Origin of the sequence: Burkholderia sp. AU16482 (assembly GCF_002223285.1) — a bacterium.
GTDB lineage: Bacteria > Pseudomonadota > Gammaproteobacteria > Burkholderiales > Burkholderiaceae > Burkholderia > Burkholderia semiarida.
In genome coordinates this window covers 1,246,572-1,358,197 of record NZ_NKEY01000003.1, presented here as the reverse complement: position 1 = coordinate 1,358,197, position 111,626 = coordinate 1,246,572, and the positions used below count along the sequence as shown (strand labels likewise).

105 protein-coding genes and 1 riboswitch (2 of these 106 cut by a window edge) are annotated in these 111,626 nt (G+C 67.7%); of the genes, 61 read left to right on the top strand and 44 right to left on the bottom strand.

All coding sequences use genetic code 11. The features are described from left to right. The 3 genes in view from CFB35_RS08805 to CFB35_RS08795 are tightly spaced (each overlapping or abutting the next) and all read left to right on the top strand, a layout consistent with a single transcriptional unit that may run on beyond the window. On the top strand, nucleotides 1–394 hold the 3' portion of the coding sequence (locus tag CFB35_RS08805; RefSeq protein WP_059583465.1) for an ABC transporter ATP-binding protein. It extends 767 nt beyond the left edge of the window; 394 of the gene's 1,161 nt are visible here — the last part of the coding sequence; its start codon lies beyond the left edge, outside the window; the stop codon is at nucleotides 392–394. After that, on the top strand, nucleotides 391–1,317 hold the full coding sequence (locus tag CFB35_RS08800; protein ID WP_059583463.1) for an ABC transporter permease subunit: 927 nt from the start codon (nucleotides 391–393) through the stop codon (nucleotides 1,315–1,317). Before CFB35_RS08805 ends, CFB35_RS08800 begins: the two co-directional genes overlap by 4 nt. Beyond that, a complete protein-coding gene (locus tag CFB35_RS08795; RefSeq protein ID WP_059583461.1) occupies nucleotides 1,314–2,135 on the top strand; it encodes an ABC transporter permease subunit in 822 nt (273 codons plus the stop codon). The genes CFB35_RS08800 and CFB35_RS08795 overlap by 4 nt, the downstream gene beginning before the upstream one ends. A 103-nt stretch (nucleotides 2,136–2,238) precedes the next feature. Here CFB35_RS08795 and CFB35_RS08790 read toward each other — a convergent pair whose 3' ends face one another. From CFB35_RS08790 to CFB35_RS08780, 3 genes are read right to left on the bottom strand one after another with little or no spacing between them, the layout of a single operon-like run. Then, nucleotides 2,239–3,045: a sulfite exporter TauE/SafE family protein gene (locus CFB35_RS08790; RefSeq protein WP_059583460.1), complete on the bottom strand. Its 807-nt coding sequence runs from the start codon at nucleotides 3,043–3,045 to the stop codon at nucleotides 2,239–2,241. 18 nt (nucleotides 3,046–3,063) lie between these two features. Then, nucleotides 3,064–4,731 (bottom strand): bifunctional protein tyrosine phosphatase family protein/NAD(P)/FAD-dependent oxidoreductase, encoded by a 1,668-nt coding sequence (locus CFB35_RS08785; protein ID WP_089464782.1) that lies wholly within the window; start codon nucleotides 4,729–4,731, stop codon nucleotides 3,064–3,066. 33 nt (nucleotides 4,732–4,764) lie between these two features. Further along, on the bottom strand, nucleotides 4,765–5,649 hold the full coding sequence (locus CFB35_RS08780) for an MBL fold metallo-hydrolase (protein ID WP_059583456.1): 885 nt from the start codon (nucleotides 5,647–5,649) through the stop codon (nucleotides 4,765–4,767). 253 nt (nucleotides 5,650–5,902) lie between these two features. Between CFB35_RS08780 and CFB35_RS08775 the strand changes: the two genes are divergently transcribed. Both CFB35_RS08775 and CFB35_RS08770 read left to right on the top strand, forming a co-directional pair. Next, nucleotides 5,903–7,285 carry a sigma-54-dependent Fis family transcriptional regulator gene (locus CFB35_RS08775; RefSeq protein ID WP_089464781.1) on the top strand — a complete coding sequence of 461 codons (1,383 nt, stop codon included), beginning with the start codon at nucleotides 5,903–5,905 and terminating at the stop codon, nucleotides 7,283–7,285. A gap of 78 nt (nucleotides 7,286–7,363) precedes the next feature. Further along, nucleotides 7,364–7,888 carry a M949_RS01915 family surface polysaccharide biosynthesis protein gene (locus CFB35_RS08770; protein ID WP_089464985.1) on the top strand — a complete coding sequence of 175 codons (525 nt, stop codon included), beginning with the start codon at nucleotides 7,364–7,366 and terminating at the stop codon, nucleotides 7,886–7,888. Nucleotides 7,889–8,009: 121 nt separating this feature from the next. Here CFB35_RS08770 and CFB35_RS08765 read toward each other — a convergent pair whose 3' ends face one another. The 4 genes from CFB35_RS08765 to CFB35_RS08750 form a co-directional block, all read right to left on the bottom strand. Further along, on the bottom strand, nucleotides 8,010–9,038 hold the full coding sequence (locus tag CFB35_RS08765) for a MerR family transcriptional regulator (RefSeq protein ID WP_059583452.1): 1,029 nt from the start codon (nucleotides 9,036–9,038) through the stop codon (nucleotides 8,010–8,012). 125 nt (nucleotides 9,039–9,163) lie between these two features. Then, nucleotides 9,164–10,717 (bottom strand): efflux transporter outer membrane subunit, encoded by a 1,554-nt coding sequence (locus CFB35_RS08760; RefSeq protein ID WP_089464780.1) that lies wholly within the window; start codon nucleotides 10,715–10,717, stop codon nucleotides 9,164–9,166. A gap of 2 nt (nucleotides 10,718–10,719) precedes the next feature. Beyond that, the gene (locus CFB35_RS08755; protein WP_089464779.1) at nucleotides 10,720–13,866 is read right to left on the bottom strand and encodes an efflux RND transporter permease subunit; all 3,147 of its coding nucleotides are present in this window, start codon (nucleotides 13,864–13,866) and stop codon (nucleotides 10,720–10,722) included. After that, nucleotides 13,863–14,972, bottom strand: coding sequence for an efflux RND transporter periplasmic adaptor subunit (locus CFB35_RS08750; RefSeq protein WP_059583447.1), 1,110 nt, complete (start codon nucleotides 14,970–14,972; stop codon nucleotides 13,863–13,865). The genes CFB35_RS08755 and CFB35_RS08750 overlap by 4 nt, the downstream gene beginning before the upstream one ends. A gap of 189 nt (nucleotides 14,973–15,161) precedes the next feature. Between CFB35_RS08750 and CFB35_RS08745 the strand changes: the two genes are divergently transcribed. Continuing rightward, nucleotides 15,162–15,782, top strand: coding sequence for a TetR/AcrR family transcriptional regulator (locus CFB35_RS08745; protein WP_059583446.1), 621 nt, complete (start codon nucleotides 15,162–15,164; stop codon nucleotides 15,780–15,782). A 27-nt stretch (nucleotides 15,783–15,809) separates the two neighbouring features. Here CFB35_RS08745 and CFB35_RS08740 read toward each other — a convergent pair whose 3' ends face one another. Together CFB35_RS08740 and CFB35_RS08730 are read right to left on the bottom strand one after the other, a co-directional pair. After that, nucleotides 15,810–17,543, bottom strand: coding sequence for a ClcB-like voltage-gated chloride channel protein (locus CFB35_RS08740; RefSeq protein WP_196485203.1), 1,734 nt, complete (start codon nucleotides 17,541–17,543; stop codon nucleotides 15,810–15,812). 103 nt (nucleotides 17,544–17,646) lie between these two features. Further along, nucleotides 17,647–18,714 carry a YeiH family protein gene (locus tag CFB35_RS08730; RefSeq protein WP_059583443.1) on the bottom strand — a complete coding sequence of 356 codons (1,068 nt, stop codon included), beginning with the start codon at nucleotides 18,712–18,714 and terminating at the stop codon, nucleotides 17,647–17,649. 112 nt (nucleotides 18,715–18,826) lie between these two features. Here CFB35_RS08730 and CFB35_RS08725 point away from each other — a divergent pair, with 112 nt between their 5' ends. The 8 genes from CFB35_RS08725 to CFB35_RS08690 all read left to right on the top strand — a co-directional run bounded on the left by CFB35_RS08725 (nucleotide 18,827) and on the right by CFB35_RS08690 (nucleotide 26,616). After that, entirely contained in the window at nucleotides 18,827–19,720 is an 894-nt protein-coding gene (locus tag CFB35_RS08725; protein WP_059583441.1) for a LysR family transcriptional regulator, read from the top strand. A 162-nt stretch (nucleotides 19,721–19,882) separates the two neighbouring features. Then, nucleotides 19,883–20,647 (top strand): TIM barrel protein, encoded by a 765-nt coding sequence (locus CFB35_RS08720; protein WP_089464778.1) that lies wholly within the window; start codon nucleotides 19,883–19,885, stop codon nucleotides 20,645–20,647. Nucleotides 20,648–20,675: 28 nt separating this feature from the next. Beyond that, the gene (locus CFB35_RS08715) at nucleotides 20,676–21,668 is read left to right on the top strand and encodes a sugar kinase (protein ID WP_059583437.1); all 993 of its coding nucleotides are present in this window, start codon (nucleotides 20,676–20,678) and stop codon (nucleotides 21,666–21,668) included. A gap of 115 nt (nucleotides 21,669–21,783) precedes the next feature. Beyond that, nucleotides 21,784–23,064, top strand: a complete 1,281-nt coding sequence (locus CFB35_RS08710; protein WP_059583435.1) for an MFS transporter — start codon at nucleotides 21,784–21,786, stop codon at nucleotides 23,062–23,064. 4 nt (nucleotides 23,065–23,068) lie between these two features. Next, the gene (locus tag CFB35_RS08705; protein ID WP_089464984.1) at nucleotides 23,069–24,034 is read left to right on the top strand and encodes an NAD(P)-dependent oxidoreductase; all 966 of its coding nucleotides are present in this window, start codon (nucleotides 23,069–23,071) and stop codon (nucleotides 24,032–24,034) included. A 319-nt stretch (nucleotides 24,035–24,353) separates the two neighbouring features. Beyond that, nucleotides 24,354–25,397 carry a LacI family DNA-binding transcriptional regulator gene (locus CFB35_RS08700; protein WP_059583434.1) on the top strand — a complete coding sequence of 348 codons (1,044 nt, stop codon included), beginning with the start codon at nucleotides 24,354–24,356 and terminating at the stop codon, nucleotides 25,395–25,397. Between the two features lie 54 nt (nucleotides 25,398–25,451). After that, nucleotides 25,452–26,240 (top strand): YhfC family intramembrane metalloprotease, encoded by a 789-nt coding sequence (locus CFB35_RS08695; protein ID WP_089464777.1) that lies wholly within the window; start codon nucleotides 25,452–25,454, stop codon nucleotides 26,238–26,240. Between the two features lie 13 nt (nucleotides 26,241–26,253). Continuing rightward, nucleotides 26,254–26,616 (top strand): DUF3022 domain-containing protein, encoded by a 363-nt coding sequence (locus CFB35_RS08690; protein ID WP_089464776.1) that lies wholly within the window; start codon nucleotides 26,254–26,256, stop codon nucleotides 26,614–26,616. Nucleotides 26,617–26,649: 33 nt separating this feature from the next. On the opposite strand, the gene CFB35_RS08685 is transcribed toward CFB35_RS08690, so the two are convergent. Continuing rightward, complete coding sequence (locus CFB35_RS08685; RefSeq protein ID WP_059583428.1) at nucleotides 26,650–27,081, bottom strand: PGDYG domain-containing protein; 432 nt, start codon at nucleotides 27,079–27,081, stop codon at nucleotides 26,650–26,652. Nucleotides 27,082–27,217: 136 nt separating this feature from the next. Further along, on the bottom strand, nucleotides 27,218–27,757 hold the full coding sequence (locus tag CFB35_RS08680) for a Spy/CpxP family protein refolding chaperone (RefSeq protein ID WP_089464775.1): 540 nt from the start codon (nucleotides 27,755–27,757) through the stop codon (nucleotides 27,218–27,220). A gap of 249 nt (nucleotides 27,758–28,006) precedes the next feature. On the opposite strand from CFB35_RS08680, the gene CFB35_RS08675 reads away from it, so the two are divergent. Both CFB35_RS08675 and CFB35_RS08670 read left to right on the top strand, forming a co-directional pair. After that, nucleotides 28,007–28,471 carry an Lrp/AsnC family transcriptional regulator gene (locus tag CFB35_RS08675; RefSeq protein ID WP_006481526.1) on the top strand — a complete coding sequence of 155 codons (465 nt, stop codon included), beginning with the start codon at nucleotides 28,007–28,009 and terminating at the stop codon, nucleotides 28,469–28,471. A 468-nt stretch (nucleotides 28,472–28,939) separates the two neighbouring features. After that, nucleotides 28,940–30,040, top strand: a complete 1,101-nt coding sequence (locus tag CFB35_RS08670) for a saccharopine dehydrogenase family protein (protein WP_059583425.1) — start codon at nucleotides 28,940–28,942, stop codon at nucleotides 30,038–30,040. Nucleotides 30,041–30,171: 131 nt separating this feature from the next. On the opposite strand, the gene CFB35_RS08665 is transcribed toward CFB35_RS08670, so the two are convergent. Both CFB35_RS08665 and cydX read right to left on the bottom strand, forming a co-directional pair. Further along, complete coding sequence (locus CFB35_RS08665; RefSeq protein ID WP_089464774.1) at nucleotides 30,172–30,789, bottom strand: ATP-binding protein; 618 nt, start codon at nucleotides 30,787–30,789, stop codon at nucleotides 30,172–30,174. Continuing rightward, a complete protein-coding gene (cydX, locus tag CFB35_RS08660; protein WP_063892434.1) occupies nucleotides 30,786–30,932 on the bottom strand; it encodes a cytochrome bd-I oxidase subunit CydX in 147 nt (48 codons plus the stop codon). Before cydX ends, CFB35_RS08665 begins: the two co-directional genes overlap by 4 nt. Before the next feature lie 199 nt (nucleotides 30,933–31,131). On the opposite strand from cydX, the gene corA reads away from it, so the two are divergent. Beyond that, a complete protein-coding gene (gene corA / locus CFB35_RS08655; protein WP_059583422.1) occupies nucleotides 31,132–32,109 on the top strand; it encodes a magnesium/cobalt transporter CorA in 978 nt (325 codons plus the stop codon). A gap of 7 nt (nucleotides 32,110–32,116) precedes the next feature. Here the strand turns inward: corA and CFB35_RS08650 are convergent, their stop codons facing one another. Next, nucleotides 32,117–32,410, bottom strand: a complete 294-nt coding sequence (locus tag CFB35_RS08650) for a YciI-like protein (protein ID WP_059583421.1) — start codon at nucleotides 32,408–32,410, stop codon at nucleotides 32,117–32,119. 445 nt (nucleotides 32,411–32,855) lie between these two features. Between CFB35_RS08650 and CFB35_RS08645 the strand changes: the two genes are divergently transcribed. From CFB35_RS08645 to CFB35_RS08570, 15 genes are all read left to right on the top strand, one after another. Then, nucleotides 32,856–33,344: an aminoacyl-tRNA deacylase gene (locus CFB35_RS08645; RefSeq protein ID WP_059583420.1), complete on the top strand. Its 489-nt coding sequence runs from the start codon at nucleotides 32,856–32,858 to the stop codon at nucleotides 33,342–33,344. Between the two features lie 858 nt (nucleotides 33,345–34,202). Continuing rightward, nucleotides 34,203–34,904, top strand: coding sequence for an energy transducer TonB (locus CFB35_RS08640; RefSeq protein ID WP_059583418.1), 702 nt, complete (start codon nucleotides 34,203–34,205; stop codon nucleotides 34,902–34,904). Nucleotides 34,905–34,990: 86 nt separating this feature from the next. Continuing rightward, a complete protein-coding gene (locus CFB35_RS08635) occupies nucleotides 34,991–35,896 on the top strand; it encodes a MotA/TolQ/ExbB proton channel family protein (RefSeq protein WP_089464773.1) in 906 nt (301 codons plus the stop codon). Between the two features lie 20 nt (nucleotides 35,897–35,916). Then, nucleotides 35,917–36,339: a biopolymer transporter ExbD gene (locus CFB35_RS08630; protein WP_059645854.1), complete on the top strand. Its 423-nt coding sequence runs from the start codon at nucleotides 35,917–35,919 to the stop codon at nucleotides 36,337–36,339. 81 nt (nucleotides 36,340–36,420) lie between these two features. Beyond that, the gene (locus CFB35_RS08625) at nucleotides 36,421–36,852 is read left to right on the top strand and encodes a biopolymer transporter ExbD (protein ID WP_059583519.1); all 432 of its coding nucleotides are present in this window, start codon (nucleotides 36,421–36,423) and stop codon (nucleotides 36,850–36,852) included. A gap of 16 nt (nucleotides 36,853–36,868) precedes the next feature. After that, on the top strand, nucleotides 36,869–38,059 hold the full coding sequence (locus tag CFB35_RS08620; protein WP_060009768.1) for a tetratricopeptide repeat protein: 1,191 nt from the start codon (nucleotides 36,869–36,871) through the stop codon (nucleotides 38,057–38,059). A gap of 251 nt (nucleotides 38,060–38,310) precedes the next feature. Beyond that, nucleotides 38,311–38,886, top strand: coding sequence for a helix-turn-helix domain-containing protein (locus CFB35_RS08615; protein ID WP_059645851.1), 576 nt, complete (start codon nucleotides 38,311–38,313; stop codon nucleotides 38,884–38,886). 257 nt (nucleotides 38,887–39,143) lie between these two features. Further along, nucleotides 39,144–41,969 (top strand): TonB-dependent receptor, encoded by a 2,826-nt coding sequence (locus CFB35_RS08610; RefSeq protein ID WP_059583409.1) that lies wholly within the window; start codon nucleotides 39,144–39,146, stop codon nucleotides 41,967–41,969. A 240-nt stretch (nucleotides 41,970–42,209) separates the two neighbouring features. Then, complete coding sequence (locus CFB35_RS08605; protein ID WP_089464772.1) at nucleotides 42,210–44,090, top strand: extracellular solute-binding protein; 1,881 nt, start codon at nucleotides 42,210–42,212, stop codon at nucleotides 44,088–44,090. A 13-nt stretch (nucleotides 44,091–44,103) separates the two neighbouring features. Then, on the top strand, nucleotides 44,104–45,156 hold the full coding sequence (locus CFB35_RS08600; protein WP_059583406.1) for a microcin C ABC transporter permease YejB: 1,053 nt from the start codon (nucleotides 44,104–44,106) through the stop codon (nucleotides 45,154–45,156). Further along, complete coding sequence (locus CFB35_RS08595; protein WP_059583404.1) at nucleotides 45,110–46,225, top strand: ABC transporter permease; 1,116 nt, start codon at nucleotides 45,110–45,112, stop codon at nucleotides 46,223–46,225. The genes CFB35_RS08600 and CFB35_RS08595 overlap by 47 nt, the downstream gene beginning before the upstream one ends. After that, on the top strand, nucleotides 46,222–47,865 hold the full coding sequence (locus CFB35_RS08590) for an ABC transporter ATP-binding protein (protein WP_059583403.1): 1,644 nt from the start codon (nucleotides 46,222–46,224) through the stop codon (nucleotides 47,863–47,865). The genes CFB35_RS08595 and CFB35_RS08590 overlap by 4 nt, the downstream gene beginning before the upstream one ends. 46 nt (nucleotides 47,866–47,911) lie before the next feature. After that, nucleotides 47,912–51,079 carry a multidrug efflux RND transporter permease subunit gene (locus tag CFB35_RS08585; protein WP_089464771.1) on the top strand — a complete coding sequence of 1,056 codons (3,168 nt, stop codon included), beginning with the start codon at nucleotides 47,912–47,914 and terminating at the stop codon, nucleotides 51,077–51,079. Between the two features lie 763 nt (nucleotides 51,080–51,842). Continuing rightward, nucleotides 51,843–54,563, top strand: a complete 2,721-nt coding sequence (locus CFB35_RS08580; RefSeq protein ID WP_059583399.1) for a TonB-dependent siderophore receptor — start codon at nucleotides 51,843–51,845, stop codon at nucleotides 54,561–54,563. A gap of 327 nt (nucleotides 54,564–54,890) precedes the next feature. Further along, nucleotides 54,891–56,291 (top strand): ISNCY family transposase, encoded by a 1,401-nt coding sequence (locus CFB35_RS08570; protein WP_059578342.1) that lies wholly within the window; start codon nucleotides 54,891–54,893, stop codon nucleotides 56,289–56,291. 229 nt (nucleotides 56,292–56,520) lie between these two features. Here the strand turns inward: CFB35_RS08570 and CFB35_RS08565 are convergent, their stop codons facing one another. After that, nucleotides 56,521–57,864 carry an APC family permease gene (locus tag CFB35_RS08565; protein WP_059585370.1) on the bottom strand — a complete coding sequence of 448 codons (1,344 nt, stop codon included), beginning with the start codon at nucleotides 57,862–57,864 and terminating at the stop codon, nucleotides 56,521–56,523. Between the two features lie 120 nt (nucleotides 57,865–57,984). Then, on the bottom strand, nucleotides 57,985–58,830 hold the full coding sequence (locus tag CFB35_RS08560; protein WP_089464983.1) for a carbon-nitrogen hydrolase family protein: 846 nt from the start codon (nucleotides 58,828–58,830) through the stop codon (nucleotides 57,985–57,987). A 175-nt stretch (nucleotides 58,831–59,005) separates the two neighbouring features. Here CFB35_RS08560 and CFB35_RS08555 point away from each other — a divergent pair, with 175 nt between their 5' ends. Beyond that, entirely contained in the window at nucleotides 59,006–59,824 is an 819-nt protein-coding gene (locus CFB35_RS08555) for a response regulator transcription factor (protein WP_089464770.1), read from the top strand. Here CFB35_RS08555 and CFB35_RS08550 read toward each other — a convergent pair. Beyond that, nucleotides 59,791–60,558, bottom strand: coding sequence for a GNAT family N-acetyltransferase (locus tag CFB35_RS08550; protein ID WP_179231722.1), 768 nt, complete (start codon nucleotides 60,556–60,558; stop codon nucleotides 59,791–59,793). The two genes, CFB35_RS08555 and CFB35_RS08550, sit on opposite strands and share 34 nt — an antisense overlap. Before the next feature lie 214 nt (nucleotides 60,559–60,772). On the opposite strand from CFB35_RS08550, the gene CFB35_RS08545 reads away from it, so the two are divergent. From CFB35_RS08545 to CFB35_RS08520, 6 genes are read left to right on the top strand one after another with little or no spacing between them, the layout of a single operon-like run. Further along, nucleotides 60,773–61,915 (top strand): acyl-CoA dehydrogenase family protein, encoded by a 1,143-nt coding sequence (locus tag CFB35_RS08545; RefSeq protein ID WP_059585366.1) that lies wholly within the window; start codon nucleotides 60,773–60,775, stop codon nucleotides 61,913–61,915. Between the two features lie 49 nt (nucleotides 61,916–61,964). After that, complete coding sequence (locus CFB35_RS08540) at nucleotides 61,965–62,867, top strand: CoA ester lyase (RefSeq protein WP_059585365.1); 903 nt, start codon at nucleotides 61,965–61,967, stop codon at nucleotides 62,865–62,867. Between the two features lie 8 nt (nucleotides 62,868–62,875). Further along, complete coding sequence (locus CFB35_RS08535) at nucleotides 62,876–63,529, top strand: pyridoxal 5'-phosphate synthase (RefSeq protein ID WP_059585364.1); 654 nt, start codon at nucleotides 62,876–62,878, stop codon at nucleotides 63,527–63,529. Next, nucleotides 63,520–64,755 carry a cystathionine beta-lyase gene (gene metC, locus CFB35_RS08530; RefSeq protein ID WP_059585363.1) on the top strand — a complete coding sequence of 412 codons (1,236 nt, stop codon included), beginning with the start codon at nucleotides 63,520–63,522 and terminating at the stop codon, nucleotides 64,753–64,755. Before CFB35_RS08535 ends, metC begins: the two co-directional genes overlap by 10 nt. Further along, nucleotides 64,749–65,393, top strand: coding sequence for a glutathione S-transferase family protein (locus CFB35_RS08525; RefSeq protein ID WP_063892451.1), 645 nt, complete (start codon nucleotides 64,749–64,751; stop codon nucleotides 65,391–65,393). The genes metC and CFB35_RS08525 overlap by 7 nt, the downstream gene beginning before the upstream one ends. Before the next feature lie 20 nt (nucleotides 65,394–65,413). Next, a complete protein-coding gene (locus CFB35_RS08520; RefSeq protein ID WP_063896780.1) occupies nucleotides 65,414–66,196 on the top strand; it encodes a glutamine amidotransferase in 783 nt (260 codons plus the stop codon). Here CFB35_RS08520 and CFB35_RS08515 read toward each other — a convergent pair. From CFB35_RS08515 to CFB35_RS08495, 5 genes are all read right to left on the bottom strand, one after another. Beyond that, the gene (locus CFB35_RS08515) at nucleotides 66,119–66,853 is read right to left on the bottom strand and encodes an autoinducer binding domain-containing protein (RefSeq protein ID WP_059608823.1); all 735 of its coding nucleotides are present in this window, start codon (nucleotides 66,851–66,853) and stop codon (nucleotides 66,119–66,121) included. The genes CFB35_RS08520 and CFB35_RS08515 overlap by 78 nt on opposite strands. Before the next feature lie 85 nt (nucleotides 66,854–66,938). Then, nucleotides 66,939–67,370, bottom strand: coding sequence for a hypothetical protein (locus CFB35_RS08510; RefSeq protein WP_059585360.1), 432 nt, complete (start codon nucleotides 67,368–67,370; stop codon nucleotides 66,939–66,941). Between the two features lie 59 nt (nucleotides 67,371–67,429). Next, nucleotides 67,430–68,968 carry a DHA2 family efflux MFS transporter permease subunit gene (locus CFB35_RS08505; RefSeq protein ID WP_059585359.1) on the bottom strand — a complete coding sequence of 513 codons (1,539 nt, stop codon included), beginning with the start codon at nucleotides 68,966–68,968 and terminating at the stop codon, nucleotides 67,430–67,432. Further along, entirely contained in the window at nucleotides 68,965–70,329 is a 1,365-nt protein-coding gene (locus CFB35_RS08500; protein WP_081059345.1) for an efflux RND transporter periplasmic adaptor subunit, read from the bottom strand. Before CFB35_RS08500 ends, CFB35_RS08505 begins: the two co-directional genes overlap by 4 nt. A 9-nt stretch (nucleotides 70,330–70,338) precedes the next feature. Further along, entirely contained in the window at nucleotides 70,339–71,778 is a 1,440-nt protein-coding gene (locus CFB35_RS08495; protein ID WP_226093782.1) for an efflux transporter outer membrane subunit, read from the bottom strand. Between the two features lie 163 nt (nucleotides 71,779–71,941). Between CFB35_RS08495 and CFB35_RS08490 the strand changes: the two genes are divergently transcribed. Continuing rightward, nucleotides 71,942–72,778 (top strand): helix-turn-helix domain-containing protein, encoded by an 837-nt coding sequence (locus tag CFB35_RS08490; RefSeq protein WP_059585357.1) that lies wholly within the window; start codon nucleotides 71,942–71,944, stop codon nucleotides 72,776–72,778. Nucleotides 72,779–72,897: 119 nt separating this feature from the next. Beyond that, a complete protein-coding gene (locus CFB35_RS08485; protein ID WP_059585378.1) occupies nucleotides 72,898–74,265 on the top strand; it encodes a glutamate--cysteine ligase in 1,368 nt (455 codons plus the stop codon). 19 nt (nucleotides 74,266–74,284) lie between these two features. Here the strand turns inward: CFB35_RS08485 and CFB35_RS08480 are convergent, their stop codons facing one another. Further along, nucleotides 74,285–75,397, bottom strand: a complete 1,113-nt coding sequence (locus CFB35_RS08480; protein ID WP_089464767.1) for a 3-deoxy-7-phosphoheptulonate synthase — start codon at nucleotides 75,395–75,397, stop codon at nucleotides 74,285–74,287. Between the two features lie 384 nt (nucleotides 75,398–75,781). Here CFB35_RS08480 and CFB35_RS08475 point away from each other — a divergent pair, with 384 nt between their 5' ends. The 4 genes from CFB35_RS08475 to CFB35_RS08460 all read left to right on the top strand — a co-directional run bounded on the left by CFB35_RS08475 (nucleotide 75,782) and on the right by CFB35_RS08460 (nucleotide 78,574). After that, complete coding sequence (locus tag CFB35_RS08475) at nucleotides 75,782–76,192, top strand: thioesterase family protein (RefSeq protein WP_059585355.1); 411 nt, start codon at nucleotides 75,782–75,784, stop codon at nucleotides 76,190–76,192. Nucleotides 76,193–76,220: 28 nt separating this feature from the next. Next, nucleotides 76,221–76,868, top strand: coding sequence for a hypothetical protein (locus CFB35_RS08470; protein ID WP_089464766.1), 648 nt, complete (start codon nucleotides 76,221–76,223; stop codon nucleotides 76,866–76,868). Beyond that, nucleotides 76,865–77,416 carry a shikimate kinase gene (locus CFB35_RS08465; protein ID WP_089464765.1) on the top strand — a complete coding sequence of 184 codons (552 nt, stop codon included), beginning with the start codon at nucleotides 76,865–76,867 and terminating at the stop codon, nucleotides 77,414–77,416. Before CFB35_RS08470 ends, CFB35_RS08465 begins: the two co-directional genes overlap by 4 nt. Before the next feature lie 450 nt (nucleotides 77,417–77,866). Then, nucleotides 77,867–78,574: an SDR family NAD(P)-dependent oxidoreductase gene (locus tag CFB35_RS08460; RefSeq protein ID WP_089464764.1), complete on the top strand. Its 708-nt coding sequence runs from the start codon at nucleotides 77,867–77,869 to the stop codon at nucleotides 78,572–78,574. Nucleotides 78,575–78,605: 31 nt separating this feature from the next. Here the strand turns inward: CFB35_RS08460 and CFB35_RS08455 are convergent, their stop codons facing one another. Continuing rightward, nucleotides 78,606–79,571, bottom strand: a complete 966-nt coding sequence (locus CFB35_RS08455) for a LysR family transcriptional regulator (protein ID WP_060009580.1) — start codon at nucleotides 79,569–79,571, stop codon at nucleotides 78,606–78,608. Between the two features lie 217 nt (nucleotides 79,572–79,788). Here CFB35_RS08455 and CFB35_RS08450 point away from each other — a divergent pair, with 217 nt between their 5' ends. The 6 genes from CFB35_RS08450 to CFB35_RS08425 all read left to right on the top strand — a co-directional run bounded on the left by CFB35_RS08450 (nucleotide 79,789) and on the right by CFB35_RS08425 (nucleotide 83,001). Beyond that, on the top strand, nucleotides 79,789–80,253 hold the full coding sequence (locus CFB35_RS08450) for a RidA family protein (protein ID WP_059585377.1): 465 nt from the start codon (nucleotides 79,789–79,791) through the stop codon (nucleotides 80,251–80,253). Between the two features lie 273 nt (nucleotides 80,254–80,526). Further along, complete coding sequence (locus CFB35_RS08445) at nucleotides 80,527–80,946, top strand: organic hydroperoxide resistance protein (RefSeq protein WP_059585376.1); 420 nt, start codon at nucleotides 80,527–80,529, stop codon at nucleotides 80,944–80,946. Between the two features lie 66 nt (nucleotides 80,947–81,012). Continuing rightward, nucleotides 81,013–81,339, top strand: coding sequence for a DUF4148 domain-containing protein (locus CFB35_RS08440; protein WP_089464982.1), 327 nt, complete (start codon nucleotides 81,013–81,015; stop codon nucleotides 81,337–81,339). A 64-nt stretch (nucleotides 81,340–81,403) separates the two neighbouring features. Then, the gene (locus CFB35_RS08435; RefSeq protein ID WP_059585374.1) at nucleotides 81,404–81,730 is read left to right on the top strand and encodes a DUF4148 domain-containing protein; all 327 of its coding nucleotides are present in this window, start codon (nucleotides 81,404–81,406) and stop codon (nucleotides 81,728–81,730) included. A gap of 73 nt (nucleotides 81,731–81,803) precedes the next feature. Further along, a complete protein-coding gene (locus tag CFB35_RS08430) occupies nucleotides 81,804–82,133 on the top strand; it encodes a DUF4148 domain-containing protein (RefSeq protein ID WP_060009577.1) in 330 nt (109 codons plus the stop codon). 151 nt (nucleotides 82,134–82,284) lie between these two features. Continuing rightward, entirely contained in the window at nucleotides 82,285–83,001 is a 717-nt protein-coding gene (locus CFB35_RS08425; RefSeq protein ID WP_089464763.1) for a GNAT family N-acetyltransferase, read from the top strand. A 52-nt stretch (nucleotides 83,002–83,053) separates the two neighbouring features. Here the strand turns inward: CFB35_RS08425 and CFB35_RS08420 are convergent, their stop codons facing one another. From CFB35_RS08420 to CFB35_RS08415, 3 genes are all read right to left on the bottom strand, one after another. Then, a complete protein-coding gene (locus tag CFB35_RS08420; RefSeq protein WP_006482257.1) occupies nucleotides 83,054–83,509 on the bottom strand; it encodes a MarR family winged helix-turn-helix transcriptional regulator in 456 nt (151 codons plus the stop codon). Between the two features lie 107 nt (nucleotides 83,510–83,616). Then, the gene (locus CFB35_RS35295; RefSeq protein ID WP_256939970.1) at nucleotides 83,617–83,745 is read right to left on the bottom strand and encodes a hypothetical protein; all 129 of its coding nucleotides are present in this window, start codon (nucleotides 83,743–83,745) and stop codon (nucleotides 83,617–83,619) included. Next, entirely contained in the window at nucleotides 83,742–84,113 is a 372-nt protein-coding gene (locus CFB35_RS08415; protein WP_059585349.1) for a GFA family protein, read from the bottom strand. Before CFB35_RS08415 ends, CFB35_RS35295 begins: the two co-directional genes overlap by 4 nt. Before the next feature lie 632 nt (nucleotides 84,114–84,745). Between CFB35_RS08415 and CFB35_RS08410 the strand changes: the two genes are divergently transcribed. Continuing rightward, nucleotides 84,746–86,209 (top strand): MFS transporter, encoded by a 1,464-nt coding sequence (locus tag CFB35_RS08410; protein WP_059585344.1) that lies wholly within the window; start codon nucleotides 84,746–84,748, stop codon nucleotides 86,207–86,209. A 67-nt stretch (nucleotides 86,210–86,276) separates the two neighbouring features. Here the strand turns inward: CFB35_RS08410 and CFB35_RS08405 are convergent, their stop codons facing one another. The 5 genes from CFB35_RS08405 to CFB35_RS08385 form a co-directional block, all read right to left on the bottom strand. After that, the gene (locus CFB35_RS08405; RefSeq protein WP_059585343.1) at nucleotides 86,277–87,170 is read right to left on the bottom strand and encodes a LysR family transcriptional regulator; all 894 of its coding nucleotides are present in this window, start codon (nucleotides 87,168–87,170) and stop codon (nucleotides 86,277–86,279) included. A 104-nt stretch (nucleotides 87,171–87,274) separates the two neighbouring features. Next, nucleotides 87,275–88,102 carry an alpha/beta hydrolase gene (locus CFB35_RS08400; protein WP_059585342.1) on the bottom strand — a complete coding sequence of 276 codons (828 nt, stop codon included), beginning with the start codon at nucleotides 88,100–88,102 and terminating at the stop codon, nucleotides 87,275–87,277. A 225-nt stretch (nucleotides 88,103–88,327) separates the two neighbouring features. Next, nucleotides 88,328–88,711, bottom strand: a complete 384-nt coding sequence (locus CFB35_RS08395) for a VOC family protein (RefSeq protein WP_059585341.1) — start codon at nucleotides 88,709–88,711, stop codon at nucleotides 88,328–88,330. A gap of 33 nt (nucleotides 88,712–88,744) precedes the next feature. Next, complete coding sequence (locus tag CFB35_RS08390) at nucleotides 88,745–89,707, bottom strand: hydroxymethylglutaryl-CoA lyase (RefSeq protein ID WP_060009559.1); 963 nt, start codon at nucleotides 89,705–89,707, stop codon at nucleotides 88,745–88,747. Nucleotides 89,708–89,728: 21 nt separating this feature from the next. After that, nucleotides 89,729–90,919: a CaiB/BaiF CoA-transferase family protein gene (locus CFB35_RS08385; protein WP_059585372.1), complete on the bottom strand. Its 1,191-nt coding sequence runs from the start codon at nucleotides 90,917–90,919 to the stop codon at nucleotides 89,729–89,731. A 258-nt stretch (nucleotides 90,920–91,177) separates the two neighbouring features. On the opposite strand from CFB35_RS08385, the gene CFB35_RS08380 reads away from it, so the two are divergent. After that, nucleotides 91,178–92,143 (top strand): D-2-hydroxyacid dehydrogenase, encoded by a 966-nt coding sequence (locus tag CFB35_RS08380; protein ID WP_059585339.1) that lies wholly within the window; start codon nucleotides 91,178–91,180, stop codon nucleotides 92,141–92,143. A 208-nt stretch (nucleotides 92,144–92,351) separates the two neighbouring features. On the opposite strand, the gene CFB35_RS08375 is transcribed toward CFB35_RS08380, so the two are convergent. The 6 genes from CFB35_RS08375 to CFB35_RS08350 all read right to left on the bottom strand — a co-directional run bounded on the left by CFB35_RS08375 (nucleotide 92,352) and on the right by CFB35_RS08350 (nucleotide 97,469). Continuing rightward, on the bottom strand, nucleotides 92,352–92,564 hold the full coding sequence (locus tag CFB35_RS08375) for a hypothetical protein (protein WP_059585338.1): 213 nt from the start codon (nucleotides 92,562–92,564) through the stop codon (nucleotides 92,352–92,354). A 196-nt stretch (nucleotides 92,565–92,760) separates the two neighbouring features. After that, nucleotides 92,761–93,198, bottom strand: a complete 438-nt coding sequence (locus tag CFB35_RS08370; protein WP_059585337.1) for a hypothetical protein — start codon at nucleotides 93,196–93,198, stop codon at nucleotides 92,761–92,763. Nucleotides 93,199–93,328: 130 nt separating this feature from the next. Then, on the bottom strand, nucleotides 93,329–94,252 hold the full coding sequence (locus tag CFB35_RS08365; protein ID WP_059585336.1) for an ABC transporter permease: 924 nt from the start codon (nucleotides 94,250–94,252) through the stop codon (nucleotides 93,329–93,331). Next, the gene (locus CFB35_RS08360) at nucleotides 94,252–95,124 is read right to left on the bottom strand and encodes an ABC transporter permease (protein WP_059585335.1); all 873 of its coding nucleotides are present in this window, start codon (nucleotides 95,122–95,124) and stop codon (nucleotides 94,252–94,254) included. The genes CFB35_RS08365 and CFB35_RS08360 overlap by 1 nt, the downstream gene beginning before the upstream one ends. A gap of 49 nt (nucleotides 95,125–95,173) precedes the next feature. Next, complete coding sequence (locus tag CFB35_RS08355; protein WP_089464762.1) at nucleotides 95,174–96,253, bottom strand: ABC transporter ATP-binding protein; 1,080 nt, start codon at nucleotides 96,251–96,253, stop codon at nucleotides 95,174–95,176. Between the two features lie 49 nt (nucleotides 96,254–96,302). Then, the gene (locus CFB35_RS08350; protein ID WP_060009553.1) at nucleotides 96,303–97,469 is read right to left on the bottom strand and encodes an ABC transporter substrate-binding protein; all 1,167 of its coding nucleotides are present in this window, start codon (nucleotides 97,467–97,469) and stop codon (nucleotides 96,303–96,305) included. A gap of 468 nt (nucleotides 97,470–97,937) precedes the next feature. On the opposite strand from CFB35_RS08350, the gene CFB35_RS08345 reads away from it, so the two are divergent. Beyond that, nucleotides 97,938–98,642, top strand: a complete 705-nt coding sequence (locus tag CFB35_RS08345) for a glutathione S-transferase N-terminal domain-containing protein (RefSeq protein ID WP_060966913.1) — start codon at nucleotides 97,938–97,940, stop codon at nucleotides 98,640–98,642. A gap of 397 nt (nucleotides 98,643–99,039) precedes the next feature. Here the strand turns inward: CFB35_RS08345 and CFB35_RS08340 are convergent, their stop codons facing one another. After that, nucleotides 99,040–99,474, bottom strand: a complete 435-nt coding sequence (locus tag CFB35_RS08340; RefSeq protein WP_059584039.1) for a helix-turn-helix domain-containing protein — start codon at nucleotides 99,472–99,474, stop codon at nucleotides 99,040–99,042. A 109-nt stretch (nucleotides 99,475–99,583) separates the two neighbouring features. Between CFB35_RS08340 and CFB35_RS08335 the strand changes: the two genes are divergently transcribed. Together CFB35_RS08335 and CFB35_RS08330 are read left to right on the top strand one after the other, a co-directional pair. Then, the gene (locus CFB35_RS08335) at nucleotides 99,584–100,201 is read left to right on the top strand and encodes an FMN-dependent NADH-azoreductase (protein ID WP_089464761.1); all 618 of its coding nucleotides are present in this window, start codon (nucleotides 99,584–99,586) and stop codon (nucleotides 100,199–100,201) included. 186 nt (nucleotides 100,202–100,387) lie between these two features. After that, nucleotides 100,388–101,023, top strand: coding sequence for a DsbA family protein (locus CFB35_RS08330; RefSeq protein ID WP_089464760.1), 636 nt, complete (start codon nucleotides 100,388–100,390; stop codon nucleotides 101,021–101,023). Between the two features lie 244 nt (nucleotides 101,024–101,267). Here CFB35_RS08330 and CFB35_RS08325 read toward each other — a convergent pair whose 3' ends face one another. Continuing rightward, nucleotides 101,268–101,789, bottom strand: a complete 522-nt coding sequence (locus CFB35_RS08325; protein WP_089464759.1) for a MarR family winged helix-turn-helix transcriptional regulator — start codon at nucleotides 101,787–101,789, stop codon at nucleotides 101,268–101,270. Nucleotides 101,790–101,919: 130 nt separating this feature from the next. Here CFB35_RS08325 and CFB35_RS08320 point away from each other — a divergent pair, with 130 nt between their 5' ends. Next, the gene (locus CFB35_RS08320) at nucleotides 101,920–103,098 is read left to right on the top strand and encodes an MFS transporter (RefSeq protein WP_089464758.1); all 1,179 of its coding nucleotides are present in this window, start codon (nucleotides 101,920–101,922) and stop codon (nucleotides 103,096–103,098) included. A 51-nt stretch (nucleotides 103,099–103,149) separates the two neighbouring features. Here the strand turns inward: CFB35_RS08320 and cobM are convergent, their stop codons facing one another. From cobM to CFB35_RS08300, 4 genes are read right to left on the bottom strand one after another with little or no spacing between them, the layout of a single operon-like run. Further along, nucleotides 103,150–103,878 (bottom strand): precorrin-4 C(11)-methyltransferase, encoded by a 729-nt coding sequence (gene cobM / locus CFB35_RS08315; protein ID WP_089464757.1) that lies wholly within the window; start codon nucleotides 103,876–103,878, stop codon nucleotides 103,150–103,152. Between the two features lie 42 nt (nucleotides 103,879–103,920). Further along, nucleotides 103,921–104,652, bottom strand: coding sequence for a cobalt-precorrin-6A reductase (locus CFB35_RS08310; RefSeq protein ID WP_060009848.1), 732 nt, complete (start codon nucleotides 104,650–104,652; stop codon nucleotides 103,921–103,923). After that, a complete protein-coding gene (locus CFB35_RS08305) occupies nucleotides 104,649–105,737 on the bottom strand; it encodes a cobalt-precorrin-5B (C(1))-methyltransferase (RefSeq protein ID WP_059584051.1) in 1,089 nt (362 codons plus the stop codon). The genes CFB35_RS08310 and CFB35_RS08305 overlap by 4 nt, the downstream gene beginning before the upstream one ends. Next, nucleotides 105,737–106,999: a bifunctional cobalt-precorrin-7 (C(5))-methyltransferase/cobalt-precorrin-6B (C(15))-methyltransferase gene (locus CFB35_RS08300; RefSeq protein ID WP_059584052.1), complete on the bottom strand. Its 1,263-nt coding sequence runs from the start codon at nucleotides 106,997–106,999 to the stop codon at nucleotides 105,737–105,739. The genes CFB35_RS08305 and CFB35_RS08300 overlap by 1 nt, the downstream gene beginning before the upstream one ends. 202 nt (nucleotides 107,000–107,201) lie before the next feature. Further along, nucleotides 107,202–107,393: riboswitch (cobalamin riboswitch) on the top strand. A gap of 67 nt (nucleotides 107,394–107,460) precedes the next feature. Here CFB35_RS08300 and cobG point away from each other — a divergent pair. The 4 genes in view from cobG to cobJ are tightly spaced (each overlapping or abutting the next) and all read left to right on the top strand, a layout consistent with a single transcriptional unit that may run on beyond the window. Further along, nucleotides 107,461–108,861, top strand: coding sequence for a precorrin-3B synthase (cobG, locus tag CFB35_RS08295; protein ID WP_089464756.1), 1,401 nt, complete (start codon nucleotides 107,461–107,463; stop codon nucleotides 108,859–108,861). After that, the gene (locus CFB35_RS08290) at nucleotides 108,854–109,480 is read left to right on the top strand and encodes a precorrin-8X methylmutase (protein WP_089464755.1); all 627 of its coding nucleotides are present in this window, start codon (nucleotides 108,854–108,856) and stop codon (nucleotides 109,478–109,480) included. Before cobG ends, CFB35_RS08290 begins: the two co-directional genes overlap by 8 nt. Then, on the top strand, nucleotides 109,477–110,211 hold the full coding sequence (locus CFB35_RS08285) for a precorrin-2 C(20)-methyltransferase (RefSeq protein ID WP_077218400.1): 735 nt from the start codon (nucleotides 109,477–109,479) through the stop codon (nucleotides 110,209–110,211). Before CFB35_RS08290 ends, CFB35_RS08285 begins: the two co-directional genes overlap by 4 nt. Beyond that, nucleotides 110,208–111,626: the 5' portion of a precorrin-3B C(17)-methyltransferase gene (gene cobJ / locus CFB35_RS08280; RefSeq protein WP_089464754.1), read on the top strand. 303 nt of this gene lie beyond the right edge of the window; only the first 1,419 of its 1,722 coding nucleotides appear in the window; the start codon lies at nucleotides 110,208–110,210; its stop codon lies beyond the right edge, outside the window. The genes CFB35_RS08285 and cobJ overlap by 4 nt, the downstream gene beginning before the upstream one ends.

Here is a 111,626-nt window from a genome sequence, read left to right as displayed (position 1 = left end):
CGAATTCATCGGCTCGACGAACCTGTTCGACGGCGTGACGGTCGAGGACGAGCCCGATCACGTGTACATCGAATCGCCGGAGCTGCCGAGCCGGCTGTACGTGAGTCACGGGATCTCGGGCCCGCTCGGGATGCCGGTCACGGTGTCGGTGCGCCCCGAGCGGATCGCGCTCACGCGCAAGCCGCCCGAAGGCGCGTTCAACTGGGCGCGCGGCCGGATCAGCAACGTCGCGTACATGGGCGGCTATTCGCTGTATCACGTGAAGCTCGACGGGGGCAAGACGGTGATCGCGAACGTGTCGAGCCTCGCGATTTCCGAACTCGACACGCCGGCGCTCGCCGACGAGATCTACGTGCGCTGGAGCGCGACCGCCGGCGTGGTGCTGACGTCATGAACGCGTTCAAGTCCCTGCTCGAGTGGCCGGTGCGGCGCTTCAACCTGACGGGCGCCACGGCGGTCGTGGCCGGCCCGTTCACGTGGCTCGTGCTGTTCTTCCTCGTGCCGTTCGTGCTGGTCGTGAAGATCAGCTTCGCGGAGCTGCAGCTCGGCATCCCGCCGTATACGGAACTCACGTCGTACGCGGACGGCGTCGTGCACATCGCGCTGAACCTGTCGCACTACGCGTTCCTGTTGACCGACAGCCTGTATTTCGCGACCTACGTGAATTCGGTGGTGGTGGCCGCGATCACGACGCTGCTGTGCCTGCTGCTCGGCTATCCGATGGCGTATTACATCGCGCGCTCGAACCCGGCCACCCGCAACCTGCTGATGATGGGCGTGATGCTGCCGTTCTGGACGTCGTTCCTGATCCGCGTGTACGCGTGGATCGGCATCCTGAAGAACAACGGGCTGCTGAACAACTTCCTGATGTGGATCGGGCTCACCCATGCGCCGATCGAGCTGTACCGCACGAACTACGCGGTGTACATCGGGATGGTGTATTCGTATCTGCCGTTTCTCGTGATGCCGCTCTACGCGCACCTCGTGAAGATGGACCTGCGCCTGCTCGAGGCCGCGTACGACCTCGGCGCGAAGCCGTGGAAGGCGTTCGTGCAGATCACGCTGCCGCTGTCGAAGAACGGGATCATCGCGGGCTGCCTGCTGGTGTTCATTCCGGCGGTCGGCGAATACGTGATTCCGGAGCTGCTCGGCGGCGCGAATACGCTGATGATCGGCCGCGTGATGTGGAACGAGTTCTTCAACAACGCGGACTGGCCGATGGCGTCGGCCGTGACCTGCGCGATGGTGCTGCTGCTGCTCGTGCCGATGGCGATGTTCCAGCACTTCCAGGCGAAGGAACAGGGAGGCCGCCGATGAAGCCGAATCGCTACCTGCAGTTCGCGGCGCTGTTCGTCGGCTTCGCGTTCCTGTACATCCCGATCCTCAGCCTGATCGTCTATTCGTTCAACGAGTCGAAGCTCGTCACCGTGTGGTCGGGTTTTTCGTTCCGCTGGTACGCGGCGCTCGTCGAGGACGACGAGTTGCTGACGGCTGCGTGGCTGTCGCTGAAGATCGGCGTGCTGACCGCGTTCGCGTCGGTGTTCATCGGCACGTGGGCCGGCTTCGTGCTCGCGCGGATGGGGCGCTTTCGCGGCTTCGCGCTGTTCAGCGGGATGATCAACGCGCCGCTCGTGATCCCCGAGGTGATCCAGGGGATCTCGCTGCTGCTGCTGTTCATCGAGCTCGCGAAGTGGATCGGCTGGCCGGCCGAGCGCGGCGTGTTCACGATCTGGCTCGGCCACGTGATGCTGTGCATTTCCTACGTCGCGATCATCGTGCAGTCGCGCGTGCGCGAGCTGAATCCGTCGCTGGAAGAAGCCGCGCTCGATCTCGGCGCGACGCCGTTGAAGGTGTTCTTCACGATCACGCTGCCGCTGATCTCGCAGGCGTTGATCGCCGGCTGGCTGCTGTCGTTCACGCTGTCGATCGACGATCTCGTGCTGTCGGCGTTCCTGTCGGGCCCCGGCTCGACGACGCTGCCGCTCGTCGTGTTCTCGCGCGTGCGCCTCGGCCTGAACCCGGAGATGAACGCGCTCGCGACGCTGTTCATCATCGCGGTGACGGCCGGCGTCGTGATCGCGAACTTCGTGATGCTGCGTCAGGAACGCAAGCGGATGGCGGGGTTCGCCGCCTGACGGGCCGATTGCGGCCGTCATGAAAAACGCCCGGTGCCGACGACGAGTCGGGCCGGGCGTTTTGTTTGGCGGCGCGTCACGATCGCTGGCCCGTCGCCGGCGTCTATGCGCCGAACGCCGCCTTCGCCAGCAACCCCAGCGCGACGCACACGAGCACGGCCGCGAACCCGGCCTGCACGTGCCGCGCGGCGAGGTGGCGCGATGCGCCGCGGCCGATCGCCATCCCGATCGCGGTCGCGACGGTGAACCACAGCGTCACGTCGAGCGGCGCGCGCGTGCCCGACACGAGCGTGGCCAACACGCCGCCGGTGCCGACCAGCGCGATCACCATCAGCGACGTCGCGACCACCCCATGCATCGACACGTTCGTGAACTTGCGCAGCATCGGCACGATCACGAAGCCGCCGCCGACACCGAGCAATCCCGTCATCAAGCCCGTGACCGCGCCGGTGGACGCCAGCGCGATGCCCACGGGCCACGACCACACGAGCCGGCCCGTATCGGGATTCACGCGGCCGACGCACAGCGGCGACGCGTCCGCATCGGCCGCCTGCCGCCGCAGCGCCTGTCGCAACAGGCGGCCGGCGACGACCAGCATCGTCAGCGCGAACAGCGTGAGCAGCAGGCGCTGCGGCAGCACGTGCGCGAGCCGCACGCCGAGCGTGGTCAGCGGCACGCCGGCCACGGCCATCAGCAGCGCGGCGCGATAGCGCACGAGCCCGCGGCGAAAGCCTTCGAGCGCGCCGAGCGCGGCGCTGCCGGCCACCGCGACGAGCGCGACGGGCGTGGCCTGCTGCATCGGCCAGCTCATTCCGACGACGAGCGCGGGCACCGCGAGAATGCCGCCGCCGGCGCCGGTCAGGCCGAGCACGGCGCCGACGAAACCGCCGAGCACGAGGGAAATCAGCATGACGTCATCGCGCTCCGGTCAGCGTGCGATCGCGGGCTTCGCGAGCCATTCGCGGCCCTTGAGCATCGCCTTCCAGTAGAGCGGCGGCAGCACGCGCTCCTTGAGCAGCCATGCGAGCCGCGACGGGCGCTTGCCGTCGATCAGCCATGCGGGGAAGGTCGGCGCGACCTTGCCGCCGTACAGGAACTCGGCGAGCACGATCTTGCCGCGCTCGACGGTGAGCGGGCACGAGCCGTAGCCGTCGTACACCGCGTCGCCGTGCGCGCGGCCGAGCGACGCGAGCAGGTTGTGCGCGACGACGGGCGCCTGCTTGCGGGCGGCCGCGGCCGTTTTCGCATTGGTCGTGTTGGTGACGTCGCCGAGCGCGTAGATGTCGGCAAACTGCTTGTGCCGCAGCGTCGCCGGATCGACGTCGATCCAGCCGGCCGCGTCGGCGAGCGGGCTCGCGCGCACGAAGTCCGGCGCCTTCTGCGGCGGCACGACGTGGATCATGTCGAACGCGCGCTCGACGGTTTCCTTGCCGCCTTCCGGCAGCGCGCGCGAGAACGTCGCACGGCGCGCGGGCCCGTCGATTGCGACGAGGTTGTGGCCGAACGACAGCGCGATGTCGTAGCTTTTCACGTACTCCATCAGCGCGGGCACGTAATCGGCGACGCCGAACAGCGCGCCGCCCGCATTCACGAATTCGACGTTCGCGGCCGCGAGTCGGCCCGTGCGCCGCCAGTGGTCGCATGACAGGTACATCGCCTTTTGCGGCGCGCCCGCGCACTTGATCGGCATCGGCGGTTGCGTGAACAGCGCATTGCCGCCGCGGAACGCGCGCACGAGCTCCCACGTGTACGGCGCGAGATCGTAGCGGTAGTTCGACGTGACGCCGTTGCGGCCGAGCGTGTCGGCGAGGCCGTCGATCGCGTGCCAGTCGAGCTTGAGCCCCGGGCACACGACGAGCTTGCGATAGCCGATGCGCCGGCAGCCGTCGAGCACGACCGCATGCGCGTCGGGCTCGAAGCCCGCGACGGCGGCCTGGATCCGCTGCACGCCGCGCGGCAGCACGTCGGTCATCGGCCGCGCGGTGGTGCCGGGCTGGAACACGCCCGCGCCGACCATCGTCCAGCCGGGCTGGTAATAGTGGACGTCGGCCGGATCGATCACCGCGATGTCGAGCGACGCGTCGCGCGCGAGCAGGCTCGACGCGACCGCGATGCCCGCCGCACCGGCGCCGACGATCACGACGTCGTGCCGTGCGTCCACGGTCGGCGCCGTCCGGCGGCCGCCTGGCGAGACACGCGAGGCGAGTGCGCTCAGATCGTAGCCAGCCGCGCCGGCGGCGGCCACGAGGTCGTCCAGCGGCCGCAGCCCGGCTTGCGACAGCGCCCACAGCGTGGCCGAACGCGTGCCGCTGCGGCAGTACGCGAGCACGGGCCCGTCGAGCGACGCAAGCAGCGCACCGAACTGCGCGGCCTGGTCGTCGGTTACCTTGCCGGTATCGACCGGCAGGTAATGCACGTCGATGCCGAGCGGCGCGGCGGCCGAGCGGATCTCGGTGACGGTCGGCTGGTCGGCGCCTTCGCCGTCGGGCCGGTTGCAGATGATCGCGCGGATGCCGGCCGCGTGAAGCGCGGGCAGGTCGGCCGCCGCGATCTGCGGCGAGACCGACAGCGTGTCGGTCAGCTTGCGGATGGTCATGTCGGGGTTCTCCGGATGGGCGGGGCGCGCGGCTCAGATCGCGTCGAGCGGAATCTTCAGGTAGCGCACGCCGTTGTTCTCGGGTTCGGGCAGGTGGCCGGCGCGCATGTTGACCTGCACGGACGGCAGCATCAGCACGGGCATGTCGAGCGTCGCGTCGCGTGCGGTGCGCATCGCGACGAAATCGTCCTCGGTCACGCCGTCCTTCACGTGCACGTTCGCGCGGCGCTGCTCGGCGACGGTCGTCACGAACTGCACGTCGCGGCCGCCCGGCTGGTAGTCGTGGCACAGATACAGGCGCGTGTCGGGCGGCAGCGCGAGCACGCGCGCGATCGAGCGGTACAGCGTGCGCGCGTCGCCGCCGGGGAAGTCGCAGCGGGCCGTGCCGTAGTCGGGCATGAACAGCGTGTCGCCGACGAACGCCGCGCGCTGTGTCGCATCGTCCACGCAGTAGGTCATGCACGCGGGCGTGTGGCCCGGCGTGTGCAGTGCGCGGATCGTCAGCGCGCCGAGCGCGAGCGTGTCGCCGTCGTCGACGAGCCGGTCGAACTGGCGGCCGTCTTCCGCGAAGCCGGGGCCCGCGTTGAACAGCGTGCCGAACACGTGCTGCACGCGACGCACGTGCGAGCCGATCGCGATCCGGCCGCCGAGCCGCGCTTTCAGATACGGCGCGGCCGACAGGTGGTCGGCGTGCACGTGCGTTTCCAGCAGCCAGTGCACGGTCGCGCCGAGTTCGGCGACGCGCGCGATCAGCCGGTCGGCGCTGGCGGTGCGCGTGCGGCCGGATTTCGGGTCGTAGTCGAGCACGCTGTCGATCAGCGCGCACGCGCGGCTCGCCGTATCGAGCAGGAGATAGCTGACGGTGTGGGTCGCCGGGTCGAAAAAACCTTCGACCGACAGGGCGGGGGCGTGGCTCACGGGGTGTCCTCGATCGGGTTCTGCATCTGCAATCGCGGTCTTTACTTCAAGAAGCGTGCCAACCTGCGGTGCAGCGTCCACCGATGTGGCAAGGGCTTGATTCGGCTCGGTTTTTCGGTGCACCGGCGGCCCGCTGAAGGCGGCGGCGACATCCGGTTGACGACGATGACTGCCACAACTGGCAGTGTCGTGGCAGAATTGGCAGCCTGCCTGGCAGTCCGTCCGGGCGCCCCTTCGCCGAGCGAGCCGCCGCATGAATCCGCACGACACCATTCCGATCGTCCCCGCCCCGTGCCACGACGCGATGCCCGACGTACGCGCACTCGTCGCGTATCTCGAGCAGGACCCGCAGCCGATGATCGTCGTCGATCCCGACTACCGGATCCTCGCGGCGAACGACGCGTACCGGCGCCAGTTCGGTGTGGCCGGCGTCGAGCACGTGGGCCGGCACTGTTTCCAGGTGTCGCATCACTACGACGTGCCGTGCGACCAGGCCGGCGAGCATTGCCCGATGAAGCAGGCGCTCGAATCGCGCGGGCTGAACCGCGTGCTGCACATCCATCACACGCCGCGCGGCCCCGAGCATGTCGACGTCGAGCTGCGGCCGATCTTCGATGCGCACGGCAACGTGATCGCGTATGTCGAGCGGCTGACGACGGTGCGCAGCGCGTCCGCGCAGCCGAGCGCGGAAGGGCTCGTCGGCGGCTCCGACGCGTTCAACGCGGCGCTCGGCGCGCTGCAGCGCGTGGCACCCTCGACGCTGCCGGTGCTGCTGCTCGGCGAATCGGGCACGGGCAAGGAACTGTTCGCCCGCGCGCTGCACGAGGCGAGCGACCGCGCGATGGGGCCGTTCGTCGTCGTCGATTGCTCGGGGATCGCCGAGACGCTGTTCGAGAGCGAGCTGTTCGGCTACGAGAAGGGGGCGTTCACGGGCGCGAACCAGCGCAAGCCGGGCCTCGTCGAAACCGCGCAGGGCGGCACGCTGTTTCTCGACGAGATCGGCGACGTGCCGCTGCCGATGCAGGTGAAGCTGCTGCGGCTGATCGAATCGGGGACGTTCCGGCGTGTCGGCGGCGTCGAGGCGCTGCGCGCCGATTTCCGGCTCGTCGCGGCCACCCACAAGCCGCTGCGCGAGATGATCGACGACGGCCGGTTCCGGCAGGATCTCTACTACCGGATCAACGCGTTTCCGATTCCGCTGCCGGCGCTGCGCGAACGGCGGGGCGACGTCGCGCTGCTGGCCGAATCGATCCTGCGGCGCATCGCGAACGCGCGCGGCAAGGCGGGCGACGCGAATGCCCGGCCGTTCACGTTGACCGAACGCGCGCGCGCATGCCTCGACGCGTATGCGTGGCCCGGCAACATCCGCGAGCTGCGCAACGTGCTCGAACGCGCGTGCCTGTTCGCGGACGACGGGACGATTCGCGTCGAACACCTGCCGGCCGAGCTGGTCGCGGCCGCGGCCGCGCCGCACGTGCAGGCGGCGGACACGCGCGGCGTGTCGGACGCGGAGCTCGTGCGCATCGCGCGCGCGTTCGACGGCACGCGCAAGGCGCTCGCCGAGCGGCTCGGATTGAGCGAACGGACGCTGTACCGGCGGATGAAGGCGCTCGGTCTCGGTACGCGGGAGCGCTGAACGGCGGGTGTCGCGCGAGGCTGTCGGCGGCGCGCGGCTTCGTCGATAATGGCGCGTTCGATTCTCACCCCGTCGCCGATGAAAATACGCTTCCTTTTGCCTGGCCTGTTTCTCACGGCGGCAGCGCTGTCCAACCCAGTACAGGCGGCCGATTACACGTGGACCGACGCGGCCGGCGCGCATGCCGTGACGCTCGCCAGAACCGTATCCGGCGACGACGTCGAGCTCAAGGTGTCCGCGACGCTCGACGGCCGCCCCGACTGGACGGTGCGCGACTACGTGAAGGATTGCCCGGTCGACGTGATTCTCGACGTCGTGCCGAAATCGATCGAGATGCGCGACGTGCTCGGCACCGGCCGCAAGCAGTTCCTGTTCGCGTACAAGATCGGTTGCCGCGGCGACGTGAGTGCCGATCAGGTCAAGTATTTCCTGATCGACGCGGGGACGAAGTACGTGCTGCGCGGCGAGGAAACCGTGACGGTCAACGGCAAGTTGGTCGACGGCGGCGCGGCGCCCGTGCCGAACGCGGACCTGAAGGCGCAGCCCGCGCTTCTGCGCTACATGACGAAGCGCTGGCGCGGGATCAGCATGCGCAGCGACTAGGGTGGGTTATTGGCGTGAACGGGCGCTGGCCGGACGCCCGGCCGGTGAGCGCGCGATACCGGCCGCCAATGGCGAAACGGGCGGCAAACGGGAAACCGCTCGCCGCCCGCCCGTCATGCGATCAACGCACCGGCGCCAACTGCGCCATCGCTGCGCGCATGAAACCGAGCAGCGTGTCGTCGGTCCACGAGTCCTTCGACAGCGCCGGCTCGTTCATCAACGCCTGACGGAATTTCGCGTGCGTGGCCGGATCGTCGCCCGCGTAGCTGCGGAACAGCTCGAGCCAGCGCTGCGCGAGCGCGCGGCCTTGCGGCGAATCGGGCGGCGTGCCCGCATCGATCGCGTCGCGCACGTCGGCCATCAGTTGCGGCCATTCCATCGCGCGTTCGGCGTAGTGCGCCCGCATGAAGCGGATCTCGTCCGGCGTGAGGTACTTCTCGAAGAGCCGCATCTTCGTTTCCGACGAAGCGCGCAGCACGTAGTCGCGCAACGCGGTCGAGATGCCGAACTTCGACTGCATCGACGGCTCCTGCTCGTGCATCAGGTTCAGTTTCGCGAGCAGCCGCGGATCGTTGTTCGTGTCGCGCACCAGCAGCGCCATCCAGCGCGCGGCGAGCGCACGCACGCGCTCGTCCTCGGCGGGCACGCCCGCCTCGTGCAGCGCACGAACTTGCGCGACGAGCGCGATCCATTCCGCGTCGCCGGCCTGGCTCTTCTGGTACATCGGCAGGCGTGCGAGTTCTTCCTCGGAGAAATATTTGTCGTACACGGTCATCAACTCCAGTGTGGTGAGCCAATCGGCCAGTTCCGGCTCGGTGCCCGCCGCGAGCTGCGCGTGCAGGCTCGCGAGCCGCTCGCGCAGCTGCGCGGTTTGCGCGAGCTGGCGGTCGAGCGACGCGATCTGCTTCGCGACGAGATCGACGAGCGGGGTGCCGGGCTGGTTCAGGTAGTCGCCGATTTCGGCGAGCGACAGTCCGAAGCGACGCAGGGCCTGGATCTGGTGGAGCCGGGCGATGTCGTCGCGGTCGTACAGCCGGTAGCCGTTGTCGGCGCGCGCCGAAGGCGTCAGCAGGCCGATGGCGTGATAGTGATGAAGCGTGCGGACGGTCAGCCCGCTGCGTTTCGCCAGTTCTCCCACTTTCAGCCGCATTCGTTCCTCCGTTCGGTGCGCACACTGGAGTCTCGAACGTTACGCTACGTGAGGGTCAAGCGGAAGATCGGCGATCGGACGCGCGTGGCGGGTAGCCGCACGCGCGTCCGATCCGAGGGGGCCGGTTATTGCGCCGAAGGCGCGGCGGCGCGTGCTTCCTTGCCGGTCGCAGTGTCGCCGGCGGCGTTGCCGGCCTTGTCGGACGGCGCGTCCTTGCCGGCCGGCGGCGTGCCCATCGCCTGGTAAAGCCGCGCGGTATCCGCGAGCCGCGCACCGGTCGCGCGAATCTCGTCGAGCCGCGCATTGCGGTACTGCAACTCGCTCGCGCGCGCGGCCGACGGCGGCAGCGCGCCGAGCCGCACGCGGGCGGCCGCGTCGTCGTATGCGCCCCGTGCGGACAGCGCGGCGCGCGACGACGCGTCGAGCGCTTGCGCGTCGTGCTCGAGCGCCGCGAGCGAATCGGCGACGTTCTGGAACGCGCCGAGCACCGCCTGCTTGTACTGGTCGACCGCGGCCTCGTAAGTCGCCTTCGCCGCGCGGCGCTGCGCGAGCAGCGCGCCGCCGTGAAAGATCGGCTGGCTCAGCGACGCGCCGACGTTCCAGATCGCGCCGGCGCCCGACAGCATCGCCGGCCAGCTGAAGCCGCCTTTGCCCATCGCCGCCGACAGCGACAGTTGCGGGAACATCTGCGCGGTCGCGAGGCCCACTTCGGCGGCGGCGGCCTTCAGCCCCGCGTCGGCGGCCTGGATGTCCGGGCGGCTTTGCAGCAGGTCCGACGGCACGACGACGGGCACCTGTTCGGGCAGGTGCAGGTCGGCGAGCGCGAGATCGGCCGGCGGCCGGTCGGGCGTACGGCCGACCAGCACCGCGAGCGCATGGCGCGCCGAGTCGCGCTGCTGGCGCAGCGCGGGCAGGCTCGCCGCGAACGTGTCGGCGCTTTGCCGGGCATTGAGCGCATCGCTGCGCGATGCCGAACCGAGCGCGTAACGGCGCTCGGCGTCGTGCGCCTGGTCGTTCGCGAGCGCGACGAGCCGCTCGGTGGTCTCGATCTGCGCATTGAGCACCGACACGGTGATCGACGCCGTGACGATGTTCGCGGCCAGCGCACGCCGCGCGGATTCGAGCTGGAACGCGCTGACGTCGACGCGTTTCGCGAGCGCGCGGTTCGCGAAGCGCGACACGCCGAACAGGTCGACCGTGTAGCTCGCCTGCAGTTGCCCGACGAACGTGTCGTACAGCAGCGTCGGCGCGCCGAGCGCGGGAATCGGCACGCCGAGCGCGCGCTGGCGCGCGGCCTGGCCGACCGCGTCGATCGACGGCAGCATCGAGCTGCCGATCTGGCCGCGCAACTGTTCGCGCGCGGCATCCAGCGAATGCGACGCCGCGCTCAGCGTCGGGCTGTTGCGCAGCCCTTCGTCGACGAGCGCGTTCAGCGCATCGGAACGGTACTGTTTCCACCAGTCCGGCACCGGCTGTGCGCCGACCTCGAACTGCTGCGCGACGCCATGCGCGGACACGGTCTGCTCGACCTGCGGCGCGGCGCCGTAGTGCGCGGGCGACGGCATCGCGGGCGGCTCGCCGCTCGGCGCGAACCATGCGCAGCCCGCGAGCGGGCCGGCGAGGCTCGCCGCCGCGAGCGCCCGCACGGTTTTCGTTTTCAGGGTCATCGATCGATTCATGGTCAGGCTCCCGACGGCGCGGCAGGCGTGCCGCCTGGCGGCGGCCCGTCCTGCGGGTCGCGTTCGTCGCGCTTCACGCGGAACCACGTCGCGTACAGCGCAGGCAGATAGAACAGCGTCAGCACGGTCGCGCTCGTGATGCCGCCCATCAGCGCGGTCGCCATCGGCCCGAAGAAATTCGAGCGCAACAGCGGGATCAGCGCGAGCACGGCGGCCGCGGCCGTCAGCGTGATCGGGCGGAAGCGCCGCACGGTCGCGCCGATGATCGCGTCGACGCGGCCGTGGCCGACCGCGATGTCCTGCTCGATCTGGTCGACCAGGATCACCGAGTTGCGCATGATGATCCCGAACATCGCGATCACGCCGAGCATCGCGACGAAGCCGAACGGCTGGCCGAACAGCAGCAGCGTCGCGACCACGCCGATCAGCCCGAGCGGCGCGGTCAGCACGACCATCAGCACGCGCGAGAAGCTTTGCAGCTGGATCATCAACAGCGTGAACACGGCGATCGCCATCAGCGGCATCTGCGCGTTGATCGATGCCTGCGCCTTCGCGCTTTCCTCGACCGAGCCGCCGATGTTGATCTGGTAGCCGACCGGCAACTGCGCGCGCAGCGCGTTCAGCTTCGCGTCGACCGCGTGCGTGACGTCGATGCCCTGTGCGCCGGCGCGCACGTCGGATTGCACGGTGATGGTCGGCTGGCGGTCGCGCTCCCACACGACGCCGTATTCGAGCGTCGGCGTGAAGCGGCCGAGCGAGCCGAGCGGCACGGGGCCGTTCGGCGTCGGCAGCGCGAGGCCCGCGAGCTTCGCCGGATCGACGCGGTCGGCGCGCGGCGCGCGCAGGTCGACGGCGATCAGCTTGTCGCGCTCGCGATACTGCGTGACGGTCGTGCCGGACAGCGTCATCGCGAGGAAGCTGGACACGTCCTGCGACGTGACGTTCAGCTCGCGCGCCTTCTTCTGGTCGAGCTCGAAGCGCACCGAGCGCTCGGCCGGCTCGTCCCAGTCGAACTGCACGTTGACCGTGCGCGCGTCGCCGCGCATCGTCGCCGCGACCTTCTCGGCGATCGAGCGGACCGTCGCGATGCTGTCGCCGCTCACGCGGAACTGCACCGGATAGCCGACCGGCGGGCCGTTCTCGAGCCGCGACAGCCGCCAGCGCACGGCCGGGAACTTGTCGCGCAGCGTGGTTTCGAGCCAGGCCGCGAGCTTCTCGCGATCCTCGACCGATTTCGCGGTGATCACGAACTGCGCGAAGTTCGGCAGTTGCAACTGCTGATCGAGCGGCAGGTAGAAGCGCGGCGCGCCGCTGCCGACGAAGTTCACCGCATGGTCGATCTCGGGACGCTTGTCGATCACCTTCTCGAGGCGCTCGGTCTCGCGCAGCGTCGCCGCGAACGACGCACCTTCGGGCAGCCGCAGGTCGACCAGCAGCTCGGGCCGGTCGGAGCTCGGGAAGAACTGCTGCGGCACGAGCGTGAAGCCCATCAGCGCGACGACGAACAGCGCGCCCGTGATCAGCAGCACGACGAAGCGCCGCTCGATGCACCAGTCGATCCAGCCGCGCAGCCGCCGGTAGAAGCGGGTGTCGTAGATGTCGTGCTCGTGATCGTCGGGCAGATGCGCCTCGTGCGCGTGCCGCTTGCGCTCGGGCAGCATGTGATAGCCCAGCAGCGGGATCAGCACGACGGCCGCGAACCACGACGCGATCAGCGCGATCGCCGACACCTCGAAGATCGAGCGCGTGTATTCGCCGGTGCTCGATTTCGCGAGCGCGATCGGCAGGAAGCCCGATACCGTGACGAGCGTGCCCGTCAGCATCGGGAACGCGGTGCTGGTGTACGCGAACGCGGCGGCACGCGCGCGGCTGTAGCCCTGTTCGAGCTTCACGGCCATCATCTCGACCGCGATGATCGCGTCGTCGACGAGCAGCCCGAGCGCAAGCACGAGCGTGCCGAGCGACACCTTGTGCAGCCCGATGTCGAACAGGTACATGAAGAGGGCGGTGACCGCGAGCACGACGGGAATCGAGATCACGACGACCATCCCGGTGCGCAGCCCGAGCGACACGAGGCTCACGACCAGCACGATCGCGACCGCTTCGGCGACGGCTTCGAGGAAGTCGTCGACCGAATGCGAGACCGCGTGCGGCATGCTCGATACTTCGGTCAGCTTCAGGCCGGCCGGCAGTTGCGCCTGCAGATCCTTCGATTCGGCGTCGAGCGCCTTGCCGAGCCGGATCACGTCGCCGCCCGGCTGCATCGTCACGCCGATGCCGAGCACCGCATGGCCGTTCGCGCGCATCTGCGTAACCTGGGGATCGTCGTAGCCGCGCCTGACCGTCGCGAGATCGCCGAGCCGGAACGTGCGGCCGTTGATGCGGATCAGCGTGTCGGCGATCGCGGCGACGTTGTCGAACTGGCCGCTCGGCCGCACGAACACGCGATCGTCGGCGGTCGTCAGCACGCCGGCCGACGAGATGTCGTTCTGCGCGTTGATCGCCTGCCCGAGCTGCTGCGGCGAGATGCCGAGGCGCGTGAGCTGCGCGTTGTTGACCTCGATGAAGATCCGCTGGTCGGGGTCGCCGAAATAGTCGACCTTGCCGACGCCCGGCACGCGCAGCAGCACGGTGCGCAACTGGTCCGCGTAGTCGTGCAGTTGCGCGGGCGTGAAGCCGTCGCCCTCGAGCGTCCAGATGTTGGTGTAGACGTCGCCGAATTCGTCGTTGAAGAACGGACCCTGCACGCCGGGCGGCAGCGTATAGCCGATGTCGCCCACCTTCTTGCGGATCTGGTACCAGGTCTCGGGCACGTCCTTCACGGGCGCCGAATCCTTCATCGTGAAGAAGATCAGCGATTCGCCCGGGCGCGAATAGCTGCGCAGGAAGTCGATGGCCGGCGTTTCCTGCAGCTTGCGGCCGATCCGGTCGGTCACCTGTTCCTGCACCTGCCGCGCGCTCGCGCCGGGCCAGAAGGTACGGATCACCATCACGCGGAACGTGAACGGCGGGTCTTCGGATTGCGCGAGCCGCGTGTAAGCGAGGATGCCCGCGAGCGTCGCGAGCGCGATCAGGTAGACGACCAGCGCCTGGTGGCGCAGCGCCCAGGCGGACAGGTTGAAGCGGCCTTCTTCGTGGGAGACGCTCACGATGCGAAGTCCTCCGGATGCAGCGGCGCGATCGCGCGCACCTTCTCGCCCGCGCTGACCGTATGCACGCCCTGCAGCACGACGCGCTCGCCCGGCTGCAGCCCGCGCGACACGGTGACGGTGCGCTCGTTGAAGCGCGCGACGTCGACGCGGCGCAACTCGAGCGTGTCGTCCTTGGTGCGCACGACCCACACGGCCGGCTGCGCGCCGTCGTGGAACAGCGCGGTGGCGGGCAGCGTGATCGGCTGCGCGTCGCCGGCAACCGGCGCGCCGGCGAACGCGACGTCCGCGGTCATCCCGAGCCGGATCGCGGGGTCGGGCGTGCCGAGCGTGAGCTTCACGCGCCAGGTGCGGCTTTGCGGATCGGCGGCCGGCGCGATCTCGCGCACCTTCGCGGCGAACTGACGCCCCGGCAGCGACGGCAGCGTGACGGTGGCCGCATGACCGGGCGCGAGCGACGCGAGCGCGGCCTCGGGCACGTCGCTCACCACGTCGACGTCGCCCGACCACGCGAGCTGGTAGACCGGCTGGCCGGCCGACACGTTCTGGCCGGTGTCGGCCTGTTCGGCGGTGATGGTGCCCGCGTGATCGGCGACGAGCGTCGCGTAGCGGAGCTGGTTCTTCGCGAGCGCGAGCTGCTGCTGCGCCTGGTCGCGCTGCGCGAGCGCCGACGTGTAGCTGTTCTGGGTCTGTTCGAGCTGCGCGGTCGCGATCAGGTTTTCGCGGGCCTGCGCGCGATCGCGGTCGAGCTGCTGCTTCGCGAACGCGAGGCTGTGCGTCGCGGCATCGAGTTGCGCCTGCGCACTCGCGGCGTTCTTCTCGACGTCGGACGGATCGAGCAGCGCGACGACCTGGCCGACCTTCACCGTATCGCCGAGCCGCACCCGGCGCTCGATGATCTTGCCGGCGATGCGGAACGACAGCGGGGTGGCATAGCGCGGCTGGATGTCGCCGGGCAGCGTGCGCGCGGCCGCGGCGGTGTCGGCCCGTGCGGGCAGCGCGACGACGGGGCGCGGGGCGGGCGGCGCGGATTCTTTCGGATGACAGGCGGCAAGGACGAGCGCGGCGCCGATCAGCAGCGCGGCGCGGGAACCGGAGCGATTCACGAAACCCCCAGGTGAGGTGGAGCGGAACGAAGCCGGCAAGCGCGGCGGGCGCTTGCCCCAAAACGGCGCCGGCATCGGCGCACGCGGACAGACGGACAACATTGTCAGAAACTGTGGCGGATTCTAATACACACCTGTATCTGAATGCAAAGATGAATCTGAAAGGGAAAGGATGCTAGACTGCGCGCCATGAAACCACAGCGCTTAACTCGAGAGCAGAGCCGGGACCAGACGCGCGAACGTCTGCTGAAAGCCGCGCATCGCATTTTTCTGAAGAAGGGCTATGTGGCCGCGAGCGTCGAGGACATCGCGGCGGCGGCCGGCTATACGCGCGGTGCGTTCTATTCGAATTTCCGCAGCAAGTCCGACTTGCTGCTGGAGTTGCTGGAGCGCGATCACGAGGAGGTGCGGGCCGACTTCGAGGCGATTTTCGAAGGCGGCGGCACGCGCGAGCAGATGGAGTCGATGGCGCTCGCGTATTACCGGACGCTGTTTCGCGACGACGAATATTCGCTGCTGTGGGGCGAGGCGAAGCTGCAGGCCGCGCGCGACGCGAAGTTCCGCGTGCGCTTCAACCAGTTCCTGCACGGCAAGCGCGTGCAGATGGCCGAATTCATCGAGCGCTTCGCCGAGCGTTCGGGCACGCCGCTGCTGCTGCCGGCCGACACGCTCGCGTTCGGGCTGATGTGCCTGTGCGACGGCGTGCAGTCGTACTACACGGCCGATCCGCAGCACGTGTCGGCCGACGTGGCCGAAGCGGCGCTCGCGGGGTTCTTCGCGCGGGTCGTGCTGGGGCGCGCGCCCGACTGACCGGCGCGCGCGGTGCGGCGGCGCGCGTCAGCGCTCGCCGGTCATCCGCCGGTACGCATCGAGCAGCGACGTCTTGTAGACGACGCCCGCGAGCGTCGGCTCGGCTTCGCTCTCGATCACCGGCAGCCGTTCGCCCTGGAACGCCATGAAGCGTTCGAGCGCGGTCGCGAGCGGCATGTCGGGCGTGAGCAGCGGAAACGGCGTATGCGCGTAGTGCGCGGCCGTCTTGTCGGCCGTGTCGCGCTTGTCGAGCAGGTCCGACGTGATGTCCTTCAGCGCGACCGCGCCGCGAAAGCGCCCGGCGTCGTCGGTCACGTACAGGTACTTCACCGGATATTCGAGAAACACGCGCGTCATGTCGGCGACGCTCGCGGTGAGCGGCACGACCGTCTGCGCGGGCTGGATCAGCGTGCGCATCTGCGTGGTGCGCAGCCGCTGCCGCTCCTGCGCGTCCTGGTAGTGATGCTGCGTGATGTCGTACATCGACGTCGTGCCCGTCGCGCGCGCGACGAAATACGCGAACACGCACGACACCAGCAGCGGCAGCACGACCTGATAGCTCAGCGTCATCTCGAAGATCATCAGGATCGCCATCAGCGGCGCCTGCGTGGCGCCCGCCATGAATGCGCCCATCCCGACGATCGCGTACGCGAAATAGGCCGACGTATGGCCGGGCCACAGCGCGTCCATCGCGAGCCCGAACAGCGAGCCGAACACGGCGCCGACGAACAGCGTCGGCGTGAACACGCCGCCGATCGCGCCCGAGCCGGCGGTCGCGGCGGTCGCGATCACCTTGAACACGAGTACCGCGACGAGCGCCTGCCAGGTCCACGGCGAATGGAGGATGTGGTTCACGACGCTGTAGCCGTTGCCCCACACGTCCGGAATCCATACCGAGATCACGCCGACGACGAGGCCGCCGAGCGCGAGCCGCACGGGCAGCGGCACCGGCAGCCGCTTGAACTGCGTCTTCGACGCGTCGAGCAGGTGCAGGAACTGCGGCGCGAGCACGCCGCACAGCGCGCCGAGCACGACGAACGGCAGCACCTCGGCGCCGGTCACGGCCGGAAACACCGGCATCTCGTACGGCGGCCGGTAGCCGGCGAATTCGCGCATCACGATGTTCGCGACGACCGATGCGACGACCATCGGCCCGAAGCTCTCCATCGCGATCGTGCCGAGCACGATCTCCGACACGAAAAAGGCGCCGGCGATCGGCGCGTTGTACGCGGACGTGATGCCGGCCGCCGCCCCGCACGCGACCAGCAGGCGCAGGCGCGGCGGGTCGAAGTGCGCGAAGCGGCCGACGAGCGACGCGGCGAGCGCCGCAAGCTGCACCATCGGGCCTTCGCGGCCGATCGAGCCGCCGCTGCCGATCGTCAGCAGCGACGACACGCTGCGCCACAGGCTCTGGCGCACGGGCACGACGCCGTTGCCGAGCGCGACCGATTCCATGTAGTCGGTCTTGGCTGCCTCCTTGTCGCCGCGCGTCGCGAAGAGCAGCACGCAGCCGGCGAGGAAGCCGCCCGCGGCCGGCATCCAGAACCGCACGTACCACGGCAGGCTCCTGGCCATCTGCACGAAGCTGCCGCTGTGCCCCGAGATCAGGCGCTGCATCAGATCGATGCCTTCGCGGAACGCGATCGTCGCGAAGGCGCCGCCGACGCCGACGATGGCCGACCAGATCAGCATCGTATGGGCGTCCGACAGGCGGAGCAGCGTTCGGGCGCGAGTGCGCAGCTTCAGCAGGAACGAGAGCACGGCTGAAAGGGGGCGATGGAAAACGACGCGAAGCATAGCACCGCGCCGCGCCCGCGGGACTCTCCCGTCGGGCGCGGCGCGCGAACCGTCGCGGACGTGCGGCTCAGCCAAGCCAGTGCTGCACGGCCCAGGTGACGCCGTAGCCGCCGACGATCAGCCACACGTACAGGATCAGGCCGGTCATCAGCGCTCGCGGGCCGGCCGCGCGGATCTGCGCGACGCGCGTCTCGATGCCGAGTGCGGTCATGGCCATCGTCAGCGCGAAGGTATCGAGCACGTTCAGCGTGTGCGTGACGTCCGCCGGCAGCACGTTCAGCGAATTGACGATCACGAAGCCGAGGAAGCCGAGCGCGAACCACGGCACCGCCACCTTGCGCCTGCCTTGCGTGCCGCCGGCCGCGTCATGCGCCGACCGGGCGAGCCACCAGCCGAGCGCGAGCAGCACTGGCACGAGCAGCATCACGCGCGTCATCTTGACGATCGTCGCGACGCGCACGACCTCCGGGCTGATGTCGCTCGCCGCGCCGACCACCTGCGCGACTTCGTGGATCGTGCCGCCGAAGAACAGGCCGAGGCCCGCCGGATCGAGGTTCAGCAGACCGGCGTGATAGGCGAGCGGATACAGGAACATCGACAGCGTCCCGAACAGCACGACGCTGCCCACGGCCATCGCGCTCTGGTGCGGCTTCGACTGCAGCGTCGACTCGAACGCGAGCACGGCGGCGGCGCCGCAGATCGCGCTGCCGGCGGCGGTCAGCAGCGCGGCGTCGCGGTCGAGCTTCATCAGCTTCATGCCGACCCAGGTGCCGATCGCGAGCGTGCTGACGACGACCAGCACCGATACCGTGAGGCCCGGCAGCCCGACCTGCGCGATTTCCTGCAGGCTCACGCGCAGGCCGAAGAACGCGACCGCGATGCGCAGCAGCTTGCGCGCGGAGAAATTGACGCCGGCCGCCCAACTGGCCGGCATGCCGTCGCGCAACGCGTTGCCGTACAGCGCGCCAGCGACGATGCCGACGATCAGCGGCGACAGGCCGAGCCCCGCGATCGCGGGGAGCTCGGACAGGCTCGTGACGGCGGCGGCGAACAGCGCGACGAACAGCACGCCGTTCAACTGGCCGCGCATCGATGGCGCGGCATGGCTGAGATGGGGAGTCGGAGCAGTGGACATGGGGGCACCGTGATGGAGCGTGTGGCGATGGTGTAATCCTAATTTCGTTATATCGATATGAAAAATTGTGATTTGTGACGTAAACTATCCGGAAAGCCGATAATTCATCGCCATGACCCCGGATCAACTGATAACGTTCGCCGCCGTCGCCGAGCATTTGAACATCAGCCGCGCCGCCGTGGCGCTGCATCTGTCGCAGCCTGCCGTGTCGGGCCAGTTGCGGCTGCTGCAGGACGAGTTCGGCGAGCCGCTGTACCAGCGCGACGGCCGCGGCATCCGCCTGACGCCGGTCGGCGAACAGCTCGCGCAGTACGCGAAGGCGCAGCGCGACACGTTCGCGCAGGCGCGTGCGTTTCGCGACGCGGTGCGCGGGCTGGAAGCCGGCACGCTGCGCATCGGCGCGAGCACGACGCCCGCGAGCTACCTGCTGCCGTACCTGATCGCGGCGTTCCAGCCGCGCGCGCCGCGCGTGTCGATCCAGACGATGAGCGGCAATACGGCCGACGTGGTCGCGGCGCTGCCGTCGCTCGACATCGCGCTGATCGAAGGGCCGCCCGGCGAGGCGCTGCCGCCGGGTACGGCCGTGCACGCGTGGCACGAGGACGAGATCGTCGCGATCGTGCCGGCCGGCCATCCGCTCGCGGCGCCTGGCCACGACGCGGGCGTGACGCTCGATGCGCTCGCCGCGCATCCGCTCGTGCTGCGCGAGGCGGGCTCCGCGGTGCGGCAGCTCGTCGAGCGCGCGTTCGCGCACGGCGGCGCGCCGATGCGCGTCGCGTTCGAGATCGCCGGGGTCGAGGCCGTGAAGGAAGCCGTGCGCGCGGGAATGGGCGTCGGGTTCGTGTCCGCGATGTCGCTGCGTCACGAGGATGCGGCGCTCGTGCCGCGCTCGCTGGCGCCCGCGCCGCTCACGCGGCATTTCTCCATTCTCGTGCCGCACGGCGGCGCGCCGTCGCGAATCGCCGCGCAATTCCTCGAAATGAGCCTCGCGCAGGGCCTCGCATAGACGCTCGACGCTGCGCCGGGAACAGGTGTTGCATGCGTTCGGGCGCGTATTCGTGTGACCAGCGGGCCTTAGGGATTTCCTCTATGGCGTGGGTCTGAAGCGAAGCGCACCATCCGTCTCAAGCAAATGGAACCGGTTCCATTCCGGTTGAAAAAGGGCAACATGGCAGACATCGTGATCGTGGCGAGCGCATTCGGGATGGACTGGGTGCGCCAGGAGGGCCACAGTGCATTCATCGCGACCGTGGCGGCATCCGGTGCGACCGGGTTCGAGGTGCGGCGCGAACTGTTCGCGTCGGACGGCGACACGGCGCCCGGCGCGCTGGCCGCGCTCGGCGCGCAGATCGCCGGCCACGGACTGTGGTCGGTCTATTCGACCCCGGACTCGCTGTATACGGAAACGGGCGCGCTCGATGCCGACGCTTTGCGCGACGCGCTCGCGCAAGCCGATGCGCTCGGCGCGCGCTTCGTGAAATTGCAGCTCGGCGGCTTCGCGGGCGACGCGCACGCGGCCGAGATCGTCGCGCTGTCGGGCGGCGCGCGGGCTCGCGTGGTGGTGGAAAACGGCCAGCTCGAGGTCGGCGGCGCGTTCGCGCAGTTCCGCGCGCTGTTCGATGCGCTGGCCGATGCCGGCATGCGCGAGGCGCTCGGCATGACGTTCGACATCGGCAACTGGCTGTGGCGCGGCGAAGCGCCGCTCGACTGCGCACAGGTGCTCGCGCCGCACGTGGAATACATTCATTGCAAGACCATCGAAGGCGAAGGCGCGCGTCGTTTCGCCGTCGCGCCGGCGCCGGACGATGCGCTCGTGACCGGCGTGCTCGCGACACTGCCGCGGCATGCGCCGCGCGGCATCGAGTTTCCGTTCGACGCGGCCGACCTGGCCGGCGATGCGTGCCGGCGCGTCGCGTGGCTCGCGACCGCGTGACGGCAGCAGGATCCTGAGGAGTTCAGTCATGAAAGCAGCACTCGATGTCGTGACCTACGGTGAAGCGATGGCGATGTTCGTCGCGACGGAGCCCGGCCACCTCGCGCACGCCGGGCAATTCGCGAAGCGGATCGCCGGCGCCGATCTGAATGTCGCGGTCGGCCTGTCGCGGCTCGGCTTCCGGGTCGGCTGGATGAGCCGGGTCGGTAGCGATTCGTTCGGCCGCTACGTGCTCGACACGCTGGCACGCGAGGGCATCGACGCGTCGTGCGTGACCGTCGACCCGCGTTACCCGACCGGTTTCCAGCTGAAGTCGCGCAACGACGACGGCAGCGACCCGACCGTCGAATATTTCCGCAAGGGTTCGGCCGCGAGCCACCTGTCGTGCGACGACTACGTGGCCGACTACGTGCTCGGCGCGCGCCATCTGCACCTGACGGGCGTCGCGCCGGCGATCTCGGCGACGTCGTGCGAACTGGCGTTCCGGCTCGCACGCGAGATGCGGGCGGCCGGCAAGACGATCTCGTTCGATCCGAACCTGCGCCCGACGCTGTGGCCGTCCGCCGACGTGATGGCAAAGACGCTGAATGCGCTCGCGACGCTCGCCGACTGGGTGCTGCCGGGCCTCGCCGAAGGGCGGCAGCTCACCGGGCACGACACGCCGGCCGACATCGCGGGCTTCTATCTCGCGCAGGGCGCGCGCGGCGTCGTGATCAAGCTCGGCGAGCAGGGCGCGTATTTCCGCACGGCCGACGGCCGCGAAGGCATCGTTGCCGGCGAGCGCGTTGAAAAGGTCGTCGATACGGTGGGCGCCGGCGACGGCTTCGCGGTCGGCGTGGTCAGCGCGCTGCTCGAAGGCCGCAGCGTCGAGCAGGCGGTCGCGCGCGGCAACCGGATCGGTGCGCTCGCGATCCAGGTGATCGGCGACTCGGAAGGGTTGCCGACCCGCGACGCGCTCGACCGGCTCGAAAATGTCAGCAATGACGCCGATCGCTTAGAGGAAACCATCACCGCGCAATGAGAGGCCGGACACGGCACAATCCGCGGATCCATTTCGTGCGCGACGCACAGCAGTTTTGTTCGAGGCCGGGCAGGCGCCAGCGCGTCCACTCCGGTCCATATACGGAGACACTCACATGGCAGCCAATCTCGCAGCCCGTCGGTGGTGGACGATCATGCCGATCGTCTTCATCACGTACAGCCTCGCCTACCTCGATCGCGCGAACTACGGGTTCGCGGCGGCGGCCGGCATCAACCAGGATCTCGGGATCAGCAAGGGCCTGTCGTCGCTGATCGGTGCGCTGTTCTTCCTCGGCTACTTCTTTTTCCAGATCCCCGGCGCAATCTATGCGGAACGCCGCAGCGTGAAGAAGCTCGTGTTCGCGAGCCTCGTGCTGTGGGGCGGCTGCGCGGCCCTGACCGGCGTGGTCAGCAACATCCCGTCGCTGATGGCGATCCGCTTCGTGCTCGGCGTCGTCGAGGCGGCCGTGATGCCGGCGATGCTGATCTACATCAGCAACTGGTTCACGAAGAACGAGCGCTCGCGCGCGAACACGTTCCTGATCCTCGGCAACCCGGTCACGGTGCTGTGGATGTCGATCGTGTCGGGTTATCTCGTGCATGAATTCGGCTGGCGCCACATGTTCATCGCCGAAGGCATCCCGGCCGTCATCTGGGCCGTGTGCTGGTGGTGCCTCGTGCAGGACAAGCCGGCCGATTCGCCGTGGCTCAACGCACAGGAAAAGCGCGACCTCGACGCCGCGCTCGCGGCCGAGCAGGCGGCGATCAAGCCGGTGCGCAACTATGGCGAGGCGTTCCGCTCGCCGGCCGTGATCAAGCTGTGCGCGCAGTATTTCTGCTGGAGCATCGGCGTGTACGGCTTCGTGCTGTGGCTGCCGTCGATCGTGAAGAACGGTTCCGATCTCGGGATGGTCGCGACCGGCTGGCTGTCCGCGCTGCCGTACCTCGCGGCGACGATCGCGATGCTCGCCGCGTCGTGGGCGTCCGACAAGGTCGGCTCGCGTCGCGGCTTCGTGTGGCCGTTCCTGCTGGTCGGCGCGGCCGCGTTCGCCGCGTCGTACGCGCTCGGCTCGTCGCATTTCTGGATCTCGTATGCGCTGCTGGTCGTCGCGGGCGCCGCGATGTATGCGCCGTACGGCCCGTTCTTCGCGATCGTGCCGGAACTGCTGCCGAAGAACGTCGCGGGCGGCGCGATGGCGCTGATCAACAGCATGGGCGCGCTCGGCTCGTTCGTCGGCTCGTACTTCGTCGGCTACCTGAACGGCGCGACCGGGTCGCCCGTCGCGTCGTACGCGTTCATGAGCGCCGCGCTCGTCGCCGCGGTGATCCTCACGCTGTCCGTCAAACCCCAGGCGCGCGATGCGCATCCGCTCGCCGCGCCGCTGCAAGGAAAATGAAACGATGAAGCCCCGTATCGTCGCGTACAAGCCGCTGCCCGATGACGTTCTCGCGTACCTGCGCGAGCATGCGGACGTCGTGCAGGCCGACGGCGCCGACGCGCTCGCCGCCGCGCTCGGCGACGCCGACGGCGCGATCGGCGCGAGCCTGAAGATCACGCCGCAGATGCTCGACCGTGCGCCGCGGCTGAAGGCGTGGTCGACGATCTCGGTCGGCTACGACAACTTCGACGTCGCCGATTTCACGCGGCGCGGCATCGTGCTCGCGCATACGCCCGACGTGCTGACCGAGTCGACGGCCGATACGGTATTTTCACTGATCCTGGCCTCCGCACGGCGCGTGGTCGAGCTCGCCGAGTGGGTGAAAGCCGGCCATTGGCATCGCAGCATCGGCCCCGACCTGTACGGCACCGACGTGCAGGGCAAGACGCTCGGCATCGTCGGGCTTGGGCGCATCGGCGGCGCGGTCGCGCGCCGCGCGGCGCTCGGCTTCCGGATGCAGGTGCTGTACGCGAACCGGTCCGCGCATGCCGAGGCCGAGACGCAGTACGGCGCCCGGCGCGTGACGCTCGACGAGTTGCTCGCGCAGTCGGATTTCGTGTGTCTGCAAGTGCCGCTGTCGCCCGACACGCGCCATCTGATCGGCGCACCCGAGTTCGCGAAGATGAAGCGCGGCGCGATCCTGATCAACGCGTCGCGCGGGCCGGTGGTCGACGAGGCCGCGCTGATCGACGCGCTGCGTGCCGGGACGATCCGCGGCGCGGGGCTCGACGTGTTCGAGAAGGAGCCGCTGCCGGCCGATTCGCCGCTGCTGCGGATGAAGAACGTGGTCGCGCTGCCGCATATCGGCTCGGCGACGCACGAGACGCGCCATGCGATGGCGCGCTGCGCGGCGGAAAACCTGGTCGGCGCGCTGGCCGGCACGCTGCGCGCGAATCTCGTCAACCCGGATGCGCTGGCGCACGCCTGAGCCGCCTGCGATAACCGCCCTGCGCGGTTAGAGTCGATGGTCTTGGTGCCCGAGGGCTGGCTGCGTTATGATCGCCCGCGCTCGTCGCATCGACGGCCGGCCACGCGGCCGGCGGCGTCGCGCGACGGGCTTCCGCGCCAGGTCCGGTGCGGCCGACTGCTGTAACGCCATTGGCGGGCGCTGCTCGAGCGTGAAGCACCGGGCCGGCGCAGGCGCCGACGCGCCAGGACAGGGGAGGCCGCCGGTTGGCTTACGTTTCCAACAACAATGGTCCGTCTGCTCACAAAGCGGCGCGGATCGTACGTCGCGAGGCACGACAGTGACCGATTCGCAATCTTCCACGACGCGTCCGGCGACGATCAGCGACGTCGCGCGCGAGGCCGGCACGGGCAAGACCAGCGTTTCGCGCTACCTGAACGGCGAGACGCATGTGCTGTCGGTCGATCTGCGCCAGCGGATCGAGGCGGCGATCGCGCGGCTCAACTACCGGCCGAACCAGATGGCGCGCGGGCTCAAGCGCGGCCGCAACCGGCTGCTCGGCATGCTCGCGGCCGACCTGACCAATCCCTACACCGTCGAAGTGCTGCAGGGCGTCGAGGCCGCGTGCCATGCGCTCGGCTACATGCCGCTCATCTGTCACGCGGCGAACGAAGTCGAGATGGAGCGCCGCTTCCTGCAACTGCTCACGACCTACCGCGTCGAAGGGCTGATCGTCAACGCGCTCGGCGCCGAGGAAGACGTGCTGCGCCCGCTGCGCGGCGCGGGCATTCCGGCCGTACTCGTCGATCGGACGGTCGAGGGCTTCGAGGCCGACCTGATCGGCCTCGACAATACCGATGCGATCGAGACGGCGCTCGCGCATCTGGTCGCACAGGGCTTCGACGCGATCCATTTCGTCGTGCAGCCGTTCGAGCACGTGAGCTCGCGGCGCGTGCGCGAGGCCGCGTTCCGCGCGGCGCTGGCGGCGCGCGGGCTGGCGGTGCCGTCGACGGTCGTGCTCGATCTGAACGAACCTGGCGCGGCCGCGGCGGCGCTTGCCGACGTCGATGCGCGCATCGACGATGCGGCGCGGCGCGGCGTGCGCGCGGCGCTGTTCGCCGCGAATGCACCGGTCGCGCTGGCGATCGCGCGCCATCTGCGCGCGCGTTTCGGCGCCGCGTGGCAGCAGCAGGCGGCGCTGCTGTCGATCGACGATCCGGAATGGGCCGAGCTGATCGGCATCACGACGATCCGTCAGCCGACCTACGAAATCGGCTACAAGGCCGTCGAATTCGTGCACGAGCGGATCGACGGCGCGGCGGGCGACGTGCGCGTCGCGATGCTGCCCGGCGAGCTGATCGCGCGCGCGTCGACCGCAAGCTGAGTATCATTCGGGGCACGCAGCGCGCCAGGTGCGCTGCCCCGAACAAGGAACTCCATGACTGTCGCTCCCGTCACGCTGGCGGCGCTGATCGCCGCCACGCTGATCATCGCGCTGCTGCCGCTCGTCCTCTACCGCTTCCTGCGCAAGCCGCTTGCGCTCAACCGCCGCGACACGATCGTCGGCGTCGCCGTCTTCACGCTGTTTGCCATGATCGTCGAGCGCGCGTTCCACGGGCTCGTGCTGAGCCGCACGCCCGAGGACGGCTGGCTGACGCAGCCGCTCGCGTTCGTCGCGTACAGCGCGCTCGCGACCGCCGTATTCGAGGAAATCGGCCGCTATCTCGGCATGCGCGTGCTGAACCGCCGCTATGGCGCATCGGCCGGCGACGGCCGCGGAATCGGCTACGGGATCGGTCACGGCGGCGCCGAGGCGTGGTTCGTCGGCGTGCTCGTGTGGGGTCAGTGGTCGTATCTCGCGTGGCTCGCGAGCCGCGGCCAGCTCGAGACGCAGTTGTCGGACCTGCCGGTCGACACCGTGGTGCGGCTGCACATGATGCTCGCGACACTGTCGGCCCAGTCGATCCTGCTGTTGCTGCTCGAACGCTGCGCGGCGTTCGCGGTGCAACTGGCGCTGTCGGTGCTGATGTGGCGCGGCGTGCGTGCCGGCCGCATCGCCGTGTTGCCGCTCGCGATCGTGCTGCATGCGCTCGCGGCGACGCCCACGCTGCTGTACCAGGTGCGCGTGCTGCCGGCCGCGTGGGTCGAGGCCGCGTATTTCGTGCTGGCCGCGATTCTGGTGGCCGTGCTGGTGAAGACGTGCCGGCCGTCGCGTGCGACGGCCTGACCGGAGAGACGCAATGGACGACTATCTGATCGAATGCCCGAGCGCGGAATTCGACGCGCTTGCGCGCGTGATCTGCGATCTCTTTCCGGAGCAGACGCGCTTTGTCGAAAACAGCGACGAACGCGGGCGATTCCTGTCCGTGCAGTGGCTCGCGATGCGTTTCGGCGCGACGCCGAAGCGGATGACGCTGGACATCCGGATCGTGCCGGCCGCGCTCGCGCGCTACCTGGCGCTCAAGCCGATGCAGCGCGCGCGCAGCCACGCGGTGCTGCATGCGTATACGGAAGCGATGCTCGGCTCGCTCGAAGAGCGGCACGCGGCCGGCGAGGCCGTCGAGCGCGACGCGGAACTCGAACTCGACGAAGACTTTGCGTGAGCGGCGGCGCCGGCCGCGGGCCGGCGCGGTGCGTCACGCGTCGCGGTAGACCTGCGCGAAGCGCTGCGCCTGCACGACGCCGTAGTCGCCCGGCGCGTATTGCATCACCCAGTCGCCGGCGACGCCGCGCAGCGTGTCGCCGTTTTCCGAGCGGGCGATCGTGAACGGCTCGTCCATCCGGCGCGCGAGCACGACGGCCGGCCGGTTGCGGTAGGCGCCCGGCGTGCCGTGCGCGAGCGCCGGATCGGCGGGCAGGTATTTGGCGTCGAAACGCGCGCGCGACACGACCCAGCGGTCGCCGGTCGAGCCGGTGATCAATGCGTCGCCCGTTACATAACGGTTCGGGCCTTCGAGGCTCATCAGTTCGCCGTCGGCGTCCGCGAAGGACACGGCGACGGTTTCGTCCTTGACGACGCGACGGGCCTGCGGATCGGTACGCAGATCGAGTTGCTTGAGTTCGAGCATGGCGGGGAAGGGCGGGAAAGCGGGAAAAGCCGGGAGCTTATCCCGAATTCGGCGCGCCGTGTGACGCGCCGGTCGCCGATCGACGCGCGGCGCCGTTCGGCCCGGGTGGGCCGGCACGGCGCCGGCGGGGAAGGCGTCAGGGCTGCGCGGGCGCGCTCGCGGCCGGCGCGGCGGCCGCGTTGCCTTCCTTGCCCTTCGTCTTGCCCTTGCCGCGGTGCTCGCCGCCGTGGTGCAGCCAACTGCGGAACGTCGTGTCGGCCAGCGCCTTCTGCTCGGCCGGGAAGCTGTCGTAGAGCGGCGCGAATGCGTCGGCGAGCTTCTTCGCGCCGTCGGCGTTCGCCTGCGACAGTTCCGCGTACTGCTTCATGTCGTCGATCGCGGACACGTCGTGTTTGGCCATCCGTTCGCTGTAGAGGCGGCCCATCGTTGCGCTGTTGTCGCGCATCGTGTCGGCGAACGTCTTCCATTGCGGCTCCTGCGCCGACGTGATCTTCAACTGGTCGTGCAGGTACTTGATGCGCTGCTCGATGCGCGCTTCGTGGCGCGCCGCGCGCTGCTCGGCGCTCGGCGCCGACGCCGCGGCCGTCGTTGCCGGCGCTTGCGGCTGTGCCGGGGTTTGCGCGAACGCGCTGGCTGCAACGGCGAGCGTAGCGAGGGTGAGCGAGATTTTCTTCATGGTTGGCTCTCCGGGGTGGTGTCTGGCGAGCGGGCGCGGCGGCCATCGCCGCCAGCGCGCCTCTCGCGTCGCCCGTTATTAGTAGCACGTTGCCTGCCGCGCGGCAGTGAATGCGACACTTGCTTACATCCGATACGAATCGAAATCGAAGATGCGAATCCGGGCCGTGCCGGTTGGGCGCGCCGGCGTTCGGCGCTATCATCGCGTCACTTTCCACTCCGCCGGCACATCGCGCGCCGGCTCAGCGTCATGCGTCCACCCCGTCTCGACCAACTCGACGATCTCGACCGGCAACTCGTCGCGCTGCTGCAAGCCGATGCGCGCGCCAGCGTCGCCGATCTCGCGCGCCAGCTCGACGTGGCGCGCACGACGGTCGTCGCGCGCATCGCGCGGCTCGAACGCACCAACGTGATCGCCGGGTACAGCGTGCGACTCGGGCAGGACGTGCTCGACGCGAGTATCTATGCGTACGTCGGCATCATCCTCACGCCGAAGTTCGGCAAGGACGTATTGCGCAAGCTCGACCGGATGCCGGAAGTCCAGCTGCTGTGCGCGGTGAGCGGCGAGTACGACTACGTCGCGTGGCTGCGCGCCGATTCGCCGGAGCGGCTCAACGACCTGCTCGACCAGATCGGCACGCTCGAAGGCGTCGAGCGCACGACGACGTCGATCATCCTGTCGCGCAAGATCGATCGCGGAACGATCGGCGGCTGACCTGTTGGACGCGGCGCCGCGCGGGCGTCGCTGCGTCACGGCTGCCCGGATTGAAGCCGAGGTACCTGCCCGCACGCATTCGTATCGGCCTTCGCTGTCCTTCGTGATCGGCACGGGCGCCCGCCGTTGTCCTTTCGCGCCTCGCGCGCTTCTTTCCAGAATCTCCTTTCGTATTCAGCTTCGACCGGCGTGTCGTACCTGATGCATGTGCGGTTCGTGCGTCCGGTGCGACGCCCTGCGTCGTCTTCATCCTCGCGATGCGCCGCCGCCAACGGCCGGCGTGCGACATCTGCTATACGCGATTTTTATATGAATCGGTCGTTTCGACGAAATCTATCGTCATAACGTCGAAATTATCGGTCGTTTCGCATCATTCTTCGTCTTGGAACTGATTTTGCGCGTCCCTACACTGTGTTCATTGGCTCAACGCCGTTCACAACACCAAACCCATCATCAGGAGATAAGCGCATGAAAATCGCCATCGTCGGCGCAGGTCTGATCGGCCACACCATTGCTCACATGCTGCGCGAAACCGGCGACTACGAAGTCGTCGCGTTCGACCGCGACGCGGATGCGCTCGCGAAGCTGTCGCGCGAAGGCATCGCGACGCAACGGGTCGATTCGGCTGACGCGAACGCGATTCGCGAAGCGGTGAAGGGCTTCGATGCGCTCGTCAACGCGCTGCCTTACTACCTCGCGGTCAACGTGGCCGCGGCCGCGAAGGCGGCCGGCGTTCACTACTTCGACCTGACCGAAGACGTGCGCGCCACCCATGCGATCCGCGAACTGGCCGACGGCTCCGACCGCGCGTTCATGCCGCAATGCGGCCTCGCGCCGGGCTTCATCGGCATCGCCGCGCACGAACTCGTGAACGGCTTCAGCGAAGTGCGCGACGTGAAGATGCGCGTCGGCGCGCTGCCCGAATATCCGACCAACGCGCTGAAGTACAACCTGACGTGGAGCGTCGACGGCCTGATCAACGAATACTGCCAGCCGTGCGAAGCGATCCGCGACGGCCGCAAGCAGTGGGTGCAGCCGCTCGAGGGCCTCGAACACTTCTCGCTCGACGGCACCGAATACGAAGCGTTCAACACGTCGGGCGGCCTCGGCACGCTGTGCGAGACGCTGTCGGGCAAGGTCGAGACGCTCGACTACAAGTCGGTGCGCTACCCGGGCCACCGCGAACTCGTGCAGTTCCTGCTCGAGGACCTGCGCCTGTCGACCGACCGCGACACGCTGAAGTCGATCATGCGCCGCGCGGTGCCGTCGACGAAGCAGGACGTCGTGCTCGTGTTCGTCACGGTGACGGGCGTGAAGGACGGCCAACTGGTTCAGGACGTGTTCACGCGCAAGATCTTCGCGAAGGACGTGTGCGGGATGCACATGAGCGCGATCCAGATCACGACGGCCGGCGCGATGTGCGCGGTGCTGGATCTGTTCCGCGAAAAGAAGCTGCCGCAGAGCGGTTTCATCCCGCAGGAGAAGGTGTCGCTGAAGGCGTTCCTGTCGAATCGTTTCGGCAAGCTGTACGACGGCGGCACGATGGAGCGCATGCACGCGGTTGCCTGACCGCGGTTGCCAGACGGTAGTTACCAGACGATTCGCCAGCCACTGGCACGAGGGCCGTACGACGCCGGGAGCGCAGCAGCGCTTCCGGCGTTGTTTTTTGGGGGAGAAGCGGAAGGGCCGGGGGCGCGGGATCAGGCCGGCAGCGGCGGGACCATCGTCGCCGGCTGCGGCGGCGGCACGATGCGGTACAGCAGCGCGTCGATGTCCGCGTCGGACGGCGCGGTGTTGTCGAACATCACGATGCCGTCGCATTCGCGGCCGGTGGGCGCGAAGCGGCGCTGCCGGTATTCGTCCCAGTGCGCGAGCTTGTACGCATCGTTCGGGTTCGCACGCGCGACGATCCGCTGGTGCGCGACGTCTTCCGACGTATGGACCCAGACGACCGTCAGCGTGACGTCCGGCGCGATGCCGAGCCACGCGCGATCGAGGATGCGCCGGTCGCGCACTTCGCGCGACAGCGGGCCGACGACGAGCGCGCCGATGCCGAGCGCGAGATTTTCACGGGCCGTGTCGAGCAGGCCCTGGTATTCGGCATCGCGAAGGTGCTTCAGGTAGAGCGGGCTGTCGCGGTCGTTCGGATCGTCCGTGAGCGCCCCCATCGCGGCCGCGCTGTAGCGGCCGTACAGCGTGTCCTTGTCGAGCAGGCAGAACGCCTGGCCGGTCGCGCGCATCAGCGGCCCGATGAGCCGCTTCGCAAGCGTGGTCTTGCCGGTGCCGGCGTGACCGCAGAAGAACACCAGGTGCGTCACGAATGCCGGCTCCCCGACCGCTGGCCCGACGTGTCGCCGCGCTTGTCGCCGCGCGAGAATACTTCCGCTTCCAGCCACATCGCGTTGATGATGCCGAAGCCGAGCGCCACGCCGATGCCGAGTATCCACGAGAAATACCACATAGGTCTGTCTCCTTGACGATTGGGCCGCGCGGCCGTTGTGCAGTGCGCAATGCAGGCCCGACGAGCCTGTCGAAGCGCACGGAGCGCGTGCTGCGATGCACGCAGCCCGATCATGACCAATATCGGCGTGCCGTGCAAGCCGGCCCGTCCGTGCAGCAAACCGGTAAACTGATGCGCAAACCGCAATATCGTGAACAACATGCTGATCAACTGTGCTGCTTACCAGGACGGCCGCAAGCTGGCCGATATCGACATCGATGCCATCAGCGATTACGTGTCGAAGCCCGAATGCTTCGTCTGGGTCGCGCTGAAGGATCCGACGCCCGAGGAAATCGACCTGATGGGCGAGGAATTCGGGTTGCACGAGCTGGCGCTCGAGGATGCGCGCAAGGGCCATCAGCGGCCGAAGATCGAGGAATACGGCGATTCGCTGTTCGCGGTGCTGCATACGGTCGAACTCGACGAGGACGGCGAATTCAAGGTCGGCGAATTGAACGTGTTCGTCGGCCCGAATTACGTGCTGTCGATCCGCAACCATACCGAGCACGATTTCCGCGACGTGCGCAAGCGTTGCGAGCGGGAGCCGCATCTGCTGCGGGAGGGGTCGGCGTTCGTGTTCTACGCGTTGATGGACCAGGTCGTCGACCGGTATTTCCCGATCCTCGAAACGCTCGGCACCGAACTCGAGGAACTCGAGGACCGCATTTTCGCGAAGGCCACGCCGGCGTCGTCGCGCGCGATCATCGAGGATCTCTATTCGCTGAAACGCCGGCTCGTGCTGCTGTACCAGCACACGGCGCCGCTGATGGAGCCGCTCGCGAAGCTCACCGGCGGGCGTGTTCCGCAAGTCTGCAGCGGGATGGCGGCCTACTTCCGCGATGTGTACGACCATTTGCAGCGGATCGTGAAAACGATCGAAGGGCGGCGCGAGATGGTCGTCACGGCGATCCAGGTCAACCTCGGAATGATTTCGCTCGCGGAGAACGAGGTGACCAAGCGGCTCGGCTCGTTCGCCGCGCTGTTCGCGATACCGACGATGATCGCCGGCATCTACGGGATGAACTTCGCGAACATGCCCGAACTGCACCTGAAATACGGGTTCTACGGCTGCATCGCGGTGATGGCCGCCGCCGACCTCGCGCTGTGGTGGCGTTTCAAGCGGGCAGGGTGGCTGTAGGGCGGCGTCACGCCGGCCGCGGCGCGTGCTTGCCGACCACGACGCGCCACGGCCGCACGCGCCACGATTTCACGAGGCCGTTCTGCACGTACGGATCGGCGCGCGCGAACGATTCGGCCGCTTCCGGCGAATCGCCTTCGAACACGAGCACGGCTTGGTCGGCCGGGTCGGCCAGCGCACCGGCGAGCACGAGTTCGCCGCGCTCGGTCGCCGCCTGCGCGAGCGCGAGATGCTCCGCACGAAGCGGTTCGCGGCGCGACAGGTAATCGTCGACGAGTTCGTAGATCAACTGGTAATGCATGATCGCTCCAGGAATCGGTTTCCGCCTCGGATAGTGGGCGGCCAGGTCAGTATAGGGCAGCGGGAAAGCCCTTGGCGGCGTGGTTTGCCGGCGGGCTGGCGGGCATTGGCCGGGCGCGCTTCATGACCCGCGCATCCCGGCCGATATCCCGCTGGTTTCCTTAAAAACGCAACTAACGGTCGAGCTTCCAAACATCGGCAAATTGCCGGGCGCTTCGCGTCCACGGCCGATCCGCGTGGAATTCGTCTACAGGAAACGAGGGGCCGCCGGCCTATGCCGGGTCCGGATTTCGCATGCCGGCGAGGCAGGGGAGCGGGTGAAAACGATAGGCGCCGGCCCGGGGCGGGGGCGTGCGAGGGGTGTTTCCATTGGGCCGAAATGCGACCTATGCTGAACGAATCCGGAGCGAACGCCGTTCGCCCGATTCGCCCAGACGAGGTGTGCCATGCCGGTCTCAGCCACCCTGCAGGATTGCCTGCGCCAGAAGTCATCGCGGTACGAAGTCGTGTACCACCCCTATAGCCATACAAGCATGGAGACGGCCGCCGCCGCGCACATTCCCGGCGATCGTCTCGCGAAAACGGTGCTCCTCGAGGACGCCGAGGGCTACGTCGCCGCCGTGTTGCCGACGACGCACGCCGTGCGTCTGTCGGATCTCTGGGTGAAGACGGGACGCCATCTCGTGCTCGCCCGGGAGGTCGAATTGCGCGACCTGTTCAAGGATTGCGACATGGGCGCGCTGCCGCCCGTGTGCATGGCGTACGGGATGAAGACGTTCCTCGAGGAACACCTCGCGCAGCAGCCGGAAGTCTATTTCGAGGCCGGCGACCACGAAGCGCTGATCCACATGATGCAGGACGAATTCCTGGCGCTGATGGAGACGGCCGAGCGCGCGCATTTCTCGCATCGTATGCAGGGGATGATGCTGTCCTGAGCGATGCCGGCCGTGCATCGATGACGCATGCGCGGGCATTTTCCCACCGGGCCCGGTGAAGTGGAGATGCCCGTGCGCGCAGAGGGGCGGGCAACGAATTCACGCTGGCGCAGTGGTACCCGGCTTCGGAAAATAGGTTCGTTGTGCAGATGATTATTTCAACCAGGCCGGTAGGAAGGTTTGCTTATTTTAATTTGGAATCCTTTGCAAAAATGCGGCGGGCAAATCCTCGGAATATCGCGCCAACGGGCCCTGGCTCCGCGTGACAACGGTCAATCGGCTTCCATCCTTGCATGAGACAACCAGACGCATCCGGCGGCGCTCATTCCAGACGCGCCAATTCAGTGCGCCGCACTAAATCGGTGATTATTTATGAGAGGCACTGAATTAGTGCGATAGCCTACAAAATAATTACCGAATTAATGGAAAATGTTTGTTGAAGCTTACTAACTTGTTATTCGAGTAAGGCCTCCAAACTTTGTATTTGGGTATCAAATAAAGTTTGACGCCCAAATTTTTTCCTTGCTATCTTCTGCACCCAAGACGAACGGCCTGGCTGACGTCGGCGTGTAACGAAGATTCAATCGTCATACGAGAACGTGCCTGCGCCGACGAAGCTGACAATTGCCTGAACGCGCTGGTGCGGGGCGGACGCCGGATAGGGCGGCTATCCCGTGGTGGTTGAAACGATTCCTTGAAATTGAATGAATTCGGATTCGAAATCGATGCTTTCGATTCGGATTGATAATTGCATTGAAAATGAAATTTCACGTTGAGGCGGAGGCGGAACCGACCCGGTTCCGGCGCCGGCCATCATCGCGAAACTGGGCGATTCGCTTGGGGGGATGGATAGTGGGCATGAAAGTCGAAGAGCATCTGGTTGCTTCGAACAGCGGACTGGCCACGCTCGGCCGTCCGCGGGAATTCGGCAAGAAGCAGCAGAATCCGGTGCGCCGTTTCGGCGGTATCGCAGTCGTCCTCCTGTTGCATGCAGTGCTGATCTACGCATTGCTCAACGGCCTCGCGACGAAAGTCGTGCAGGTGATCCAGCATCCGATCGAAACCCGCATCATCGAGCCGGTGAAGCCGCCGCCGCCCCCGCCGATGCCGGTCGTCAAGCTTCCGCCGCCGAAGTTCGCGCCCCCGCCGCCGCCGTTCGTGCCGCCGCCGGAAGTACCGGTGCAGGCGCCGCCGCAGGCGACGATCACGCACCAGTCGGCACCGGTGCCATCCGCACCGGCCGTGCAGGCGCCGGTCATCGCACCGCCCGCGCCGGCGGCCAAACCGGTCAGTCACGAAGTAGGTGTCGTCTGCCCGAATTCGGACACGATTCGCGCGTCGATGCAGTACCCGAAGGAAGCGCAGGAAAACAACATCACGGGTGACGTGACGATCGAGTTCGTCGTGGATGCGGAAGGGAACATCACGAACGAACGCGTGGCCCAGTCGGCCGACCCCGTGCTCGATCGTGCGGCCTACAACACCGTGAAGCGGTTCAAATGCGTGGCGCAAGGCCAGGCGGTACGGGTGCAGGTGCCGTTCTCGTTCAACCTGAATTGATGCAGTGGGCGGTCCGGCGGGAGCCGGACCGGTGAAAACCGGCTCGAACCTTAATCGTAAGTTCAACGAAAGAATTGGAGTGGGGTATGACGAAGCGTTCTCTGGCCGCGCTGGCGGCAAGCCTGTTGATGTCCGTCGCTGCAATCGACGGGCTCGTTGCACCGCAGCCCGCCTACGCGCAGGCGAGCGGATCCGCGGCGGCATCCGACGCGTCGACACAGGCCGCGGCGCCCACGCAGGCGCCTTCCGCGGCCGAGCCGGCCCCGCCGCCGGCGCCTGCTACGACCGAAGCAGTCGAGAATCCGTACGGGCTCGGCGCGCTGTGGAAGAACGGCGACTTCGTCGCGCGCTTCGTGCTGATCCTGCTCGTGATCATGTCGATGGGCAGCTGGTACATCATGATCACGAAGTTCGTCGAGCAATTGCGCGCAAACCGCCGCGCGAAAATCGCGGACGCACAGCTCTGGAGCGCGCCGTCGCTGGCCGAGGGCGCGAAGCTGCTCGACGAGGCGTCGCCGTTCCGCTTCATCGCCGAAACGGCGATCGAGGCGGGCGAGCATCACGACGAGGCGCTGCTCGAAGCCGTGGACCGCAACACATGGATCGACGTGTCCGTCGAGCGCTCGATCACGAACGTGTCGAACCGCCTGCAGGACGGGCTCGCGTTCCTGGCGACGGTCGGTTCGACCGCGCCGTTCGTCGGGCTGTTCGGCACGGTCTGGGGGATCTATCACGCGCTGACGGCGATCGGGATCGCGGGCCAGGCATCGATCGACAAGGTCGCGGGCCCGGTGGGCGAGGCGCTGATCATGACGGCGATCGGCCTGGCGGTCGCGGTGCCTGCCGTACTTGGCTACAACTTCCTCGTCCGGCGCAACAAGTCGGTGATGGAACGGGTCCGCAACTTCGGCGCCCAGCTGCATACCGTGCTGCTGGCCGGCAGCAAGCGTGCCGTGCGCGCGCCGTCGCCCGCCGCGTCGCTCGTGAACTGACCGGCTGACGGAGGCGCGCGATGGGCATGAACGTCGGGCAGGACGAAAGCGACGAGGTGATCGCGAACATCAACACGACGCCGCTCGTCGACGTGATGCTGGTGTTGCTGATCATTTTCCTGATCACGATTCCGGTCGTCACGCACACGATCCAGCTGCAGTTGCCGAAGGAGGTCGTACAGCCGCTGCAGACCACGCCGAAGAGCGTCGAGATCGCGGTGAATCGCGACGGCGATTTCTTCTGGGGCGAACAACGGGTGGATGCGTCGGCGTTGCTCGCGAAGCTGAAGGGTGTGTCGCAGCAGCAGCCGCAGCCGAGCGTGCACGTACGGGGCGACCAGAACACGCGCTACGAGTTCATCGGCCGGGTCGTCACGATGTGCGAGCGAGCGGGTATCGCGAAGGTGTCGTTCATTACAGAACCGCCGGCGCGGGGTGGTTAGCCTTGCATGGGAACGGCATACGCGCCGATTCCGATTGACGACGACGCATGGGATCAGATCAGGCATCGACAGGAGCAGACGATGGGAATGAACGTGCCTTCGGGCGGGAGCGGCGGCGAGCCGGACGTGATGGTCGACATCAACACCACGCCGCTGATCGACGTGATGCTGGTGCTGCTGATCATGCTGATCATCACGATCCCGATCCAGATGCATTCGGTGAAGATGGACCTGCCGGTGGGCAACCCGCCGCCGCCCGCCACGCCGCCGGAAGTGGTGCAGATCGACATCGACTTCGACGGTACGACGACGTGGAACGGCGCGCCGGTGCCGGACCGCGCGGCACTCGAGACGAAGCTGACGGCGGTCGCGCACGAGCCCGTGCAGGCGGAGATCCATCTGCGGGCGAACAAGCTGGCGCCGTACAAGGACGTGGCGGCCGTACTGGCGTCCGCGCAGCGCGTGGGCGCGACGAAGATCGGCCTGATCGGAAACGAGCAGTTCATGCAATGACGGGACAGGCGGACCGATGAACCAGCGACGATGGAAACGGATGATGGCGCTGACGGCGCTCGGTGCGGCCTGCGTGCTCGGCCGGCCGGCGTGGGCGGCCGATGCGTTGCGGCCCGACGTGGCGAAGCCGCTGGCCGCGGCGCAGGACCTGTATCGCGCGCACAGGTATCGCGATGCGCTCGGCAAGATCGCGCAGGCGGCCGCCGTGCCCAACCGCACGCCGTACGAAACCTACATGGTGGAAGCGACGCGCGGCGCGGCGGCGATGGCGGCCGGCGATACCGGCGTGGCCGCGCAGGCCTACGAAACCGTGCTGAACTCGGGGCGCCTGTCGGGCGCGGACGAGCAGCGGACGACGGCGGCGCTCGCGGGAATCTACTTCCAGCAGAAGAACTATCCGCAGGCGATCCGCGTCGCCCAGCGCTACCTGAAGGCGGGCGGCACGGATCCGGACATGCGCACGCTGCTCACGCAGTCGTATTACCTGTCGAACGATTGCGGCCAGGTCGTGAGCCAGTTGAAGGCGAGCACGGAGGCACAGGCCAAGGCCGGCCACGCGCCGGACGAGGGCCAGCTGCAGATGCTGGCGACCTGTGCGCAAAAGAGCAAGGACGCCGTTGCCTATCGCAACGCGCTCGGCATGCTGGTGGCTTTTCATCCGAGCCCCGCGTACTGGGAGGACATGATCTCGGCCATTCGCGGCAGCCCCGGTTACCTGTCGTCGCTCGACCTCGACATCTACCGGTTGCGCAGGGCGACGGGCTCGCTGTCGACGGCCGACGCCTACATGGAGATGACGCAGCTCGCGCTGGTGGCGGGAACGCCGGCCGAGGGCAGGCAGGTGATCGACCAGGGATTCGCGTCCGGCGTGCTGGGCAAGGATGCACAGGCGGAGCGCGAGAAACGGCTGCAGGCGCTGGCTGCCAAGCGTGCGCAGTCGGGTGCGGACGCCGCCAACCCGGTGGCGCCGATCGATGCCGGCATGAATCTGGTGTTCGCGGGCCATGCGGCGCAGGGGCTGTCGATGATGGAGCAGGTGATCGCGAAAGGCGGACTCGAGCATCCCGATGCCGCGCGGCTGCGGCTCGGCGAGGCGTACTACGTGGCCGGCCAGAAGGCGCATGCGGTCCAGGTGCTGCGCACGGTGAAGGGTAACGACGGGTCGGCGGATCTGGCGAAGCTGTGGACGGCGGTGGCGTCCCGGTAGCGCAGCGCAAGGTCGAGACGGCATGCGACGCGCACGCAATTGACGAGCAGCGTGGCGCGATGGAAGTACAAGTCCTTGACGGTCGGACATGAAGAGAGACAGGGGAAATCTTGTTAATTAGTAACACGAATGAAATAGGCGAAACACTCGCGGGTGCGCGGCGACGGTGCCGCGCCGCGACGGCCGCGTCATCGCATCGGGCAAGGACGGCCGACATCAAACCGGTTTCGACTGCGAGGCTCCGCAATTCCATGACTGTGCCCCCTGATGAGTCGGTTCTGGTCGCCGTATCGCTGGGCAGCAAGATCCGGGCGCTGCGCCAGCGCCTGAAGCTCACGCTTGACGAGACGGCCGGGATCGCGGGTATTTCGAAGCCGTTCCTGTCGCAGGTCGAGCGTGGCCGCGCGACGCCGTCGATCACGTCGCTGGTCCGGATCGCGCACGCGCTGGGAGTCACGATGCAGTACTTCATCGACACGCCGACGGAAGCGCGTTCGGTGTGCCGCGGGAACGCGCTGCAGTACTTCCAGTTCGCGAACTCGGCCAGCCTGTTCGCCAGACTGACGAACCTGGTGGATGGCCGCAAGCTTGACGCGATTCTCGTCAGGATGCCGGCGGGGCAGTCACCGTCCGAGATAACGACGCATGCGGGCGAGGAATTCGTCTACGTGATGCGCGGGCAGGTCGCGCTGACGCTCGAGGATTGCACGTTCACGCTCAACGCGGGCGATACCGCGCACTACGAATCGACGATGCCGCATGCATGGCGCAACACGGCCGACGAAGAAGCGGTGATCGTCTGGGTCGGCACGCCGAGACTGTTCTAGCGGAGGCGGCAGGCGCCGCATGTCGAACGGGAAGCAGCAGGAAGTGCGCTCATGACATGTAGTAAGTATGACGAAGTAAATATAAAGAAACGGTGATGCCGGGCGGAACGGGTGCCCAAGGCCGATCCGTTCGAGTCGTGGCGGTCGGAAGGGTGGCTATTGCGGGTTCCGTTACACGGGCGCCCAGGACGCGCAAGGAATTCACAAGGTTCCGGCGTACAGCAGGTGGGGTCTTACTACGAGCGAGAGGGAACGAGATGAAGCAGAGAGTATTGGCGTTGGCCATCAAGAGGATAGTCTGGGCGGAACTGGCGCTGACGGCCGCGCTGGTGCCGCCGGCGTTTGCCCAGAGCCAGCCGGCGCCAGGCGCCGCATCGATCGCGGATGCGGTCGCGAATGGCGCACCCGTGACCGTTGCGCAGGCGAACGGTACGGCGGGCGCTGTCGCCGCCACGGGCGCCGCGGCATCCGGTGCGGCAGCCGAGGCGACGCCGGCCGCTCCCGGCGCGAACGGACAGGGCAAGGTCGCGCAGATCAAGCGGTTCGAAGTGACGGGTTCGCTGATCCGGCAGGCCGACAAGGTCGGCTTCAACCAGGTTCAGACCATCACGAGCAAGGACATCGAGAACAGCGGCCACACCAGCGTCGCCGACTACCTGCGCAGCACCTCGGCGAATTCGGCAAGCAGCTGGAGCGAAGGGACGACGAACAGCTTCGCGCCGGGCGGCGCAGGCATCGCATTGCGCGGCCTCAGCGAGAAGTACACGCTGGTGCTGATCGACGGCATGCGGGTGTCACCGTATGCGTTCGCGGTGAACGGCAGCGATCAGTTCTTCGACCTGAACACGCTGCCGCTGAACATCATCGACCGAATCGAAATCGTCAAGACAGGCGCGGTGTCTCAGTATGGTTCCGACGCAATCGCGGGCGTGGTGAACATCATCACGAAGAAAAACTTCCAGGGTCTCGAGCTGGGAGGCAGCTACGGCGGTGCGACGAACGGTGAAGGCGGCCAGGGCACGACGAAGTTCAGCATCCTCGGCGGCTTCGGCGACCTGAACGCCGACCGCTTCAACGTGACGGCGGCGCTCAGCTACTACAAGTCGAACGGCATCTCGATCGCCGATCGCGACATGACGCAGAACCAGGATTTCTCCAATTTCCCGGGCGGCCTGTCGAACCAGAGCGTGTCGTACTGGCGCAATCCGGCCACCGGCGCGAAGGTGCCGCTGAGCCCGTGTCCGAACGGCGGTCAGGCCGTGCCGGGCACCTCCGTCGCGCAGGTCAACGGTCCCGGCACGGTCTGCGCAAACAACACCGCGTACGCATCGTCGCTGTCACCGTGGACTGAACGCCTGAGCGCGAAGGTGCACGCTGACTTCAAGATCAGCGACGCGATGCAGGCGTTCGCCGATCTCTGGGAAAGCAACAATACGACGGTCACGAACAACTTCGTCGGCCGCCTCGGCAACAGCACGCAGACCTATGATCCGGCGACGGGCGGTCTCAACCCGATTTCGAACCTCGTGCCGGGCAGCAACCCGTATAACCCGTTTGGCGTGCCGGCCAAGCTGGTTTATGCATTCCCGGCCACGCAGGCCGTGCATACGAGCTCCAACTTCTGGCGTGCCGCGACGGGTGTGAAAGGATCGTTCAGCACGCCGCGCGTGGGTGACTGGGACTGGACGGCGTCCTACACGCATTCGCAGAACACGGTGTCGAACAACTATTCGAACCTGATCAACGCGGCCGCGCTCGAAAATATCGTCCAGAACGGCGTATTCAACTTCGCGAATCCATCGTCGACACCGAACGGGTTGAACGGGCTGTACGGAAGCACGTCGACGCAGGCCATCACGAAGCTCGACGCCGTCGATGCGACGCTGTCGACGCCGAACCTGTTCACGTTGCCCACGGGTAACGTCGGTCTGGGTCTCGGTACGCAATTCACGCACCAGAGCCAATACATCGGGACGGGCGCGGACTACGCGAACGGCACGCTCATCCAGCCGTCGCTGCAATCGGTCAACGGCGAGCGCAACGTCGCGGCGGTCTACTACCAGATCGACATTCCCATCCTGAAGAACCTGACGTTCAGCCAGTCGGGGCGCTACGATCACTACAGCGACTTCGGTGGCGCGTTCTCGCCGCGCTTCGCGTTGCGCTTCCAGCCGATCCGCGAGCTGACGATGTACGGTTCGTACAACCGTGGCTTCCGCGCGCCGACGCTGATCGAAAACACCTCGTCGAGGACCTACGCCGCGCAGGGCGCGGTCGATTCGAACGATCCTAACAATCCGAACGCATACAACCTCGTCGAGGAAGTGCAGGCCGGTAACAGCAAGCTGCAGCCGGAGCGGACCAAGAACTACAACATCGGCTTCCAGCTGTCGCCCACCCGCAATACCGATTTCGGCTTCGACTGGTACAAGATCCACATCGACAACGTGATCGGCACGGAAGACATCCAGACGGTGGTCGACCAGAACGATCCGTCGAAGGTGATCCGTAATCCGAATGGTTCGATCGCGTATGTCGTGCTGCCGTACATGAACCTGTCGTCGCTCGATACGGACGGCTTCGAGACCACCTTCCGCCAATCGGTGTCGACCAAGATCGGTACTTTCACGCTGTCGGGCGACTGGGCCTACGTGTGGCACTTCAAGATGCCGGTGGGCGGCGAGACGACCGACTTCGCGGGCAACAACGGTTCGCTGAACGAGCCGTTCGGCGGCAGCTTCCCGCGCTGGAAGGGCAACACGAGTCTGAACTGGAACTACCACAACCAATGGAACGCGACGTTGACGTGGATGTTCACGGGACCGTACAGCCAGGCCATCCTGTCGCCGGGCCAATATCCGAACATGCAGGACAGCGTGGCGTCGTACAGCCAGTTCAACCTGATGGTCAGCTACACCGGCTTCAAGCATTGGACGATCTACGCGGGCATCGACAACATCTTCAATCGTGCGCCGCCGTTCGACCCGGTTTTCATGAACGCGAGCTACCAGACGGGCTACGACACGTCGCTGTACACGTATGTCGGTCGATTCGCGCAGGTTGGCGCGACCTACAAGTTCTGATGCCGATTGCGATGCACGGATGGGCTTTAGACCGGCCGCTCCACGTCCACCTCCCCATTTTTTGGAGCGGCCCTTTTTCGCCTGGCGCCACGACGGCCTGCAACCGGGACGTGCGGCGATGCAGTTCGCAGGCGCGTTTTCAGCACGAACAACCAGTGGGATGCAGGTGGCACGCGGCATCCTGCACCGGCATCTACCGCGCGCAGGCATCACGCCCGCACGCTTTCGGACAGACCGACCATGAAACTGTTGAAATGGCGATGGACAGGCGTGCCGCGCGCGGCGCTGTTCGCATGCGTCGTGCTGCTCGTGTCGGGTAGCGCCATGCCACGTGCGGCGCTCGCGGTGTCGGCGATCGCGCAATACGATCAGCCGAAGTACCCGACCAATTTCGCGCATTTCGATTATGCCGATCCCGACGCGCCGGACACCGGCACGCTCAATTTCGAAAACTACGACACAGCGCAGAGCTACGACTCGCTGAACCCGTTCCTCGTGCGCGGCTCGCCCGCGCCGGACATCAAGAACCTGATGTTCGACACGCTGATGCAGCGCAGCTGGGACGAGCTCGCGTCCGAATACGCGCTGATCGCCGACGACGTCGAGGTGGCGCCCGACGGGCTGTCGGCCACGTTCCACATCAATCCGGCCGCGCGCTTCTCGAACGGCGACGCGATCACCGCGGCGGACGTCAAGTATTCGTTCGACACGCTGACGAGCCCGCAGGCGTCGCCGATCTACAACGCGCAGTTCTCCATCATCAAGCGCGCGGTGGTGATCGACCGGCACGCGATCCGCTTCGAATTCCAGCACGCGGAGCGCGACGCGGCGCTGATCGCGGGCGACCTGCCGGTGTTCTCGCCGAAGTGGGGGCAGCGCGCGGACGGTACGCGGCCGCCGTTCGACCAGATCGCGAACGTGCCGCCGATCGCGAGCGGCGCGTACCTGATCGAGCAGCGCAGGAACGACAAGCAGATCACGTACGTGCGCAACCCGCACTACTGGGCCGCGAACCTGCCGTCGCGGCGCGGGATGTTCCGCTTCGCACGCGTGTCGTTCAAGTTGTACCTCGACCAGTACACGGCGCTCGAGGCGTTCAAGGCCGGCGACGTGGACGCGCGGGTGGAGTACAGCTCGACGCAGTGGGCGCGCAAGTACGTCGGCAAGAATTTCCGCAACGGGCTGCTGAAGAAGGGTGAATTCCCGGATGGCCCCGCGCAGATGCAGGGTTTCCTGATGAACCTGCGCAAGCCGATGTTCCAGGACGTACGCGTGCGGCATGCGCTCGCGCTGGCATTCGACTTCGACTGGATGAGCCGGATGATGTTCTACGGGCAGTATCGCCGCACCAACAGCTTCTGGGACGCGAGCCCGTTCGCGGCATCCGGCATGCCGAGCGCGAAGGAACTCGCATTGCTGGAGCCGTTCCGGTCGACGTTGCCGCCGGAGGTGTTCGGCCCGATGGTCAAACAGCCGTCGACGCTGCCGCCCGGCTCGCTGCGCGCGAACCTCAGGCAAGCGCGCGACCTGCTCGCGCAGGCCGGTTGGCACTATCGCGACGGCGCGCTGCGCGACGCGAACGGCACGCCGATGACGATCGAGATCATCGACGACGAGCCCGGCATGGATCGTCTGATCCTGCCGTACACGCAGGCGCTCGCGACGCTCGGCATCCACGCGTACCTGCACGAGATCGACAGCGCGCTCCACCAGAAGCGGCTCGACAATTTCGAGTACGACATGACGACGTATATCTACTCGCCCGTGACGATCCCCGGCGCGGAGCTGACGCGCCGCTTCGGCAGCGCAGCCGCCTCGCAGCCCGGCTCGGAGAACTATCCGGGCGTGAAGTCGAAGGCCGTCGACGCGCTGATCCGCGCGGCGCTCGCGGCAGATACGCTCGACGATCTCGAGACGGCCACGCACGCCCTCGACCGCGTGCTGATCAACCTGTACGTGCTGGTCCCGCAGTACTACCTGCCGAACGCGCGGATCGCATACAAGACGACGCTCGGCCATCCGGCGGTCGTGCCGGCTTCCTATCAGTACGAGGACTGGATCGTCGACTACTGGTACGTGAAGAAGCCGGCCGCACGACCACAACCCGCTCCGGCGGCCTGACGGGGGAGCAACGATGCTGGCATACATAGTGAGGCGGCTGCTGCTGATGATTCCGACGCTGATCGGCGTCGTGACGATCACATTCGCGGTCACGCAGTTCGTGCCGGGTGGCCCGGTGGAGCAAATGCTCGCGCAGTTGCGCCACGGCAGCGCGCGTGGAGGCGACGCGGGCGGAGGCGGGGGCGGCTACCACGGCAGCCAGGGTGTCGATCCGCAGCAGATCGAGCAGATCCGCAAGCAGTTCGGTTTCGACAAGCCGCCGCTCGAACGCTACGCGCTGATGCTGAAAAGCTACGCGACGTTCGACCTCGGGCAATCCTATTTCGCGCACCGCAGCGTATGGGCGGTGATCCGCTCGAAGTTGCCGGTGTCGATCACGCTCGGGCTGTGGACGGTAATTCTCACGTATCTCGTGTCGGTGCCGCTCGGCATCGCGAAGGCGGTGCGCAACGGCTCGCGGTTCGACACCGTGACGAGCGTGCTGGTGCTGACCGGCTACGCCGTGCCGGGCTTCGTGCTCGGCGTGCTGCTGCTGATGCTGTTCGGCGGCGGCACGTTCTGGCAGGTGTTCCCGATGCGCGGGCTCACGTCGGACAACTTCGACGACCTGACGCTGATCGGCCAGATCCTCGACTATCTGTGGCACATCGCGATGCCGGTCACCGCGTCGGTCGTCGGCAATTTCGCGATCGTCACGATTCTCACGAAGAACACGTTCCTCGAGGAAATCGGCCGGCAATACGTGCTGACCGCGCGCGCGAAGGGCGCGCCGGAGCGCGACGTATTGTGGAAGCACGTGCTGCGCAATGCGGCGATTCCGCTGCTCACCGGGCTGCCGGCGGCATTCGTCGGCGCGTTCCTGAACGGCAACCTGCTGATCGAGACGCTGTTCTCGCTCGACGGGATGGGGCAACTGTCGTACGACTCGGTGATCCGCCGCGACTATCCGGTCGTGCTCGGCTCGCTGTTCCTGTTCACCCTGATCGGTCTGCTGACCAAGCTTATCGCGGATATCTGCTATGTCCTCGTCGACCCCCGTATCCAGTTCAGCCGGCTGGACCACTGATCCGGCCGCCGTCGCGTGCGCGGCGTCGCCGTCGCCGTGGCGACGCACGTGGCTGCGGTTTCGCGCGCAGCGGCTCGGCTACTGGAGCCTCGTGATCTTTGCCACGCTGTTCGCACTCAGCCTGCTGGCCGACGGATTGTCGAACGACCGGCCGCTCGTGGTGCGCTATGACGGGCACCTCTATTTCCCGATCGTGAAAGACTATCCGGAGACGCAGTTCGGCGGCGATTTCCCGGCGAAGACCAACTATCTCGATCCGTACATCCGCGCGAAGATCGAGTCGCACGGCAACTTCGCGATCTACCCGCCGAACCGCTACCGCTACGACACGATCGATTATTTCGCGTCGCGGCCGTACCCGGCGCCGCCGTCCGCGAGCAACTGGCTCGGCACCGACCAGTTCGGCCGCGACGTGCTCGCGCGGCTGCTGTACGGATTTCGGCTGTCGGTGCTGATGGCGTTCGCGCTGACGGTCTCGGGCGTCGCGATCGGCGTGCTGACGGGCGCGCTGCAGGGCTTCCACGGCGGACGTACCGATCTCGTCGGGCAACGCCTGATCGAGATCTGGAGCGCGCTGCCCGACCTGTACCTGCTGATCATCTTCGCGTCGATCTTCGAACCGTCGCTGTGGCTGCTGTTCATCCTGCTGTCGATGTTCGGCTGGCTCGTGCTGTCCGACTACGTGCGCGCGGAGTTCCTGCGCAACCGCGCGCTCGACTACGTGAAGGCCGCGCGCACGATGGGGCTGTCGAACTGGCAGATCATGTGGCGGCACGTGCTGCCGAACAGCCTGACGCCGGTGATCACGTTCCTGCCGTTCCGGATGAGCGCGGCGATCCTGTCGCTGACGAGCCTCGACTTCCTCGGCCTCGGCGTGCAGCCGCCGACGCCGAGCCTCGGCGAGCTGCTGCAGGAAGGCAAGAACTACCTCGACGCGTGGTGGATCTCGATCTCCGCGTTCTCGGCGCTGGTCGTCACGCTGCTGCTGCTCACGTTCATGGGCGACGCGCTGCGCAACGCGCTCGACATGCGCGCGCGCGGCTCGGCCTTCGGCGGGGAGCAACGATGACGACGCCATTGTTGGAGATCCGCCAGTTCTCCGCGCACTTCGGCGCGAAAGCCGCCGTGCAGGACCTTGACCTCGCGGTCGCGCGCGGCGAGCGCGTGGCGCTCGTCGGCGAGTCCGGCTCGGGCAAGAGCGTGACGGCGCTGTCGATTCTGCGGCTCGCGCAGCAGGCGACGCTGTCGGGCCAGATGCTGTTCGACGGCGAGGATCTGCTCGCGAAGACCGAGCAGCAGATGCGCGGCATCCGCGGCGCCGATATCGCGATGGTGTTCCAGGAGCCGATGACGGCACTCAACCCGTTGTATACGATCGGCAAGCAGATCGCCGAGAGCCTGCGGCTGCACGAGGGGCTGCGAGCGGGCGACGCGCGCGAGCGCGGCATCGCGCTGCTGCGGCGCACCGGAATTCCGGAGCCGGAACGGCGCATCGACAGTTTTCCGCACCAGTTGTCGGGCGGCCAGCGGCAGCGCGCGATGATCGCGATGGCGCTCGCGTGCCGGCCGCGGCTGTTGCTCGCGGACGAGCCGACGACGGCGCTCGACGTGACGGTGCGCCAGCAGATCGTCGACCTGCTGATCGAGCTGCAGGAGCAGGAGGCCGCCGCGCGCGGGATGGCCGTGCTGCTGATCACGCACGACCTGAATCTCGTGCGGCGCTTCGCGCAGCGCGTGGCCGTGATGGAGCGGGGCGTGCTCGTCGAGACGAACACGACCGGCGCGCTGTTCGCCGCGCCGCGGCACGCGTACACGCGCCGGCTGCTCGACAGCGCGCCGCAACGCGCGGTCGAGCCGGTCGCGGCCGACGCGCGGACGATCCTCGATGTCCAGCAGCTTGCCGTCGATTACCGCATCGCGGCGAAGGGTTGGCGCGCGGCGTTCGGCAAGACGGCGTTCCGGGCCGTGCACGACGTGAAGCTGAGCCTGCGGCGCGGCGAGACGCTCGGGATCGTCGGCGAATCGGGGTCGGGGAAATCGACGCTGGCGGCGGCCGTGCTCGGCCTGCAGCGGCCGGCGTCGGGCGGCATCGAGATCGACGGCATGCCGCTGGCGTCGCTGCGCACGACACGCGGCCGGCGCGCGCTGTACGGCCGCATGCAGGTCGTGTTCCAGGATCCGTTCGGCTCGCTGTCGCCGCGCATGACGGTCGAGCAGATCGTCGGCGAGGGGCTCGCCGTGCACCGGCCGACGGTGGCCGGCGCCGCGCGGCGCGCGCGCGTCGCGGCCTTGCTGCAGGAGGTCGGCCTGCCGGCCGAGGCAATGCTTCGCTATCCACACGAATTTTCCGGCGGCCAGCGCCAGCGCATCGCGATCGCGCGCGCGCTGGCGGTGGAGCCTGAGTTGCTGGTGCTGGACGAGCCGACGAGCGCACTCGACGTGTCGATCCAGAAGCAGGTGCTGAATCTGCTGACGAATCTGCAAAAGAAGTATGAACTGAGCTATCTGTTCATCACGCACGATCTCGCGGTGATGCGTGCGATGGCCCATCGGGTCATCGTGATGAAGGCGGGGCGCGTGGTCGAGGAGGGCGATACGCTCGACGTGTTGCACGCGCCGTCCCACCCGTATACGCAGGCGCTGCTCGCGTCGTCGATGCTCGCGCCGGAACCGGGGCCGCGGCAGCGGGAAGGGGACGCGGATGATTGACGTGAAGCGGGCGCGGCGCGCCCGCACCGTTCGCTGACGCACGCCGATGCCGTCGTTCTTCATCGACCGCCCGGTGTTTGCGTGGATCGTCGCGCTCGCGATCGTCGTCGCGGGCGTGCTCGCCATTCCGCAATTGCCGGTCGCGCAGTATCCGCGCCTTGCGCCGCCACGCGTCGTGATCACGGCGGCCTATCCGGGCGCGTCGACCGAGACGGTCGACGGCGCCGTCGGCAGCATCATCGAGGAAAGCCTCGACGGCGCCGACGGGCTGCAGTACTACGAAACGAGCAGCGACGGTCACGGCAATCTCGAGATCGACGTGACGTTCGCGCCCGGCACGGATCCGGACATCGCGCTCGTCGACGTCAACAACCGGCTGAAGCAGGTCGAGCCGCGGCTGCCGCAGCAGGTCGTGCAGCAGGGCATCGGCGTGTTCAAGGCCGCCAACACGTTCCTGATGCTCGTCACGCTGACGTCGACCGACGGCACGCGCGACTCCGCCCAGCTCGGCGACTATCTGAACCGTTACGTGCTGCGCGAACTGAAGCGTGCGCCGGGCGTCGGCGCGGCCCAGCTGTGGGACGCCGACGAGGCGCTGCGGGTCTGGCTCGATCCGAACAAGTTGCGCGAATACGACCTCGGCGCCGACGACGTGATCGCCGCGATCGGCGTGCAGAACGCGACGGTCACGGCCGGCGCGATCGGCGATGCGCCGTTCGAGCGCGGCCAGCAGCTCACCGCGACGATCGTCGTCAAGGGGCAACTGACGTCGCCGGAGGAGTTCGGCCGGATCGTGCTGAAGTCGAAGCAGGACGGTTCGGTGGTGCGTGTCGCCGACGTCGCCCGCGTCGAAATCGGCCGCGACGACTATTCGTTCTATTCCCGGCTGAACGGCCGCCCGGCGGCTACCGTCGGGATCCAGCTCGGCCCGCGCGGCAACGCGCTCCAGACGTCGAACGCGATTCGGGCGCGGCTTGCCGAGCTGTCGAAGACGCTGCCGCCGGGCGTCGCGGTCGAGATTCCATTCGACGGCGCGCATTTCGTGACGATCGCCCTTCGGGAAGTCGTGCTGACGCTCGTCGAGGCCGTCGTGCTGGTGTTCTGCGTGATGTGGCTGTTCCTGCGCGAGCTGCGCTACACGCTCGTGCCGACCGTCGTGATTCCGGTCACGCTGATGGGCGCGTTCGTCGCGATGTGGGCGTTCGGGCTGTCGATCAACGTGTTCACGATGTTCGGCCTCGTGCTGGCGATCGGCATTCTCGTCGACGATGCGATCGTCGTGGTCGAGAGCGTGCACCGCGTGATGGAGGAGGGCGTGTCGCCGCGCGAGGCGACGCGCCTCGCGATGAAGCGGATCGGCGGGGCGATCGTCGGCGTGACGGCGGTGCTGACGGCCGTGTTCGTGCCGATGGCGTTCTTCCCGGGCAGCGTCGGCGGCATTTACCGGCAGTTCGCGGTGTCGATGATCGCGTCGATGCTCGTGTCGTCGTTCATGGCGCTGTCGCTCACGCCGGCGCTGTGCGCGAATCTGCTGAAACCGGTCGGCCGTCGCGAAGGCGCCCACGTGCCGCGACGCAGCCTCGGCGCGCGCCTGGCCGACCGCTTCGGCGTCGCGTTCGCGCGGGCCGAGGCCGGCTATCGGCGCGTGACCGTGTCGGCGGTACGCCGCACGGGCACGGTCGCGGGCCTCTATGCCGCGCTCGTGGCCGTGTGCGGGCTGCTGTCCTGGATGATGCCGGGCGGCTTCCTGCCGACCGAAGACCAGGGGCAACTGCAGGTGATGATCCAGTTGCCGGCTGGCGCGACGCAAGCGCGCACGGTGGCGGTCGTCCAGCGCGTCGAGGCGATTCTGCGCGCGGAGCGGGCCGTCGCGAACGTGACGAGCGTGATCGGCTGGAGTTTCGCGGGCAGCGGACAGAACGTCGCGATGGCATTCGTCGAGTTGAAGGACTGGACGCAGCGCGACGTCGATGCGATGACGTTGCGTGATCGCCTCAACCGGCGCTTCGACGGGATTCTCGACGGCGACGTACAAGCGACGCTGCCGCCATCGGTGCCCGGCCTCGGTCACGCGGACGGCTTCACGTTCCGTCTCGAGGATCGTGGCGGGGTCGGGCTCGACACGCTGAAGGCCGCTCGCGAGCAGATGGCCGCGCGCGCGAAGGCGGACCCGGCGCTCGCGTCCGTGCATTTCGAGGACTTGCCCGATGCGCCGCGCATCGAGCTCGACGTCGATCGCGCGAAGGCGTATGCGCTTGGCGTGCCGTTCGAGCGTATCGCGGGGCTGCTCGGCGGTACGTTCGGCTCGAACTACATCAACGATTTTCCGGCGTCGGGCCGGATGCGCCGCGTGATCATCGAGGCAGATCCGGCCGCACGCGCGACCGACGCGCAACTGATGGCGCTGACGGTGCCCAACCGCACGGGGGACATGGTGCCGCTGTCGGCCATCGCCGCGCCGCACTGGACGGTCGGCCCCGTGATGCTGAATCGCTACGACGGCTATCCGTCGCTCGACGTCAGCGGCCGGGCGGCGACCCACACCAGTTCGGGCGCGGCGATGACGGAGATGGAGCGGCTTGCCGCGATGCTGCCGGCCGGGATCGGCTACGACTGGGTGGACGCGGCGCGCGAGGAGCGGATCGCCGCGCGGCAGACGCCGCTGCTGGTCGGGTTGTCGGTGCTCGCGGTGTTCATGGCGCTTGCCGCGCTGTACGAAAGCTGGACGATTCCGTTGTCGGTGCTGACGATCGTGCCGCTCGGCATCGTGGGGGCATTGGCGGCGGCGCTCGCGCGCGGGATGCCGAACGACGTGTACTTCAAGGTCGGGATGATTACCGTGATCGGGTTGTCAGCGAAGAATGCAATTCTGATCGTGCAGTTCGCGCGTGAGCTCGTCGGGCGCGGCGTGCCGCTGCGGCAGGCGGTGGTGGAGGCGGCGGCTGCGCGGTTTCGGCCGATCGTGATGACGTCGATGGCGTTTCTGCTCGGCGTCGTGCCGTTGGTGCTGGCGACCGGCGCGGGTGCGGAAAGCCGGCGTTCGATCGGAATCGGCGCGTTCGGGGGCGTGCTGGCGGCGACAGTGTTCGGGCTGGTGTTCGCGCCGGTGGCGTTTCGGGTAGTCGTGTCCATAGGCCGGCGCGGGCGGCATGCGGCGGTGACGAAGCGCGACGCGCAGCGCGTGGAAACGCCCGGGAATCTGGAGACCGATTGATGGTCGCGACGGGTGTTCCACACGAAGGCTGTCAACTCGCCGGTGCGCGACGCCGCGCACGTGCGCGAAGAGCTGCTCCATCAAGAGTCCGATCTGTTCTCAGGATGAGTGCCCGCTCTTTGCTAAACAAAAAAGTTTTGGCTGACGAGTACCGGCCGTGTGCTCCATTGCGGCGCATTCGCGAGGGGGTGAAAAGCAGCCAAACAAGGAAGACAAGACAACGGTATCGGCTGGTGAACCATATCGCTTTCATTCGGCACCAACCGAGTGCGCTCAATGCACCTAAACAAAGTTATGTGGCATCAAATATTTTTTGACGCATAGATTCTGTCCTGCTATGTTCGCGTCCAACGTAAAACTTTGGTAGTGAACGGTAATGAAGATTCCGTGTATTAAGGCTTTCAAAGTGAAGGCGTAAAGCAGTCATTCAACGAGCGGCTGCCTTTCCTGGCAACGCGTACGGGCTAATTGACGAGGCGCCATGGTGCGAATGTTCCAGGGTGCAGCTTTTTTGCAGCCGTTCGATGCGCGGAAAGATCGAATCATGTAATTAGGTTTCCTAACTCAATAGGGATGCCGTTTCTTGTAATTCAAGTTCATTCGGCGTGGCAGTAGAAGAAATAACGTTGAAAGAAATGAGCGGGCGAACGGAATGGTTGCGATCGCCAGATGATGAATCAGGAAAGCGGGGCAGCGCTATTTAAAGGCCGGCGAATCTCCGTGCATACAAAAAGGTCAGGCCTTGCGACGACAGAGGGGTGTTATGAAACCAACGGCTTTGGGGTCGGCAATACGCAGCATCGTATGGGCTGAAGTCGCGTTGACGGCGGCTTTGGGTACCTCCGCTTACGCGCAGACAACGCCTGTCGACGGGAGCGTCGCCGCCGAGCAAACCGGCAGCGCTGCCGCCGCCGCGCCCGCGCCGGCATCTGGCGCCACCGCGGGCGGGCAGACCGTGAAGAAGCTCGACAAGTTCGAGGTGACGGGCTCGCTGATCCGCACATCCGACAAGGTCGGTCACACCGAAGTGCAGGTCATCACCGCGAAGGAAATCCAGCAAAGCGGATACACGACGGTCGCCGATTTCCTGCGTTCGACCTCGGCCAACTCCGCAAGCAGCTGGGGCCAGACGACGATGAACAGCTCGGCCCCCGGCGGCGCCGGCATGGCGTTGCGCGGGCTCAGCGAGAAATACACGCTCGTGCTCGTCGACGGCCAGCGCGTCGCGAACTATGCGCAGTCGGTGAACTTCACCGACACGTTCTTCGATGTCAACGCGATCCCGCTGAACATGGTGGAGCGCGTCGAGATCGTCAAGACCGGTGCGGTATCCGTCTATGGCTCCGACGCGATCGCGGGCGTCGTCAACATCATTACGAAGAAGAACTTTCAGGGCCTGCAGATCGACGGCCAACTCGGCAAGGCGCAGCATCCGGGCGACGGGCAGGGTAACTTCAGCGTACTGGCCGGCTTCGGCGATCTGAATTCGGACCGCTTCAACGTCACCGCGGCCGCCAGCTATTACCGCGATTCGGGCTCGACGCTCGGCGATCGCGACATGACGTCGGCGCAAGACTTCACGCAATATCCCGGCGGGCTGGCAGCGCCGCTCGGGCCGAACCAGCAATCGTACTGGTCGCTGGCGGACGGCTCCAAGGTGCCGCTTTCGCCGTGCCCGCCGGGCAGCAAGACGAGCGCGACCAATTGCACGTACAACCCGGCCGCGTCGACATCGCTCGTTCCGTCCACGACGCGCCTGAACGCGAAGGTGCGCGCCACCTTCAAGATCGACGACAACACGCAAGCCTATGCGGGCTTCTGGGTGAGCCGCGATGAAACCGTCCAGCTGCAGGGACCGGCCTCGATCTCGAGCACGACGAACGTCTACAACCCGGCGACCGGGTCCGTTTCGCCGCTGCCGCGCACCGTACCGGTGAGCAACCCCTATAACCCGTTCGGTGTGCCGACGGCGATCAACCTGACCTTCCCGGGCAACGTCGTGGGGGCGGACACGGTATCGACGTTCTGGATGGCGAACACGGGCGTCAAAGGTTCGTTCGATGCGGGCAGATTCGGCGCATGGGACTGGTCGGCCGATTACGGTCATTCGCAGAGCACGGTCGATACGACGTATCGCAACCGGATCAACGTCGCGGGCCTCGAGAACATGCTCGCGAACGGCACCTACAACTTCTCGAACCCGGCCGCCACGCCAAACGGCCTGAACGGCGTTTTCACGGACGACGATCAGCAGGCCATCTCGAAGATCGACAGCGTGACAGCCAAGGCCTCGACGTCGAATCTCTTCACGCTGCCCGGCGGCCCGGTCGGCCTGGGCCTGGGCACCGAGTTCCGCCACGAATCGTCGACGATCAACCCGCAGACGCTCGCGTCGCAGGGCGTATCCGCGCCCGCGAACGTGCAGACGGTGGAGGGGTCGCGCAACGTCGCCGCCGCGTTCTACCAGGTCGACATTCCGATCCTGCGCAACCTGACGTTCACGCAGGCGGGCCGCTACGATCACTACAGCGACTTCGGCGGGGCGTTTTCGCCGAGTTTTGCGCTGCGTTTCCAGCCGGTGCAGATGCTGACGACGTATGCATCGTACAGTCGCGGCTTCCGCGCGCCGACCCTCGTCGAAAACTCGCAGGCCGTCTATCTCTCTCACCAGAACCTCGTCGATCCGAACGATCCGAGCGGTGTGCCGACGAAGCACTTCACGACGGAGCAAGTCGCGGGCAATCCGAATCTTCAGCCCGAGCACACGAAGAACTACAACATCGGCTTCCAGCTTTCGCCCGATGCGATGACCGATATCGGCGCGGCGTTCTACAAGGTCCGCATCGACGGCGTCATCGGCACCGACGATCCGAACGCGGTGCTCGTCGCCAACGATCCCTCCCGCGTCGTGCGCAACGCCGACGGATCGGTGCGTTACCTCGTTCAGCATTTCGTGAACCTCGGTGCGCTCGACACCGATGGTTTCGATCTCAACTTCCGCAAGGCGGTGCGCACCAAGTACGGCACGTTCACGCTCGCAGGCGACTGGGCCTATGTGTGGCACTTCAAGCTGCACAGCCCCGGAACTGCACCGCAGGACTTCGCCGGCAACAACCTTGCGCTGCTGCAGCCGTTCGGCGCGAGCAACCCGCGCTGGAAGGGCAACACGAGCCTGAGCTGGGACTACCGGCAGCTGACCACCACGCTGACCTGGCAATACACGGGACCCTATACGAACGCCGTGGCCGCGGAATTCGGCGACGGCGGTACGGGATCGGTGGCGTCGTACAGCCAGTTCAACCTCATGTTCAACTATCGCGGCTTCAAGCATTGGACGATTTACGGCGGCATCACGAACCTCTTCGACAAGAAGCCGCCGTTCGACGTCGAGTGGCAAGCCGTGCCCGACATCACTGGCTATGACCAGTCGCTCTACACGGACCTTGGCCGCTTCTTCCAGATCGGGGCGACGTACCGGTTCTGACAGGGAGGAAACCGCCAGGCGGCAACCGGTCCCGGCGCGCGGCCCGCGCCGGGACGACGAGGAATGAGCTGGACTGGCAGGCGGCTTTACTCAAGGCAAGGGCGGAGGTGCAAGGTTCGAATGCGAGGATGCTTGGCTAGCAGCACGCCGTGCAGTCGACTTTATCGTATTTGACATAATCATAATTATCGATAGTTCACGTGTAAGAGCAAAGTAGTAATGTCGCATCTGGGCAAAGTTGAAATGTCGTAGTTCGAGGGTTTCGGCGCATGCTGGCGGCGGTTCGAACTGCCGGAGCGCATCGTGGGCCAACCTGGACTGATCACCATGAGCATGCGGGAGCTGGATCGTCTGAAGGTCGTGGAAGCCGTGATCGAGCAGCGTCTGATGCCTTGGCGAGCCGCGGAGCGACTTGGGATCAGTCGACGGCAGATTGAACGGCTGGTCGCCCGGTATCGCGCCGCTGGCCCGGTCGGGCTGGTTTCGCAGCGTCGTGGCCACGCCAGCAACCATCAGTTGCCTGAGGATCTCGCTCATCGCGCCTTGAGCCTGATTCGTGAGCGCTACGCCGATTTTGGGCCGACGCTGGCCTGCGAGAAGCTCTGGGAGTGCCATGGGCTGCAGTTGTCGAAGGAAACGGTCAGAAGGCTGATGACAGACGCTGGGCTCTGGATTCCGCGCCGGCAACGGCCGCCCAAGGTCTACCAGCCGCGAGCGCGCCGGGCCTGCCTGGGCGAACTGATCCAGATCGACGGTAGCGATCATCGATGGTTCGAGGAACGGGCGCCGGCCTGCACGCTGCTGGTGTACGTCGACGACGCGACGAGCCGGTTGATGCATCTGCACTTTACGGCGACCGAATCGACCTTCAGCTACTTCGAGGCCACGCGGGCGTATCTGGAGCGTTACGGCAAGCCGGTGGCGTTCTATAGCGACAAGTACAGCGTGTTCCGCAGCGCAACCGCGGGCAAGACCGGCAGCAGCGTGACGCAGTTTGGCCGGGCCATGTATGAATTGAACATCGACACGTTCTGCGCGAACAGCAGCTCGGCCAAGGGACGTGTCGAGCGAGCACACCTGACGCTGCAGGACCGGCTGGTCAAGGAGATGCGATTGCGCGGCATCAGCACGGTGGCCGACGCCAATGCTTATGTGCCCTCCTTCATCGTCATGTATAACGCGCGCTTCGCCAAGCCACCGCGCAGCGACTTCAATGCGCACCGGCCGCTGCGAGGTGACGAGAATCTGGACCAATTGCTGACCTGGCGCGAAACGCGCCGAGTTTCGAAGTCGCTGACGGTGCTGTACGACCGGGTGCTGTATCTGTTGGACGATACGCTCGAGAATCGGAAGCTGATTCATCGCTACATCGACGTCTGGGAGTACCCGGATGGCCGGGTCGAAATACGGACCGATGGCGAGGTATTGCGATGTCGCCTTTACGACAAGCTGGCAGAGGTCGATCAAGGCGCGATCATCGAGCACAAGCGTCTGAGTCACGCACTGCAGGTGGCTGAAGCGGTTCAGGCGCAGCGTGATAACCGGCGGATCTCGGGTTCCCCGTCGCGAGCCAATCGAGGGCTACCGGTACGAGCCAAGGCATCGTTACCCGGTGCCAAGAAACAGCGTGCGTTCACGGAAGCTGATATCGAAGCAGCCATCTTGCAGGTCGCTTCACAAACACATCAATCTGAATCGAATCGGCGGTCTGCGAAGGCCCGCGGGTGAACGTAAGCGCCCTGCTGCTTCAGGCCTGGCACTTCAACGCTGAAGGATGGAAAGCCGATGAAACATGCGACATCTGTATTTAGCTGGCGCTACGACATCTGAATCCGGGTATGACATCACGTTGTAGCGGCTAGATAGAAATGTCCGCTTTTGGCTACATAGAGATGTCCGCATTCGGGCCGCGTAAGCTGACCGGCGGCCGGCTGGTCATCGGTTTCGTCGCGTCCCGTCAAATCGCCACTTCCGGCGGTGCCTGCCGAAACAGCCGCGTAATCCAGCACAGATACACGAGCCCGAGCGCGAACCACACGACGCCGAGCACGAGCGCCGTCTTCTCGAGGCTGACGAGCAGCCATATATCGGCCACCGCGCCGATCACCGGAAAGACGATGCCGCCGAGCACGCCGATCCTGCGCTCGCCGCCGTGATTGCCCGACAGGTACAGCCGAATCACGCACAGATTGACGGCCGTAAAGGCAAGGAACGCACCGAAGTTGATGAACGACGTCGACGTGGCGACATCCAGCTTCAACGCGATCAATCCGACGACGCCGGCCAGCGTGATGTTGATCGCGGGCGTCTTGAAGCGCGGGTGAATGAACCCGAAGATCCGCTTCGGCAGGATTTCATCGCGGCCCATCGCATACAGCAGCCGGCCGACGCTCGCCTGCGCGGAGATGCCCGATGCGAACTGCGCGAGGATCAGGCCTGCCAGGAACACCGTCACGAACAGGTCGCCGCCGATCATCCTCGCGACTTCGAATGCAGCCGAATCCGTGTCCTTGAACTCGACGCCGGGGTGTGCGAGCTGCATCGTGTACGCAGCGATCACGAAGATCGCGCCACCGATCAGCGCAATCAGCAGGATCGCGCGCGGCATGTTCTTTTTCGGATCGATCGTTTCCTCGGTCAGCGTCGATACGGCGTCGAAGCCGAGGTACGAGTACGCGGCGATCGCGGCACCGGCCATCGTCGCGCCGAACGGCACATGCGGCTTGAAGAACGGCTCCGCCATCGCGATACCGCCCGCGCCTGCCGCCGCCGACGCGTAGTGCCAGCACAGCACGACGAACATCGCGACGATCGCCAGTTGCACGATCATCAGCACGATGTTGAAGCGTGCCGCCAGTTCGATGCCGACGATGTTCAGGCCGCTCGTCAGCACGATGAACGCGACGATCCAGATCCACGTCGGCACATGCGGAAATGCCGCGTTCAGATAGGCCGCGCCGATCAGCCAGATCACCATCGGCAGGAAAAAATAGTCGAGCAGCGTCGCCCAGCCGATCATGAAGCCCAGATGCGGGTTGAACGTCTTGCGCGTGTATGTGTAAGCGGAACCTGCCGCCGGAAAGAGCCGTGCAAGCTTGCCGTAGCTGAGCGCGGTGAACGCAATGGCCACCAGAGCGAGCAGGTACGCGAGCGCGGCCGTGTCGTCGCTGGCCTTGGCGAGCACGCCGTACGTACCGTAGACAATCAGCGGCGCCATATAGGCGAGGCCGAACAGCAGCACGGAGGGCAAGCCGAGCGTGCGCTTCAGGCGCGCGGGTTCGTGGGATGACGACGCTTGCATGTTATCTCCTGGGCCTTCGAGGCCGATCGAGTGCCTGTGGCAGGCCTTTCAATGGAATGAGCCGGCACCGCCGGGCGTGACGCCCGTGCGATGTCGCAGAGGAACAGCGAGTGAGCCGGATTACCCGGTGCGGTGACGGCGCGCGCCGATCATCAGCGCGCGGCGTCCGTTCGGCTGCTCGATGGGCGCGAGACCGAGTGTCACGCGTGCGTCGTGCAGATAGCTGTAGTGTTCGCGGCTTGCTTCGAGACGCGTCAGATCGAGGCTCGTCTGCACGACGGCTTCGTCCCGGCCGAGCTCGAGCCTGCTCTCGCCGAACGGATCGACCAGTGCGGACTGGCCGGCGAATGTCAGGTCGTCATCACCGGAGCCGCAGCGATTCACCATCAGCGCGAACATCTGGTTCTCCATCGCACGCGCCGCGATGGCACGGCGATGCACGGGGCCGAACGGATCCATGTTGCCGTTGGTGACGATCAACAGATCGGCATCGAGCGCACCGATCGCGCGCGCCGTCTCGGGGAATTCGATGTCGTAGCAGATCAGCAGGCCCACCGTCAGGCCATTCCACGGACAGGTTACGAAACGGTCGCCCGGCGTGAACACGCCGACATCCGACGCCCACAGATGGGTCTTGCGATAGCGCAGCACGAGCTCGCCCTGATCGTCGACGAGCACCGTGCTGTTGTAGAACCGTCCGCCGTCGCGTTCCGCGAGGCCGACCGCGACGGCGACGCCCTTCTGTCGTGCCGCATCGCGTACCGCGGACAACGCGGGACCGTCGAGCGTCTGCGCGACATCGGCGACGTTGTCACGCGTGGGGAAGCCCGACAGTGTCGTTTCGGGGAACACGACCAGCTTCGTGCCGCCTGCCACATCGACGCGCCGGATCGTGTCGATCACCTTGCGCGTGTTGTGTGCGACGTCGCCGTCGACCAGCGCGAGTTGTGCGAGTTCTACCTGCATGAAGCCCACTCCTTCCAATACCCTTTCATTCGCGTGTCGTATCCATTGCATCGCGCATACGACGCTTCGTCGAGCAAAGCAGCCTCCACCGCCGCCTGTCGAAGTGAGGTCGATTATCGGGTTATTATTTTTGACCAGAAATTCCCCACCAGGGTTACCCTCACCGGAGCACACGATGGACCTCGAATGGCGAGATCTCGCTTTTCATCGAGAGATTGGTTCGGCCATCGACGCGCTCGATGGCCCGCATTTCTGGGCGCGCCTCACGCGCGTGCTCGAACGGCACCTGGCTTTCGACAACTGGGTCGCGCTGCGTTTCGCACGCGATGGCGCGCCGCTCGTGCTCGCCGAACAGGCGATGCCGGACGGCAAGATCGACCTGATGTTCCAGGACTACCTTGCCGCGCTCTACCAGCTCGATCCGTTCTATCTCGCCGCATTCGAAACGCAGGCGTCGGGCTTCTACACGCTGGCCGACGTCGCGCCGGACAACTTCCGGATGACCGAGTACTACCAGCGCTATTTCAAGAAGAACATCGTCGGCGACGAAGTGCATTTCAACGTCGTGATCGATCGCGATCACACGCTGGGTTTTTCGCTCGGCAAGACGAGCAAGTACGACGAGCGCGAGATAGCCTTGCTCACGCTGTACACGCCGTGGGTGCTGTCGTTGATGCAGCAGCGCCTGCGCTTCGAGACGTTCGCCGCGAAGGAGGCGCCGCGTGCAACGGAAAGCGAGCTGCCCGATCCGCACGCGCGCTTCGGCACGCTGACCGGCAAGAGCGGACGCGGTGCGTTGACGACGCGCGAAATCGAAGTGGCGATGTTGTCGTTGAGCGGGTTCTCGTCGCGCGCGATCGGCGAGAAACTGTCGATCTCGTTCGAGACCGTGCGTGCGCATAAAAAGCATATCTACGCAAAGCTCGGTGTCGGGTCGCAATCCGAGCTCTTTGCGTTGTTCTACGATCCGGCAAGAGCGGGTGAATCCCCGTGATTTGCCGCGTGTCCTGACGGCCCGGATGCCTGCAAGCGCCCTTCGTCAGGCTCCCCAACGGTATCCAGGTCGAGCCGCAGATCCGTCACGAATGCACTCCCCGGCTGACGCGACAGCGTGAATCCGACGGAACGCGCAAGGCCTTTCATCGCATCGTTCTCGGTCAGCATCGTGCCGACCATCTGCCGCATGCCCGAGCGCCGCGCGAGATCGATCAGGCTCGACAGCAGCATACGGCCGAGCCCTTGCCGCTGCCATGCGTCGTCGATCACGATCGCGCATTCGACGATCTCGGTTGCTCCATCGTCAATCGCATAACGCGCAACGCCGATCAAACGCTCGCGACCGCCGGCGCGGATCGTCGCGATCACCGCGCCTTCCCGCCGGCGATCGATGCGGGTCCATCGGATCAATTCGTCTTCCGTCGGCTTACGTGCGGACATCAACCTCATGTAGCGGCTGCGGCTCGACAGCCGGTCGACCAGTTCGCGTTCGATGTCGAGATCGCCGGGCTCGATCGCACGCAGGAGGATCGGCGTTCCGTCCCGCGCGTCCCGGACGCGCCGGACGCCGAGCGCCGGTGCATCCTGCCTGGCCGTGACGCAGGCCGCCCAGTCGGACGCCATCGTATCCATCGTGCCCTCCGCCTTTTCCTGCGGGTCGGGCGCGTCGCCACCGGGTCGCCGCGTACCCTGCCCTGACCTTATGCATCGATTATCGGGACGGCCGCCCACCCGATAAATGCCTGGCAGAAGACTTCACAGTTGGTCGTGCGGAAACAATGGACCGGCAACGCGAAGCCGGCACGCCATGTGCCGGTGTCATCGCCGTCATTGGCGCGGCAACTACCACTACTGCCAGTACCTGCGCTGTCCCTGCCCCCTTAACCTTGTCGTCATCGCTGGCGCGCCGTCGAAGGCCGCGCCGCTTCGACCGGAGACACGACAGATGCCATTTGACTGGACGCAGGAGCAGCACGCGACGCGGGCGCGGTTTCGCGACATTGGCGCCGGAATCGCCGCCGCCGTGGAACGCGACGGCCGCGCGCCCGCCGGATTCGACGAAGCCGGCTGGATGAAGCTCGGGCAGGAGGGACTGTGGGACATGATCGTGCCGCAGACGTATGGCGGCGACGGTCACGGCTGGTGGCACTTTTCCGCAGCGCTCGAAGGGCTTGCGTCATCGATCCGCCGCCCGGCGCTGCTGTTGTCGGTGATCGCGCAGGCCGGCATGGTGCGCGCGCTCGAACGGTATGGCACGGCCGCGCAGCAGGACCGCTACTTCGGCGCGATCCTGCGTGGCGAACTGAGCGCGACCGCGATTGCCGAGCCGGGCACCGGCACCGACGTGCGCAGCATCGCGACGACGCTCGCCGAGCACGGCGACGGCTACAGGCTGACCGGCAGCAAATTCAATATCGCGCATGCGCCGCTCGCGCGCTTCATCCTCGTCGTCACGCGCATCGAAACGCCGGGCCGGCGCAACACCGCGCTCGTGATCGTCGATCGCGACCAGCCGGGCATCACGGTGAGCCCGCCCGACCGCAAGCTCGGCCTCGACGACCTGCCCACCGGCGCGCTGCATTTCGACGACTGTCCGATCACGCGCGGGCAGCTGCTCGGCGAACCGGGCGCCGGGCTCGGCAACCTGATCGACATCATCTCGCTCGGCCGGCTCTATTACGGCCTCGTCGCCGCCCAGGTGACGGCGCCCTATCTGCGCGACGCGATCGGCTATTGCCGCGAGCGACGCAGTTTCGACAGCACGATCGATGTCCACCAGTACGTGCAACGTCGCCTCGTCGATTTGCAGATCGGCATCGAGCGCGGCACGTGGCTCGCGCGCGGCGCGCTCGCGCAGTTGCTGACGGATCACCCGCACGCGCTGATGACATGCTCGATCGCGAAGCTCGTCGGCGCTCAGGATCTCGTCGACAGCGCGCTCGGCCTCGTGCGGCTGTACGGCAGCCTCGGCTACCAGGCCGGGCCGGTGGCCGCGTTCGCGGCGGACGCACTGGGCTTCATGAGCGTCGGCGGCACCGAGGAAATGCATCGCAAGAACATCTTCAACCAGATGATGCGCGCCGGCTGATCGCCCGCGCCATCGCCACGCGCACCGCGCGCCTTACAGGAAACCACGCATGACACCGACGAACCGACGCCCTTCCCGCCTGCGCCGCTCCTGGCTGTTTCTCGCCGGCGCCGATCACGATGCGCTCGTTGCCGGCACCGCGAGCGGTGCGGATGTGCTGATCCAGGAACTCGAAACCTTTACGCCGCCCGACCGGCGCCCGGCCGCGCGCGAACTGAGCGAGCGGGTGCTCGCGGGCTGGCGCGATGCCGGCGTGCTGGCGTCCGTGCGCGTGAATCCCCTCGACGCGGGCGGCATCGACGACCTGCGCGCCGCGATGCGCGGCCGCCCGGACATCGTGATGATGTCGTACGTCGCGACGCCCGAGCAGGTCGTCGCGCTCGACGAAGCCGTCACGCGCTTCGAGCGCGAATACGACATCGTGCCGGGCTCGACCGAACTGGTGCCGAACGTCGAGACGACGCTCGGCCTCGTGAACACGATGGCGATCGCGCGCTCGAGCCCGCGCGTGTCGGCCGTGCTCGTCGCGACCGAGGACATGGTGGCCGACATGGGCGCCGAGCGCACCCGTGCGGGCCGCGAGCTCGACTACGTGCGCTCGCGCTTTCGCGTCGAATGCGCGGCGGTCGGCGTGACCGCGATCGACTGCCCGTACAGCTATGCCGACAACGAAGGCGCGGAACTCGACATGCGCGTGTCGCGCGGCCTTGGCTACCAGGCGAAAGCGATCGTCAACGCGCAATTCGTGCCGGTCGTCAATCGCGTGCTGACGCCGACGGCCGACGAGGTCGCCCTCGCCCGCCGCGTGATCGACGCGTTCGATCACGCGCGGCGTACCTCCGGCGGCCGCCGCGTGGCCGCCGCCGTCGTCGACGGCTTCCTCGCGGAAGTCCCCGACTATCTCGCCGCGCATCGGCTGATCGCCCGCGCGACGCAATTCGGCATCGCATGAGTATCGCCATGGATACGATCGCCACGCGCCTGAAGGCGCTGAAAACCCTCGCGCATGCCGCGCCGCACGTGCCGGCCGACCACTGGGCCGACACGCCGCACGCGCAGTTCGAACGCTGGCTCGACGAGGCCGTGACCGCCGGCGCGCTCGAACCGCAGGTGACGACGCTGTCGACGGTCCGCCCGGACGGACGGCCCGATGCCCGTTCCGTCGTGCTGCTGAACGTCGACGCGCGCGGCTGGCATTTCGCGGCGAACGCACGCAGTCCGAAGGGCCGCCAGCTCGCGAACCGGCCGTTCGCGGCGCTGACGTTCTACTGGCCCGCGATCGCGAGCCAGATCCGGCTGAGCGGCCCGGTCGAGCGGTTGCCGGACGCCGAAGGCCATGCCGATTTCGCAAGCCGCCCCGAGCGGTCGCGCGCGAGTATCCTGGCCGGACGGCAAAGCGAACGGCTCGACGATCCGGCCGACCTGACGCGTGCGATCGACGCGCAGCTCGAACGGCTGGCCGCCGATCCGGCGCTCGTGTCGCCCGACTGGCACCTGTATGCGCTGGCCCCCGACGAAGTCGAGTTCTGGCGAGCCGACAGTTCGCGCCGTTTCGCGCGGCAGGCTTATCGTCGCGCGGGCGCGCGCTGGGAACGGTGTGCGCTATGGCCGTGAAGCGTGACGAACCGCCGCCGCCGCGCGACGGCGCGCATGACGGCCTGCACGACGACACGCGGCTCGCGCACGCGGGCCGCGACAGCGCCGCGTGGCACGGCTTCGTCAATCCGCCCGTCTACCATGCGTCGACCGTGCTCAGCCCGACGGTGTCGGATCTGCTGAACCGCACGCAGCCGTATATCTACGGCCGTCGCGGCACGCCGACGACGGACGCGCTCGAGCGCGCGGTGACGAGCCTCGAAGGCGGCGCCGGCGCGGTGCTGTGCCCGTCGGGCCTGTCCGCGTGCACGCTCGCGCTGCTGTCGTGCCTGAAGCCCGGCGACCATCTGCTGATGACCGCATCGGTCTACGGCCCGGTGCGTCACGCATGCGAAGGCGTGCTTGCGCGGCTCGGCGTCGAGACGACGTGGTACGACGGCAGCACGCCCGTCGCAGCCGCGTTTCGTCCGAACACGCGTGCACTGTACGTCGAGGTGCCCGGCTCCTACACGTTCGACATGCACGACATTCCCGCGCTCGTGCGGCTCGCGCATACGCACGGTGCGCTGGTCCTCGCGGACAACAGCTGGGCCACGCCGCTGTTCTTTCAGCCGCATGCGTTCGGGATCGACCTGTCGATCCAGGCCGGCACCAAGTATCTGGTCGGGCACTCGGATGCGATGCTCGGCATGGTGTCGGCCAACGCGCGCGCATGGCCCGCGCTGAAGCAACTGCATGGCGATCTCGGACTGTGCGCCGGCCCCGACGACGTGTATCTCGCGCTGCGCGGGTTGCGCACGCTCGGCGTGCGGCTGCGGCAGCATCAGCGCAATGCGCTTGCGGTCGCGAGCTGGCTCGCGACGCGCGCCGAAGTGCAGCGCGTGCTGTATCCGGCGTTGCCGGGCGACGCGGGCCACGCGCTGTGGCGCCGCGATTTCCGTGGCGCGTCGGGGCTGTTCTCGATCGTGCTGCAACCGGCTCCCGCGCACGCGATCGACGCGTTTCTCGATCATCTGGCGCTGTTCGGGCTCGGTTATTCGTGGGGCGGCTACGAGAGCCTCGCGTTGCCGTTCGAACTGGACGCGCACGGCCTCGCGGCGCGCTGGCCGGCCGGCAGTTGCGGCGTGCGCCTGCACATCGGACTCGAGGATGCGGACGACCTGATCGCCGATCTGGCGGCGGGCCTCGACCGCTACGCGGCATGCGCGTCGACCGCCGCCTGCGAGGATGCCGCGCGATGCTGACCGTCTGGGGCCGCCGCACGTCGTTCAACGTGCAGAAGGTGTTGTGGCTCATCGGCGAGCTCGGCCTGCCTTACCGGCATATTCCGGCCGGCGGCGAGCACGGCTCGCTGCAGACGCCCGCGTTCGCGGCGCTGAATCCGACCTGCCGGATCCCGGTGATCGACTGGGACGGCGACGTCGTGTGGGAGTCGCACACGATCCTGCGCTATCTGGCCGCGCGCGTGCCGAACAATCCGTTCTGGTGCCGCGACACGTTCGCCCGTTCGCGCGCGGAGCGCTGGATGGACTGGTCGCAGACCGCGCTCGAACCCGACGTGATGACCGGGTTGTTCTGGGCACTCGTGCGAACGCCGCCGGAGCGGCGCGACGATGCGATCGTGCGCGACAAGGCCGCGCGCAGCGCGACGCATTACCGGCTGCTCGACCGGCTGCTGTCGACCCAGCCGTTTCTCGGCGGCGCGACGCCGGGCCTGGCCGACATCCCGGCCGGCGCGACGCTGTTCCGCTATTTCTCGCTCGACGTCGAGCGGCCGCCGTTGCCGCACGTCGAGGCCTGGTACGCCCGCCTGTGCCGACGGCCCGCCTACCGCGAACAGGTGATGGTGTCGTTCGACGCGTTGCGCGGCCAGCCGGGCTGACCTTCTACCGACCTCACGACATGACGCATTCCGCCCTTCGCCCGATCCTGATCGTGCTGCATCGCGAACAGTCGAGCCCCGGCCGGATCGGCCGGCTGCTCGCCGCCCGCGGCCATCCGCTCGACATCCGGCGCCCGCCGCTCGGCGATCCGTTGCCGGCGACGCTCGCCGACCATGCGGGCGCCGTGGTGTTCGGCGGCCCGATGAGCGCCAACGACGGCGATCGCTGGATCCGCGACGAGATCGACTGGATCGGCGTGCCGCTGCGCGAGGCGGCGCCGTTTCTCGGCGTCTGCCTCGGCGCGCAGATGATGATCCGCCATCTGGGCGGTCGCGTGAACGCGCATCGCGACGGGCGCGCGGAAATCGGCTACTGGCCGATCGCCGCGACGCCGGCCGGCCGGCGGCTCGGTTCATGGCCGTCGCACGTGTATCAGTGGCATCGCGAGGGCTTCGAGCGCGTCGCGGGGCTCGAGATTCTCGCGACCGGCGAGCATTTCGAGAACCAGGCCGTCCGTTACGGGCCGCGCGCGTACGGTGTCCAGTTCCATCCGGAAGTGAGCTATCCGATGATGCGGCGCTGGAGCACGGCGGCCGCGCACAAGCTGGGGGTGCCCGGCGCGCAGGATCTCGCGACGCAGGCGAACGAAGGCTGCCGGCACGACCGCGCGACGGCCGCGTGGCTCAGCGCGTTTCTCGACCGCTGGCTCGACGGGACGCCGGCATCAGGTCTGCACGGTCACGTCGGAGATGCTGATCAGCCCCCACTCGACCGCGCGCAGCACGGCTTCGTGCCGACGTGACACGTTGAACTTGCGGCGGATGTTCATGAAGTGGAAGTTGATGCACGACTCGGTCACGTTCAGGATGTGGCCGATTTCCCACGAGGTCTTGCCGGCCGCATGCCAGCGCAGGCACTCGACCTCCCGTCGGCTCAGACGCGGCACGCTGTCGGGCGGTGCGTGGCAGCGCGTGCCGGCGATCGCTTCGCAGGCGATGTCGCGCAGCAGCGTGAGCGCCGCCAGATGCCGGTCGCAGCGCTCGCACGTGGTGGCGAGATCGTCCGCGCTCGCGCACGACAGCATGCCGACCTCCCCCTTCGGGCCGCGCACGGGCAACACGACGCCGCTGCGCATGCCGTACGCGGCCGCCGCCTCGTAGCATGGCCGTTGCCCGGGCAGCCCGAACAGCGCGCCGTCCCAGACGAGCGGCAGCGCCGAACGGAAGCAATGCTGCAGCATCGGGTCGATGCGGTCGAACTGCCGCTGCCGGTACAGCGCCGTCCAGCCCGGCACGCCGCTGCTCCACTTGCGCGCGAGATCGAACGATGCGCCGGCAAACGGCAGCACGATCAGCACGACCTTGTCGAACCCCATGCCGGCGGCCGCGTCGGTCATCCGCTGCCATGACGCGTCCGTGTCGCCGGGTACCAACCATTTCAGACAATCCAGTCCTTTCATACAAGCCACCCCGTTTATTAGTTGGAATCTGCAATCAGGCGGACTTGCGCAACCGGTTCGAGGCGTTGCGCGCGAACGGGCCGCGCTAGACCGCCTCGGTCAGACGTCGCCGACCCGCCTGCTTCGCGTCGTCGAGCGAAGCCGTCACGTCGAACGGGATCCCGAACGCCTTTTCGATGCCGGATGCGTTCGCGATGGCCGCTTCGCGCTCGTTCGGGTCCGGTTCGACCGACACGAGCGCGCGGCAGACCGCGGCGAGCGCGGCGCGGTTCTGCTTGAGCCACATGCCGCGCTCCTTGCGGTCGTCGTGCGGCTCGTCGGGGCGGGCCGGCGGAAAGATCATGACAAACGGCTCGCCGTGCCGCATCAGCGCGTGCATGTCGTCGAGCCAGCGCTGCGCGTAGCCGCGGGAGGCAATGGCGTCGTTGCGCACGACGACGAGCGGGAATTCCGTGACGTCGAACACGGCGAGCGCCGCCAGTGCGGACGGCGCGTTTCCAGCGTGGTGGGTAGGCATCGGGTCAGTCTCCATCGAGTTGAACAGCATGGGTCGGAACGGGCCGCGCGGCGCCCGCTTCATCGTTTCGCGGCAGCGCCGGGGCCGAACGGCGGGCGGGCGAACCACACCACCGCGATCACGGCGAGATACACGCAGCCGAGCGCGAACGACACGTCGTTGAACGAGATCTGGTACGCCTGCGCGTCGACCAGGTTGCCGAGCAGCGCTGCCGCGCGTTGCGGATCGCCGCCGCCCAGCTGCGCGAGTTCGGCGCGAACGGCCGGATCGAACCTGCTCAGGTGTTCGCTGAGCTGCGCGTGATGCAGGATCGCGCGCCGGTCCCACAGGAACGACGTGATCGACACGGCGAAGCTCGCGCCGAGCGTGCGCAGGAACGTCGACAGGCCGGAGCCCGCGGCGATCTCGTCCGGCTTCAGGTCGGACAGCAGGATGCTGTTGATCGGCATGATGAACAGCGCGAGGCCGAGGCCTTGCAGCAGCTGGATCAGCGCGATGTGCGTGAAGTCGACGTCGGGTACGAAGCCCGCGCGCAGGAACGACGACGTGCCGAGGATCGCGAACGCGCAGCACACGAGCACGCGCATGTTGAAGCGCGGCGCGTACTTGCCCATGAACGGCGTCATCAGCACGGGGATCACGCCCATCGGCGCGACGGCCAACCCGGCCCAGAACGCCGTATAGCCGAGCGTGCGCTGCAGCCACTGCGGCACGATCACGTTGACCGCGAAGAACGCCGAGTACGCGAGCACGAGCGTCAGCGTGCCGGCCGCGAAGTTGCGATGCGCGAACAGCCGCAGGTTCACGATCGGGTTCGGCTCGTTGAGTTCCCAGATCAGGAACAGCGCGATCCCGAACGCGGCGACCACCGACATCACGACGATGAACGTCGAATTGAACCAGTCGGCTTCGTTGCCCTTGTCGAGCACGATCTGCAGCGCGCCGACGCCGACGACGAGCGCGGCGAGCCCGACATAGTCGACGCGCGCGGCGACCGTCGTCTCGACGCGCGCGCGCATCTGCGCGAACACGCACATCGCGGCGAACACGCCGATCGGCAGATTGATCAGGAACGCCCAGCGCCACGAGTAATGTTCCGTCACCCAGCCGCCGAACACGGGGCCCGCGATCGGCGCGACGACGGTCACCATCGCGATCATCGACAGCGCGAAGCCGCGGCGCTGCGGCGGGTAGATCGACAGCATCAGCGCCTGGGTGGTCGGGATCATCGGCCCGGCCACGAGGCCCTGCAGCGCGCGGAACGCGACGAGCTGCGGCAGGTTTTGCGCGAGGCCGCACAGGAGCGACGCGAACGTGAACGCCAGCGTCGCCCACACGAACAGCCGGACCTGCCCGACACGCTTGACGAGAAACCCGGTCAGCGGCAACGCGATCGCATTGCTGACCGAGAACGTCGTGACGACCCATGCGCTCTGCGTCGTGCTGACGCCGAAGTTGCCGGCGATCGTCGGCAGCGAGACGTTCGCGACGGTGCCGTCGAGCACCTGCATGAACACCGCGAGCGCGAGGCCGAACGTCGTCAGCGCGACGCTCGACGGGCGAAAACCGGCGTCCGCGGCCGGCATCGGGCCGCTCATCGCACACGCTCCGCACGCACCGCCGCCGGCAGGTTCGCATGCACGACGTCGGCGATCAGGCTGTCGGCGCGCGCCAGCTCGTCGCGGTACACGTCGGTCCTGAACACCGGCGCGTCCTGCGCGCGGCGCGACAGCATCGCACCGCTGCGGTCGTGCTGGTCAACGCGCGCGTGCATCGACAGGCCGATGCGCAGCGGATGCGCGTCGAGTTGCGATGGATCCGTCAGTTCGATTCGCACCGGCAGGCGCTGCACGATCTTGATCCAGTTGCCGGTCGCGTTCTGCGCGGGCAGCAGCGAGAACGCGCTGCCGGTGCCGACGCCGAGGCTCTGCACGCGGCCCTTATAACGCACGGCGTCGCCGTACAGGTCGGCCGTCAGCTCGACCGGTTGCCCGATCCGCATGTGCTCGAGCTGCTTTTCGGTGAAGTTCGCGTCGACCCACAGCTCGCGCAGCGGCACGACGGCGAGCAGCGGCACGCCGGGCGACACGCGTTGCCCGACCTGCACCGTGCGCTTGGCGACATAGCCGGTGACCGGCGCGACGATGTCGGTGCGCGCACGGGCAAGATAGGCCGCGCGCAGCCGCGAGGCCGCGGCCTCGACGTCGGGATGCGACGCGACCGCGGTGTCGTCGACGAGCGCCTTGCTTGTCTGGTGCTGTTCGCTCAACGTCGCGAGCGCGCTTTGCGCGGCGGCGTACGCGCTTTGCGCGGACGTCAGCGTATCGAGCGCATGCGCGAGCTCCTCGCGCGAGATCGCGCCGGAGCGGCCGAGATCCTCGCGGCGCCGGTAGTCTGCCTTCGCCTTGTCGAGCGCGGTGCGCCGCGCGTCGAGATCGGCACGCGCGCCGTCGATGCTGTTCGCGAGCCCGCGCTCGTTGCTGTACAGGCCGCGCACCTTGCGCACCGTGGCCGCGAGGTCGGCCTGCGCGGCCGCGAGCGCGATCTGCGCGTCGCTCGCGTCGAGACGGACGAGCGGCGTGCCGGCGCGGACGAGGTCGCCGTCGTCCGCGTCGATCGACACGACGGTGCCCGTCACCTGCGGCGTCAGCTCGACGACGTTGCCTTGTGCGTATGCGTTGTCGGTGGACTCGTACCAGCGGCCGACGAGCCCGTACCAGATGCCCCAGCCGACGATGCCGAGCGCGAACGCGGCGACGAGCGCACGCACGAGGTGCTTGCGTCTTGCGGGCGGCGGCGTGGCCGGTGCGGCGCCGCCCGGTGCCGGTTGCGTGCGGGCGTCCGACCCGCCTGGCGCGCGCGGCGCGCCGGTGTGGTCGGCCGACGGTTGCTGGCGGGCGCTGGCCGGATCGGCGGCTGCGGGCCGCGCGGGAGTCTGCAGGGTGTTGTCGCTGCTCATGGTTCGATGTCAAGGACGGTGGGAAGGAGTGGCGGCGAGCGCGACGTCGTCCGGCTCGGCGCGGAAGCCGCCGCCGAGCGCGGCAACGAGCTGCAGCGACTGGTCCGCGCGCTGGGCGCGCAACGCGGCGACTTCGCGGCTCGCGATCAGGAGCTGCTGGCGCACGACGAGCGCGTCGAGGTAGCTGCCGACGCCCGCGCGGTAGCGCGCGTCCGCGAGCCGCCATGCATCGGTGGCGGAATCGAATGCGCGCTGCTGCGCATCGGCCTGCACGGCGAGCGAATGCAGCCGGTGCAGATCGTCGGCCACCTCGCCGATCGCGCCGATCAGCGTCTTGTTGTAGCTGGCGACCGCGACGTCGTATTGCGCGTCGCGCTTGCGCAGCACACCGCGCCGTTCGCCGCCGTCGAAGATCGGCAGGCTCACGGCCGGGCTGACGTTGTAGGTGCGCGACGCTGCCTGGAACAGCGATGCGCCGCCGCGCGTCGCGAGACCGATCAGCGCGGTGAGGCTCACGTCGGGCAGGAAGTCCGCGCGGGCGGCCGCGACGTTGCGACTCGCGGCTTCCACCCGCCAGCGTGCGGCGACGAGATCGGCGCGCCGGCCGAGCAGCGCGGCCGGCAGGTCGGCCGGCACCGCGAGCGCGGCGGTGGGCAGCGGCGCGGGCCGCGCGAGCGCGAGGCCGCGATCGGGGCCCGCGCCGAGCAGGATCGCGAGCGCGATGCGCGCGCTGTCGATCGCCTGCGCCGCGCGTGCCTGCTCGCGCATCGCGGCCGCGACTTCGCTTTCCGCCTGGCGCTGCTGCGCGACGTTGTCGATGCCTTTCGTGACACGCTGACGCGTCAGCGACAGTGCTTCGTCGGCCCGTTCGTATTCGGCCCGCGCGACGTCCTGCTGATCGAACGCATAGGCGAGATTCACGTAGGCACGCGCGACGTTGACGGACAGCAGCACGCGCGCGGCCCGTGCATCGATCTGCGCGGCCCGCGCTTCGCCGAGCGCGGCTTCCCACGCCGCGCGGCGGCCGCCCCACAAATCGAGATCCCAGCTCAGGCCGAGATTGATTTCGCGCGTGTGGCTGAAGACGCCGCCGCCCTCGCCTTTCGAGAACTGCGTGCCGGACGTGCGTTCCCCTTTCGCGCCCGCGCGGCCGACCAGATGCGGCAAGCGGGCAGCCTGTGCTTCGATCACGAGCGCCTGCGCCTCGCGCGCACGCGCATCGGCGGTCGCGAGATCGGGATTGCCGGCAAGCGCTTCGTCGATCAGCGCATTCAACTGCGCATCGTTCAGCGCAACCCACCAGTCGGCGGCCGGCCAGTCGGCGGCCGGCGCATGCGCGAGGCTGCGCGCTGCGGCGAGCGTATCGGCGCCGCGCAGCGTGCCGGCCGGCGTGAGCCCGTCGCGGCTCGCGCATGCGCCGAGCATGACGAGCGCCACGACTGCGGCCATGCGCGACAGGACGCGCCGCGCGACGGCATCGCGTGGCGAGGGAGCAAGTGCTGCGTGCATCGCGTTCCTCTGCTTCGTTTGGGTTTGAACACGACACGCATTGTTGGACGCTCCCGGGTAAAGCTGATAATGTTGTTTAGACAAAAAATAATGAATTCCGGCCATGCCCATCCGAGAAGCCTCTCCCGCCCGCGCGGCGCAACGCGCCGACGCCGATCCGAGCGAACGCGCGGACGGCCCATCGCTGATCGCCGTCTGGGGCGAGGACGACGGCAGCAATACCTACCAGCTCGGCACGCGCGAGGTCGACTGGCACAGCCATCTGCGCGGCCAGGTGTTCTGCGTCGAAAGCGGGTTCGCGCACGTGCGCACGCCGCACGGTTCGTGGCTGCTGCCGCCGCATCGCGCGGGCTGGATTCCGCCGGGCGAGCAGCACAAGGTCAGCATCAGCGGCGCGTTGAGCGGCTGGAGCGTCGTGATCGCGCCGGCCGCGAGCCGCCGCATGCCCGACCAGCCGTGCGTGATCGCGATCACCGATCTGATGCGCGCGCTCGTGCGGCGCGCGGTGTCGTGGGCCGACCAGGACCGGCTCGACATCGAACAGGCGCGCATGAGCGTCGTGCTGCTCGACGAGATGCGCCGCGCGCCGCACGAACCGCTGCACTTGCCGATGCCGCACGACCGGCGGTTGCTGCGGATCGCCAATGCGATCCTCGGGCAGCCGCACGACAGCCGCACGCTCGACGCGTGGGCCGAGTGGGCCGGGCTGTCCGCCCGCACGCTGAGCCGGCTGTTCGTCGCGGAAACCGGCACGAGCTTCGCGCAGTGGCGGCAACAGGCGCGGCTCACGCATGCGCTCGAACGTCTGGCGAACGGCGACAGCGTCGCCAACATCGCCGACGCGCTCGGCTATGCGACGCCGAGCAATTTCATCGCGATGTTCCGCCGCGCGTTCGGCGATTCGCCCGCGCATTACTTCGCGAAGCGCAAGCAGCCGTAATGTCGCGCGGCCTCGCACCGCCCCTATCACCCCTGCCAGTACTGCGCGCGCATCGACGTCGCTATAGTCGCCGTGCGACCGGCCGGTCGGTCGCCCAATGTGACCTGTGGAGGATGTCGATGTCGAACGCCGTCGGATCGGACAACACGCCGATCGTCTCCGAGCAGCAGCTCGCCGATCATCTGGCCGCCGGCTGCAAGCCGGCCGCGCAGTTCCGGATCGGTACCGAGCACGAGAAGTTCGTCGTTTCCCGCGCGACGCATGCGGCTGCGCGTTATGAAGGGCCGTCCGGCATCGCCGAGGTGCTGGCGCGGCTGCGCGGCGACGGGACGCCGATCGTCGATGCCGGGCAGACCGTCGGCGTGATCCAGCGCGACGGCGCCGCGATCTCGCTCGAGCCGGCCGGCCAGCTTGAACTATCGGGCGCCCCGCTCGATACGCTGCACGACACGCACGCCGAGCTGCACGCGCACCTCGCCGCGGCCCGCGCGGCATGCGATCCGCTCGGCCTGCGCTGCGTGCCGCTCGGTTTTCACCCTCACCTGTCGCGCGACGCGCTGCCGTGGATGCCGAAGCAGCGCTACGCGATCATGCGGCGCTACATGCCGCGGGTCGGCACGCGCGGGCTCGACATGATGCAGCGCACCTGCACCGTGCAGGTCAACCTCGATTTCGCATCGGAAAGCGACATGGCGCGCAAGATGCGCGTGTCGCTCGCGTTGCAGCCGGTCGCCACCGCGCTGTTCGCGAATTCGCCGTTCCGCGACGGCCGCCCGTCGGGCCTGCTGTCGACGCGCGCGCACACGTGGCTCGATACCGACGAGGATCGCTGCGGCGCGCCGGCGCTGTTCCTGTCGCGCAGCTTCGGCTTCGAGCGCTACGTGAGCTGGCTGCTCGACAACGTGCCGATGTATTTCGTGCGGCGCGGCGATCGTTATGCGGACGCGACCGGGCACACGTTCCGCGATTTCATGCGGCGGCGCATTCCGCACCTCGAAGGCGAGACGCCGACGCTGGGCGATTTCGCGGACCATCTGACGACGGTGTTCACCGAGGTCCGGCTCAAGCGCTATCTCGAGATGCGCGGCGCCGATGCCGGCTCGCCCGACATGATGGTCGCGCTGTCCGCGTTCTGGACCGGCCTGCTGTACGATCCGGCGGCGCTGTCGGATGCCGGGACGCTGGCTGCCGAGATCGACCGCGGTACGCTGCTCGCGCTGCGTCGCGACGTGCCGCGTACCGGGCTCGATACGCCGGCCGGCGGCCGGTCGTTACGCGCGATCGCGGCCGATGCGCTCGCGATCGCGCATCGCGGCCTGCGCGCGCGGGCGCGCACGGATGCGGCCGGCCGCGATGAATCGATGTATCTCGCGCCGCTCGACGAGATCGTCGCCGGTGCGCCCACGCAGGCCGAGCACTGGCTGGCCCGCTATCGCGACGCGTGGGCCGGCGACGCGACGCGCATCCTTGACGAAGCCGCCATCTGAGCGTGTCGCGCCGGGCCGCTCACGCGCAGCAGGCGAGCAGCGGCTCGTGCGCGAACTCGGCGCCGAGGGGCAGCGGGTGGCCGCGTCGCCGCGTACGCACCGCGTGCGCGAGCGTCTCGAACAACTGCGCGGTATCGGCGAACGACAGGCACGCATCCGTGATGCTCTGCCCGTAGCGCGGCGGCACGCCGGGCACGAGATCCTGCCGCCCTTCGATCAGGTTCGATTCGATCAGCACGCCGACGATGCGCGTATCGCCGGCCGCCACCTGCGCGGCGACTTCCGCGCCGACGGCGAGCTGGTTCCGGTACTGGCGGCGGCTGTTGCCGTGGCTGACGTCGATCATCACGCGCGGCGCGAAGTGCGCGGCCGTCATGCGTTCGCAGGCGGCGTTCACCGCGGCCGCGTCGAAATTCGGTTCGCGTCCGCCGCGCAGCACGACGTGCGTATGCGGATTGCCGGGCGACGCGCTCGCGCATAGCCGGCCGCCTGCATCGATCGACAGGAACCGGTGCGCGTGCGCCGCCGCGCGCATCGCGTCGACGGCGACCTGGACATTGCCGTCGGTGCCGTTCTTGAAGCCGATCGGAATGGGCAGCGACGACGCGAGCTCGCGATGCACCTGCGACTCGACGGTGCGCGCGCCGATCGCGCCCCAGGCGATCAGATCGGCCAGGTAGCGCGGCGACAGCGGATCGAGCAACTCGGTCGCGGCCGGCATCTCCGCGCCGTTGATGTCGCACAGCAGCGCGCGGGCCGTATGCAGTCCGACGTCGATCCGGTCGCTGCCGTCCAGCAGCGGATCGTTGATCAGCCCCTTCCAGCCGACCGTCGTACGCGGCTTCTCGAAATACACGCGCATCACGATTTCCAGCTCGTCCGCGAAGCGCGCGCGTTGCAGCGCGAGCCGTGCCGCGTAGTCGCGCGCGGCGTCGGGATCGTGTATCGAACACGGGCCGGCGATGACCACGAGCCGGTCGTCCGCGCCGTCGAGCACGTCGACGATCGCGCGGCGGGTCGTATGAACGGTGCGCGACGCGCGCCACGCCGGCGGCAGCGCGCCGGCCAGATCCGCAGGGGACGGCAAGCGCAGCACGGCGTCGCGGTTTGTCGTCCAGGCGTTTGCATGCATGGGGACTGCCCTCCTGTCGATAATGAACGTGACTTTTTACTACAGCGCGACTGTATTGAATGGTGCTTTCGGCGCGCAACTAACATAGTTATCAGTTTCTAATTCATAACCTTATGAATGAGGTAAATAAGCGTCGGATTCGATAATTGAGGATCCTGTCGTCATGCCTGTTCGCGGGTGTCGAATGGAACGTTCATTGGGTTTTCGCTCGGAAATCAGGCTGTGATCTTGCAGCGGCGAATGCTTCCGCATGCGGCTTTCCGCCACGCTTCGCTATTCGTTCTGATAGTGGCGGCCCGATAGTCGTTCGATTAATTTTCGGATGCCCGACAGGCCATTCGGGCTCGAAAATATAAATCAACCCAGTCATTGCGGAGAGTCACCATGTCGAAACGGCATTACGAAACCCCCATTCACGTCAAGTATCGCGATACGGATTCGATGGGGCATGTGAGCAGCCCCGTCTATTACGACTATCTGCAGCATTCGTACCTCTGCTACATGTTCGATCTGCTCGGCCTGCCGCGCACCGAGAAACTGCCGCACATCATGGTGAAGACGCAGTGCGAGTACCTCGCACCGGCCCAGTTCGGCGACAACCTGACCGTCCGCTCGAGCATCGTGCGCTTCGGCAGCAAGAGCTTCGATCTCGAACACCTGATGGAGCGCGACGACCAGACCATCGTCGCGCGCGGCGTGTCGACGCACGTGATGTTCGATTACGCGAACAACACGACGCTGGCCGTGCCCGACGAATTCAAGACGCGCGTGCTCGAATTCCAGGGGTCGCTGTGATGCGTGCGCGCGCGCTCGGGAGCGACACGTGAGCTGCGCGGTGGCGCGCGCCCGGCGCCGGATCGGTGCGATCGTCGAGCGGCGGGACGATCGCGCGATCGTGATCGTCCGGCATGCGGCGCAGGCGCTGCTCGAGCCCGCCGCGCTCGAGCGGCACCGTGCGCTCGCATGCCGCCACGAGGACGAGCTGGAAGTGCTGCTGCAGCCGTGCGGCGGCGCGCACGACGGCGTGCGGACGCTGCTCGGCCGGCTGCGGGATGCCGGCGTGGCCGTGGCGCTCGACGCGGCCACGGTTGCCCACGACGCGTCGCTGCTCGAATTCGCGAGCTGGGTCACACGGTGTACGACGGCCGACGGTCTGGCCGCGGCACCCGACGACACGGCCGTGCCGGGTGGTGCGCTGCTCTACGGGCTGGTCGTGCGATGGCGCGATCTGCACGGCAGGTGGCGGCGGCCCGAGCGCGACGCGGCGCCTGAACGCGCGCCGCGGACCATCGCGGCGGATGCGGCCGAGCACATCGCGGCCTGCGATCCGGACGAGCAGGTGCTCGGCGCGCTGCTCGACGCCGATGACGCGTCGACCGGCGCGGCGCTCGACACGCTGTCGGACGCGGTGCGCGCGCGACGGATCTGCCTGGCGACGCGGGCCGGCTGGCCGCTCGCGCGACGGTTATGAGCCCCGCCGTCGCGACGGCCGGCGGGCGCGCGTTTCTGGTCGGCATGATGGGCGCGGGCAAATCGACGCTTGGCCGCGCGCTCGCGGCTTCGCTCGGCTGCGCGTTCGCCGACAGCGACGACGAGATCGAGCGGCGCACCGGCCGCTCGGTCGCCGCGCTGTTCGACGTGGTCGGCGAAGGCGGCTTTCGGCTGCTCGAAGCGCATATCGTCGACGAGCTGACGCAGCGCGCGAACGTGGTCGTGGCGACCGGCGGCGGCTCGGTCCTGAATCCGCACACCCGCGCACGCCTGAGCGAGCGCGGCAGCGTGATCTATCTGCATGCGGATCCCGATGTGCTGTGGCGGCGTACGTGCGACGACACGCGGCGGCGGCCGCTGCTGCAGGCGGGCGAACCGCGGCAGACGCTCGCCGCGCTGTACCGGACGCGCGACCCGCTGTATCGCGAATGCGCGCATGCGCTGGTCGATACGAGCGCACACGATGTCGCGCACGCGACGGCGGAGGTGTTGACGCTGCTGTTGGCGCGGAGGAACGCGCCGGCGTGACGGCGCGGTCGCTTCCCTGCCCTTCGATTCGACGACGCGCTCGACGTCATACGCGTTTTTGAAGTGGCGAGTTTGGATTTGCGATAGTGCTATCGTGATAAGAAAAGTTATCCGGATAGAGGCATTTTCTTATCCAACCCCGTGTTTTCGTGGCAAACGAATCGACGCTTCAAGCTCCCGGAAAATCGGTCCATCAGGCACGATCCCGCCCCCGCCGACATTCTCCCGTAGCGCACCGACTTGGCGAGCACCCGGCGCGGCGGTGTACCCGACTCCAGCGCAGCGATCGCCGCAGACCCTCGCCTTTCCCGTCATTTGTTCCCGCGACGCAAGACTGTTGCTCCATGGCGGGTGTTCGAAATCGTGACCGGCACGCCTACAGTCTGCCCATCGGATTCATCGATCCGGTCGGCATCGAGGCCGAACATCATTCACCTGTCGAGGTACATCATGAGCGCATCCAAAGTCATCATCGTCACCGGCGCATCGCAAGGCATCGGGGCGGAAACGGTCAACGCATTCCGCGCACGCGGCCATCGCGTCGTCGCGACGTCCCGTTCGATCGGCCCGTCGCACGGTCCCGATCTCGTCACCGTCGCGGGCGACATCGGCGATCCGGCCGTCGCGTACCGCGTGGTCGATGCGGCAATCGAACATTTCGGCCGTGTCGACACGCTCGTCAACAACGCGGGCATCTTCGTCGCGAAGCCGTTCACGCAATACACCGCGGACGACTATGCGCGGATCACGAGCGTCAACCTGAACGGCTTCTTCCACGTCACGCAGCGTGCGATCGCCGCGATGCAGAAGCACGGCACGGGCCATGTGGTCAGCATCACGACGAGCCTGGTCGATCACGCGAACAGCAACGTACCGTCGGTGCTGGCGTCGCTGACGAAAGGCGGATTGAATGCCGCGACGAAGTCGCTCGCGATCGAATATGCAAAGGCCGGCATTCGCGTCAATGCGGTGTCGCCCGGCATCATCAAATCGCCGATGCATGCGGCCGACACGCACGCGACGCTCGCGTCGCTGCATCCGGTCGGCCGGATGGGCGAGATGAGCGATATCGTCGGTGCGATCCTTTATCTCGATTCGGCGCCGTTCGTCACCGGCGAAATCCTGCACGTGGACGGCGGTCAGAGCGCCGGGCATTGAGCACCGGCGTCGAAGCCGCGAGCCGGCGCGTCTATCGCGATACGCCGCCGCGTGTGCCGCGTGTGCCGGCTGTCCGGTTGGCAGGCGCCTGCGCCAACTGTTCGACGAGAAAGTCGACGAACACCCGCACGCGCGACGACAGAAAGCGTGCATGCGGGTACAGCAGCACGAAGGGCCGCGACCGGCCGCCGAGGCCGGACAGCACTTCCACGAGCGTGCCGGCGCGCAGATCGTGCTCGACGATGAAGCGGTAGGTCTGGAACAGCCCTGCGCCGCTGCGCGCGAGCGTCACGCCGGCCAGGACGTCGCCCGACGTGCCGTAGCTGCCGGCCGTCGTGACGTCGATTTCATCCGCGCCGTCGTCGAACAGCCAGGGAATCGTCCGTCCGCTGCTCGGCAGCTCGAACTGGATGCATTCGTGCGCGTGCAAGTCGGCGATCGCGGTCGGCGTGCCCGCGCGCTTCAGATAGTCGGGCGTCGCGACGACGACGAGTTCGGCGTCCTCCAGCTTGCGCGCGACCAGGCTCGAATCGGCCGGCGCGCGGCCGCGGATCGCGAGATCGTAGCCTTCCTCGGCGAAGTCGACGTTGCGGTTGCTCAGGTGAGTTTCGATGCGTACCGCCGGGTAGCGCTCGCGAAACGCCGGCAGCAGCGGCAGCACGCGATAGTGCCCGTACGGCGTCGGCATGCTTATCCGTAGCAGGCCGGCGGGCGTGGCCTGCTGGCCCGTGGCTTCGCGCTCCGCGTCGACGAGCTGCGACAACGCATCGCGACATTGCTCGAAATAACGCCGGCCGGAATCGGTCAGCCGGATCTGTCGCGTCGTGCGGACGAACAGGCGCACGCCGAGACGCTCCTCGAGCCGTGCAACCGACCGGCTGACCGCGGCCGGCGTGACGCCGGCCGCATTTGCCGCAAGCGTGAAGCTGCCGAGCTCGGCAGCCAGACAGAACAGCTCGATGCTGCCCAGCAGGAGATCGTCGAATTGTCGTTGCATGGGGCGATTCCTGCCGTCTCGGCCATGGGAGGGACGCGGTGAAGCAACGAGTGTGCATGAATCTCGTGCGGGAAACCAGCCGGTGCGGCGGGCGCGATTCGTTACATGACGTCCCGACTCAATTGCGCGGCCGGCATTTACCGGCTTCGGCCGCATGACTACAGTGATTCACGGGCCACGCCGGCCGCCCGATCCCTTTTACCGCAAGGAGCACGACATGAGCGTCGAACAGAATCTGGCCGAACTCGGCCTCGCATTACCGGAACCGCCGAGTCCGCTCGGCAGCTATACGGCCGTCGGCGAAGCCGGCAACCTGCTGTTCGTGTCGGGACAGTTGCCGCTCGCCGACGGCAAGCTTGCTTATACCGGCCGTGTCGGCGAGCAGTTGAGCGTCGACGACGGCAAGCATGCCGCGCGGCTGGCGGCACTGAACGTGCTTGCGCAAATCCGCAAGCATCTGGGCGGGTTCGATCGCCTGCGCAAGATCGTGCGCGTCGAGGGGCACGTGAGCTCTGCCGACGGCTTTTTCGGACAGCCGGCCGTGATCGATGGTGCGTCCGACCTGTTCGCCGCCGTGCTCGGCGCCAAGGCCGGACATGCGCGTTCGGCGTTCTCCCAGCACCAGTTGCCGGCCAACGCCGCCGTGATCCTGGTCGTGATCGCCGAGATCGAGGTAGCGTGATGACAGGCCGGACGTGTGGGGCGGCATCCCGTCCCGCAAGTGTTCTCGCGCGCCCTACCCGGCATCCGGCACGCACGTCGGTGCACCGTGCAATCGGGGGCTGGATCGTCTGAAAAGCTTGTCAGGAAAGGCGCTACACGATCCGGATACATTGAAATACAAAATATCGCATACGATTTAATCGAATCCGCTTGACGAGAATGGTCGTCAGGCGGAAACTGCGTCGCATGCGATCGAATCGCATCTGAGACAAACCAACCGACGGAGCAAATGATGAGCAAGATCGACAAGGTGCTGTACACGGGCAAGACGCATACGACTTCCGGCGGCCGCGACGGCGCGGCGCGCAGTTCCGACGGCCGCCTCGACATCCAGTTGTCGTCGCCGGGCAGCGCCGGCACCGGCACCAACCCGGAACAACTGTTCGCAGCCGGCTGGTCGGCCTGCTTCATCGGCGCGATGCAGCTTGCGGCGCGTGCCGCGAAGGTGACGCTGCCGGCCGACCTCGCGGTCGATGCCGAAGTGGATCTCGGCACCGCGGGCAACGCGTACTTCCTGCAGGCCCGGCTGAACGTGAGCGTGCCGGGGCTCGAGCGCGACGTCGCGCAACGCATCGTCGACGCCGCTCACCAGACCTGCCCGTATTCGAAGGCGACGCGCGGCAACATCGACGTCGACATCCGGATCGTCTGAACGTTGCATCGGGCGGCCGAGCGCCGCCCTCCCGAATTCCCGATTCCTTTTCCATCGAGGTGAATGATGAAAACCCAACTGATCGCTACCCTGCTCGTCGCTGTTTCGGCCGCTGTTGCCGCACCGGCGTTCGCCAACGAAACCACCGTGACGCGTGCGCAGGTGCGCGCCGAACTCGCACAGCTTCAACAAGCCGGCTATCCGCTGAACCGCGCGACCGACGCCACCTACCCGAACGATCTGCAGGCCGCGCTGACGCGGATCCACGCCGACGACGCCGTCGCCGCCAACGCAGCGGCTGCCGGCTACGGCAGCGACGGCGGCGCCGCGACGCAATCCGGCCGCCGCGATGTCGCAAGCGTGGCCGAGCGTTCGGTGTACTTCGGTCACTGAGCACCGCGCCGGTACGTGAACCCTGAGTCCCTTTATTCCTGATTCCATTTTGTCGAGGTGAATGATGAAAACCCGCCTGATCGCTGCCCTTCTCGTCGCTGTTTCCGCTTCTGCCGCCGCGCCGGCGTTTGCCGACGCAGCCGTCGTGTCCCGCGCGCAAGTACGCGCCGAGCTCGTCCAGCTGGAACAAGCCGGTTATCGGCCGGGCCGCGCGAACGATCCGCATTACCCGGACGACCTGCAGGCCGCGTTGACGCGCATTCATGCGAACGACGCGGTGGCGGCCGACGCATCGGCATCCGGTTACGGCAACGATGCCGCCGCCGCGACGCAGTCGGGCAGCCGGCCGGCGATGCGTGTTGCCGAACGCTCGATCTACTTCGGTCATTGAACGAATGCGCGAACGGCGCCGATGGCCGGCGTGCGGTGCGCCCCCCTGAATTCCTGAATCCCTGTCGAGGTGAATGATGAAGACCCAACTGATTGCCGCCCTGCTCGTTGCCGTGTCGGCCGCCGTCGCCGCGCCGGCTTTTGCCGGAGAAAGCACCGTCACGCGTGCGCAAGTGCGTGCCGAACTGGCCGCGTTGCAGCAAGCCGGCTACCAGCCGAATCGCCCCAACGATCCGCACTATCCGGACAATATCCAGGCGGCGCTGAAAAGGATTCGCGACGATGGCGCCGTCGCGGCCGATACGCAGACAGCCGGTTACGGCGGTGATGCCGGCGGCGCCACGCAGTCCGGCAGCCGCGGCGCGATTCGCATGGCCGAGCGCTCGATCTATTTCGGGCATTGAGCGTGGTACGGCGAATTCTGTCGCTGAAGTCCATCATATAAAGCGCATGCGATGTAATCGCATGCGCTTTTATTTGCATTGCCGCAGCCTGCATTCCCGCCCATCCCGGATTATTCTGTGCGGCACCCCATCTTTCACGAAGGAGCCGCCGATGCCGGATGCCATGACCGGAAACGCGACAAGCGATGCGCACGTGCTCGATCGCGTTGTCTGGAACGCGCTGACGGGCAAACAGCACCGCTTTGCGCTCGGCAATGACCGCGCATGGCGGTTTCCGGTGCCCGTGGCACCGTTTGCCGCGCTCGCCGACACGAGCCCGGCGTCGTTCGACGCGCTGCGCGCGCTGGTCGCCGCACACGGGCCGGCCGCGCTCGTCACGCCGGACGAGATCGCACCACCGGCGGGATGGTCGGTGATCCGGCGCGCGACGCTGCTCCAAATGATCTGGCAACGGACGTTCGACCCGGCACATGAATCGGAACATGTCCGGCTCGGCGAAGCCGACGTGCCGGACATGCTTGCGCTGACCGCCGCCGCGCAGCCGGGCCCGTTCGGCCCTCGTACGTTCGAACTCGGCCGCTACATCGGCGTGCGCAGCGAAGGGCGGCTGGCCGCGATGGCCGGCGAGCGGATGCAGTTGGACGGCTATACGGAAATCAGCGCCGTGTGCGTGGATGCCGCGTTTCGGCGGCAAGGGCTGGCGGCGAGGTTGATCCGGTCGCTGATTGCGTCGATCGACGCACGATCGGACACGCCGTTCCTGCACGTGCTCACGACGAACCAGGTGGCGATCGAGCGCTATCTCGCGCTCGGTTTCGTCGTACGGCGCGACATGCACCTGCTGGTGCTGGGCGATGCGCACGCGTGACAATGCGGCCGGCGCGATTCACGCGCCGGCCGCTCGTCATGCCTGAGTGCCTTTATGCTTCGGTCGACCGGATCAGGTTGCCGCGCAGCGTGACGATCGCCTTCTGCACCTTCGCGAACTCGTCCGGCTTCAGCCCGGTGGCTTCGACCAGATTCATGTCGAGCCCCTTCTCGCGCACGCGGCGGCCGCTTTTCGTCAGGCTGACGAGCACCTGGCGTTCGTCGGACGGATCGCGGTGCCGCTCCAGGTAACCCATTGCCTCGAGCTTCTTCAGGATCGGCGTCAGCGTATTGGATTCGAGGAACAGCTTCTCGCCGAGCTGGCCGACGGTCTGGTTGTCCTGCTCCCACAGCGCGATGATCGTGATGTATTGCGTGTACGTGAGGCCGAGCTCGTCGAGGATCGGCTTGTACGCCTTGCCGAACGCGAGATTCGCCGAGTAGATCGCAAAGCACAGGAACTCGGACAGCTTCGGCGCGGCGGGCGACGGGGTTTCGGTCGGTTTCATGGACTTCCTCCAGCGACGCGAACGGTCGCAGACAATCGCATTATATATCGCATGCGATCTTATCGGAAGCATGATAATCGGGGTCGATGGGCTGACGCGCGCCGCGCTCAGCCCGGCTTGCGGCGCTTGCCGGTGTGCTGACGGCTGACCGACAACAACGTGCACTGTACCGGATGCGCGATTTCGGTCGCGAGCCCGCCCGCGGCAAACAGCAGGATCATCAGCCAGCGTTTCATGCGTCCTCCACGACCGAGAGGCTCGCACCATCGGCAACCGTCGCGTCGAGCGTGTACGGATCGACGCCGTCGAGGCAACCGAGGTTGACGCGCCAGCATGCCGGGTCCTTGCGGGTCTGGTGGAACGGATAGACGCCGCACCGGCTGCAGAAATAGTGACGTGCGGTGTGCGTGTTGAAGCGATAGCACGTCAGTGCGCCCTCGCCTTCGACGATCGTCAGGTTGGCGGCGGCGAACATCGGGCTCATCAGCGCGCCGCGCCGGCGGCACAGGCTGCAGTTGCAGCGAACGGCCGGCGCAATGGCCGTGCTGACTTCGAATTTGACGGCCCCGCAATGGCAGGATCCTTTGAACCGGGTGGCAGACATGACGGGCTCCGAAAAAGGTCACGCCTGCTTTATAGCGAAGCCGCGCGCGGGCGGTGTATCGCACTGTATCGGCCGTCGGGGCGGATACAGGACATTGCAAATCCGCGGCCCGCGCGACGAATTGCTGCGGGTGCGCGTGCGGCGGGAGGCCGACCGCCACGCGCCGGCAGCGGCGGATGCAACACTTTGCGCTGGCGCGCGGGAACCCCGTGCGCGTGTTTCATGGGACGGCGTTCGTGCCGGTCGATTGAGCACGACCGTGTGGTCGTCGGCGGCGGTTGCGCCGGCGGCCACGCCACCGGCGTCATGGTTTTCCCGGCCTCGCCGGATGGCGCGGGTGCGCATCGTTTTCGATACGCACCCGCCCGCCACGCAGGCTGCAACGGCCTGCCGCGCGAATCGTGTCCACCGCGCGCTCCCTACCCTTTCTGCTCGGGAAAGGATGCTTGAAACATCCTCAATTATCACGTGCCGCCGATTTGCCCACCATGTGTCGGACGATCGGCGCAGCCCGCATGGCCGCCTCTTGCACCTGCCCGGCGATGCCTGGCGTCGCATCGTGCGGCCGACGCGTGACGCCGGCTAAGAACGGCCAGCCCCGCGCCACCGCATATCGATAATCAGGAGACACGATGAACAGCCAATCCCTCGACCTCGACGGCCACGCGGGCGCACGCGCATCCGCCCGCACGTCGGCTGCCTCCGCAGGCACCGGCGTCGACGCAACGACCCTCCCCGCCCGCCGCGTCACGCTCGGCGACTTCATGGACGATCTGCCGGTCGGTGCGTTGCACCGCTTCGTCGTCTGGGTGATCGGCATCGGGCTGTTCTTCGACATGTATGAGATCTTTCTCGTCAGTACGATCGGCTCCGCGTTGCAGCACGAATACGGGCTGAGCCGGCAAAGCGCCGATTTCAAGCTGCTGCTGGCGTCCGCGTTCATCGGCATGTTCGTCGGCGCGATGTGCCTCGGCAGCCTCGCCGACCGCATCGGCCGGCGCAAGGCGTTCCTGCTCACGCTCGGGTGGTACAGCGCGTTCTCGCTGGTCGGTGCGTTTTCGGTGAGCGCCGACATGCTCGTGGCCTGCCGGTTCCTGACCGGCATCGGCGTCGGCGCGATCTATCCGGTCGCCGACAGCTTCCTGTCCGAAATCCTGCCGAAGGACAAGCGCGGGCGGCTCGCCGCGTGGGCCTACACGACTTCGTATGTCGCGGTGCCGCTCGTCGGCTTTCTCGCGCTGTGGCTGAACCCACTGCATGTGGCGGGCGTCGCGGGCTGGCGCATCATCCTCGCGGTCGGCAGCCTCGGCGCCGTGTACGTGCTGCTCGTCCAGCACCGGCTGCCGGAAAGCCCGCGCTGGCTGCTCGCGCAAGGCCGCACGGCCGATGCGCACGCGGCGCTGCGGCGTTTCGCGCAAAGCGCCGGCGTGCCCGTGCCCGAGCATTTCGCGGAACCGGTCCAACCGCAGCGGCCGCTCGGGCTCGGCGAGCGCATCGCGCTGCTGCGTCGCCGTCCGTACGGCGCGCGCTACGTGATGCTGGCGATCTTTCACCTGTTCCAGGGCTTCGGCTATTACGGGTTCGGCACGCTGGCCGGCACCGTCGTGAAAAGCCGCGGCTTCGACGTGACGGACAGCACGTTGTTCATCGCGCTGTCGTTCATCGGCTATCCGATCGGCTCGCTGCTGTCGATTCCGCTGCTCAACTGGATCGAGCGCCGCACGCTCGTGATCGTGTCGATCTTGTCGATCGCGGTGTTCGGGCTGTGCTTCGCGTATTCCGGCAATACCGTGCTGATCGTCGGCTTCGGGTTCCTGACGACGTGTGCGTCCAACGTGTTCAGCAACGCGTATCACGTGTACCAGGCCGAGATTTTTCCGGCCGGCGTGCGTTCGACGGCGATCGGCAGCACCTATGCGCTGTCGCGCATCGTCAGCGGCGCGCTGCCGTTCGTGTTGCTGCCGGTGCTCGTCGACTACGGCGCGGGCGCGATGTTCGGCGTGATTTCGGTCGCACTCGGCATCGTCGCCGTCACGCTGCGCGTGCTCGGCCCGCTCACCACGCGGCGCAGCCAGGACGAGATCAATCCGGTTTGACGCGGCGATCGGCACGGGGCGCACGCACGCGTGCCCCGTGCGTCGCCGTTTCATCGCCTCATCGCATTCAGCGCGCCGACATGAAATCGAACAGCTTCGCGACGTCGGTCGTCAGCACCGCGCCGGCCTTCACGCCGACCCATAGCGTGCGCGTCGCCCACGCGTCGTCGAGCTTCACGACACCGAGCCGCGCCGCGCGCTCGCCGGTCACCGCATCGCGCGGCAGCACGCCGATGCCGAGCCCCGCCTCGATCATCCGGCTCACGCCGTCGAAATTCGATACCTGGATCCGCAGCTTCAGCGAGCGCTCGGCCGCGAACGCGGCGTCGGTCATGCGCGCGAGCAGCGAGCTGCCGTCGCTCAGGCCCACGTAGTCCTCGTCGAGCGTATCCGCGAAGCGGATGCTGTCGCGCACGGCGAACCGGTGCGCGCGCGGCACGAGCAGCACGAGCTCGTCGCGCCGGTACAGCCGCCGGTCGATGCCGGGCGCCGGCACGTTGTCGGCGAATACACCGAGATCGGCCTTGCCCGACGCGATCGCGTCGACGATCTCGTGGCTCAGCCGCTCCTCGAGACTCACCTTGATGCCGGGGTTGCCGGTGAGGAACGCGGCGAGATCGGCGGGCAGGAACTGGACGATCGCCGACGTGTTGGTCCATACGTGGATATGGCCGCGCACGCCTGCGACGTAGTCGCTCATCTCGTGCGCCATCCGGTTCACCTGCTCGATCACCTTCGCCGCATGATCGAGCAGCGCGCGGCCCGCGGGCGTCAGCTCTACGCCGCGCGCGTGCCGGACGAACAACGCGCTGCCGGTCACGCTTTCGAGTTCGGCGATGCGCTTGCTGACCGCGGACAGCGTGAGCTGGCCGTGTTCGGCCGCCTTCGTCAGGCTGCCGTGCTCGGCGACGAGCGCGAACACGCGCAGCGACTGCAGATCGAAATGAAGCGGGTTCACCATGTCGGGGGTCCTGGGAAGGCCGTGCGGGGGACGTCGTCATCGCGCCGGCCTGACGCCGATCATACGCCGGGCCGTGCGCATGCGATACGCACGATACGGCGCGGCTAGCGCGGCGCGATGGCGTGCAATGCGGCGAGCATCGCGCCGTCGGGCGTCGCGAGATCGTCGAGCACCGCGAAGTGCTGCATGCCGGGCAGCCACGCGCGGGCGATCCGCTCGCCGGCGGCTTCGCACGCCGTCGCGTATTCGTCCGCCTGCCGAACGAGTTCGGGCAGTTCGGCGTCGCCGACCGCCACGACGGTCGCCGCGCCCGGTCCGACATGGCGCAACGGGCTGTACGCGTCGACCTCCCGCGCGGTGAGCTGCAGCTTGTCGTTCAGGCAGCACAGCGCGATCGGTTCGAGATCGACGAGCGGACTGATCGCGAGTGCCGACACGACGGCCGGATGCGCGCGATGCATGGCCGTCAGATGGCCGCCCGCCGAATGGCCGCTCAGATGGATCGGCCGCCCCGCGATGCCGAGGCCGTCGCGGTCGGCCGCGAGATGGTCGAGCAGCGCGCCGATCTCGCCGACGATATCGGTCATCGTCGCGACCGGCGCGAGCGTGTATTCGGCGAGCACGACGTCGTAGCCGCACGCGAGCGGCCCGCTCGCCGCATACGCGAAATCCTCTTTCGTGCAGTGTTGCCAGTAGCCGCCGTGGATGAACACGAACAGCGGCGCGTCGGGCTGCCCGCACGGCAGCCAGTCGAAGCGCTGCGCGGGTTGCGCGCCGTAACGCAGGTCGCGGCGGCCGGGCGTCGCCGCGTACAGCGCCGCGCTGCGCGCCTGGCATGACGCGAGCAGCGCGGGGAAATCGGGAACAGCCCTCGTGTTCAGGTACGCGGCGTCGAGCGCCGCACGGTCCATGCCGCGATAGAGGATCGTCATTCGGGAAGCGTCTGGATCGGGTTGCGGATGCGCGCGGCAGGTCTGTCCGTGCGCGCGGCGAAGGCGGCGGTCGGGCCGACGCCGTTGCGCCATTATCCGCGGCGCGGCCGCGCACGGCTATCCGGAATCGGCGGGCGCGGCGCGTGCCTGTCCGCTTTCGGCGAAGGACTGCGACGCCGTGCGCGCGGCGGGCCGGCACTCGCGCGGGCGACCGAGCCCGGCAAGTCAGATCGGCTCGGAAATCTCGATCAGGTTCAGGTCGGGATCGCGCACGTAGATCGAGCGGATTTTCTGCGTCGCGCCGGTGCGTTCGACGGGCCCTTCGACGATCGGCCAGTCGACGCGCCGCAGGTGCGCGATCACGTCGTCGAGCGGGACCGACGCGATGAAGCACAGGTCGAGCGCGCCCGGCACCGGCACGTGCGCTTTCGGCTCGAATTCCGCGCCGCGCACGTGCAGGTTGATCTTCTGGTTGCCGAAACGGAACGCGAGTCGGCCCGCGCCGAAGGTTTCGAGCTGCATCTGCAGCACCTCGGTGTAGAAATGCTTCGTCCGTTCCGGATCGACGCAGGTCAGCACGAGATGATCGAGGTGGTCGATCAGCGCCATGGCATTCGCTCCTGTTTATGTTTCTGTTGCTGTTCACGAGAACGCGCGTTGCGCGGGCTTGCCGTCGGCATCGGCGCGCGGCGGCGGATGAAGGTCCGAGCGGCGCCCGGCCTTCAGGATCTGGCTCGGCACGTCATGCCCGATCAGCGCGGGCAGCCGTGCGGCCGCGGCGAGCAGGGCCGCGAGGTCGATGCCCGTATCGTAGCCGTCGAGTTCGAGCATGTGCACGAGTTCCTCGGTGCAGACGTTGCCGGTCGCGCCCGGCGCATACGGGCAGCCGCCGAGCCCGCCGAGCGACGCGTCGAAACGGTCGATGCCGGCGTCGAGCGCGGCGAGCGTATTCGCGAGCGCCATCCCGCGCGTGTTGTGGAAGTGCAGCGTGAGCTGCAACGCAGGGAAGCGCTCGCGCGCACGTCCGGACAAGTCGCGCACCTGCGACGGAAACGCCATGCCGGTCGTATCGCACAGCGTGAAGCCGTGCACGCCGAGATCCGCGAAGCGCTGCATCCACGCGAGCACCGTTTCGGCCGGCACGTCGCCTTCCATCGGGCAGCCCATCGCGGTCGACAGCGACACGTTGATCGCGACACCCGTGCCGCGCACCGCGTCGATCACGTCGCGCAACTGCGCGAACGATTGCTCTCGCGTCATCCGCAGGTTCGCGCGGTTGTGACTCTCGCTCATCGACATCACGAGGTTCACCTCGTCGACGCCGCACGACAGCGCGCGCTCGGCGCCGCGCACGTTCGGCACGAGCGCCGTATAGACGACGCCCGGCGCGCGCGCGATGCCGTGCATCACGGCTTCCGCGTCGCGCAGCGCGGGAATCGCCTTCGGCGACGTGAACGACGTGACCTCGATCTTCGCGTAGCCGCAGGCGCTCAGCGCGTCGACGAGCGCGATCTTGTCGTCGGTGTCGACGAACGCCGCTTCGTTCTGGAAACCGTCGCGGGTCGCGACTTCGTGGATGTGGAGTCGTTGCGGATGCGGATTCATGTCTTCGTTCCGATGGCTGTTTCAGATCACGCCGCGCGTGCGCCAGTCGTCGCGCGTCGCCGCATCGATGCCGAGCGATTCGAGCACCGCGTCGGTATCCGCGCCGAGCCCGGGGGCCGGCCGCTCGATGCGCCCGGGCGTGGCATCGAGTTTCGGCACGATGCCCGGCACGAGCACGGGCGTGCCGTCGGGCAGCGCGGCGTCGACGATCATGTCGCGCGCACGGTAGTGCGGATCGGCCGCGATGTCGGCCACGTCGTAGATGCGTCCGGACGGAATGCGCGCGTCGTTCAGCGCGGCGAGCACGTCGTCGAGGTCGTGGCGCGCGCTCCATTCGCCGATCGCCGCATCGATGCGCGCGACCTGCGCGACGCGCCCGTCGTTGTGCGCGAGCGCGGGATCGTTGCCGAGATCGGGCCGGCCGATCAGTTCCATCAGGCGCCGGAAGATGCTGTCGCCGTTGCCGGCGATCAGCGCGTACCGGCCGTCGCGGCAGCGGTACGCGTTGGTCGGCGCGATCCCCGGCAGGCTGCTGCCGGCCGGCCCGCGCACCGCGCCGAATGCCGCATATTCGGGCAGCAGGCTTTCCATCATGTTGAATACCGATTCGTACAGCGCGACGTCGACGACCTGCCCCTTGCCGCCCTGCTGCTCGCGATGCCGCAACGCGAGCAGCACGCCGATCACGCCGTGCAGCGCCGACAGCGAATCGCCGAGCGAGATGCCCACGCGCACCGGCGTGCGGCCCGGTTCGCCCGTGAGGTGGCGCAGCCCGCCCATCGCCTCGGCGATCACGCCGAAGCCGGGGCGGTCGCGATACGGGCCGGTCTGCCCGAAGCCCGACACGCGCAGCATCACGAGCCCCGGGTTGAGCGCGGACAGCGTGTCCCAGCCGAGCCCCCAGCCTTCGAGCGTGCCGGGCCGGAAGTTTTCGATCAGCACGTCGGTCTCCGCGACGAGGCGGCGCACGACGTCCTGCCCTTCGGGCGTGCGCAGATCGAGCGTGAGCGAGGTCTTGTTGCGCGACTGCACGGCCCACCAGACCGACGTGCCGTCGTGCAGCAGCCGCCACTTGCGCAGCGGGTCGCCGACGCCGGGCGGCTCGACCTTGATGACGTCCGCGCCGAATTCGGCGAGCATCCGGCCCGCGAACGGCCCGGCGATCAGTTGGCCGAGTTCCAGCACGCGGATGCCGTCCAGGGGGCGTGTCATGACTGTCTCCGATGAAATCGCGTTGTCGATGACGGCGATCATGACGGCGTTCGCGCCCGGCGAAAATCGCTCGATGGTCAACCTGCCTTTCCGAAACGGAAAGGCGGGCGACGGCGCGATCGCGGTATCGGCCAAGCGGGACGCGCCAGCCTTTCCGTCCGGGAAAGCGCGCTCGCGCAACGGTCAAACGACGGCGCGCGCGCCGCCGGCAGAATCGGGGCCGTTCCGCGCCATCGGGCGCTTGCCAGCGAGACCGCCATGTTTTCCGTTTCTTCTCCCGCGAAGATCGTGTTTCTCGACCGCGCGACGCTGTCGCCGCAGACCGTGCTGAAACGATTTCCGTTTCCGCACGCCTTGCAGACATTCGACCGGACGGCCGCGCACGAGGTCGCGGCGCGCATCCGCGACGCGCACATCGTCGTGACGAACAAGGTGCGGCTCGACGCGACGGCCCTCGCCGATGCGCGGCAGATACGGATGATCGCGATCGCCGCGACCGGCACCGACATCGTCGATCTCGATGCGTGCGCGGCACGCGGGATCGTCGTGAGCAATATTCGCGGTTATGCGGTGCGCACGGTACCCGAGCACACGTTCGCGCTGATCTTCGCGCTGCGCCGCAGCCTCGTCGCTTATCGCGACGCGGTGCGCGCGGGGCGCTGGCTCGACAGCGGACAGTTCTGCTTTTTCGATCACCCGATTCGCGACCTGGCCGGTGCGACGCTCGGGATCGTCGGCGACGGCGTGCTCGGGCGTGCGGTGGCCGCCATCGCGCGGGCGCTCGACATGCGCGTGCTGTTCGCGGCACACGGCGACACCGCGCGCGACGGCCATGCACCGTTCGACACGCTGCTGCGCGACAGCGACGTGATCACGCTGCACTGCCCGCTCACGCCCGCGACGCGGCACCTGATCGACGCCCGCGCATTCGCGCGGATGGCGCGCCGGCCGCTGCTGATCAATACCGCACGTGGCGGGCTCGTGGACGAAAGCGCGCTCGTCGAGGCGTTGCAGTCGGGGCAGATCGCGGGTGCGGGGTTCGACGTCGTCACGCAGGAGCCGCTGCCGGCCGCGCATCCGTTTCACGCGATCCTGTCGCATCCGGCGTTCATCCTGACGCCGCATGTCGCGTGGGCGAGCGACGAGGCGATGCAGACGCTGGCCGATCAGCTCGTGGACAACGTCGCCGCGTTCGTCGGCGGCGAGCCGCGGCATGTCGTGTGACACGCACGAACGGAACGGCCCCGCTCGATTGCTCGAAGCGGGGCCGACTGAATGCGGGGCTGCTTGCGCCAGCGACCCGGCACATGAAGGGTTCGTGCCTCGGCCCTGTCTGGCGGCGGGTTTCCGACTATCTGATGGGCGCTACTTCAACGCGTTCAGACCGGCAAGGATGCCGATATCAGGCCAGTCCGAAAAGCGGAAAGCCGGCTCAGTAGGCGGACATCTCGACGCAAGGGTCGACCTTCGACGGCGAACAGATGACCGAGTACTTGGCGCTCTCGCGCATCAGCGCCTCGCCTTCGTGCAGCGCGATCTTGATCTCGGGGTGACGCTCGTACGCGAGGAAGGCCGAGCACACGACCGCGGACATCACGACGAGGGAAAACACAAATTTTTCAAGGGCTTGGAAACGTTCAGGCATGATCTTGACCTTTCTCTCAGCCCGGAATTATACCTTGAGATAAGGGTTTTCCCTATAACCCTGCCCGCATACCGAGGATGCGTTCAAATCAAGATAGGCGCGATGGTCGCGCCCTTTCATCAAAAACATGTCGCCGCGGCCCGCGCGGATGGGGCCGCATACACGAGGAAGGAGAAGAAGGTTCGCCGCCGGCGCGTCACTGCGGCGTCGAAGCGCCGCTCGCCGCATTGCCCGGCCACGCCTTGCCGATATGGTCGATCAGCGACTTCGCGGTGCCCGTCACGAGCGCCGCGTCGACGCCCGACGTCTGCCATGAGCCGTCGGCCGCCTTCACGAAGGTCAGGTTCGCGCGCGACGGCGAGTAATCGGCGTTGCGCCACGTGACCACGACGTCGCACGAGTACGTGCGATCGCCGAGCTTCTTGCAGTCGCCGTCGGGTTTCGCCGATACGACGTCGGCCGATACGGGCAGCGGCTGGCCGAACAGCGCGTTCAGCCCGCCGTGGTTTTCCGCTTCGAGCGCGCGGCGCACGGCGGCGTCGACGTCGCTCGATCCGGGACCGTCGTGAAGCAGGTTGCAGGCCGCCAGCAGCGTCGACGCGCCGGCGAGGGTCAGCAGCAGTTGAAACTTCATGGATATCCGTCGATCGGGGGAACGCCGCGTAGTCTGCAACGTCCGCGTGTCGTGCGCGGTATCCATTTGTAACCAATTGCACGACGGCTGGGCGGCACGGCGGCCGCGCGCGATCGTGCGACGCCCCCGCCTACTGCCGTTGCTGCTTCACGCGGCTCACGAGTTGCGTCGGGCTGACGAACTGCAGCGCGATCACGACCCACACGAGCGTGATCGCCATGTAGATCATCGCCATCGCGTCGATCGACTGCGGCGCGCGCACGCCGGTCGAGAACACCGCGTAATACAGCGCGACGACAAGCGTCTGCGTGCTCGGGCCCGCGGTGAAGAACGTCAGCTCGAACATCCCGATCGTGCGCACGAGCACGAGCAACCCGGCCGCGAGCATGCCGGGCACCAGCAGCGGCAGCAGCACGTAGCGGAAATAGCGCCACGTGTTCGCGCCGAAGATGCGCGCGGCGGCTTCGAGGTTCGGATCGATCTGCTCGATGAACGGTGTCATCACGAGGATCACGAACGGCAGCGCCGGCACGAGATTCGCGAGGATCACGCCCGGCAGCGTGCCCGCGAGCCCGATCTTGTACATCACGGTCGCCATCGGGATCCCGTAGGTGACGGGCGGCACCATCAGCGGCAGCAGGAACACCAGCAGCGCGAAGCGCTTGCCGCGAAACTGCACGCGCGCGAGCGCATACGCGGCCGGCACGCCGAGCGCGATCGACAGCAGCACGACCGCGCCGACGACCTCGACGGTCACCCACAGCACGCTCGCGAGCTGGAAATCCTCCCATGCCTTCGCATACCAATGCAGCGTGAAGCCCTGCGGCAGCGGCGTGCCGAACCAGCGCGTCGCGACCGAGTTCACCGCGACGGTCGCGATCAGCAGCATCACGTTCAGCAGGAAGAACGCCATCAGCCCCCAGACGAGCGCCTTCCATGCGCGGCCGGCGAGATTGCTTTTCATCCGATGCGGTTTCCTTGCATCGACGGGCCGCGCATCGGGGGCGTCGTGCTTCGGCGGCCACGTGCGAGCGGCATGATTGTCGGTCGCCATCAGCCCTTGCCTCCCGTTACCGCACCCGTGTAGAAGAAGCGGCGCGCGCCGAGCATCGACGCGACCACCAGCAACTGCGCGAAGCCCATCACGATCGCGATCGCCGATGCGAGCGAATAGTCGTAGCTTTCGAACGCGGCTTCGGCCGCCGCGATCGAGATCACGCGCGTCGGCCCGGCCGGCGCGCCGAGCAACACGGCCGACGGGAACACCGAGAACGCCTGCACGAACGACAGGCACGCGGCCATCGTGAGCCCCGGCACGAGCAGCGGCAGGTAGATCTGCCGGAACTGCTGCCACGGGTTCGCGCCGAGCGTCGCGGCCGCGCGCGCGAGCGTCGGGTCGATGCCGCTGATGTACGACAGCATCAGCAGGAACGCGAACGGAAAGCCCGACACGATCAGCGACAGCAGCACGCCCCAGTAGTTGTGCGTGAGGCGCACTTCGTCGGTGTACAGGTGCAGCCCCTGCAGCGCCTGCGGAAACCAGCCGTTCGGCCCGAAGTACGTGAGCATCCCGTCGGCGACGAGCACCGTGCCGAGCGTGACGGGAATCACGAGCAGCGTCGTGACGAACTTCTGGTACGGCGAATGGCGGCGCAGCGCGAACGCGACCGGCACCGCGATGCCGACGTTGAGCAGTGTGGCCGGCACCGCGAGCTTGAGCGTGACGAGCACGGTCGGCCACATCGCCGTGTCGGTGAAGAACTGCACGTAGTTCGCGAGCGCGCCGCCGCCGTTCATCGGCTGGAACGACAGCACGAGGCCGTACGCGAACGGATAGATGAACAGCGCGGCGATGAACGCGAGCGCCGGCGTGACGAGCCAGGCTTTCGCGTCGCGCGCCGCGCCGCCGGTCGCGAGCGTGCTCATGCGGCCTCCGGGCGGGACGCCGCCGAGCGCGCCGCGTGGCGCAGCCCGTTCATTGCCCGTCTCCCGCATAGACGAGCGTGCGCGCCGGCGCCACGCGCAGCCTCAAGCGCTCGCCTTCCGTGAACTCGCAGGCCACGCGCGCCCAGATCGCGCCGAACGGCGTGATCGCGCGGATCAGCGAGTCGCGCCCGCCGTACTCGACCGTCTCGACGGTCGCGTCGAATGCATTGTCGGCGCCTTGTTCCGCGCGCTCGATGTCGTCGGGGCGCAGCGCGACGACGACCTCCTTCGCGTCGAAGCCGGCCATCGGCACGCCCGCGAGGCGCACGCCGCCCGACGCGACGTTCACGTAATCGCCGGCCATGCCTTCGAGCGTGAACGGCAGCACGTTGCGATAGCCCATGAAACGCGCGACATGCAGATTGTGCGGGCGCGTGTAGACGTCCTTCGGCGACGCGACCTGCTGCACGACGCCCTCCTTCATCACGACGATACGGTCGGCCATCGACAGCGCCTCGTCCTGGTCGTGCGTCACGTAGATCGTCGCGCGTTCGAGCTGCGTGTGGATGCGGCGGATCTCCGCGCGCATCTCGATGCGCAGCTTCGTGTCCAGGTTCGACAGCGGCTCGTCCATCAGCACGAGCGGCGGCTCGATCACGATCGCACGCGCGATCGCGACGCGCTGCTGCTGCCCGCCCGACAACTGCCCGGGCAGCTTGCCTTCGTGACCGACGAGCTGCACGAGCTCGAGCGCCTGCTGCGCGCGCCGCCGCGTTTCCTGCTTCGGCACGCCGCGCATCTTGAGGCCGAAGCCGACGTTGTCGAGCACCGACATGTGCGGGAACAGCGCGTAGTTCTGGAACACCATGCCGAAGCCGCGACGCTCGGGCGGCAGCACGTCGATGCGCGTGTCGTCGAGCCAGATGCCGCCGCGCGTGAGCGGCTGCAGCCCCGCGATGCAGTTCAGCGCGGTCGATTTGCCGCAGCCCGACGGGCCGAGCAGCGCGATGAATTCGCCGCGCCGGATCTCGAGGTTGAGCCCGTCCAGCGCGGCGACCTGCGCGCCTTGCGCATTGGTGAAACTGCGGCACACGCCGTCGAGCCGCAACCGTTCGAAACTGTGCTTCATTCCACGAACTCCATCGACGCGGGCGCCGCGGCGCCCGCCGGTTCAGGCGTCACTTCGATTTCTGCGAACCGATCTCGCGATCCCATTTCTGGAACGCGGCGACCATCGCCTGCGCATTGAGCGGCTGCACGTGCGGACGATCGGCGAGCAGCTTCGCGTATTCGGGGCGGCCGAACTTGCGCACGACTTCCTGGCTGTGCGCGGGCGCCATCTCGAGCGTCACGCCCTTCACCGCCGGGCCCGGATAGAAATAGCCGTCGTCGTAGGTCATCGCCTGCTGCGCCGGTTCCAGCAGGAAGTTCATCAGCTTGAACAGCACGTCGAGCTTTTCCTTCGGCACGCCCTTCGGGATCACCATGTAGTGCGCGTCGTTGACCCACGTCATGTTGTCGAACGCCTGGATCTTGAATTCGGCCGGCACGATGCCGAGCGCGCGCGGGTTGAGATCCCAGCCGGTGACGGTCACGGTCATGTCGCGCGTGCCTTCGCCGAGCTCCTTCATCACCGCCGACGTGCCGCCCGGGTAGTACGGCACGCATTCGTTCAACTGTTTCAGGAACGCCCAGGTCTTGTCCCAGCCGTTGATCGGGTCCTGCGGATTCTTGTCGCCGAGCACGTACGGCAGCCCCATCAGGAACGTGCGGCCGGGGCCGGAGTTCGCCGGGCGCGCATAGATCAGCTTGTTCGGGTGCGCCTTGCACCACGCGAGCAGCTGGTCGGGCGTCTTCGGCGGGTCGCTGACCTTCGCCGGGTTGTATTCGAGCAGCGGGCCGGCCGGCATGTAGGTGACCTCGAGGCCGTAGCCTTGCGCGAGATCCTGCATCTTGCGCGGGCCGGGCGCGTATTTGTCGAGCACGCCGGGGAGCGCGGCCGCGTTGTCGGGCAGCAGCTTTTGCCACAGGTTCTGCTCGATGCCGGCGGCGAGCGCGTCGGTGCCCGTCAGCACGAGGTCGATGTCGGCGCGCCCCGCCGCCTGCATCGCCTTGATCTTGCCCGGCAACTGCGGCGCGGGCGCGTTCGTGAACGTGACGTTCGCGACGAGATTCGGGTTCTTCTCCTTGAACGCCTCGATGGCCTTCTGCGTGAGCTGCAGGTTGCCTGCGACGTCGACGATGTTCAGCGATACGGGGGCGGCAACGGCCGCGGCGGCCGACAGCGCGAAGCCCAGTGCGAGTGCGATCCGGCGGACACGGCGAGCGATCGGGGTGGTGTTCATGTCTCCTCACTTCGGTCGGTGGATGGGACCTTTCTTGTCAGGAAATCATGACGGCGTTATACGATGTCGGTCAACAAAAAACCGCGGGATGCGGGGCGGGACTTTCCCTGACAAAAAGCTTCCGTGCGCCGACGAATTGTGCACCGCGCGACGGCGTCCGGCGTGGGCCCGCCGCTCGCGCATAGTGTTAGGACGTCATATATCGAGGTGAGACGAACCGCGTTGGGCCGTATACGTTTCCCCCTGCCGCGCGAGAAGCGTTGCCGTCATGTCTTGCGGCACCGCGCGCGACGCCGGGCATGGCCGTCGCGCCGAACCACGGGCGGCTGCCTACGCCTGCATCGTTTTCCCGGATCGGCTACAGTGGGCGCTTTCGGCGCGCTGCGCCCCGCCGCCGCGCCGCGAACCGTGCGCGAGCGCGGCGGCGCGAACGCAGCGCGGATCATTCACTTCGACGAGCGAACCTTCATGCCCGATCTGTCCGCCTTCCCGATCACGCAAAAGTGGCCGGCCCAGCATCCCGACCGCCTCCAGTTGTACTCGCTGCCGACGCCGAACGGCGTCAAGGTGTCGATCATGCTCGAGGAAACCGGCCTGCCGTACGAGCCGCACCTCGTGCGCTTCGACACGAACGACCAGTTGTCGCCCGAATTCCTGTCGCTGAACCCGAACAACAAGATCCCGGCTATCATCGATCCGAACGGCCCCGACGGCCAGCCGCTGCCACTGTTCGAATCGGGCGCGATCCTGATCTATCTGGCGGACAAGACGGGCCAGTTGATCCCGAAGGATCTCGCGGGCCGCTACGAGACGATCCAGTGGGTGATGTTCCAGATGGGCGGCATCGGGCCGATGTTCGGCCAGGTCGGCTTCTTCCACAAGTTCGCCGGCCGCGATTATGAGGACAAGCGCCCGCGCGACCGCTACGTCGCCGAATCGAAGCGCCTGCTCGGCGTGCTCGACGCGCATCTCGCGAACCGCCAGTGGGTGATGGGCGATGCGTACACGATCGCCGACATCGCGATCTTCCCGTGGGTGCGCAATCTGGTTGGCTTCTATGAAGCGGGCGATCTGGTGGGCTTCAGCGAATTCCGCAACGTCAAGCGGGTGCTCGACGCGTTCGTTGCGCGGCCGGCTGTCGAGCGCGGGCTCAATATTCCGGCGCGGGGTTGATCCACTGCGCGGGTACGCGCCGTGCGAGCTACGGCCCATGATTTGTGCCGCCCGCCGCCCGCCGCCCGCCGCCCACCGCCCACCGCATTGCGCGGCGGTTTTTTTTGACCATTGCCAATCTCCGGGGAACGCCGGGAGACCGTCGGTATTCGGCCATGAAGCATCATCGGCTTGCGTCGACGGCGAGACGTCGAGACGTCCCGTTTGGTTCAGGGAACGGACACCCAAGTCATGCCATGAGACTTTTTCGATCGACCCTGGCCGACTCTTGGTCGAATAGATCGCAAAATGCAGCGCCTGCGCACCCCAACGAAGATCCGCGTCGGGACAGATCCCAACGCGAGCTGGCAGCCGAATTTCGCCGCTGTGTCTGCGCAAGCTTGCGGCCTAAACTCGTCTATCGACGCTGGTAGACAACGCCTTGAATCGAGACCTGATCTGGCTCCGGCTTCTCGTCAAAACGTTTATGCGCCTCGGCAATGGCGACTTGATTCTCGCTCGCCCAATTGACCAACGCCATGACAGGCTTCAACAGCGTTCTTCCCATGTCGGTGAGTTCGTAATCGACGCGAGGCGGAATCGTTGCATACATCGTTCGCGTTATCAGTCCGTCGCGTTCCAGTCCGCGCAAGGTCAGCGTCAGCATCCGCTGGGAAATGCCCTCGATGCGGCGCTTCAATTCGTTGAAGCGCCGCGGGCCGTCGGCCAGCATAGCGACAATGTAGAGGCTCCACTTGTCGCCGATGCGATCCAGGATTTCACGAGTTGCCAGGCAGCCGCCTGCGTCAGGGGCAGGCATATCGGCAGGCAGTTCGGGGGGACTAAGTGACATGCGTGTGCCTTCTTGTGGGGAAACGGCAGGAACCATACCATCCTTTGTATGAATTCATAAGTCAGGTCACTTAATCGACTTGGTTCTTATTTTATACTTGGGAGCCGCTATGAGCCACACTCTGCTTGTCACGTCCAGCCCGCGCGGGGCCGACAGCCTTTCCACCCGCTTTGCCACCGAAATCGCAGAGGGCATCCAAGCCCGCGCGGGCGGCCCGCTGACCGTGCGCGACCTTGCCGCGAATCCTCCGCCCCATATCGCACCGGCCTACATCCAGGGTCGGGTCACCTCGCCCGCGGATCGCACGCCGGAACAGGTCGAGGCGGTGAAGATCGCGCAAGAGCTGGTCGATGAGTTGAAGGCCGCCGATGTGATCGTGCTCGGTTCGGGCATGATCAACTTCAGTCTGTCGTCGCAGCTAAAGGCTTGGTTCGATAACGTCACCTGGCCGGGCGTCACCTTCGGTTACGGCGATATTGGGCCGAAGGGGCTGCTGACCGGCAAGAAGGTCTATCTCGTTACCGCTGCCGGTGGCGTGTTTTCGGAAGGTGCATGGGCACCGTTCGACTTTCAGACCAGCTATTTGCTGCACCTGCTCGGTTTCATCGGCCTGACCGACGTTGAAGTGGTGCGTGTCGAAGGCACGGTTTTCGGCCCCGATGCGGCGAAGGCCGTAATCGCCAACACCGAAACGGTCATCAAAGCCTTGTTGGCGAAGGCTGCGTGACCTCATGGCCCGGAAAAAACCTCGCGCCGTTCGGTGCTTCGGTGCAACCGGGCTGGCCTGAAGGCACATCATCGAGGAAGCCTTGAAGCTGGGCTACAACGTGTCCCGGCGACGACGTGAAGAAACGCGCGTCGTTCGCGGGAAGGGTCGAATCGTTGTCGGCGATCCGGTCACGAGAACAGGGTTATGCAAATAGACCTCTATACTGAAATCACATGCCCGTGGTGCATCGTCGGGCATCACCGTCTCGACAAAGTGCTGACGGAGCGTTTTCCCAACCTGATCGTTGACATTCGGCAGCATCCAGTTCTGCTGCTGCCAGATGCACCGTCAGGCGGTCTCTATATTCCCGATTTGCTGCGTTCGCGCTACGGCATAACCGATCCGAAGGTCGCCTTTGCTCGCCCCGAGGGAGAAGCTCGCGCATCGGGCTTCGACCTGGATCTTGGTCGCCAGCTCTGGGCCTATCCGACCCAGGCTGCTCATGCCGTGATTCTGGCAGCCGCTGGGCGTGACACGCAGCACAGGCTCGCCGTTGCAATCACCGATGCTTACTTCATCGCAGCGAAGAACATCGCCGATGCGGATGTGCTGGCTGACATTGCCGCCGACTACGGTTTTAACCGCGATCAGGCGCGTGCCATCGCTCTTGATCCTGAACAGCACCATCGCGTCGAAGCGGAGGCGTTCAAGTCAGCGAATGCCGGCGTTCGTTCGGTTCCTCATTTTGTCTTTGGGGAAAGCATTGCCATCAATGGGGGGCGCAGTGAAGACGAGATTGCTGCGGCAATACAAGCGGCTTCCGGCGCAATCCCTCTCTGACGCGGCTTCCTCAAATCCAATGACTCGGAAGTCGGCGTACGCCGCGTCGACAAGGTTCTGCGGCGCTGTTCACTGTGTTGGGCGATGCCCGACCAAAAAGACCGGCCGTCGGAAGACCGAAGTACTTCAAGAAGCGACGAAGGGAGCGTGATCTTACGACCGACCGCAATGGGCCGACACGCGACGTCCACGAGAATTCACGAAGAACTTTTTGCCCGCCGCGTACGTTTCCATCACGCATTGTTCAACGCGAGTTCCCTTCCTCCCCTTCCGGCGTTCCGGCTTCCAACCCCGCCAGCAGCTTCCCCAACAGCCGCGACAACTGCGCCTGTTCGGCCTCCGACAGCACGGCCAGCACCGCCCGCTGGTTATCGATATGCGCGACGACCGCCTCGTCGATCAGCGCCCGCCCGGCATGCGTCAACGCGACGAGCGTCCCCCGCCCGTCGGCCGGATTCGGCCGGCGCTCGACCCAACCGGCCTTCTGCAGCCGGTCGATGCGCGCGGTCATCCCGCCCGACGACATCATCAGCGCGTCGTACAGCGCGGTCGGCGTCAGCGCGAACGGCGCGCCGCTGCGCCGCAGCGTCGCGAGCACGTCGAATTCCCCCGGCTGCATGCCGTAGCGCGCGAACAGCGGATTGAGACGATCGCGCGCGATCACGAGCGCGGCTTCCTGCAGCCGCCCCATCACCACCATCGACGTCGCGTCGAGATCCGGGCGCTCGACCCGCCATTGCGCGAGCGCATGCTCGGCTCGATCCATTAACCCTCCTCGGCTCACCAGTTATCTTGACGTCGAGATAAATCGACATATATCTTGATGTCGAGATACTTTACCTGAAAAACGTGCGGCGCCTGGCTGGCAGCCGCGCATCGATATCGAGGGCCTTGCAATGAATCGCTTCACCTCCCCCGGCTGGCGGCTCGCCGCGATCGTGCTCGTCGGGCTGAACTTGCGGCCGGCGCTCGCGGCGGTCGGCCCGCTGCTCGACATGATCCAGCGCGCGACGGGCATCGGCGACGGCGCGGCCAGCCTGCTGACGACGATCCCGATCCTGCTGATGGGGCTCGGCGCGCTGAGCGCGCGGCGCCTGCAGCGCCTCACCGGGATCGCGGGCGGCGTGTGGCTCGGCGTCGCGTTGATCGCGCTGGCCTGCGCGTCGCGCGTGGGGGCGCAGCACGCATGGCTGCTGCTCGCGAGCGCGTGCTGTGCGGGCGTCGGGATCGCGATGGTGCAGGCGTTGCTACCCGGCTTCGTGAAGGCGCATTTCGCGACACGCATCGGCGGCGCGATGGGCGTCTATTCGACGTCGATCATGGGCGGCGCGGTGCTCGCGAGCGTCGTCGCGCCGTTCGCCGCGGTGCGCTGGGGCTGGCTCGCCGCGCTCGCGGGCTGGGCGTTGCCGGCGGCGCTGGCCGCGCTGGCCTGGCCGCTGGCCAGCCGGGGCGACGACGCGCTTGCCTCCGGCCCGGTGTCGGTATCGGGTGCGCGGCCATCGCGCTCTCCGCGGGCGTGGCGGCTCGCACTGTTCTTCGGTATCGCGACGGGTGCTTACACGCTCGTGCTCGCGTGGCTGCCGCCGTACTACACACGGCTCGGCTGGTCGCCGACCGCGGCGGGCAGCCTGCTCGGCGGCGTGACGTTCGCGGAAGTCGTCGCGGGGCTGACCGTTTCCGCGACGATTGACCGCCTGCCCGATCGCCGGCCTGCGCTGCATGCGGCGATCGCGTCGCTGCTCGTCGGGTTACTGGTGATGCTGGCCGCGCCCGACGCGCTCGCATTGCCGGCCGCGCTGCTGCTCGGCGCGGGCATCGGCGCGCTGTTTCCGCTGTCGCTGATCGTCACGGTCGACCACGCGACCACGCCGGCCGATGCCGCGTCGCTGACGGGGTTCGTGCAGGGCATCGGCTATCTGATCGCCGGCCTGTTTCCGTTCGCGGCCGGCATCGTGCGCCAGCATCTGGCGGATCTCACGCCCGCGTGGATCGCGATGGCGTGCCTGTGTATCGCGCTGTTCGCGCTGGCGGCCGGCTTTGCGCCGAAGCAGATGCGGCAGATCGCGCGGGCCTGACGGGCCTGACGGGCCTGCCGGCCGGGCGCGCCGATGCCAAGGCCGGCGCGCTCAGCCCGCGCTCGCGTACAGCGTCGAATCCGCGAACCCTTCGGCGTCGAGCACGCGCCCGATCAGGATCAGCGCGGTGCGCTCGATCTGCGTGCCCCGCACCTTGCCGACGATGTCGGCCAGCGTGCCCGTCACGCGCTCCTCGTCGGGCCAGCTCGCGCGATAGATCACCGCCACCGGGCAATCTGCGCCGTAATGCGGCAGCACTTCGTCGACGATGCGCGCGAGATGGCGCACGCCGAGATGGATCGCGAGCGTCGCGCGATGCGCGGCGAGCGCGCCGAGCGCTTCGCCCTCCGGCATCGTCGTCTTGCCCGCGAAGCGCGTGAGGATCACCGTCTGCGCGACGCCGGGTAGCGTCAGTTCGACGCCGAGCGTGGCCGCGCATGCGGCCGTGGCCGTCACGCCCGGCACGATTTCGTATGGAATCCCGAGCGCTTTCAGGCGGCGGATCTGCTCGCCGATCGCGCCGTACAACGAGGGGTCGCCCGAATGCACGCGCGCGACGTCCTGCCCTTTCGCGTGCGCGGCGGCAAGCAGCGCGACGATCGCGTCGAGATCGAGCTCGGCCGTGTTGACGACCTGCTCCGCGCGATGACCGTCGAGCACGGCGGCCGGCACGAGCGAGCCCGCATACAGGATCACCGGGCACGTGCGCACGAGGCGCTGGCCCTTTACCGTGATCAGCTCCGGGTCGCCGGGGCCCGCGCCGATGAAGTACACCGTCATCGAAATTTCTCCGTCAATTCGTGGGATGACCGCTGCGTCGCGTCACGCGCGCGCGGCCGGATCGAGTGCGTCGATGAGCGCCGTGACCGAGTCGAACGCGCGGTCGGCATCGGGCAGCGGCGGCCGGCGCAGCATCACGACCGGCAGCCTGCGTTCGCGCGCGACGTCGAGCTTGGCCTCGGTGGCCGCGCCGCCGCTGTTCTTGCTGACGACGGCGTCGATGCCGGCCAGCGCGAACAGCGCGCGCTCGCCTTCGGGCGTGAACGGCCCACGCGCCGCGACGACCTGCGCGCGGGCGTTGCCGGGGTGCGCATCGAGGCAGCGCACGAGCCAGAACTGGTGCGGCGGGATCGCGTCGAGATGTGCGAGCGGCTCGCGGCCGAGCGTGAACAGCGGGCGCCTGAACGGCGCGAGCGCGGCCTCGATGCCGGGCCAGTCGTCGACCATCCGCCAGTCGTCGCCCGGTTGCGGCGTCCACGGCGCGCGTCGCAGCGCCCAGAGCGGCACGCCCGCGGCGCGCGTCGCCGCCGCGGCGTTCGCGCTGATTTGCGCGGCATACGGATGCGTTGCGTCGATCACGAGACCGATGCCGGCGTCGCGAAGATACGCGGTCAGCCCGGCCGCGCCGCCGAAACCGCCGACGCGCACGTCGCAGCGCAGATCGTCTGGCGTCTTGCCGAGACCGGCGAGACTGTAGACATGATGCGGGCCCAGCACGCGCGCGATCTTCAGCGCATCGCCGGTGCCGCCGAGCAGCAGGATGCGCGGGCTCATCGCGCCTCCCCGACGAAACGGCCCTGCCGGTCGATCGCGAACATCTCGACCGCGACCGACGGCGGCACGATGTCGCGCGCCACCCGCAACGCATGCGCGCAGACGAGATCGCCGAGCGGCACGCCGTCGGCCTGCGCGAGTTTCAACGCTTCCTGGCTCGTGTTCGCGGCGCGCATCGCGGCCTGCAGCGCATCGCTCGCGCCGGCCTCGGCCGCCCACTGCGCGAGCAGCGGCAGATCGATGCTCGAATGGCGGCTGTGCAGGTCGAGATGGCCGGCCGCGAGCTTGCTGAGCTTGCCGAAGCCGCCGCACATCGACAGGCGCGCGACCGGCGCGCGCCGCAGGTGCTTGAGCACCGCGCCCGCGAAATCGCCCATTTCGATGAGCGCCATGTCGGGCAGACGGTAGTGCGCGCGCATCGCGTCCTCGCTCGCGTTGCCCGTGCAGGCGGCGATGTGCGCGATGCCGTTCGCCCGTGCGACGTCGATGCCCTGATGAATCGACGCGATATAGGCCGAACACGAGAACGGCCGCACGATGCCGGTCGTGCCGAGGATCGACAGCCCGCCGACGATGCCCAGGCGCGGGTTCATCGTCTTCAGCGCGAGCGCCTCGCCGCCTTCCACGCCGATCGTCACGTCGAAGCCGCCCGCGTAGCCGTGTTCGGCGGCGAGCGCTTCGAGGTGCGTGGTCATCATCTGGCGCGGCACCGGGTTGATCGCCGGTTCGCCGACCGGCAGCGTCAGCCCCGCACGCGTGACCGTGCCGACGCCCGGCCCGGCATGAAAGCGCACGCCAGGCGCGGCCGCGAGCGCGACACGCGCGAAGATCAGCGCGCCGTGCGTGACGTCCGGATCGTCGCCGGCATCCTTGATCGTGCCGGCTTCGGCGCCCTCGGCCGTGGCGCGGCAGAATTCGAGCCGCATCATCACGCGCTGCCCCTTCGGCAGCACGATCTCGACCGCGTCGTCCGCGTGACCCGCGAGCAACAGCCGCGCGGCCGCGAGCGACGTCGCGGTCGCGCAGCTGCCGGTCGTGTAGCCGAAGCGTAGCGGCGCGGGCTGTTCGGGGGTTTCGTCGCGCATCACGCGTCCATTGGGTTCGACGTGTTCGACATATGCGACGAGCCGGCCGCGTCTGTCGCGTCGGGCTTGCGCACGTCGTACAGCGTGACGGGCAGCGGCTGCCGCCACGTGTCGAAGCGGCCGAGCGGCTCGGCATGCGCGAGCGACACGCGCGTGAGCGTGCCGCCATGCGCATCGCGCCACGCGGCGAGCGCGATCTCGCCCTGCAGCGTGACCGCGTTCGCGACCAGCCGCCCGCCGGGTTTCAGCGACGCCCAGCACGCGTCGAGCACACCCGGCGCCGTTGCGCCGCCGCCGATGAAGATCGCGTCGGGCGCGGCGAGCCCCGCGAGCGCAGCGGGCGCGCGGCCCGCGACGAGTTGCAGGCCCGGCACGCCGAGCGTATCGCGGTTGTGTTCGATGAAGCGCTGCCGCTCCGCATGCGCTTCGATCGCGATCGCCTGGCAGGATGGATGCGCGCGCATCCATTCGATGCCGATCGACCCGCTGCCGGCGCCGACGTCCCACAACAGTTCGCCGGGGGCCGGCGCAAGACGACCTAGCGTCATCGCGCGCAGGTCGCGCTTGGTGAGCTGGCCGTCGTGGCGGTATGCGTCGTCGGGCAGGCCGGGCGTGAGCGCGCGGCGCGGCGCATCGGGCCCCGCCTGGCAGTCCAGCGCGACGAGATTGAGCGCGGCGGTTTCGTCGACGTTCCAGTCCTGCGCGAGGCCGTCGATACGGCGCTCGAGCGGCCCGCCCAGATGCTCGAACACGCTGACGCGCGTCGGCCCGAAGCCGCGTGCGGCGAGTTCGGCCGCGACGGCGGCCGGCGTGCGGCCGTCGGCGCTCAGCACGAACAGGCGCCGGCCCGGCAGCAGGTGGCGCGCCAGCGTCGCGAGCGGACGCCCGACGAGCGACACCGCGCCGACGTCCTGCAGCGCCCAGCCGAGGCGCGCGGCGGCGAGCGACAGCGACGACGGCGCGGGCAGCACGCGCCATTCGTCGGGAGAAAGCTGGCGGGCGAGCGTCGCGCCGACGCCGAACAGCATCGGGTCGCCGCTCGCGAGCACGCATACGGGCGCGCCGCGGCGCGCGAGCAGCCCCGACAGGTCGAACGGCGACGGCCAAGCTTCGCGCGCGGCCCGCAGCCGGGCGGGCAGCATGTCGAGATGCCGTTTCGCGCCGACCACATGCGTCGCGTCGAGCAGCGCGCGCCGCGCGTGGCGTCCGAGCCCCGCGTAACCGTCGTCGCCGATGCCCACTACCGTCAGCCACGCCGTCATGCACCCTTCCCCATCGTTCGATTCCATCGTGTCGCCGCGCGGCCGTGAAAGCGCCGGTGCAGCCGTCCGCATTGCGAAAAACGGCATGGTACCGTGTTCCACCCGGCGTTTCATCCGCCGGCCCGCCAGCGCCCGATCGTTGCCCGCTTCGCCCGCCGCGAGCGGCCGGCCGGTCGCGAATCGCGGCCGAAATCGGGTATCCTACGGCCGTTCGTTCGCCGGTGCCCCTCGGGGCCGAAGAGGGAACACAGGGCGCCTCGAGCGCCGCTGTGGCTGCCCCCGCAACTGTAGACAGCGAGCCGATCTCCCCCTCATGCCACTGGTTTCACCGGGAAGGCCGGGAGCCGGCGCCGACCTGTCAGCCAGGAGACCTGCCGGCCAGAAAGTGCGTGCGTGCCAGTCGGCGTCGGGCGGGGTGTACCGATGCGTTGGCCGCGGCGCCACACTGTCCCGGTATCCCGTTGAATTCCGCTCCCGATTCGATTCCTGCGTCGCCCGCCGTGCGCCCGTCGGCTTGCCCGGGGCTCGTGCGCGTGGTCGCGGCCGTCGACGGCGGGCTGTGCCGGATCAAGCTGCCGGGCGGGCGGCTCGACGCGCGCCAGGCGCGCGCGATCGCCGCCGCCGCGCGCCTGTACGGCTCCGGTGCGATCGACGCGACCAATCGCGCGAATCTCCAGCTGCGCGGCATTCGCGACGGCGCGGCCGATGCGCTGGCGCACGCGCTGCTCGACGCGGGGCTCGGCCCCCGCGCAAGCGCCGACAACGCCACCGTCGATGCAGCCGCGCTCGCGGCGAGCGACGACGTCCGCAACGTGATGGTGAGCCCGCTCGCCGGGCACGACCCGGCCGCGCTCGTCGATAGCCGCGCGCTCGCCGAGTCGCTGCTCGACATGCTGGCGAGCGAGCCGCGCCGCGGCGAACTGTCGCCGAAATTCTCGATCCAGCTCGACGGCGGCGAAACGGTCGCGGCGCTCGATCATCCGCACGACATCTGGCTGGCGGCGTGGCGTCGCGGCGACGGTGCGATGCGTGTCGCGGCGGGGCTGGCCGGCTGTCCGCCGGTTGCGCGCGGCGACCGGCCGGCTTCGGTCGACGTATCGCCCGATCAGGCCGTCGCGCTGGTTCGCGCGCTGCTGCGCGCGTTCCTCGATCTCGCGCCGGCCGAGGTCACGCGGATGCGCGCGTTGCTGGAGACGTGCGACGAACGCACGCTGCTCGAACGCGCGCAGCACGACCTGCCCTTCCCGCTCGCGGCCGATCCGGCGCTTGCCGACTGGCGGCGCACGCGCACCGACCCCGCGTTGCGCTTCGGCGCCCGCCCGTCGCGCGACGCGGCGCGCTGCAGCATCGGCGCGCAATTCGCGCTCGGCCGGCTCGACGCGGCGCAACTGGAACGGCTCGCGGCGCTGGCCGAAGCCGACGGCGACGGCACGCTGTCGATGACGCCGTGGCAAGGCGTGTTCATGCACGGCGTGCCAAACGCGCGTGCGGCCGCGATGCGCGAAGCACTCGCGTCGCTCGGCCTCGTGTGCGCGTCGTCCGAACCGCTGGCGGCGCTCGTCGCCTGCACCGGCAGCGCAGGCTGCGCGAAAGCGCACGCCGACACGAAACACGACGCGCGCGCGCTCGCCGCGCGTCTCGGCCATCCGCTCGACGTGCATCTGACCGGTTGCGAACGCCACTGCGCGCTGCCGCACCCCGCCGCGCATACGCTCGTCGCGGTGGCGCCCGCGCACTACGACCTTTACCGGCGCGACGCGACCGCGGGCCTCGGCGCCCCGCTCGCGCGCCATCTGACGATTGACCAGGCCTCGGTCCGACTCATGGACGCGCGGCACACCCAGGACACCACCGATGCTTGACTACATTCGCGACGGGCAGGAAATCTACCGCCAGTCGTTCGCGACGATCCGCGCCGAGGCCGACCTGTCGCAGATCCCGCCCGATCTCGAGAAACTCGCGGTGCGCGTGATCCATGCGTGCGGGATGGTCGACATCGTGTACGACCTGCGTTTTTCCGCCGGCGCCGGCACGGCCGGCCGTACCGCGCTCGCGGCCGGCGCGCCGATCCTGTGCGACGCGAGGATGGTCGCCGAAGGCATCACGCGTGCACGGCTGCCCGCGGCCAATCGCGTGATCTGCACGCTCGGCGAGCCGGAGGTGCCCGATCTCGCGCGGCAACTGGGCAACACGCGTTCGGCCGCGGCGCTCGAACTGTGGCGCCCGCATCTCGCGGGCAGCGTCGTCGTGATCGGCAATGCGCCGACCGCGCTGTTTCATCTGCTCGACATGATCGACGCCGGCGCGCCACGCCCCGCGCTGATCCTCGGCTTCCCGGTCGGTTTCATCGGCGCGGCCGAATCGAAGGCGATGCTCGACGCCGACAGCCGCGGCGTGCCGTACGTCTCGCTGCTCGGCCGGCGCGGCGGCAGCGCGATGGCCGCCGCCGCGGTCAATGCGCTTGCAACGGAGGTCGAATGACGACGGCGCGCGGACGGCTGTTCGGGGTCGGCGTCGGCCCGGGCGACCCCGAACTGATGACGATCAAGGCGCTGCGCGTGCTGCAGGCGGCGCCGGTGGTCGCGTATTTCGTCGCGAAAGGCAAGAAAGGCAACGCGTACGGCATCGTCGAGGCGCACCTGCTCGACGGGCAGACGCAACTGCCGCTCGTCTACCCGGTGACGACCGAGGCGCTGCCGCCGCCGCTGTGCTACGAGACGGTGATCGCCGATTTCTACGACACCGCGGCCGAGATCGTCGCCGCGCACCTCGATGCGGGCCGCGACGTCGCGGTGATCTGCGAAGGCGACCCGTTCTTCTACGGCTCGTACATGTATCTGCACGACCGCCTCGCGCCGCGCTACGACACCGAGGTGATTCCCGGCGTGTGCGCGATGCTCGGCGGCACGGCCGTGCTCGGCCAGCCGCTCGTCTATCGCAACCAGAGCCTGTCGGTGCTGTCGGGCGTGCTGCCCGAGCACGAACTGCGCGAGCGGCTCGCGCGGGCCGACGCGGCCGTCGTGATGAAGCTCGGCCGCAATTTCGACAAGGTGCGGCGCGTGCTCGACGAACTCGGGCTCGCGAAGCGCGCGCTGTACGTCGAGCGCGCGACGATGGCGAACCAGCGCATCGTGCCGCTCGACGAGGTCGATCCGATGGCGTCGCCGTATTTCTCGCTGCTCGTCGTGCCGGGGGAAAAATGGCAAGGATGACGACGCCGCCCGCGATCGTGATTCTCGGCGCGGGCGCGCTCGATACCGCACGGCGTATCCAGGCGCGTTACCCGGGCGCCCGCGTGCACGGGCTTGCCTCGCGCGTCGACGCCGACGTGTCGTTCGACGAACTCGGCGCGCACCTGCGCGAACTCTATGCACGCGGCTTGCCGATCGTCGCGCTGTGCGCGGCCGGCATCGTGATCCGCTGCCTCGCGCCCGCGCTCGCCGACAAGGGCGTCGAGCCGCCGGTGCTCGCGGTCGCGGAGGACGGCTCGGCCGTCGTGCCGCTGCTCGGCGGGCTGACGGGCGTCAACGCGATCGCGCGTGAAATCGCCGCATGCGTCGGCGTTGCACCGGCGATCACGACGAGCGGCGAACTGCGCTTCGGCGCATGCGTACTCAATCCGCCGGAAGGCTACGCGCTCGCCGACCTCGCGCAAGGCAAGCGCTTCGTGTCCGACCTGCTCGCGGGCGCGTCGACGCGCATCGACGGCGCCGCGCCGTGGCTCGACGGGGTCGCGTTGCCGCGCGATGCCGCGGCCGCGCATGCGATTCGCGTGACGCCCGATGCGTGGCGCGGCGCGCGCGACGAACTCGTGATTCATCCGCGCAGCGTGGTGGTCGGCGTGGCGGCGGATGCCGTGCATGCAGCGCAAGCGCTCGCCGTGCGTATCGAAGCCGCGCTCGACGCGCAAGGCCTCGCGCGGCTGGCGCTCGCGGCCATCGTCGCGCCGGCGTCGGCGATCGGCGACGCCGCACTGGAAGAAGCGGCGAGCACGCTCGACGTGCCGCTGCGTTTCGTCGATAGCGGTGGCGATCGTGACCGCGACGCGCCCGCGGACGCCGCCACGCTGCTCGGCCGCGCATTGCGCGTCACGCATACGTTGCATGACGCATCGAACGGTCTCGCGTGCGCGGTCGCATCGCAGCCGGTCGATCCGGCCACGCTCGGCCGCGCACGCGGCCGCCTGACGGTGCTCGGCCTCGGCCCGGGCGGCGCAGCATGGCTCACGCCGGCCGCGCGCGCGGCGCTCGCGGACGCGACCGACATCCTCGGCTACACGACCTACGTGAACATGGCCGGCCCGTTTCGGGCGGACCAGCGCGTGCACGGCACCGACAATCGCGAGGAAATGCAGCGCGCGCGCCATGCGTTCGAACTCGCGGCCGAGGGCCGGCGCGTCGCGGTCGTGTCGTCGGGCGACCCCGGCGTGTTCGCGATGGCCGCGGCCGTGCTCGAAGCGCTCGACGAAGCACGCGACCCGCAATGGGCCACGGTCGACCTGCGCGTGGAGCCCGGCATCTCCGCGTCGCTCGCGACGGCCGCGCAGGCCGGCGCGCCGCTCGGCCACGATTTCTGCGCGATCTCGCTGTCGGACAACCTGAAGCCGTGGGACGTGATCGAGACGCGC

What these genes read in the sequence shown, in the direction of transcription:
- CFB35_RS08585 (WP_089464771.1), top strand. Translation starts at nt 47,912, where the DNA reads ATGCCGTCGTTCTTCATCGACCGCCCGGTGTTTGCGTGGATCGTCGCG.
- CFB35_RS08540 (WP_059585365.1), top strand. Translation starts at nt 61,965, where the DNA reads ATGACACCGACGAACCGACGCCCTTCCCGCCTGCGCCGCTCCTGGCTG.
- CFB35_RS08800 (WP_059583463.1), top strand. Translation starts at nt 391, where the DNA reads ATGAACGCGTTCAAGTCCCTGCTCGAGTGGCCGGTGCGGCGCTTCAAC.
- CFB35_RS08395 (WP_059585341.1), bottom strand. Translation starts at nt 88,711, where the DNA reads ATGGCGCTGATCGACCACCTCGATCATCTCGTGCTGACCTGCGTCGAT.
- CFB35_RS08425 (WP_089464763.1), top strand. Translation starts at nt 82,285, where the DNA reads ATGCCGGATGCCATGACCGGAAACGCGACAAGCGATGCGCACGTGCTC.
- CFB35_RS08610 (WP_059583409.1), top strand. Translation starts at nt 39,144, where the DNA reads ATGAAGCAGAGAGTATTGGCGTTGGCCATCAAGAGGATAGTCTGGGCG.
- CFB35_RS08340 (WP_059584039.1), bottom strand. Translation starts at nt 99,474, where the DNA reads ATGTCACTTAGTCCCCCCGAACTGCCTGCCGATATGCCTGCCCCTGAC.
- CFB35_RS08770 (WP_089464985.1), top strand. Translation starts at nt 7,364, where the DNA reads ATGAAAATACGCTTCCTTTTGCCTGGCCTGTTTCTCACGGCGGCAGCG.
- CFB35_RS08325 (WP_089464759.1), bottom strand. Translation starts at nt 101,789, where the DNA reads ATGGATCGAGCCGAGCATGCGCTCGCGCAATGGCGGGTCGAGCGCCCG.
- CFB35_RS08455 (WP_060009580.1), bottom strand. Translation starts at nt 79,571, where the DNA reads ATGCAACGACAATTCGACGATCTCCTGCTGGGCAGCATCGAGCTGTTC.
- CFB35_RS08720 (WP_089464778.1), top strand. Translation starts at nt 19,883, where the DNA reads ATGGCAGACATCGTGATCGTGGCGAGCGCATTCGGGATGGACTGGGTG.
- CFB35_RS08360 (WP_059585335.1), bottom strand. Translation starts at nt 95,124, where the DNA reads ATGAGCACGCTCGCGACCGGCGGCGCGGCGCGCGACGCGAAAGCCTGG.
- CFB35_RS08785 (WP_089464782.1), bottom strand. Translation starts at nt 4,731, where the DNA reads ATGACCATCCGCAAGCTGACCGACACGCTGTCGGTCTCGCCGCAGATC.
- CFB35_RS08415 (WP_059585349.1), bottom strand. Translation starts at nt 84,113, where the DNA reads ATGTCTGCCACCCGGTTCAAAGGATCCTGCCATTGCGGGGCCGTCAAA.
- CFB35_RS08565 (WP_059585370.1), bottom strand. Translation starts at nt 57,864, where the DNA reads ATGCAAGCGTCGTCATCCCACGAACCCGCGCGCCTGAAGCGCACGCTC.
- CFB35_RS08790 (WP_059583460.1), bottom strand. Translation starts at nt 3,045, where the DNA reads ATGCTGATTTCCCTCGTGCTCGGCGGTTTCGTCGGCGCCGTGCTCGGC.
- CFB35_RS08520 (WP_063896780.1), top strand. Translation starts at nt 65,414, where the DNA reads ATGACGCATTCCGCCCTTCGCCCGATCCTGATCGTGCTGCATCGCGAA.
- CFB35_RS08615 (WP_059645851.1), top strand. Translation starts at nt 38,311, where the DNA reads ATGACTGTGCCCCCTGATGAGTCGGTTCTGGTCGCCGTATCGCTGGGC.
- CFB35_RS08725 (WP_059583441.1), top strand. Translation starts at nt 18,827, where the DNA reads ATGACCCCGGATCAACTGATAACGTTCGCCGCCGTCGCCGAGCATTTG.
- CFB35_RS08500 (WP_081059345.1), bottom strand. Translation starts at nt 70,329, where the DNA reads ATGAGCAGCGACAACACCCTGCAGACTCCCGCGCGGCCCGCAGCCGCC.
- CFB35_RS08485 (WP_059585378.1), top strand. Translation starts at nt 72,898, where the DNA reads ATGTCGAACGCCGTCGGATCGGACAACACGCCGATCGTCTCCGAGCAG.
- CFB35_RS08460 (WP_089464764.1), top strand. Translation starts at nt 77,867, where the DNA reads ATGAGCGCATCCAAAGTCATCATCGTCACCGGCGCATCGCAAGGCATC.
- CFB35_RS08680 (WP_089464775.1), bottom strand. Translation starts at nt 27,757, where the DNA reads ATGAAGAAAATCTCGCTCACCCTCGCTACGCTCGCCGTTGCAGCCAGC.
- CFB35_RS08590 (WP_059583403.1), top strand. Translation starts at nt 46,222, where the DNA reads ATGACGACGCCATTGTTGGAGATCCGCCAGTTCTCCGCGCACTTCGGC.
- CFB35_RS08580 (WP_059583399.1), top strand. Translation starts at nt 51,843, where the DNA reads ATGAAACCAACGGCTTTGGGGTCGGCAATACGCAGCATCGTATGGGCT.
- CFB35_RS08630 (WP_059645854.1), top strand. Translation starts at nt 35,917, where the DNA reads ATGGGCATGAACGTCGGGCAGGACGAAAGCGACGAGGTGATCGCGAAC.
- CFB35_RS08690 (WP_089464776.1), top strand. Translation starts at nt 26,254, where the DNA reads ATGGACGACTATCTGATCGAATGCCCGAGCGCGGAATTCGACGCGCTT.
- CFB35_RS08435 (WP_059585374.1), top strand. Translation starts at nt 81,404, where the DNA reads ATGAAAACCCGCCTGATCGCTGCCCTTCTCGTCGCTGTTTCCGCTTCT.
- CFB35_RS08775 (WP_089464781.1), top strand. Translation starts at nt 5,903, where the DNA reads ATGAATCCGCACGACACCATTCCGATCGTCCCCGCCCCGTGCCACGAC.
- CFB35_RS08310 (WP_060009848.1), bottom strand. Translation starts at nt 104,652, where the DNA reads ATGAGCCCGCGCATCCTGCTGCTCGGCGGCACCGGCGATGCGCTGAAG.
- CFB35_RS08715 (WP_059583437.1), top strand. Translation starts at nt 20,676, where the DNA reads ATGAAAGCAGCACTCGATGTCGTGACCTACGGTGAAGCGATGGCGATG.
- CFB35_RS08760 (WP_089464780.1), bottom strand. Translation starts at nt 10,717, where the DNA reads ATGAATCGATCGATGACCCTGAAAACGAAAACCGTGCGGGCGCTCGCG.
- CFB35_RS08560 (WP_089464983.1), bottom strand. Translation starts at nt 58,830, where the DNA reads ATGCAGGTAGAACTCGCACAACTCGCGCTGGTCGACGGCGACGTCGCA.
- CFB35_RS08570 (WP_059578342.1), top strand. Translation starts at nt 54,891, where the DNA reads ATGAGCATGCGGGAGCTGGATCGTCTGAAGGTCGTGGAAGCCGTGATC.
- CFB35_RS08600 (WP_059583406.1), top strand. Translation starts at nt 44,104, where the DNA reads ATGCTGGCATACATAGTGAGGCGGCTGCTGCTGATGATTCCGACGCTG.
- CFB35_RS08390 (WP_060009559.1), bottom strand. Translation starts at nt 89,707, where the DNA reads ATGAATCCGCATCCGCAACGACTCCACATCCACGAAGTCGCGACCCGC.
- CFB35_RS08620 (WP_060009768.1), top strand. Translation starts at nt 36,869, where the DNA reads ATGAACCAGCGACGATGGAAACGGATGATGGCGCTGACGGCGCTCGGT.
- CFB35_RS08480 (WP_089464767.1), bottom strand. Translation starts at nt 75,397, where the DNA reads ATGCATGCAAACGCCTGGACGACAAACCGCGACGCCGTGCTGCGCTTG.
- CFB35_RS08670 (WP_059583425.1), top strand. Translation starts at nt 28,940, where the DNA reads ATGAAAATCGCCATCGTCGGCGCAGGTCTGATCGGCCACACCATTGCT.
- CFB35_RS08490 (WP_059585357.1), top strand. Translation starts at nt 71,942, where the DNA reads ATGCCCATCCGAGAAGCCTCTCCCGCCCGCGCGGCGCAACGCGCCGAC.
- CFB35_RS08400 (WP_059585342.1), bottom strand. Translation starts at nt 88,102, where the DNA reads ATGACGATCCTCTATCGCGGCATGGACCGTGCGGCGCTCGACGCCGCG.
- CFB35_RS08685 (WP_059583428.1), bottom strand. Translation starts at nt 27,081, where the DNA reads ATGCTCGAACTCAAGCAACTCGATCTGCGTACCGATCCGCAGGCCCGT.
- CFB35_RS08710 (WP_059583435.1), top strand. Translation starts at nt 21,784, where the DNA reads ATGGCAGCCAATCTCGCAGCCCGTCGGTGGTGGACGATCATGCCGATC.
- corA (WP_059583422.1), top strand. Translation starts at nt 31,132, where the DNA reads ATGCTGATCAACTGTGCTGCTTACCAGGACGGCCGCAAGCTGGCCGAT.
- metC (WP_059585363.1), top strand. Translation starts at nt 63,520, where the DNA reads ATGGCCGTGAAGCGTGACGAACCGCCGCCGCCGCGCGACGGCGCGCAT.
- CFB35_RS08475 (WP_059585355.1), top strand. Translation starts at nt 75,782, where the DNA reads ATGTCGAAACGGCATTACGAAACCCCCATTCACGTCAAGTATCGCGAT.
- CFB35_RS35295 (WP_256939970.1), bottom strand. Translation starts at nt 83,745, where the DNA reads ATGAAACGCTGGCTGATGATCCTGCTGTTTGCCGCGGGCGGGCTCGCG.
- CFB35_RS08505 (WP_059585359.1), bottom strand. Translation starts at nt 68,968, where the DNA reads ATGAGCGGCCCGATGCCGGCCGCGGACGCCGGTTTTCGCCCGTCGAGC.
- CFB35_RS08335 (WP_089464761.1), top strand. Translation starts at nt 99,584, where the DNA reads ATGAGCCACACTCTGCTTGTCACGTCCAGCCCGCGCGGGGCCGACAGC.
- CFB35_RS08300 (WP_059584052.1), bottom strand. Translation starts at nt 106,999, where the DNA reads ATGACGGCGTGGCTGACGGTAGTGGGCATCGGCGACGACGGTTACGCG.
- CFB35_RS08675 (WP_006481526.1), top strand. Translation starts at nt 28,007, where the DNA reads ATGCGTCCACCCCGTCTCGACCAACTCGACGATCTCGACCGGCAACTC.
- CFB35_RS08345 (WP_060966913.1), top strand. Translation starts at nt 97,938, where the DNA reads ATGCCCGATCTGTCCGCCTTCCCGATCACGCAAAAGTGGCCGGCCCAG.
- CFB35_RS08515 (WP_059608823.1), bottom strand. Translation starts at nt 66,853, where the DNA reads ATGAAAGGACTGGATTGTCTGAAATGGTTGGTACCCGGCGACACGGAC.
- CFB35_RS08765 (WP_059583452.1), bottom strand. Translation starts at nt 9,038, where the DNA reads ATGCGGCTGAAAGTGGGAGAACTGGCGAAACGCAGCGGGCTGACCGTC.
- CFB35_RS08730 (WP_059583443.1), bottom strand. Translation starts at nt 18,714, where the DNA reads ATGTCCACTGCTCCGACTCCCCATCTCAGCCATGCCGCGCCATCGATG.
- CFB35_RS08410 (WP_059585344.1), top strand. Translation starts at nt 84,746, where the DNA reads ATGAACAGCCAATCCCTCGACCTCGACGGCCACGCGGGCGCACGCGCA.
- CFB35_RS08285 (WP_077218400.1), top strand. Translation starts at nt 109,477, where the DNA reads ATGACGACGGCGCGCGGACGGCTGTTCGGGGTCGGCGTCGGCCCGGGC.
- CFB35_RS08445 (WP_059585376.1), top strand. Translation starts at nt 80,527, where the DNA reads ATGAGCAAGATCGACAAGGTGCTGTACACGGGCAAGACGCATACGACT.
- CFB35_RS08605 (WP_089464772.1), top strand. Translation starts at nt 42,210, where the DNA reads ATGAAACTGTTGAAATGGCGATGGACAGGCGTGCCGCGCGCGGCGCTG.
- CFB35_RS08495 (WP_226093782.1), bottom strand. Translation starts at nt 71,778, where the DNA reads ATGGCCGCAGTCGTGGCGCTCGTCATGCTCGGCGCATGCGCGAGCCGC.
- cobM (WP_089464757.1), bottom strand. Translation starts at nt 103,878, where the DNA reads ATGACGGTGTACTTCATCGGCGCGGGCCCCGGCGACCCGGAGCTGATC.
- CFB35_RS08380 (WP_059585339.1), top strand. Translation starts at nt 91,178, where the DNA reads ATGTTTTCCGTTTCTTCTCCCGCGAAGATCGTGTTTCTCGACCGCGCG.
- CFB35_RS08365 (WP_059585336.1), bottom strand. Translation starts at nt 94,252, where the DNA reads ATGGCGACCGACAATCATGCCGCTCGCACGTGGCCGCCGAAGCACGAC.
- CFB35_RS08535 (WP_059585364.1), top strand. Translation starts at nt 62,876, where the DNA reads ATGGATACGATCGCCACGCGCCTGAAGGCGCTGAAAACCCTCGCGCAT.
- CFB35_RS08635 (WP_089464773.1), top strand. Translation starts at nt 34,991, where the DNA reads ATGACGAAGCGTTCTCTGGCCGCGCTGGCGGCAAGCCTGTTGATGTCC.
- CFB35_RS08545 (WP_059585366.1), top strand. Translation starts at nt 60,773, where the DNA reads ATGCCATTTGACTGGACGCAGGAGCAGCACGCGACGCGGGCGCGGTTT.
- CFB35_RS08595 (WP_059583404.1), top strand. Translation starts at nt 45,110, where the DNA reads ATGTCCTCGTCGACCCCCGTATCCAGTTCAGCCGGCTGGACCACTGAT.
- CFB35_RS08370 (WP_059585337.1), bottom strand. Translation starts at nt 93,198, where the DNA reads ATGAAGTTTCAACTGCTGCTGACCCTCGCCGGCGCGTCGACGCTGCTG.
- CFB35_RS08290 (WP_089464755.1), top strand. Translation starts at nt 108,854, where the DNA reads ATGCTTGACTACATTCGCGACGGGCAGGAAATCTACCGCCAGTCGTTC.
- CFB35_RS08385 (WP_059585372.1), bottom strand. Translation starts at nt 90,919, where the DNA reads ATGACACGCCCCCTGGACGGCATCCGCGTGCTGGAACTCGGCCAACTG.
- CFB35_RS08625 (WP_059583519.1), top strand. Translation starts at nt 36,421, where the DNA reads ATGGGAATGAACGTGCCTTCGGGCGGGAGCGGCGGCGAGCCGGACGTG.
- CFB35_RS08510 (WP_059585360.1), bottom strand. Translation starts at nt 67,370, where the DNA reads ATGCCTACCCACCACGCTGGAAACGCGCCGTCCGCACTGGCGGCGCTC.
- CFB35_RS08525 (WP_063892451.1), top strand. Translation starts at nt 64,749, where the DNA reads ATGCTGACCGTCTGGGGCCGCCGCACGTCGTTCAACGTGCAGAAGGTG.
- CFB35_RS08450 (WP_059585377.1), top strand. Translation starts at nt 79,789, where the DNA reads ATGAGCGTCGAACAGAATCTGGCCGAACTCGGCCTCGCATTACCGGAA.
- CFB35_RS08745 (WP_059583446.1), top strand. Translation starts at nt 15,162, where the DNA reads ATGAAACCACAGCGCTTAACTCGAGAGCAGAGCCGGGACCAGACGCGC.
- CFB35_RS08350 (WP_060009553.1), bottom strand. Translation starts at nt 97,469, where the DNA reads ATGAACACCACCCCGATCGCTCGCCGTGTCCGCCGGATCGCACTCGCA.
- CFB35_RS08650 (WP_059583421.1), bottom strand. Translation starts at nt 32,410, where the DNA reads ATGCATTACCAGTTGATCTACGAACTCGTCGACGATTACCTGTCGCGC.
- CFB35_RS08555 (WP_089464770.1), top strand. Translation starts at nt 59,006, where the DNA reads ATGGACCTCGAATGGCGAGATCTCGCTTTTCATCGAGAGATTGGTTCG.
- CFB35_RS08430 (WP_060009577.1), top strand. Translation starts at nt 81,804, where the DNA reads ATGATGAAGACCCAACTGATTGCCGCCCTGCTCGTTGCCGTGTCGGCC.
- cydX (WP_063892434.1), bottom strand. Translation starts at nt 30,932, where the DNA reads ATGTGGTATTTCTCGTGGATACTCGGCATCGGCGTGGCGCTCGGCTTC.
- CFB35_RS08465 (WP_089464765.1), top strand. Translation starts at nt 76,865, where the DNA reads ATGAGCCCCGCCGTCGCGACGGCCGGCGGGCGCGCGTTTCTGGTCGGC.
- CFB35_RS08695 (WP_089464777.1), top strand. Translation starts at nt 25,452, where the DNA reads ATGACTGTCGCTCCCGTCACGCTGGCGGCGCTGATCGCCGCCACGCTG.
- CFB35_RS08305 (WP_059584051.1), bottom strand. Translation starts at nt 105,737, where the DNA reads ATGCGCGACGAAACCCCCGAACAGCCCGCGCCGCTACGCTTCGGCTAC.
- CFB35_RS08645 (WP_059583420.1), top strand. Translation starts at nt 32,856, where the DNA reads ATGCCGGTCTCAGCCACCCTGCAGGATTGCCTGCGCCAGAAGTCATCG.
- CFB35_RS08705 (WP_089464984.1), top strand. Translation starts at nt 23,069, where the DNA reads ATGAAGCCCCGTATCGTCGCGTACAAGCCGCTGCCCGATGACGTTCTC.
- CFB35_RS08440 (WP_089464982.1), top strand. Translation starts at nt 81,013, where the DNA reads ATGAAAACCCAACTGATCGCTACCCTGCTCGTCGCTGTTTCGGCCGCT.
- CFB35_RS08420 (WP_006482257.1), bottom strand. Translation starts at nt 83,509, where the DNA reads ATGAAACCGACCGAAACCCCGTCGCCCGCCGCGCCGAAGCTGTCCGAG.
- CFB35_RS08355 (WP_089464762.1), bottom strand. Translation starts at nt 96,253, where the DNA reads ATGAAGCACAGTTTCGAACGGTTGCGGCTCGACGGCGTGTGCCGCAGT.
- CFB35_RS08640 (WP_059583418.1), top strand. Translation starts at nt 34,203, where the DNA reads ATGAAAGTCGAAGAGCATCTGGTTGCTTCGAACAGCGGACTGGCCACG.
- CFB35_RS08375 (WP_059585338.1), bottom strand. Translation starts at nt 92,564, where the DNA reads ATGCCTGAACGTTTCCAAGCCCTTGAAAAATTTGTGTTTTCCCTCGTC.
- CFB35_RS08405 (WP_059585343.1), bottom strand. Translation starts at nt 87,170, where the DNA reads ATGGTGAACCCGCTTCATTTCGATCTGCAGTCGCTGCGCGTGTTCGCG.
- CFB35_RS08330 (WP_089464760.1), top strand. Translation starts at nt 100,388, where the DNA reads ATGCAAATAGACCTCTATACTGAAATCACATGCCCGTGGTGCATCGTC.
- CFB35_RS08795 (WP_059583461.1), top strand. Translation starts at nt 1,314, where the DNA reads ATGAAGCCGAATCGCTACCTGCAGTTCGCGGCGCTGTTCGTCGGCTTC.
- CFB35_RS08320 (WP_089464758.1), top strand. Translation starts at nt 101,920, where the DNA reads ATGAATCGCTTCACCTCCCCCGGCTGGCGGCTCGCCGCGATCGTGCTC.